General features: G+C 63.6%; 84 protein-coding genes and 1 pseudogene (1 of these 85 only partly in view). 24 read left to right on the top strand and 61 right to left on the bottom strand.

The genetic code is table 11. The features are described 5' to 3' along the window. The 4 genes from RFM98_RS10845 to RFM98_RS10860 all read right to left on the bottom strand — a co-directional run. Positions 1–779, bottom strand: the 5' portion of a protein-coding gene (locus tag RFM98_RS10845) for a phosphoenolpyruvate carboxykinase (ATP) (protein ID WP_320308853.1). 208 nt of this gene lie to the left of the window's left edge; the window shows 779 of its 987 coding nt (coding positions 1–779); it begins with the start codon at positions 777–779; the stop codon falls past the left edge of the window. Then, complete coding sequence (locus RFM98_RS10850; protein WP_320308854.1) at positions 776–1,207, bottom strand: lasso peptide biosynthesis B2 protein; 432 nt, start codon at positions 1,205–1,207, stop codon at positions 776–778. The genes RFM98_RS10845 and RFM98_RS10850 overlap by 4 nt, the downstream gene beginning before the upstream one ends. After that, positions 1,207–1,494: a PqqD family protein gene (locus RFM98_RS10855; RefSeq protein ID WP_320308855.1), complete on the bottom strand. Its 288-nt coding sequence runs from the start codon at positions 1,492–1,494 to the stop codon at positions 1,207–1,209. The genes RFM98_RS10850 and RFM98_RS10855 overlap by 1 nt, the downstream gene beginning before the upstream one ends. 88 nt (positions 1,495–1,582) lie before the next feature. Further along, the gene (locus tag RFM98_RS10860) at positions 1,583–1,678 is read right to left on the bottom strand and encodes a putative RiPP precursor (protein WP_320308856.1); all 96 of its coding nucleotides are present in this window, start codon (positions 1,676–1,678) and stop codon (positions 1,583–1,585) included. A gap of 637 nt (positions 1,679–2,315) precedes the next feature. Between RFM98_RS10860 and RFM98_RS10865 the strand changes: the two genes are divergently transcribed. The 3 genes from RFM98_RS10865 (at position 2,316) to RFM98_RS10875 (ending at position 5,391) form a co-directional block, all read left to right on the top strand. Further along, on the top strand, positions 2,316–4,223 hold the full coding sequence (locus tag RFM98_RS10865) for a propionyl-CoA synthetase (RefSeq protein WP_320308857.1): 1,908 nt from the start codon (positions 2,316–2,318) through the stop codon (positions 4,221–4,223). 113 nt (positions 4,224–4,336) lie between these two features. Beyond that, positions 4,337–4,579: a hypothetical protein gene (locus RFM98_RS10870; RefSeq protein WP_320308858.1), complete on the top strand. Its 243-nt coding sequence runs from the start codon at positions 4,337–4,339 to the stop codon at positions 4,577–4,579. Positions 4,580–4,677: 98 nt separating this feature from the next. Beyond that, a complete protein-coding gene (locus tag RFM98_RS10875; RefSeq protein ID WP_320308859.1) occupies positions 4,678–5,391 on the top strand; it encodes a metallophosphoesterase in 714 nt (237 codons plus the stop codon). 81 nt (positions 5,392–5,472) lie between these two features. On the opposite strand, the gene RFM98_RS10880 is transcribed toward RFM98_RS10875, so the two are convergent. The 6 genes from RFM98_RS10880 to RFM98_RS10905 all read right to left on the bottom strand — a co-directional run bounded on the left by RFM98_RS10880 (position 5,473) and on the right by RFM98_RS10905 (position 13,102). Beyond that, a complete protein-coding gene (locus RFM98_RS10880; RefSeq protein ID WP_320308860.1) occupies positions 5,473–7,854 on the bottom strand; it encodes a polysaccharide biosynthesis tyrosine autokinase in 2,382 nt (793 codons plus the stop codon). A gap of 167 nt (positions 7,855–8,021) precedes the next feature. Next, the gene (galU, locus tag RFM98_RS10885; protein WP_320308861.1) at positions 8,022–8,918 is read right to left on the bottom strand and encodes a UTP--glucose-1-phosphate uridylyltransferase GalU; all 897 of its coding nucleotides are present in this window, start codon (positions 8,916–8,918) and stop codon (positions 8,022–8,024) included. A 48-nt stretch (positions 8,919–8,966) separates the two neighbouring features. After that, a complete protein-coding gene (locus tag RFM98_RS10890) occupies positions 8,967–9,995 on the bottom strand; it encodes a glycosyltransferase family 2 protein (RefSeq protein WP_320308862.1) in 1,029 nt (342 codons plus the stop codon). Next, positions 9,985–10,923, bottom strand: a complete 939-nt coding sequence (locus tag RFM98_RS10895; protein ID WP_320308863.1) for a glycosyltransferase family 2 protein — start codon at positions 10,921–10,923, stop codon at positions 9,985–9,987. Before RFM98_RS10895 ends, RFM98_RS10890 begins: the two co-directional genes overlap by 11 nt. Beyond that, positions 10,923–11,912: a glycosyltransferase family 2 protein gene (locus RFM98_RS10900; protein WP_320308864.1), complete on the bottom strand. Its 990-nt coding sequence runs from the start codon at positions 11,910–11,912 to the stop codon at positions 10,923–10,925. Before RFM98_RS10900 ends, RFM98_RS10895 begins: the two co-directional genes overlap by 1 nt. A gap of 23 nt (positions 11,913–11,935) precedes the next feature. After that, complete coding sequence (locus RFM98_RS10905; protein WP_320308865.1) at positions 11,936–13,102, bottom strand: glycosyltransferase family protein; 1,167 nt, start codon at positions 13,100–13,102, stop codon at positions 11,936–11,938. A gap of 84 nt (positions 13,103–13,186) precedes the next feature. Here RFM98_RS10905 and RFM98_RS10910 point away from each other — a divergent pair, with 84 nt between their 5' ends. Continuing rightward, on the top strand, positions 13,187–14,758 hold the full coding sequence (locus RFM98_RS10910) for a polysaccharide pyruvyl transferase family protein (RefSeq protein ID WP_320308866.1): 1,572 nt from the start codon (positions 13,187–13,189) through the stop codon (positions 14,756–14,758). On the opposite strand, the gene RFM98_RS10915 is transcribed toward RFM98_RS10910, so the two are convergent. The 9 genes from RFM98_RS10915 to RFM98_RS10955 all read right to left on the bottom strand — a co-directional run bounded on the left by RFM98_RS10915 (position 14,660) and on the right by RFM98_RS10955 (position 25,307). Beyond that, positions 14,660–16,126, bottom strand: a complete 1,467-nt coding sequence (locus RFM98_RS10915; protein ID WP_320308867.1) for a lipopolysaccharide biosynthesis protein — start codon at positions 16,124–16,126, stop codon at positions 14,660–14,662. The genes RFM98_RS10910 and RFM98_RS10915 overlap by 99 nt on opposite strands. Further along, positions 16,123–17,241, bottom strand: coding sequence for a glycosyltransferase (locus tag RFM98_RS10920; protein ID WP_320308868.1), 1,119 nt, complete (start codon positions 17,239–17,241; stop codon positions 16,123–16,125). The genes RFM98_RS10915 and RFM98_RS10920 overlap by 4 nt, the downstream gene beginning before the upstream one ends. A gap of 274 nt (positions 17,242–17,515) precedes the next feature. Continuing rightward, positions 17,516–18,595 carry a glycosyltransferase gene (locus RFM98_RS10925; RefSeq protein ID WP_320308869.1) on the bottom strand — a complete coding sequence of 360 codons (1,080 nt, stop codon included), beginning with the start codon at positions 18,593–18,595 and terminating at the stop codon, positions 17,516–17,518. 39 nt (positions 18,596–18,634) lie between these two features. Then, a complete protein-coding gene (locus tag RFM98_RS10930; RefSeq protein WP_320308870.1) occupies positions 18,635–19,855 on the bottom strand; it encodes a glycosyltransferase family 2 protein in 1,221 nt (406 codons plus the stop codon). Positions 19,856–19,946: 91 nt separating this feature from the next. Beyond that, positions 19,947–21,278 carry a UDP-glucose dehydrogenase family protein gene (locus tag RFM98_RS10935; protein ID WP_320308871.1) on the bottom strand — a complete coding sequence of 444 codons (1,332 nt, stop codon included), beginning with the start codon at positions 21,276–21,278 and terminating at the stop codon, positions 19,947–19,949. 129 nt (positions 21,279–21,407) lie between these two features. Then, positions 21,408–22,292 (bottom strand): endo-1,3-1,4-beta-glycanase ExoK, encoded by an 885-nt coding sequence (exoK, locus tag RFM98_RS10940; RefSeq protein WP_320308872.1) that lies wholly within the window; start codon positions 22,290–22,292, stop codon positions 21,408–21,410. A 217-nt stretch (positions 22,293–22,509) separates the two neighbouring features. Beyond that, positions 22,510–22,902 (bottom strand): hypothetical protein, encoded by a 393-nt coding sequence (locus RFM98_RS10945; RefSeq protein ID WP_320308946.1) that lies wholly within the window; start codon positions 22,900–22,902, stop codon positions 22,510–22,512. 124 nt (positions 22,903–23,026) lie between these two features. Continuing rightward, on the bottom strand, positions 23,027–24,043 hold the full coding sequence (locus RFM98_RS10950) for a glycosyltransferase family 2 protein (protein ID WP_320308873.1): 1,017 nt from the start codon (positions 24,041–24,043) through the stop codon (positions 23,027–23,029). Positions 24,044–24,047: 4 nt separating this feature from the next. Continuing rightward, positions 24,048–25,307, bottom strand: a complete 1,260-nt coding sequence (locus RFM98_RS10955; protein ID WP_320308874.1) for a nucleotidyltransferase family protein — start codon at positions 25,305–25,307, stop codon at positions 24,048–24,050. Positions 25,308–25,810: 503 nt separating this feature from the next. Between RFM98_RS10955 and RFM98_RS10960 the strand changes: the two genes are divergently transcribed. The 6 genes from RFM98_RS10960 (at position 25,811) to RFM98_RS10985 (ending at position 31,600) form a co-directional block, all read left to right on the top strand. Next, positions 25,811–25,963 carry a lasso RiPP family leader peptide-containing protein gene (locus tag RFM98_RS10960; RefSeq protein ID WP_320308875.1) on the top strand — a complete coding sequence of 51 codons (153 nt, stop codon included), beginning with the start codon at positions 25,811–25,813 and terminating at the stop codon, positions 25,961–25,963. A 142-nt stretch (positions 25,964–26,105) separates the two neighbouring features. Further along, positions 26,106–26,405, top strand: a complete 300-nt coding sequence (locus tag RFM98_RS10965) for a PqqD family protein (RefSeq protein ID WP_320308876.1) — start codon at positions 26,106–26,108, stop codon at positions 26,403–26,405. Then, entirely contained in the window at positions 26,389–26,805 is a 417-nt protein-coding gene (locus RFM98_RS10970; protein WP_320308877.1) for a lasso peptide biosynthesis B2 protein, read from the top strand. The genes RFM98_RS10965 and RFM98_RS10970 overlap by 17 nt, the downstream gene beginning before the upstream one ends. 3 nt (positions 26,806–26,808) lie before the next feature. After that, positions 26,809–28,719 carry a lasso peptide isopeptide bond-forming cyclase gene (locus tag RFM98_RS10975; RefSeq protein ID WP_320308878.1) on the top strand — a complete coding sequence of 637 codons (1,911 nt, stop codon included), beginning with the start codon at positions 26,809–26,811 and terminating at the stop codon, positions 28,717–28,719. After that, positions 28,716–29,696, top strand: coding sequence for a serine kinase (locus tag RFM98_RS10980; protein WP_320308879.1), 981 nt, complete (start codon positions 28,716–28,718; stop codon positions 29,694–29,696). Before RFM98_RS10975 ends, RFM98_RS10980 begins: the two co-directional genes overlap by 4 nt. A gap of 8 nt (positions 29,697–29,704) precedes the next feature. Continuing rightward, positions 29,705–31,600: an ABC transporter ATP-binding protein gene (locus RFM98_RS10985; RefSeq protein ID WP_320308880.1), complete on the top strand. Its 1,896-nt coding sequence runs from the start codon at positions 29,705–29,707 to the stop codon at positions 31,598–31,600. On the opposite strand, the gene RFM98_RS10990 is transcribed toward RFM98_RS10985, so the two are convergent. Beyond that, a complete protein-coding gene (locus RFM98_RS10990) occupies positions 31,574–31,846 on the bottom strand; it encodes an exopolysaccharide production repressor protein (protein ID WP_320308881.1) in 273 nt (90 codons plus the stop codon). The two genes, RFM98_RS10985 and RFM98_RS10990, sit on opposite strands and share 27 nt — an antisense overlap. 608 nt (positions 31,847–32,454) lie before the next feature. Between RFM98_RS10990 and RFM98_RS10995 the strand changes: the two genes are divergently transcribed. The 4 genes from RFM98_RS10995 to RFM98_RS11010 all read left to right on the top strand — a co-directional run bounded on the left by RFM98_RS10995 (position 32,455) and on the right by RFM98_RS11010 (position 37,029). Then, the gene (locus RFM98_RS10995; RefSeq protein WP_320308882.1) at positions 32,455–33,132 is read left to right on the top strand and encodes a sugar transferase; all 678 of its coding nucleotides are present in this window, start codon (positions 32,455–32,457) and stop codon (positions 33,130–33,132) included. Positions 33,133–33,320: 188 nt separating this feature from the next. Continuing rightward, the gene (locus RFM98_RS11000) at positions 33,321–34,499 is read left to right on the top strand and encodes a polysaccharide biosynthesis/export family protein (protein ID WP_320308883.1); all 1,179 of its coding nucleotides are present in this window, start codon (positions 33,321–33,323) and stop codon (positions 34,497–34,499) included. A gap of 113 nt (positions 34,500–34,612) precedes the next feature. Continuing rightward, entirely contained in the window at positions 34,613–35,704 is a 1,092-nt protein-coding gene (locus tag RFM98_RS11005) for an acyltransferase family protein (protein WP_320308884.1), read from the top strand. A gap of 41 nt (positions 35,705–35,745) precedes the next feature. After that, positions 35,746–37,029, top strand: coding sequence for an O-antigen ligase family protein (locus RFM98_RS11010; protein WP_320308885.1), 1,284 nt, complete (start codon positions 35,746–35,748; stop codon positions 37,027–37,029). Here the strand turns inward: RFM98_RS11010 and RFM98_RS11015 are convergent, their stop codons facing one another. From RFM98_RS11015 to RFM98_RS11050, 8 genes are all read right to left on the bottom strand, one after another. After that, positions 37,030–39,126, bottom strand: a complete 2,097-nt coding sequence (locus RFM98_RS11015) for an ABC transporter permease (RefSeq protein WP_320308886.1) — start codon at positions 39,124–39,126, stop codon at positions 37,030–37,032. Next, complete coding sequence (locus RFM98_RS11020; RefSeq protein WP_320308887.1) at positions 39,123–40,184, bottom strand: quaternary amine ABC transporter ATP-binding protein; 1,062 nt, start codon at positions 40,182–40,184, stop codon at positions 39,123–39,125. The genes RFM98_RS11015 and RFM98_RS11020 overlap by 4 nt, the downstream gene beginning before the upstream one ends. 93 nt (positions 40,185–40,277) lie before the next feature. Next, entirely contained in the window at positions 40,278–41,216 is a 939-nt protein-coding gene (locus tag RFM98_RS11025) for an ABC transporter substrate-binding protein (protein ID WP_320308888.1), read from the bottom strand. A gap of 81 nt (positions 41,217–41,297) precedes the next feature. Beyond that, the gene (locus tag RFM98_RS11030) at positions 41,298–42,125 is read right to left on the bottom strand and encodes an SDR family NAD(P)-dependent oxidoreductase (RefSeq protein ID WP_320308889.1); all 828 of its coding nucleotides are present in this window, start codon (positions 42,123–42,125) and stop codon (positions 41,298–41,300) included. An 18-nt stretch (positions 42,126–42,143) separates the two neighbouring features. Then, the gene (locus tag RFM98_RS11035) at positions 42,144–42,842 is read right to left on the bottom strand and encodes an SDR family oxidoreductase (protein WP_320308947.1); all 699 of its coding nucleotides are present in this window, start codon (positions 42,840–42,842) and stop codon (positions 42,144–42,146) included. Positions 42,843–42,920: 78 nt separating this feature from the next. Then, the gene (locus RFM98_RS11040) at positions 42,921–43,424 is read right to left on the bottom strand and encodes an acetone carboxylase subunit gamma (RefSeq protein ID WP_320308890.1); all 504 of its coding nucleotides are present in this window, start codon (positions 43,422–43,424) and stop codon (positions 42,921–42,923) included. After that, positions 43,421–45,625, bottom strand: coding sequence for a hydantoinase B/oxoprolinase family protein (locus RFM98_RS11045; RefSeq protein ID WP_320308891.1), 2,205 nt, complete (start codon positions 45,623–45,625; stop codon positions 43,421–43,423). The genes RFM98_RS11040 and RFM98_RS11045 overlap by 4 nt, the downstream gene beginning before the upstream one ends. Positions 45,626–45,639: 14 nt before the next feature. Further along, the gene (locus RFM98_RS11050) at positions 45,640–47,781 is read right to left on the bottom strand and encodes a hydantoinase/oxoprolinase family protein (RefSeq protein ID WP_320308892.1); all 2,142 of its coding nucleotides are present in this window, start codon (positions 47,779–47,781) and stop codon (positions 45,640–45,642) included. A gap of 110 nt (positions 47,782–47,891) precedes the next feature. Between RFM98_RS11050 and RFM98_RS11055 the strand changes: the two genes are divergently transcribed. From RFM98_RS11055 to RFM98_RS11070, 4 genes are all read left to right on the top strand, one after another. After that, complete coding sequence (locus RFM98_RS11055; RefSeq protein WP_320308893.1) at positions 47,892–48,671, top strand: helix-turn-helix transcriptional regulator; 780 nt, start codon at positions 47,892–47,894, stop codon at positions 48,669–48,671. Positions 48,672–48,835: 164 nt separating this feature from the next. Further along, entirely contained in the window at positions 48,836–49,486 is a 651-nt protein-coding gene (locus RFM98_RS11060) for a bifunctional DNA primase/polymerase (protein ID WP_320308894.1), read from the top strand. A gap of 12 nt (positions 49,487–49,498) precedes the next feature. Beyond that, positions 49,499–51,613 carry a glycosyltransferase gene (locus tag RFM98_RS11065; protein WP_320308895.1) on the top strand — a complete coding sequence of 705 codons (2,115 nt, stop codon included), beginning with the start codon at positions 49,499–49,501 and terminating at the stop codon, positions 51,611–51,613. Between the two features lie 26 nt (positions 51,614–51,639). After that, a complete protein-coding gene (locus tag RFM98_RS11070; protein WP_320308896.1) occupies positions 51,640–53,211 on the top strand; it encodes a glycosyltransferase in 1,572 nt (523 codons plus the stop codon). Between the two features lie 158 nt (positions 53,212–53,369). On the opposite strand, the gene RFM98_RS11075 is transcribed toward RFM98_RS11070, so the two are convergent. From RFM98_RS11075 to RFM98_RS11115, 9 genes are all read right to left on the bottom strand, one after another. Next, a complete protein-coding gene (locus RFM98_RS11075) occupies positions 53,370–53,951 on the bottom strand; it encodes a DUF1349 domain-containing protein (RefSeq protein ID WP_320308897.1) in 582 nt (193 codons plus the stop codon). Positions 53,952–53,973: 22 nt separating this feature from the next. Continuing rightward, positions 53,974–55,413 (bottom strand): aldehyde dehydrogenase family protein, encoded by a 1,440-nt coding sequence (locus RFM98_RS11080; RefSeq protein WP_320308898.1) that lies wholly within the window; start codon positions 55,411–55,413, stop codon positions 53,974–53,976. Between the two features lie 186 nt (positions 55,414–55,599). Further along, a complete protein-coding gene (locus RFM98_RS11085; RefSeq protein ID WP_320308899.1) occupies positions 55,600–56,085 on the bottom strand; it encodes a hypothetical protein in 486 nt (161 codons plus the stop codon). Positions 56,086–56,172: 87 nt separating this feature from the next. Further along, on the bottom strand, positions 56,173–57,066 hold the full coding sequence (locus RFM98_RS11090; protein WP_320308900.1) for a sugar phosphate isomerase/epimerase family protein: 894 nt from the start codon (positions 57,064–57,066) through the stop codon (positions 56,173–56,175). An 83-nt stretch (positions 57,067–57,149) separates the two neighbouring features. Beyond that, positions 57,150–58,088: an ABC transporter substrate-binding protein gene (locus tag RFM98_RS11095; RefSeq protein ID WP_320308901.1), complete on the bottom strand. Its 939-nt coding sequence runs from the start codon at positions 58,086–58,088 to the stop codon at positions 57,150–57,152. Positions 58,089–58,171: 83 nt separating this feature from the next. Further along, a complete protein-coding gene (locus RFM98_RS11100) occupies positions 58,172–59,170 on the bottom strand; it encodes an ABC transporter permease subunit (RefSeq protein ID WP_320308902.1) in 999 nt (332 codons plus the stop codon). Continuing rightward, positions 59,167–60,711, bottom strand: coding sequence for a sugar ABC transporter ATP-binding protein (locus tag RFM98_RS11105; protein WP_320308903.1), 1,545 nt, complete (start codon positions 60,709–60,711; stop codon positions 59,167–59,169). The genes RFM98_RS11100 and RFM98_RS11105 overlap by 4 nt, the downstream gene beginning before the upstream one ends. Then, positions 60,708–62,087: an FGGY-family carbohydrate kinase gene (locus RFM98_RS11110; protein WP_320308904.1), complete on the bottom strand. Its 1,380-nt coding sequence runs from the start codon at positions 62,085–62,087 to the stop codon at positions 60,708–60,710. Before RFM98_RS11110 ends, RFM98_RS11105 begins: the two co-directional genes overlap by 4 nt. Continuing rightward, complete coding sequence (locus RFM98_RS11115) at positions 62,084–62,866, bottom strand: DeoR/GlpR family DNA-binding transcription regulator (protein WP_320308905.1); 783 nt, start codon at positions 62,864–62,866, stop codon at positions 62,084–62,086. Before RFM98_RS11115 ends, RFM98_RS11110 begins: the two co-directional genes overlap by 4 nt. A 187-nt stretch (positions 62,867–63,053) precedes the next feature. On the opposite strand from RFM98_RS11115, the gene RFM98_RS11120 reads away from it, so the two are divergent. Genes RFM98_RS11120 through RFM98_RS11130 form a run of 3 tightly spaced genes read left to right on the top strand, consistent with a single transcriptional unit; the run spans position 63,054 to position 66,221 of the window. Further along, the gene (locus tag RFM98_RS11120) at positions 63,054–64,094 is read left to right on the top strand and encodes a class II aldolase/adducin family protein (protein WP_320308906.1); all 1,041 of its coding nucleotides are present in this window, start codon (positions 63,054–63,056) and stop codon (positions 64,092–64,094) included. Continuing rightward, complete coding sequence (locus RFM98_RS11125; RefSeq protein ID WP_430682289.1) at positions 64,054–65,373, top strand: FGGY-family carbohydrate kinase; 1,320 nt, start codon at positions 64,054–64,056, stop codon at positions 65,371–65,373. Before RFM98_RS11120 ends, RFM98_RS11125 begins: the two co-directional genes overlap by 41 nt. Then, the gene (locus tag RFM98_RS11130; RefSeq protein ID WP_320308908.1) at positions 65,370–66,221 is read left to right on the top strand and encodes a TIGR01459 family HAD-type hydrolase; all 852 of its coding nucleotides are present in this window, start codon (positions 65,370–65,372) and stop codon (positions 66,219–66,221) included. The genes RFM98_RS11125 and RFM98_RS11130 overlap by 4 nt, the downstream gene beginning before the upstream one ends. A gap of 1 nt (position 66,222) precedes the next feature. On the opposite strand, the gene RFM98_RS11135 is transcribed toward RFM98_RS11130, so the two are convergent. From RFM98_RS11135 to RFM98_RS11215, 17 genes are all read right to left on the bottom strand, one after another. Beyond that, on the bottom strand, positions 66,223–67,290 hold the full coding sequence (locus RFM98_RS11135; RefSeq protein ID WP_320308909.1) for an ABC transporter ATP-binding protein: 1,068 nt from the start codon (positions 67,288–67,290) through the stop codon (positions 66,223–66,225). A 3-nt stretch (positions 67,291–67,293) separates the two neighbouring features. Then, positions 67,294–68,142, bottom strand: a complete 849-nt coding sequence (locus RFM98_RS11140; RefSeq protein ID WP_320308910.1) for a carbohydrate ABC transporter permease — start codon at positions 68,140–68,142, stop codon at positions 67,294–67,296. Next, positions 68,142–69,065, bottom strand: a complete 924-nt coding sequence (locus RFM98_RS11145) for a carbohydrate ABC transporter permease (protein WP_320308911.1) — start codon at positions 69,063–69,065, stop codon at positions 68,142–68,144. Before RFM98_RS11145 ends, RFM98_RS11140 begins: the two co-directional genes overlap by 1 nt. Before the next feature lie 184 nt (positions 69,066–69,249). Then, on the bottom strand, positions 69,250–70,527 hold the full coding sequence (locus RFM98_RS11150) for an ABC transporter substrate-binding protein (protein ID WP_320308912.1): 1,278 nt from the start codon (positions 70,525–70,527) through the stop codon (positions 69,250–69,252). A gap of 26 nt (positions 70,528–70,553) precedes the next feature. After that, on the bottom strand, positions 70,554–71,756 hold the full coding sequence (locus tag RFM98_RS11155; protein WP_320308913.1) for a PLP-dependent transferase: 1,203 nt from the start codon (positions 71,754–71,756) through the stop codon (positions 70,554–70,556). Beyond that, positions 71,753–72,484, bottom strand: a complete 732-nt coding sequence (locus RFM98_RS11160) for a FadR/GntR family transcriptional regulator (protein WP_320308914.1) — start codon at positions 72,482–72,484, stop codon at positions 71,753–71,755. The genes RFM98_RS11155 and RFM98_RS11160 overlap by 4 nt, the downstream gene beginning before the upstream one ends. Positions 72,485–72,727: 243 nt before the next feature. After that, positions 72,728–73,387, bottom strand: coding sequence for a DUF2161 domain-containing phosphodiesterase (locus tag RFM98_RS11165; protein ID WP_320308915.1), 660 nt, complete (start codon positions 73,385–73,387; stop codon positions 72,728–72,730). A gap of 72 nt (positions 73,388–73,459) precedes the next feature. Then, positions 73,460–74,737: an L-fuconate dehydratase gene (locus RFM98_RS11170; protein ID WP_320308916.1), complete on the bottom strand. Its 1,278-nt coding sequence runs from the start codon at positions 74,735–74,737 to the stop codon at positions 73,460–73,462. A 54-nt stretch (positions 74,738–74,791) separates the two neighbouring features. Beyond that, the gene (locus tag RFM98_RS11175; RefSeq protein WP_320308917.1) at positions 74,792–75,523 is read right to left on the bottom strand and encodes an SDR family oxidoreductase; all 732 of its coding nucleotides are present in this window, start codon (positions 75,521–75,523) and stop codon (positions 74,792–74,794) included. 18 nt (positions 75,524–75,541) lie between these two features. After that, positions 75,542–75,988 (bottom strand): MaoC/PaaZ C-terminal domain-containing protein, encoded by a 447-nt coding sequence (locus tag RFM98_RS11180; protein ID WP_320308918.1) that lies wholly within the window; start codon positions 75,986–75,988, stop codon positions 75,542–75,544. 8 nt (positions 75,989–75,996) lie between these two features. After that, positions 75,997–77,070: a Gfo/Idh/MocA family protein gene (locus RFM98_RS11185; RefSeq protein ID WP_320308919.1), complete on the bottom strand. Its 1,074-nt coding sequence runs from the start codon at positions 77,068–77,070 to the stop codon at positions 75,997–75,999. Then, entirely contained in the window at positions 77,063–77,392 is a 330-nt protein-coding gene (locus RFM98_RS11190) for an L-rhamnose mutarotase (protein ID WP_320213030.1), read from the bottom strand. Before RFM98_RS11190 ends, RFM98_RS11185 begins: the two co-directional genes overlap by 8 nt. Positions 77,393–77,402: 10 nt before the next feature. Continuing rightward, a complete protein-coding gene (locus RFM98_RS11195) occupies positions 77,403–78,515 on the bottom strand; it encodes a mandelate racemase/muconate lactonizing enzyme family protein (protein WP_320308920.1) in 1,113 nt (370 codons plus the stop codon). Between the two features lies 1 nt (position 78,516). Further along, entirely contained in the window at positions 78,517–79,614 is a 1,098-nt protein-coding gene (locus RFM98_RS11200; RefSeq protein ID WP_320308921.1) for an ABC transporter ATP-binding protein, read from the bottom strand. A gap of 4 nt (positions 79,615–79,618) precedes the next feature. Further along, positions 79,619–80,485, bottom strand: coding sequence for a carbohydrate ABC transporter permease (locus tag RFM98_RS11205; RefSeq protein WP_320308922.1), 867 nt, complete (start codon positions 80,483–80,485; stop codon positions 79,619–79,621). A 2-nt stretch (positions 80,486–80,487) separates the two neighbouring features. Beyond that, the gene (locus RFM98_RS11210; RefSeq protein WP_320308923.1) at positions 80,488–81,384 is read right to left on the bottom strand and encodes a carbohydrate ABC transporter permease; all 897 of its coding nucleotides are present in this window, start codon (positions 81,382–81,384) and stop codon (positions 80,488–80,490) included. A gap of 120 nt (positions 81,385–81,504) precedes the next feature. Next, complete coding sequence (locus RFM98_RS11215; RefSeq protein WP_320308924.1) at positions 81,505–82,821, bottom strand: type 2 periplasmic-binding domain-containing protein; 1,317 nt, start codon at positions 82,819–82,821, stop codon at positions 81,505–81,507. Positions 82,822–83,001: 180 nt separating this feature from the next. Between RFM98_RS11215 and RFM98_RS11220 the strand changes: the two genes are divergently transcribed. After that, positions 83,002–83,790, top strand: a complete 789-nt coding sequence (locus RFM98_RS11220; RefSeq protein WP_320308925.1) for an IclR family transcriptional regulator — start codon at positions 83,002–83,004, stop codon at positions 83,788–83,790. Between the two features lie 169 nt (positions 83,791–83,959). Beyond that, entirely contained in the window at positions 83,960–84,799 is an 840-nt protein-coding gene (locus RFM98_RS11225) for an amidohydrolase family protein (RefSeq protein WP_320308926.1), read from the top strand. 47 nt (positions 84,800–84,846) lie between these two features. On the opposite strand, the gene RFM98_RS11230 is transcribed toward RFM98_RS11225, so the two are convergent. The 6 genes from RFM98_RS11230 to RFM98_RS11255 all read right to left on the bottom strand — a co-directional run bounded on the left by RFM98_RS11230 (position 84,847) and on the right by RFM98_RS11255 (position 91,031). Further along, a complete protein-coding gene (locus RFM98_RS11230; protein WP_320308948.1) occupies positions 84,847–86,028 on the bottom strand; it encodes an extracellular solute-binding protein in 1,182 nt (393 codons plus the stop codon). Beyond that, positions 86,028–87,188: a CaiB/BaiF CoA transferase family protein gene (locus RFM98_RS11235; protein ID WP_320308927.1), complete on the bottom strand. Its 1,161-nt coding sequence runs from the start codon at positions 87,186–87,188 to the stop codon at positions 86,028–86,030. Before RFM98_RS11235 ends, RFM98_RS11230 begins: the two co-directional genes overlap by 1 nt. A 3-nt stretch (positions 87,189–87,191) precedes the next feature. Beyond that, complete coding sequence (locus RFM98_RS11240; RefSeq protein ID WP_320308928.1) at positions 87,192–87,743, bottom strand: MaoC family dehydratase; 552 nt, start codon at positions 87,741–87,743, stop codon at positions 87,192–87,194. A gap of 617 nt (positions 87,744–88,360) precedes the next feature. After that, positions 88,361–88,717 (bottom strand): hypothetical protein, encoded by a 357-nt coding sequence (locus tag RFM98_RS11245; protein WP_320308929.1) that lies wholly within the window; start codon positions 88,715–88,717, stop codon positions 88,361–88,363. Positions 88,718–89,451: 734 nt separating this feature from the next. Further along, the gene (locus RFM98_RS11250; RefSeq protein WP_320308930.1) at positions 89,452–90,060 is read right to left on the bottom strand and encodes a hydrolase; all 609 of its coding nucleotides are present in this window, start codon (positions 90,058–90,060) and stop codon (positions 89,452–89,454) included. 56 nt (positions 90,061–90,116) lie between these two features. After that, on the bottom strand, positions 90,117–91,031 hold the full coding sequence (locus RFM98_RS11255) for an alpha/beta fold hydrolase (protein WP_320308931.1): 915 nt from the start codon (positions 91,029–91,031) through the stop codon (positions 90,117–90,119). A 294-nt stretch (positions 91,032–91,325) separates the two neighbouring features. On the opposite strand from RFM98_RS11255, the gene RFM98_RS11260 reads away from it, so the two are divergent. Beyond that, positions 91,326–92,240, top strand: a complete 915-nt coding sequence (locus tag RFM98_RS11260) for a helix-turn-helix domain-containing protein (protein WP_320308932.1) — start codon at positions 91,326–91,328, stop codon at positions 92,238–92,240. A 19-nt stretch (positions 92,241–92,259) separates the two neighbouring features. Here RFM98_RS11260 and RFM98_RS11265 read toward each other — a convergent pair. Continuing rightward, a pseudogene (locus RFM98_RS11265) lies at positions 92,260–92,532 on the bottom strand (hypothetical protein); the annotation flags it as partial.

Raw genomic sequence — 92,532 nt, forward strand, 5'->3', positions numbered from 1 at the left:
GTCTCGCCGTCGGCCGAGCGGGCAAGATGAAGCAGCGCCGCGATCGGCCTGGCCCGAACGTCCTCGACACGGATGATCTCGCCAAGACGATCGAGCGAGACGGCCTGCTCGCCCTCCGCGTCCCATGTCTCGCCAAGGCAGGGCGACACGAAAGGCAGCATTGTTGCCGTGTTGCGATGGATCTTCACCCTACGCGGCATGCCCCAGGCGGTGACGCCTTCCGGTGCCGCGCTCAGGATCATGACGTCATCCGAGCAGAGGCCGAAGCCCTGCGAGGCGAGCGCCAGCGACGTCGTCGACTTGCCGGTGCCGCTCGGCGCATGGATCAGCACGAGCGCCTCGCTGCCCGGCAGCGTCAGGCCGGCCGTATGCAGCATGTGCTGCGCGCCGGCATCGAGCGCGGCATCGAGCACCATCATCAGCAGCGTCCACTTGATCTTGCTGTCCGGATGAACGCAGATTTCGGCCCAACCCTCCTCGTCGTGGATCGACAGCGTCTGCTGACCTGGAAAGACGAGATGGAAGACGCAACCGGCATCGATCATCCGGCAATGGCCGTCCAGCGGCACTTCGCCGTCGAAAGCGAGTTTTCCTTCCGGGTTCTCCGGCAATTGCGGCGTCTCGACGATGTTGACGCGAAAACCGGGCTGGACAGGCTCGATCACGCGCAGGGCGCCGAGCATCAGGTCGAAGCTCGGCCAGAGGTCGGCGCGCGCCGCGGTGATGCCTATGACCTGCCCTTTGAGGTCGTAGCAGAAAGTGGTCGTCCGGTCGCTCAAGCGGTGGGCGCCTTCGCGCTGGACGGGTGGCGATAGATCTCCACCATGCCGGGCTGGCTGTCGCTGACCACCGGCTTGCCGTCGAGGCAGACCCAGCAATGCGCCGACAGGCGAGGCTCTTGCATCGACCTGGCATCGACGCCGAAACGCAGCTCCGGATCTAGACCGGCCATGCGCAGAAAGCGGAAGCCGAGCAGACCTTCCCGAAGGCATCTGCGGTCGCGCATGAACCAGGGACGCCGGACCGTTCGGTTGACGCGCTGCACGATGTAGGTCCAGGGCAGGTCACGATAGGGCGCAGGCGACCGCAGCGGCGCCAGTTTCAACACGCTTTCGAAATCGCGCCGGCCGACCAGCGCCGGCATCAGCCGGGCGCTGAGCCACAAATGGACGCGAAACAGGACGCGCAGGAACGGTCCGTCGACCATCACGCGCCCGGGTCGGCGAGGATGCTTTCGGCTACTAATTCGGCGGCCAATTCGGCCATATCCACGTCGAGCGTTGCCTTGTCGACGTCGAATTCGTCCGACAACAGGTTGACGATCTGGCCGAGGTTGCGCGCACCGTCGACCTTGCCGAGAAAAGCCTCGGTCGTGTCGTTGCAGGTGTAGAGCTGGCCACTGCGTGCCAACAGCACGACGGCGCCATCGCCGACATGCTGCACGGAAGCGTCGTCCGCCATCCGCAGCACCGTTTCAGGACCAATCTCAGCCATGTGCCCGCTCCCTTTAGCCGCAGAGCAAATAGCGCGCCAACCCTACGCTGTCCATTACGGCGGCCGTCTTGCTACAAATGGCCAGGCGTCAGCCGACCGGACCTGTCGGTCCGCTTGGGCCTGCCACGACATTCGACAGCTTCTCACGCTTTACCAGCACCGGCGTTTCGTAAGTTCTCTTCATCGAAAATGCCCCAAGAAGAAGGGTTTACGGTGTGAGGATGATCGGTCGTTGCGCCCACTGTCAAGGCGGCAAGCCCGTTAGGGTTGCCTTCCTTCCCTTAAGTAAGCTATGAGTCCGCCGCGTTTCGGGGAGTGATTTCGTATGCGTTACAATTGGGAACGGGCTCCGACGGCGTTCGAGCGCCATCGGAAGGCGCTTGCGGCGGCCATCTTGATCGCCGGCGGCGTCGGGCTGATGCTGGCGGCGCTGCCGCTCTAAGCCGGCTTATATCACGGACAGCGACAGCGACGCCCCCACTGGAGGTGCCGAACAGAGACGTTGCTGGTGATGTCGACCAAAAAATGCAGGAAGACATATCCGGCAAAAGCGACTCAGAGCGATACGCCATTTCACCGCTTCAAGGAGACGGCGAACCGCACTATCTCCTTGTTCTGACGCAATTCCGGACGGAAAACCGTTTCACACTTTTCCTGGAATTGCTCTGGTTTTGACGCAATTCCGGACGGAAAACCGTTTCACACTTTTCCTGGAATTGCTCTGGTTTTGACGCAATTCCGGACGGAAAACCGTTTCACACTTTTCCTGGAATTGCTCTAGGCTTATTCCCAGAGGGCAAATGTCCCTGGGAGGAAGGTCGATGGCCTCACGCTACCACGAAGTCTATGAGGGCTGGAAACGCGACCCCATAGGGTTCTGGGCCGAAGCGGCCAAGGCGATCGACTGGTATACGCCAGCCGAAAAGGTCTTCGACCCGACGGAAGGCGTCTATGGCCGCTGGTTCACCGGCGCCACCTGCAATACCTGCTACAACGCCATCGACCGCCATGTCGCGGGCGGCCGCGCCGACCAGCTGGCGCTGATCCATGACAGCGCGATCACCGGCACGATCCGGAAATTCACCTATGCCGAACTGAAGCGCGAGGTCGTTGCGCTGGCGTCGGTGATCAGGCATCGCGGCATCGGCAAGGGCGACCGCGTCATCATCTACATGCCGATGGTGGCGGAGGCGGCAATCGCCATGCTCGCCTGCGCCCGCATCGGCGCCGTGCATTCGGTGGTGTTCGGCGGCTTCGCCTCGCATGAGCTCGCCACCCGCATCGACGACGCCAAGCCGAAGCTGATCATCACCGCGTCCTGCGGCCTCGAGCCCGGCCGCGTCGTCGCCTACAAGCCGCTGCTCGACAAGGCGATCGAGATGTCGAAGCACAAGCCGGACGCCTGCCTCATCCTGCAGCGCGAGCAGCTGCGCTGCGAAATGAAGGACAATTACGACGTCGACTATGCCGACGCCGTGGCGCGTGAGCGCGCCGCCGGCGCCAATGTCGACTGCGTGCCGGTATTGGCCACCGATCCGCTCTACATCATCTACACCTCCGGCACGACCGGGCAGCCGAAGGGCATCGTGCGCGACAATGGCGGCCACATGGTCGCGCTGAAATGGACCATGGACAACGAGTTCGGCGTCAAGCCGGGCGAAGTGTTCTGGGCTGCTTCCGATGTCGGCTGGGTGGTCGGCCATTCCTACATCGTCTACGGGCCGCTTCTGCATGGCTGCACCAGCGTGCTGTTCGAAGGCAAGCCGATCGGCACGCCGGACGCCGGCACCTACTGGCGGGTGATCTCGCAGCATGGCGTGGTGGCGCTGTTCACCGCGCCGACCGCGTTCCGCGCCATCAAGGGGCAGGATCCCAAGGGCGAGTTCGTGCCGAAATACGATTTGTCGAAGTTCCGAACCCTGTTCCTCGCCGGCGAGCGCGCCGATCCCGAAACCATCAAATGGGCGGAACAGAAGCTCGACCGCCCAGTCGTCGACCATTGGTGGCAGACCGAGACCGGCTCGCCGATGACCATCAACCCGGCAGGTCTCGGGCTGTTGCCGGTGAAATACGGCTCGCCCGGCGTGCCGATGCCGGGCTATGACATCCGCATTCTCGACGATGCCGGCCACGAGGTGGCGCGCGGCACGCTCGGCAATGTCGTGGTCAAGCTGCCGCTGCCCGCCGGCTGCCTGCCGACGCTGTGGAATGCCGATGCCCGCTTCCGCCAGGCTTACCTCGAAGAGTTTCCCGGCTTCTACAAGACGGCCGATGCCGGCATGATGGACGAGGACGGCTATCTCTATGTCATGGCACGCACCGACGACATCATCAACGTCGCCGGCCATCGGCTGTCGACCGGGGCCATGGAAGAGGTGCTGGCCGCCCATCCTGATGTCGCCGAATGCGCGGTCATCGGCATTGCTGATGCCATGAAGGGCCAGGTGCCGCTGGGCTTCGTCGTGCTCAATGCAGGCGTGTCGCGCGACACCAGCGCGATCGAAAGCGAGGTGGTGGGACTGGTGCGCGAACGGATCGGCCCGGTTGCCGCCTTCAAGACCGTGGTGACGATCAAGCGGCTGCCCAAGACCCGTTCCGGCAAGATCCTGCGCGGCACGATGCAGAAGATCGCCGACAAGGAGGAATGGACGATGCCGGCGACCATCGACGATCCCGTGATCCTCGACGAGATCACGGCAGTGCTGAAGGGCCGCGGCATCGCAATATAGGCTGCGCCGATCGCCCGGGAACCAAGCGAGGTCCTCCCGCAGCGCAATCGTTTGTTGTGCAACGCAGCAATAACTCCTAAGGTCTGCCTTGGGGGCCATTGCGAAGGCACGGCATGGCTCAGCACAAGACGACATTCGGCGGTGTCGACATTCCGCGATGCCTGGCTGGTGCCACGATCGCAGTGAACCGGCTTGTGGCTGCCGAGACCGAGCCGCGCATCCGGCTGCTGCTTGATCACACGCTGTTCCGTTATCCGTTGAAGCCTGCCGAGAGCGGTTCACCGTTTCGTGGAAACGGCGAACCGCTCATCCGGTTGCCTCAACCGTCGGTGTGGAATTGTTTGCATTCGGCATGATATCGAGGCGCAAATCAATGAACATACCCGAGCCTCAATCCGTGAGCCTGTTCCAACGATCGAAACGCCCTCGACCCGCGCCACGCGAGCGCCTTGTCATGGATATGCGCGACACAATCGTCTATGCGATCGGCGACGTGCATGGTTGCCATGACGAGCTACGTGCGCTGGAACAGAAAATCCAGCTCGACGCGCAGCAGTTCCGCGGCCGCAAGATCATCATCATGCTGGGCGACTATATCGACCGCGGGCCGAACTCGCGGCGCGTCATCGAACATCTGATGGCGCCGCCGCCGAAAGGCTTCCTGCGCGTCTGCCTCGTGGGAAACCACGAGGTCGCGCTGCTCGGCTACCTGGACGGGTATCTCTCGCGTGAAGCGTGGCTGGGCTATGGCGGGCGCGAGACCTTGTTCTCCTACGGCGTCGACCCGGACCGGTTGGCAAGCCTCTACGGTTCGAGCGAGCAGACGGACGCGCGCATCCGCGAGGCCATCCCCGCCAGCCATGTCGACTTCCTGCGCACGCTGCCGGTGATGGTGTGCTCCGAGCAATTCGTCTTCGTGCATGCCGGCATCCGGCCCGGCATCGCGCTCGAGGCGCAGGACGAGGGCGACCTCACCACCATCCGCGAGGAGTTCTTCCAGGCGGCGCACCGCCTCGACCGGTGGGTGGTGCACGGACACACGATCGTCGACGTCCCTACCCTCGACGGACGCCGGCTCGACATCGATACCGGCGCCTTTCAAACGGGACGTCTGACCGCGCTCAGGATCGTCGGCAAATACGGCCGGCTGCTGTCCTCGCAAGACTAGGGCCTCGCAAGATTAGGGCGGCTCGCCGTTTCAAAACGCCGAGCCGCCCCATCTCTGTGCTTTCCGAACGGAAAACCCGCCTCAGGCAGCCTGCTTGGTGCGCGTTTCCGACTTCTCCAGATAGTAGCTGGAGTAGCGGTCGAAGAACCTTTCCGAGCCGCCGAGCGAGCCGTATTTCGCCAGCTTCTTCAAATCGACCTTGTTGAGCACTGCGCCGATCACCTTGTTGGCGATATAGGGCTCGGATTCCAGCATCGAGCGCACCATGGCGCGCGGCGTGCGGCCCCATTCGGCGACCAGCACGAAGCCGTCAACCAGCGGCGCGAACGCCTTGGCGTCGACAACGGGCCCGAGCGGCGGCAGGTCGACGATGATATACTCGAACGTCTCCTTGGCGTTCTCGATGAAGCGCCGCATGCCGGCGGAGCCCAGCAGCTCGCTGGTGTGCGAGAACTGGCCACGCAGCACGGCTGGAATGATCGCAAGCTTGGTCTGGCGGTCGACCTTCCCGACCGACTGCCAGGTCTGGCCGTTGACCACCGCTTCCATCAGGCCCTGCTCGGCCTCCATGCCGAGGCTGCGGCTAAGGCCGGGATTGCGCAGGTCGCCGTCGATGAGCAAGGTCTTGGCGCCGTTGGCGGCAAGCAAGCCTGCGAGGTTCGCGGCCACCGTCGACTTGCCTTCGCCGGGCAGCACCGAAATGACGCCGATGACCCGGCTGCCTCGGTCCTCCATCACGACGTCGAAGGCGATCTTGGCGTTGCGCAGCGTCTCGGCGAACATCGAAGCCGGAGCATCGATGCTGACACGCATGCGCGCCCGCCTCTCGGCCGCGGAGAGGCTGGCCACCTTGCCGTCCGTCGGCAGGTCGTCGGCCTTGGAATCCCTGGCCTTGCCGCCGCCGATCGTCGGCAGGTAGCCTAGGAATTTCAGGCCGGCGCGGTCACGAATATCCTCGCCCGTCCTGAAGAAACGCTCGTTGAACTCGTTGAGGCCACCGAAGCCGGCGCCAAGCATCAGGCCGAGCACCAGCGACAACGCCAGCACGCGCAAGGTGCGCGGGCCGGAGGCCGCAAGCGGCATGGTCGCGTCGGAAATGATGCGGACCTTGCCGACCGGGAAGGACTGCTGCTGCGAGGCTTCCTCATAGCGGCTGAGGAAGGTCTGGTAGAGCGTGGTCAGCGCCTGCGCCTGCTGGTCGAGCTCCTTCAGCCTCACCTGCGACTGGTTGTCGATCGAGCTCTTGCCGGCAGCCGTGGAAATCTTGTCGCGCAGTGCGGTCTCGCGCGCCTGCGCCACTTCGAAATCGTTGCGGTAGCTTTCGGTGATTTGTTTCAGCTGCCCGAAGATCTGCGCCGAGACATCGGCCTTTTCCTTGGCCAGAGCGACCGCCTGCGGGTGATCCTTGCCGAAATTCGCCTCGACGTCCTGCAGGCGCTTGGTGATGGCCAGATAGCGGGTCTTGAGCGCGATGATGACCGAGCTGCTCGGCTGGTCGGCCGCTATGGCCGAATCGTTGAAGGCGCTTTCGGAGCCGCTGTCGACGATCGCCTTGTACTGCTGGTAGCGGGCGCTGGCGCGAGCCGTGTCGGCCTGCGCGACGATGAGCTGGGCGTTGAGGTCGGCGAGTTGCTTGTCGCTCAACAATTGGCCGTCGCTGTTGGCGGAAAGGCCATGCTCGGCCCTGAACTTCTCGACCGCCAGCGAAGCCGCCTGCGAGCTCTCGCGCAACTCGGTCAGCCGGCCCTGCAGCCACACGGCCGCGCGCTCGGTGGCGTCGAAGCTGGCGTTGAGCTGGTCGGCGAGATAAGCATCCGCATAGGCTTTCGTGATGGCCGTGGCGAGTGCCGGGTCCGTCGCCTGGTAGCCGATGCTGATGACATTGCTGCGGCCGACGCGATCCGCCAGCAATCCGGTCTGCAGCATAAGAACCGCGTAGTCGTGAGTCGCGGTCTTGATCATGGCTTCGCGCGTCGCGGCATCGACATTCTGGACACCGGGGAGGTCATCGGCCGCATTGCCGCGGAAATAGCCGACGATGCCGCGCAGGAACCCGATACCCTTGGCCAAAGCCGATTGCGGCGGGCTCATGAAGTCCTGGTTCTGGTCGAGCTTCAACTTGTCGACCACCTCCGACGCCAGCCGCGCCGAGTTGAGGATCTCGATCTGGCTGAGGATCGTCGCGTCGGTCTGCTGCGTGGCGCTGGCAGCCGAGATGTCGTTCATGACCTTGTTCATGCTCTCGTCGATCAGGACGCTCGCCACGGACATATATTGCTTGGGCGTGGTCTGCAGATAGATCAAGCCCAGGAACAGGCCGATGACGGCGCAAATCGCCACCACCTTGGCCTGTCGGGCGGCCATGCCAAGCAGACGCTCGACGTCGATGAAGTCTTCACCCTTTTCCGTATCGGCGCTGGGCAACGGCATCCTCTTGTCGAGAGGGAAGTTGGCATAGTTCATGTTCGGTCCAATTCCAGGTTGCAGGCGCTATCGGCCTTGATAGATCGGCGTCGTGACCAGAAAAGACCGCGCAACGTTGTTGCCAAGATGCGCCGGGCCAGAAGGCCCGGGCGCTGGTGTGGCTGTCGCGCCATCGCGAGTTCGCATATACACCCAAAAGATGGGCATTATGCGGCTACTTCCCGGCGCTCATGCGACCGGACAAATTGCTGCAGCATCTCGAAGACAGGCCCTTTCATGTCGTCGCGTGCCAGTGCAAAGGCGATGGTGGCCTCGATGAAGCCTTCCTTGGAGCCGCAGTCGAACATGCGGCCATCGAAAGGCTGGGCGTAGAAGGGCTGGCTCTGAGCCAGGCGCACCATGGCATCGGTGAGCTGGATTTCGTTACCTGCGCCGCGCTGCTGATTGCCGAGCAGCGCAAAGATTTCCGGCTGCAGCACGTAGCGTCCGTTGATGTAGAAATTCGACGGCGCATTGGCGGGCGCTGGCTTTTCGACCATCGCCGAAACCTTGAAGCCGGAGCCGACCTCGTCACCGCGGCCGACGATGCCGTATTTGCTGGTTTCGGCCGGGTCGCAGCGCTCGACGGCGATCACATTGCCGCCGGTCCGCTCATAAAGGTCGACCGTCTCGGCAAGGCAACCGCGGGCGCCGAAGGACACCATGTCGGGAAGCAGCAGCGCGAAGGGCTCGTTGCCGATCACGTCGCGCGCGCACCATACGGCGTGGCCGAGCCCCTGCGGCGACTGCTGGCGGATGAAGCTGGTGGCGCCGGCCTGCGGCAGCAGGCTTTCCAGCGACTGCAGTTGCGCCTTCTTGCCGGTCTGCTCCAAGGTGCCGATCAGTTCAGGATGCAGGTCGAAATAGTCCTCGATCACCGCCTTGTTGCGGCCGGTGACGAAGACGATGTGCTCGATGCCGGCCTCGAACGCCTCGTCGACGGCATATTGCACGACGGGCTTGTCGACGACGGGCAGCATTTCCTTGGGCATCGACTTGGTCGCCGGCAGGAACCGCGTTCCGAGCCCCGCCACCGGGATGACTGCCTTCCTGACTTTCTGCATCTGGTATTCCTTCTTCAGAGAAAAGATTTCTACCTATCGCTGGCTAAATCATTGTTGGAGATGATCTTTCCCGAAAACCGGTTCCCACTTTTCGGGATCATGCTCCAAAAAATCGCCCGCATGCTTCATCTCCCCGCCCCCACGGCAAAACTGCGCCGCAACCCTTCTGAGCCGGACCGCGATCGGCATCGACATGTGCCTGACCGCGGACGGATCCCTGAGCGCCGCGCCTATCGCCTTGAGCGGCGCGCGCGCCTTGATGTGCTGAACCAGGGACAGGAACGACGCTGCCTTGCGCAAGCTGCGGCCGCGCCTGGCGAAGGCCGCCTGGGCCCCGCTGTCCATGGGATATGCCGCCGCGAACGCGGCGTCGGCCTCAACCATCGCCTCGACATGGTGCAATTCGAGCACGCGCGAGATCGAGCCGGTGCGGATGTGGTAGACATAGCCGACGGTCGGCTCGACCACACAACGGCCGCCGCTGGCCAGCGCGCTTGCCAGCAGAATGTAGTCCTCGCCGATGCGCAGCTTCTCGTCGTAGCGCAGCCTTTTGTCGTCGAGGAACCGCCGCTGAAAGATCGGCTTCAGATAGCCGAGATTGAAGCGCGATTCGAAGACCAGATTGCCCTCTATGTAGTCGGCAAGCGAGATTTCGCGTAAGCCTTCCAGATAGCCGGCCGGGAACATCGTGTCGTCGGGCGTGCCGTCCTCGCGCACGACCTGGACATTGTCGACGGCGATCTCGGCACCGACGGCTTCCGCCCGCGCGATCATCGCCGCCAGACGCTCGGGATGCACGGCATCGTCGGAATCGAGCACCGCCACCCAGCGGCCGCGCGCCAGCTCGAGGCCGGCATTCCGGGCGCCGCCCGGGCCGCGGTTGGCGGGCAGCGCCACCACCTTGACGATATCTTGCGGGTAGGCGCGCGCCACATCCAGCGTGCCGTCGCGCGACTGGTCGTCGACGACGATGATCTCGACGGTCACGCCACGTTGCGCGATCGCGCCGGCGATGGCGCGGTCGAGTGTCGCCTCGGCGTTATAGGCGGCGATGACGAAGCTGACGTCAGGCTGCACGCTTGTTCCCTTGCTCTGGCGATGTGAGGCCGTACTGGCGGATTTCGCGGACGCCGACCAAACCGCTGACGACACCAACGTGCATAATGCCGCGCAGCATGCTGCGGTTCCGTCGCACCGGGCTGATTGCGGTCAAAATGGCCATGCCGAAGCAGTAGGCGGCCTTGGCCGAAGCCAGCCCGACCTGGCCGGCGCGGCGCATGCCGCCGGTGTCGTGTCCGATCAGGTGGCCATGCGTCTGGCCGAAGCGGAAGCGACGGCGGCGCAGCCAGTCGAACGCCGCCCTGGCGCGCGGCACCACCTCGTCGACGAAGGCGTCGGGCGCAAAGGCGATGCGGCCGCCGGTCTTGACCATGGCATCGAAGAACTCGGTGTCCTCGCCGCCGGTCTGGCCGCGCGCCAGGCTGAAGCGCCGCCCGCGCAGGCTTCCATCGGTCATTTTGAGCAGGACGTTGCAGGTGTAGCCGGTGCGGATCTCGCCGCGCACCCAGACCGGCAAGGTCGAGTGGAAGTCGCCCTTTTGCATCCAGTCCGGCGCGTCCTGGCGATAATGCGCCCGCACCGGTCCGAGCACCGCCGCGGCGCCGGTGGCGTCGGCCGTCGCCATCAGTTCGACCAGCCAGCCGGGCGATGCGGTCTCGTCGTCGTCGATGAAGGCGACGAAGTCCGAAACGCTGGCATCGAGGCAGGCGTTGCGGGCGATCGAAATGTTGCGCGCCGGCGCGTGGCGATAGCGGACCGGCAGCTTCAGTTCGTCGGCCAGCGCCTTCACGAGCTTTTGCGCGCTTGGCTCATCGTCGTTGTCGGCAATGACGATGCCGATCTCCAATCCGGCCGGCTTCTCCAGCGCGGCGACGGAGCGCAGCGTGTCGGCCAGCTCCGGCCGGCGGAAGGTGCAGATGCAGATGTCGATCGAGCGGCCGGCCATCACGCCACCTTGCGCTGCGTTCGCGACCTCAGAAGCTGCTGCCAGAAGCCGACGGACCAGCCCAAATGCATGACCATCGCCGAAACGCCGGCCAGCGCGATGCCAGGGTTGCGCTGCCGGATGGCAGTCACCGCGCCGTAGCCGAGGCAGACAGCCGCCCACAGCAGGAACGGCACGGCCGCCAGCCAGTGAACCAGGGACAAGAACGCCAGCAGAACCACCGGCGCAACAAGCAGCGGGATCATCTGCCGCACCTTCGGCACCATGCGGTGTTTCAGGACGTTCCTGGCGCGGCCGCGGCCATAGCCGAGATACTGGAAATAGAGGCTCTTCAGCGTCGAACGCGGGTAATAGACCATCTGCGTCCTGCCGCTCATCCAGATGCGGTGGCCGGCCTGGCGCAGGCGGTAGTCGAGCTCGGCGTCCTCGTTGTGGCTGAAACTCTCGTCATAGCCGCCGACTTGGCTGAAGGCGGCGACGCGTATCAGCGCGTGGTGGCCGTGGTCGACCCATTCGCCCTCGGACATATGCCGGTGTTTCGAGCCGCCGGTGCCGAGCTTGGAGTTCTGCGCCGCCGCGACTGCCTTCTGCACGGCGCCGGTGCCGGCGGTCAGCATCGAAACGACGACCGAATCGGCGCCGGTTGCAAGCGCTTCCTCGACCAGCCGGTCGCAGTAATCGTCCGGATAACCACCATGCGCGTCGATGCGGATCAGATAGTCGGCGCCTTCGCCGAGGCTCGCCACCGCCAGATTGATTGCGGCGCTCTGGATGCGCTTCGGGTTGGCGAGCAGGATGACCCTGGGATCCTTGGCCACGACGTTTTCGACGATGGCTTGCGTGCCGTCGGTGCTGCCGCCGTCGGCGACGACGATGCGGCCGCCGAGCCTCGCCGCGGCGGGCCGCAACTGGTCGAGCAGGCCGCCGATATGAGCCGCCTCGTTGAGGCAGGGAATGACGATCAGGATCGATGGAATGGCCTGCGTCATTGGTTTTTGCACGTCCTCTGTCATCACGCTGCCGCCACCGCATAAGCCGAAGGCATGGCGGCAAGGCCGCGCAGCTTTTCGACGAAGGCAGCGCAGTCGCCGCGGTCGTAGCTCCAGGTTCGCGGATTGCGGGCCAACACCCGCGACTTCAGACCGCGATATTCATCCTGGTCCATCCGGCTGAGCGTCGCCTCGATGCCTTCCGGCGTCGCTTCGGCCAGAAGCACGCCGATGTCCCGCTGCTTCAGGAACCTGCCGGTTTCGGTGTCCGCCATCGAGATCGGCACGGCGCCGAAGCGGCAGCCCTCGTAGAGGCGGTTGGGAAGCAGCCATTCGGAATTCTGGCCGGCCTCGAAGAAATCGATCGCCCAGGAGAAATGCACCTCGCGGTAGATCTCGGCCATATCCTCCGGATTGCGGTAAGGCCCACGGAAGGAAAGCCACGGTTCGGCCCCTACGAAACCGTGAAAGTCCGGAAATTCGGACAGCGCCGGGCGGCCTCTGAGCACGACTTCGAAACGCCCCGCCTGCCGGCGGGTGAAATCGGCCAGCAGTTCCAGCGAGCGGCGGCAGCGCAGCGCGCCGAACCAGCCGATGCGCCAGGGTGGCGTCGCCGGGCTGTCGTCCTCGAAAGAACGCACTGCCACCGGCGCGGTCTCGAAATACTTGTTCTCGATCAGCTCGACAGGTGCGACGATCTGCCCGAACGGCTCGAAATAATTGGCGATGAAGGCGGGAGAGCTCGTCACCAGGAGCTTCACGTCGCGCGCTAGGCGACGCTCGGCGCCGCGCAGCGTCCTGCCGACAAAATCGTCGCGCAGCACCAGGCGATGGATATCGAGGCATTCATAGACGATCGGCACGCTCGCCCCGAGCGCGCCATTGGCGCGGCGGGCCAGCGCCAGCATTTCGAGGTTGCGCGCGATGATGAGATCGGGCCTGGGCATGGCTCCCAGTTTCGCGCCGATCGACACGGCTGCCTTGGCGACCGCGCCGATGCGCTGCGCGAATCGGCCGTCGCGCGTCGCGCCGAGATCGACAGGCTCGACACCCTCGATCTCGGCCACCGGACTGGTGGTGCGGCGGAAGCCCGCCAGGGTGACCCTGGCGCCGCCTGCCTTGAGCATCTGGACCCTCCGGCGTACCGCCGGGTCGGATACGTCATGCACAAGGTACAAGACATGCAGCATGCAACTCGACCCTGTTGGGCCCACCCATCGGGGATGCTAGTACAGCTTTTGCTGCATCGCAACAATTTTGGTGCGGCGTAGCAAATGCCCGCACATTTTTTGTTGCACTGCAAAAATGATACGCTACTCTCAACCCTGCTTGGCGTCGATCTGGGTTCCGCGTTGGCTACCAGTGTGGTGCAGCATGCCAAGATCGCGACGCGGATCGCGTGGCAGCACTTCGGCAAATGTGCCGTTTTAACCGCCGCTGGCCTGGCCACGGACGCGAAACGAGGTTTCTCCATGAAAGTCGTGATCGAAAACACAGTGTGTCTGAACACTGGCGATGCCGCTATCCTTTTGGCTATACGCCATATTCTCAGATCGATCGCCGGCGACGATGTGAAGTTCTTGGTTTTCGACAGTCAGCCCGACGTGGCGGCCAGGCTTTACCCGAAGAAGGATTACCCGGATCTCGAATTTCATAAGCTACTGGCGGAATCCCTGTTCAGGTATCAGCATGGCGGCGGGATAAAGGGCCGGCTCAAGTCGATCTACAATCGGGGAGTTTTGCGCGCGTTGCGTCGCTTCGCCCGAAACGGCGCCGCCAGCAGCTTTTTCTTCAGCCAGAACGACCGCCGCGGCCTTGATGCCTATGCAAGCGCGGACTTGGTGGTGACGACAGGCGGAACCTATCTCGTCGAGAACTACGATCTTGAAAAGCGCCTCAATCAATTCCGCATCGATGCAATCCTGGGCAAAGATCCCATCTTCTTCACGCAATCGCTCGGCCCGTTCAAAAAAAGTTACAATCGCCAGGAGCTTGGCCCGATCTTTGATCGGGCTCCGCTCATCCTGCTGCGGGACGAGCGATCCAGAAATCACATGCTGGATCTGGTGAAAGACCCGGGCAAATGCCATGTGGTCGCCGATGCCGTCTTTGCCCTGGCTGATACCGACAGGATCAAGAAACATCTCGGCAGCGCACCGGCGCCGACGGGCCGCGTCGCTATTTCCGTCCGCCACTGGAGCTTCGTCAGCGACGGTGAGGATGGCATGCGCCGCTATCTCGATTCGATCCGGGAGATCGCCACGATTCTTGTCAGGGACCATGGCAAAGAGGTGACCTTCGTTTCAACCTGCCAGGGCGTGCCGGAATATGCCCATGACGACGCCAGAACCGCGCGGGCGATCGTGGCCGAACTCGATTCGGAGATCGCCAAACACGTCAGTGTCGACGCCGCATTTCATACGCCCGACCAACTGATGGCGCTGGTGAAGGGTTGCGACTTCGTCGTCGCCACGCGCATGCATATGATGATCATGTCGCTTTGCGTTGGTACGCCGGTGCTGCCGATCGCCTATGAATTCAAGACCAAGGAAGTGGCCAAGCACATCGGCGTCGCGGACCTTCTACTCGACATCGATACGGTGACGCCATCGGAAGCGGCCGAAAAACTCGGCAGATTCATCGACAACCTTGACCGCTATCGCCGGGCAAGCCTTCAGGCCGTACTGGAGGAGCATGCGTCGGCAATGTCGGCAACCAGTCAGTTGTCGCCCTTGGTGGCCAACCGCTCACCCAATGTTGCGGGCGACGTTGGCAAGCGTGGCGAACAAAGCCTTGCGCGACTGCGGCACAGCAAGCATGAGGGCCAAGGCGAACCCGTAGTTTAGGACAATCGCCACAAGGATCGTGAGCAGGTCCGACTGGCCGGTCAGCGACGCCGGCAGCGACAGATACGAGAGCCAAGCGAGCAGGGACGAGAAGATGAAGAGCCCCTGTATGCCCAGGAAATCGCCGGCCGTCACCGGGCCGACACGATGGATCATGGCGGCAAGCACCGGGACGCGCAGCACATAGCCGCTGATGGCATAGGCAGCCGCAACGCCGATGGCACCCCAATGCAGGCCAACGATGAAGGAGGCGACGGTCGTCAGCGACGAATAGATGCCCCAATGGAACATCGTTTTCGTCTTGCCCTGACAGATGAATATCCACCCCGTGGTGCTCGATACGGACTGCATCAGGCCGGCGATGCCCAGCCAAGCGAAAATCGGCGCCACAGCCATCCAACGCTCGCCGAAGAGAAGCCTGACCACCTGCTCCGAAGTCAGTGTCAAAGTCGCGATGCCTGGCATGGTGTTAACGGCCAAAAGCCAGTTTGTCCGGACATAGATGTCTCGAAATCGCTGCTTGTCCTCATGAATGCGGCTGAGCAGCGGCACCATGATACGCGTCAGCGGCTGATTGATGTTCTGCAGCGGAAAAAGCAGGAGCTTGTAGGCGCGATCATAGTAGCCAAGCTCGACCGCGCCGGAATATTTTCCGATGAGTATGTTGTCGAGGTTGCGCGAGAGAAAATTGACAAGGTTGAAGCCCGTAAGGTTCGCGCCGAACCTGAATATGTCGGCGTCGACCTTCAGATTCGGCCAAGACGGCGTCCAGCGCGTCACCAGCCAGCCGGCAACCAGCGCGACAACGGCTGAAACAGCCGGGCCCAAAACCAGAGACCAGTAGCCAAACCCCATATACGCCGCGGTTGCGGTGGCGAGCAGTCCGACGGCTGCAGTGATTGTGTCGTTGAGCGCAAGCTGGCCGAATTGCAGATGGCGGTTCATCAAAGCAAGCGGCACGGCGGCAAGACTGCCAAAAAGCAGCGGCACGGCAGAAGCAAGCGTTATTCCCCACATTCGCTGATCGCCGTAAAAAGCGGCAATGGCGGGGGCAAGGCAAGCCACGACCACCCCGGCGCACAGACCGACGACCGCGCTCAGCCAGAAGACCTGGTTGAGTTGCCGTTGATCGATCTCCTTGCGCTGGATGACCGCCTGCTGGAGGCCGAGATCCTGAAGCAGACCGACGAAGGCCACGATCGGTCCCACGGAAGCCACCAAGCCGAAATCCTCTGGAACAAGCAGCCGGGCAAGGATGACGACCGAAAGGAATTGGATCGCCATCTTGAAGCCTTGCGCGCCGGCCGTGACCAGCCCGCCGCGCAAGGCAACGCGACCAAATTGCGGGGGAGGCGGATTGGCATTCATGTGACGGATCCGGTTTCCCCTAGCCGCGCAACGATCTGCGCAAAGCGTTCATTCAAGATATCCGCATTGAAATCCGCCTCGACCTTCCGTCGAGCGGCAAGCGCTATCGGCTCGCACAGGCCCGGGTTCTCGGCGATCCAGGTGAGTTTGCCAGCAAGCGCCGCGACGTCCCGTTCGGGCACGAGGAAGCCTGTCTTCTGATCCTCGATCAGCTCCGGAATCCCCGAATGATAGGTACTCACAGCGATCAGGCCGCCGGCCATCGCCTCCATGAGCGCAACTGGTATTCCTTCCAGGTCGCCATCTTGCCCGGCGACGCTTGGCAGAAGGAAGACGTGGGCGTCCCGCAGGCGCTGCTTGACCTCGCCGTGCGGACGCGGTCCGAGGAAGGTCACCCTGTCGGCAATGCCGAGATCCACCGCGGTGAGCTTCAATTCCTCCAGCAATTCTCCGCCGCCAATCACCGAATAGATCCAATCGCGGTGTGGCAGGCCTGCGAGGGCACGAAGCGCATATTCGACCCCCTTCTTCTCGGTCAGTCGACAGACCGAGATGAAGGACAGCGTACCCTGCCGCCAGGAGCGCCAGTGATATTCGATCTCGCCAGGACGAATGCCCATGTGGTGGACCACGACTTGCGTCGGCGCGGCACCGACATCGATCAGGGCCTGACGGAAGAACGCATTCACAGGCAGTTGGAGAATCCCTTTTTCGAAAACAGGCCTGTAGCAGCCGAGTGTGTTGTCGTGCATCGGCCTGCCGACATCGGTGCCATGGAATATGGTCACCAAGGGGGCGGAAATCCTGCGCCGCTTCATGATGCGAGCGACGCGCAGGCCATTATGGCCAAAATGCGCTACGATCACATCGACGTTCCGCAGCTTGTGTGCGTTGGCCAGGTCGATGCAGGTCGAAAGCTTGTCCCAAAATCTGCCCGACCATCTCTTGAGCAGCGAACGGTAGCGATTCAGCCCACCCCACCAGGAAACGACAGGCCCAGGTAATGTCCGCCAACGTGCATCGTCTACATTGCTGTCCTTGCCAAAGGCCGTCTCGTTGCAGACGACACTGACCTCCATCCCCCTTTCAAGGCATCCAGCAATCTGATCGAGCACGAACGTCTCGGACAGAGTGGGAAATTTATCGACTACGAAACAAATCCTCATCGACAGGAGGTTCTCGCCCAAAAACTGGCCGGACGGTCTCCTCCAGACCATTTCATCTGGCGGTTTCGAGAACTGTCCATCAGGCTGGAAATCTCACCGGCAAGGCCTGAGACATGCGGCATGAACTTTGACCTCCTGTCGGCGCAACCTAGTATAGGCATTGCTGCATCGCAACATTTTTGGTGCACTGCAGCAAATCAGTTCCAGCTCTTTGTTCGGCAAGCTACGCAGCGCGGCGAACGTCCTGCCGGGCCGCTCTTTCGAGCAGATCGAGAAACACCACCAGCTGCCGCGCAGGATCGAGCTCGGGGCGTTTGGAGAAGGCGAGAGCCGAGGCCGAAAGCCGTTCGTATTCCTGGCGATCGTTCCACAGGCGCCTCACCGCCGCTGCCCAGTCGGCAAGCGGAGCGTCGTAGTCGAGCACCACGCCGCCGGGACCGATGGCTTCGGGCAGGCCGCCGCGCCTCGACCCGACGACGGGGATGCCGCTGCAATGCGCCTCGGATGCGACGCGGCCCCAGGCCTCCTCCCATTTGCTCGGAGCAAGCAGGATCCGGGTGCGGCCATAGACCGTCTTCATGTCGTTGGTGCGGTTTTCCAGCGTGACGTTCGACAGCGGCGCGATGGTCTTCTCGATCCGGGCACGATGGTCGTCGTCCAGCTTCCAGCTTTCCACGAACAGGAACGGAATCTCCGGACAGGCGGCAGCAATCTTCACCGCAAGATCGAAACCCTTCTCCTCATAGGGATTGATCATGGTGACGAATTCACCGGTCGTGTGCGTGCAGTAGAGAGCGTCGTTGATGGTCGGCGGAAGCACCGTGGAATCGATGCCGAACTTGTCCTTGTAGGTGCGCGCCGTAAACTCCGAATTGGCGATGTAGAGCGCCGAATGCAGCTCGCGCGGATCGCCGGCGAGCTCGTGGAATTCGACGTTGTGGAGATAGACGACCAGCGGCACCCCTTCGGCCAGCAGCGCCTTTCCGAGCGGGACGGATTTGTGGCACTGCACGACGGCGACGTCGGGTCTGGTCTTCCCGACGGCGAAGCCGGCCGCTTCCCAGGGGAACCAGGCGCGCATAACCGGGTAGCCGGGAAAATTGTCGACCACCGCCGGCTGCCGCAACAGCTTCATCTTGGCGCGCGCCTTGAGGCCGAACATGCCGTCGCCGAACAGCGAGGCGAGGACCGACGCCTGGTGGCCATGCTCGATCAGCTGCTCGACCAGATGGTGGGTGTTGGATTGCACGCCGCCGGTGAACTCGGGGATATATCCGTTGCCGCTTGCGAAAAGTACTTTCATCGTTTGGCTCCTAATTCGGCCCGCGAGCACCCGCGCTGATCAGCTTGCACTGCGCGCCGACGGAAGCTTCGAAGTCATTGCCTGGTACAACCGGCCGACCGAGGCTGAAAGCGACAGCGTCGAGTATTCCCGCAAGAGCTTCGATGCCGGGATCACCTTTCCCGCCTTCAAGTCCCGCGCCAGATAGTGGGGAAACGAATGCATGTACTCCCTGACGATATCGGCTTTCAGCGCTCCCGACTTCCATCCCTTCACCGCCGAGACGAATTCGTCGGCAGGGGCGGATGCCAGACCCGTGTCGTAGGCTTCGAACGTGCGCCGCACGATGGCGCGTTCCTTGTCGCTGAGCGACGTCTTTCCGGCTCGTTCGGCAAGCAAGGCGTAGCGGCGGATGTCTTCGGCCGCATGATGCCATAGCCCCTTCCTGGCCATGATGCTCGAACGCTGCAGAAGTGCCTGCATCTCGAGATCGGCTGTCTTCGGCAAGGCCTGCTCCGAGCGATCGAGATACTCATGGAGATCGACCGACTTGTAGATCTCTTCCATGATTGCCCGGTCGTATGAGCCCCAGGCCTTTATCCGGTTGGCATACGAAATGACGACCTTGGTGCTGCCGCGAACCATGTCGTGCTGGCGCTGGAAGAACATGAGGCCGTCGACCCTGACGCCCTTGAACCGGCGCGCAAGCCTGAGCATCATCTCGTAGTCCTGCGACCGGACCAGGGTTTCGTTGAAGCCTCCCACCTCGTCGTAGCATTTGCGGCGCACCAGCAGGCCCGGCTGATGGACGTGGCAATATTCGAGATGCGACGGGAAGAAGTTGTCCTGGCTGACGTGGCCGAAGGCGACGATCTCGTAATTCTGCTGTTCGATCTGGGCTGACTGCTGAAAACGTGCATATTCGCCGAAAGCGAAATCGGCCGTCGGCTCCCGCTCGAACGCAGCGAGAAACCGTTCAAGCGCCGTCGGATGCGCGACATCGTCGTCGTCGAACACCCAGACGAAATCCCCCCTGCAGTGCTTGAGGGCGAAATTCAGCGCCGTCGACTTGCCGCCATTCTCCTTGCGGTAATATTCCACCGGCGCGGGGAACGAGGCCGCCACCGCGCCTGTGTTGTCCGTCGAGCCGTCGTCCACGATCAGAATCTGATCCGGCACCACAGTCTGCTGGAGCAGGCTGCCAATGGATTCGGGCAGGAACTTCTCCCGGTTGAAGGTGGGGACGATGACCGTGACCGTCGGTTTGCCCTGCGCAGCCATTGGCGACCTCATGCTATTGCCGATGCGCCGTTCGCCGGCCTGGTTTTACAGACATGGCGACGGCAATTGTCCTTCAGGCAAGCAGCCGCAGTCATGCCGCCATCCTGCCGATCGAGAAATATTCGATGCCGTAGCGCGCAATCACCTTCGGATCGTAGAGGTTGCGGCCGTCGAAGATGACCGGCGTGGTCAGCGCATCCTTGAGCGCGTCGAAGGACGGCGCGCGGAAGCTCTTCCATTCGGTGCAGATCAAAAGCGCGTCGGCGCCGCGTAGCGCCGCCTCCTTGGTGCCGCAGAGCAGCAGATCGTCGCGCAGGCCGTAGATCGCCTGGCACTCCTGCATCGCCTCGGGATCGTAGGCCTGCACCTTGGCGCCGGCCGCCCATAGCGCTTCCATCAGCGTGCGCGCCGGCGCCTCGCGCATGTCGTCAGTGTTGGGCTTGAAGGCGAGCCCCCAGACAGCGAACGTCTTGTCCTTGAGCGCGCCCTTGAAATAGTGGTTGACCTTGTCGAACAGGACCGACTTTTGCGCATTGTTGCGCTCCTCGACGGCGCGCAGCAGCTTGGCGTCGAACTTGACGCCTTCGGCGGTCTTGATCAGCGCGCGCACGTCCTTCGGGAAACACGAGCCGCCATAACCGAGGCCGGGATAGATGAAGTGGTAGCCGATGCGCGGATCGCTGCCGATGCCCTTGCGCACCTCCTCGATGTCGGCGCCCAGCTGTTCGGCGAGATTGGCCATCTCGTTCATGAAGCTGATCTTGGTCGCCAGCATGCAGTTGGCGGCGTATTTGGTGAATTCGGCGCTACGCACGTCCATCACGATCATCTTCTCGTGGTTGCGGTTGAACGGCGCGTAGAGCTCGCGCATCACCATCTCGGTGTCCTCGCTGGACGTGCCGACGATGATGCGGTCCGGCTTCATGCAATCGGCGACCGCCGAGCCCTCCTTCAGGAATTCGGGATTCGAGGCGACATCGAAGCTCAGGTCCTCGCGGCCGCGCTTCTTCAGCGTTTCGGCGATCCTGGCCTTCACCTTTTCGCAAGTGCCGACCGGCACAGTCGACTTGCCGACGACAATCTTGGCGCTGTCCATCTCGCGGCCGATGGTCTCGGCGACGGCGAGCACATATTTCAGATCGGCCGAGCCATCCTCACCGGGCGGCGTGCCGACCGCGATCATCTGAATCTGGCCATGCTTGACCGCCGCGGCCGCGTCGGTCGTGAAGCGGATACGCCCGGCTGCATGGTTTTCCCGGACGAGGGCCTCCAGGCCGGGTTCGAAAATCGGAACCAAGCCCTGGTTGAGCCGCTCCACCTTCTTCTCGTCGATATCGACGCAAACCACCTCGTGGCCGACCTCGGCAAGCACAGCGGCCTGGACGAGACCGACATAGCCAATCCCAAACACCGTCAAGTTCATTCGGTTCTGTTCCTGTTGATGGCCGGGCCGTAAGCGGCCCGGTCGATTCTGGTGTCCCCCAGGCCTAACGGCCTAGTTGGTTCCGCATGATCTTATCCCAAAACCGGTTCCCACTTTTGGGGATCATGCTTAGTTACTGTTACTTATGCTGCATGCCAACGATTCCGGGAACTGGCATGGCTGGCCCAAGGCGGTGAAAGCGACGCGCTTGACCTCCATGGTCACCTTGCTGCCGGGATCGACGAAGGCGCCCATCCAGTTGGTCAGCTTGTCGCTGCCCCAGAGGCTGAAGAAGATTTTCTGCGAATGCGTCGGCAATTCGTCGGGATTGGTCACTTCATGGACGAGCTTGCCGTTGAGGTACCAGCGCAACCGGTCCTTCTCCCAGACGAAGCCATAGTCGTTGAAGCCCTTGTCGGCGCCGCCCTCGACGTCGACCAGCTTACCGTTCTTCGGCTTGCCCTGGATGTAGCTGTTGACCTGCACTTTGGACGGATCCTTGGTGAGGACCTCGAAGTCGATCTCGTCCCAGGGCTGTTTGTCCTGCGGGCCGATATAGGAGAAGAAAGCCGCGTTGAGGCCGGAGCCGGTACCGGTCTTCATCCGCGCCTCGTAGACGCCATAGCCATAGCGTTGCTTGGTCTGGATTTCAGCGCAGGCGAACTCGCGGTCTTTCAGCTTGCGTTTTTCAAAGCCCAGCGACAGCACGCCGTCGGAAAGCCGGACAAGGTCCTTCGACCAGGTGCAGTTCTGATGGGCGCCATTGGTCCAGCCGTCCGAGACGAACCAGCGGGAGCGGTCGAAATTCGAGAAATTGTCGACGAAGGACGGCGCGCTTTGCACCTCCTGTTGCACCGCTTGCGCGTGCGCGGGATGCAGGCTTCCCGCAAGGGCCGCCGCGATCGCAAACAGGGCGCCGACCACGCCGAGCCGCAGGCTGCTTAATCCGTTCCCGGGCGCATGCGACATCCCGCAAGCCGCCACGGTGGAGGTGTTGTTCGGATCTGCGTTCATAACAAACTCACCTTGTGTTGTCCGCCCAACCCAAAGTCATCCTTGGCTCCCTTGAGAGAGCCGCCTCTGATCCTGCGCCCTTTTTAACTCCTCTAAAGTCTCGTACCGATAACGGCGCCTGAAGGTGCCGTCAGCTTCTAGAGCGTTTCACCGTTTCACGGAAACGGCGAACCGCTCTATCTCCTTGTTTCGACGCAATTCCGGGCGGAAAACCGTTTCACACTTTTCCTGGAATTGCTCTAGCCGCAGACTGCGCAGCAGACCGATCGGAACCATCCTCGACGATCGCGTCGAGCGAATGCCTCAGTTCCTTCACCAGACCCTTCTGGCGCACCAGCTCCGCGATGCGCCGCTCGCAGTTCAGGATCGAGTTGGTCATCGCGCTGACCTCCGATCCCTTGCTGGTCGGCGCCGAACCATTCTCCATCGCCTCGACCAGAAAGGCTGCGTTGGCAGCCGTCGACTTATAACGATTCTCCAGCCCGGTTTTCTCCGCCTCGATCTCGACCGCGATCTGATCGAACAGCTTCGCCAACCGGTCGAAACGCTGGAGATCGGTGTTCCGGTCGCGAGCCGGATCCCGGGATCTGAAGCCAAAAATCGAAGCCATCCTATCGGCCTTTCGAAATTGCTGCATTGCAACATAGACTGGCATTACCGCAGCCACTAGGCAACATCATAGTTTTCGGAATGCGGATTTTTTGAGAGCTAGCGGCTTCCCGGGTGATGCGGGATCACTCATTTGCGGCATTGGTTGCCGCCATCAGGAAGCGCATCGGCGGCATTTGCTTTTCTGCGGCAATCCCGGTGCGGCGGAACAGCGCGTCGAGTTTGTCGGTGGCGACGCCGCGGACGATCGGGATCAGATTCGACTGGCTGGCGAAGGCGTAAGCCGCGGCCGACGCCAGGCCGCGCTCGGCTTTGACGTCAAGGAAGTAGCGCAGCCGGTATTTGTCGCGGACATGGCGCTCGTGGCGCCGCAAAGCAGCCTTCGAGCGCTCCGGAAGGCTGTCGATCTGAAGCAGCGCCAGATCGGCGTCGGCAAGACGCTTCAGATCCTGCGTCCTGTGACGGCCGCTCAGCGAATCGGCGCGCACGATCGCGCCATAGCCGCAGGACTTGATGATCTTGAACCGCGCCCCGCAGGCGACAGCGCGCGCGTAGAGCTCGTAGTCTTCGCCAAGACGCAGGTTTTCATCGTAAGTCAGCCCATGCCGCTCGAGAAAAGCCCGGCTGATCACCGGCTTGAGGAAACCGAGCTCGCCGCGCCGGACGCGGCGGCGCGAGATGTTGCCGTCGATGAAGCGCTCGAAATCGAGAAATTCCGGGTCGGCGGCGAATGGCGGCGCGGCGACCTTGGCGAGGTCGGTCGCGGCATCGTCGCGGATCAGCATGATGTTGTCGGCGGCGAAATCCCAGTCGGTGCTGGCGAAAAGCCGGCGAAAGCGGCCCTCGAGGAAGAAATCGTCGGCGTCGAGAACGCTGATGAAAGGCGACCTGGAAGCCTGGATAGCGGCGTTGCGGGCGCAAGAAGGGCCGCGATTGACGTCGAGGCGGATGACGGCAAGCCGGCCGCTGCCGTCGTCGGCGGCTAAAGCCACATCCCGGGTGTTGTCGGTGGAAGCGTCGTCGACCACGACGACTTCGGCGACTTCGGCTTCGCGCAGCGCCGAAGCGATGGCGACGGGAATCGTGCGCGCCGCATTGCGCGCGGCGATGATGACGCAGACTACAGGCGTCGTCACAGGCATGGGCTCACCTTTCGTTTGCATGCGTGGCAGCCCCGCCTATGATTTTGATTGTTTCGCCGCGCGCCGGCTCGTCAGCGACCGGGCGCTCGAAGATGCGCCGGCTGAGGTCGGCGGAGGCCGCCCAGCCGGCTTCGGCCAGATAACGGACAGGCTCGCGACCGCACAGTTCCCACAGCACATGGCGGCGCTGCGGCCAGCGCAGCGACGAGAGCCAAGGCGCGATGACCATGTGGAAGAGATCGGCATTGTCGATGCGCGCCAGAATGCGGGCGGCGCGCTCCGAAAGCAGCGTGCCGGCAGCGCCAAGCAGCACATCGGCGGCGCGCAGTCCCAGAAGCAGCGTGTCCGCCAGGCCCTGCTCGGCAGCGTGGTCAAGCACCGCCTGCTGCTCGGCTTCGCTCAGCCGGCTGGCGCTGGCCCTGACGTCGCAGACATAGCCGGCGCAAGGCTCGCGGTTGAAAAAAGCCTTGGCGACGCTGATCGAGGACAAAAGCAAGGTATCGGCCGCCGAGATGATCGGCATGGCGGCGCCGGCAACCACCTTGGCTTCGCGCTTGCGGCGCAGGAAGCCGTCGGTGTCGCGGGGACTGGGCGAACCCGGCTGCTGCAGCCGGTGGTGGAGGTCGACCGTCGACGCCCTCGCGCCATCTTCGCGAACCATGTGCTGCTCGCCGAGAAAGCGCACCCACCAGACCGAGCGCGACTTGCCGGCAACCTCGTAGCCGATGCTCCGCAACGCCTCGCGGGCCGCGGCGAAGCTTGCCGGCGAAACCAGTATGTCGACATCGCCGGACGGCTTCATGAAGTGGTCGCCATAGAGCAGATGCTGCTGGAGCGGCCCCTTGAGGAAGACGAATTCGACCTGCCTGTCGCGCAGGACGCGGTCGATTGCCATCGAATCGCCAAGGCAGGCGACATTCATCGACATGGTGCGCCGACGGTAGCCGTCGAGCCAGCCAAGCAACTCCGGAGGCGCCGCGCCGGCGGGTGCACGCGCGAGCGCCTTGAGCAGGAAGACGGCTACCTTGTTCAGCCTGGCGATGTCGGCGACATTGGCCGCTGAAATTGCGGGGGCCGCTGAAATTGCAGGGGCCGCAGAAATTGCAGCGCTCGCCGAGATTGCTGGCGCGGGCATATCGGCCCAACCGGCGACCGTGCTGGCACGCGGCGCGAAAAACAGCCTCAGGCAGGCCTGCACATAGGCGACTTCATCGGCACAGCCGGCGGCACGCAGCCTTTGATACGAGCCATCCTGCATTGCCATGCCCGATGTCGTTCTCCGCAAAATGCCGCCCGAGCGGCTTATACCGCACCTGCGAAGAAAAGCATCGGGAAAATTAACGCGATCGCCGAAAATCCATCCGAGGATCATCTCACCCCTGCAACCCCCGCGTTTAAAATCGCCTGACGCGCAATCACTTTTGAAGACCACATAAGAGATGCGCCGATTGGCCGAAAAAGCGACGATTTTCTGCAGCAATTTCTTCGCACCTGCGAAACGGGTTTCTCGCTCAGAAAATTATCATAATCAAATCAAATGCTTATTTAAACGGCAAGGACCCGCGGTTGAATTCCAGGGCCGTTGAGGGTTACGATAACTGTGTTTATGGCTTGGTCATCAACGAAGGCGAGTGCAACCAAGAATTGATTAATGCTTGGTGAATCACGCTTGACTCATAGATGTTGCCGTGCAGCAATCGCATTGCAGCATAGCGATATGCTGGCGGTAATTTTGCAGCCGCTTCCAGTCCTTCATTGGAGAGTAAAATGGAACAGAATGTTGAAAAGCATGAGTACGAGACCCCCAGCCTGACGGTTCACGGTTCGATCGAATCCATCACGCAGGGCGGTGCCGGCACGACGGCGCTCGACGTGGGCTTTCCCGCGCACACGCCGATCGGCGATCTCACTTTCTCTTAAGCTCAAGGGCATCCGGATGTCTAAGTTGGGGCTCCGGATGTTTCCCAACAGGTGAGCCGGGGGGCATGTCCCCCGGCTTCCCCCCGAGGTCGCAGGCAACCGATCCACGGCGAAGGGCGCGGGCCAGCAACGAGGTTTTAGGATGCACTGGAACCCTTCGGACCATGACCGCGTGGTCGCGACCAGCGAGGCGGTGGCTTGCGAATTCGGCGCCGGACTGGCGCTGCTCCACCTCAAATCCAATGTCTATTACAGCCTGAACAGCGTCGGCGCCTTCATCTGGGAGCAGATTCAGGAGCCGCGATCGATCGTCGATATCCGCAGCGCCGTGCTTGCGCGCTACAATGTCGATGCCGAGCGCTGCAGGGCCGATGTCGAGGGCTTGCTGAAGGGGCTGGCCGAAGCAGGGCTTGCGAGGCTCCACAGTGAGGAACTGGTCTAGGCTCCGCTCGCTGAGCGGCCGGGAGATGCTGTTTCTGGCGCGCTGCCTGACGGTGGTGAGCGCGGTGCGGCTCGCGCTGTCGCTTTCCTCCTACAATCGTGTCCGCGGCCTGGTTACAAGGCTGGACGCCAGGCGCGACGCCAGCATCGCCGACCTGCGGCGTGTCGCCTGGGGCGTTGCGGCCGCGGCGCGGTTCGTGCCGGGCGCCAGTTGCCTCACCCAGGCGCTGGCCGGACAATATCTGCTCGCCCGCCAGGGCAGCGCCTCGAAAATCAGCATCGGTATCGAACGGGGGACGGGCAGCGAGCTCAAGGCGCATGCCTGGTTGATGAGCGGCAACCACATCGTGCTTGGCGGCTCGGTCAACGGATTTGCCCATCTGGTCGACCATGGGTCGTGACCGATGAGCGGCGTCGCCGGAATCGTGCTTAACGACAACGGCCGGCCCGCCGCGGCCGGCGATATCCAGCAGATGCTTTCGCGCATGCGCCACCGGGCCCGGGACGGCAGCTCATGGTGGACGGACGGCGGCGTGGTGCTCGGTCACGCCTGGTTCGACACGACCGGCGAGGACGGCCCCGGCCCGCTGACGATGGCCGGCGGCAAGCTCGCCATCACCGCCGACTGCCGGCTGGACAACCGCGACGAGCTTCTGGCGCGGCTAGGCCAGCGCGACCGGTCGATCGCCGACGCGGTACTCATCATGCGCGCCTATCTCAAATGGGGAGAGGCCTGCCCGACCTACCTGCAGGGCGATTTCGCCTTCGCGATATGGGATGGCGAGCGCCAGGCCCTGTTTTGCGCGCGCGACCATTTCGGCGTCAAACCCTTCTATTACCATTCGACCGACGGGCGTTTTGCCTTTGCCTCGGAGATCGGACCGATCCTGGGGCTGGACGGCGTCGGCAGGCGCCTCAGCGAGCACCAGATTTCGGGTTTCCTCGCCGGCTTGCCGGACGATCCGCAAGCCACGCCCTACGCCGAGATCTTCCGCCTGCCGGCGCGGCACAGCATGATGGTGGCGGACCGCCAGGTAGCACTTCGCCGCTACTGGCAGATCGAGCCGTCACAGCGGCCGCCGCGCCCGGACGCGGCCGAAGAATTCAGGCATCTCTTCGCGCAATCGGTGGAGAACCGGATGCGCGGCACGTCCGCCGTCGGCGCCATGCTGAGCGGCGGGCTCGATTCATCCTCGATCGCCTGCCTCGCGGGTTTGCGGGCAGCGGCGAAGCGCGACCTGAAGCTCAAGACCTTCTCGCTGGTGTTCGACAAGGGTTCGTCGATGGACGAGAAGCCGTTCATCGATGCGGTGCTCGACGACAATCCGCTCGACGCCACGCTGATTGCCGTCGGCAATTACGCGCCCTTCGCCGAATTCGAGCGCATCCTGCAAGAGCAGGAAGGCACGTTCCTGGCGCCTGGCCTGTCTTTGACCCGTGATCTTTACCGCATGGCGGGCGCAAAGGGCGTCAAAGTGCTTCTCGACGGACATGGCGGCGACGAGGTCGTCTCGCAGGGCCATGGGCACCTTCACGAACTCGCCAATGCCGGCCGGTGGCTTGAGCTGTGGCGCGAGTTGCACAGCGCCGCCAACACCTATGGCGAGGGCATGCTCTCGCTCTATTTCAAGTTCCTGACCATCTATGGACCGGCCTGGCGGATCGCCAGGATGAGGGCAATGGCCAAACGCCTTGCCGGCAAAATGCGGCACAGGCCGGCGCAGGCGCAGCGCGCCTGGGCGGGCCTGGTCAATCCGGAGCTTGCCAGGCGCACCGATCTTGCCGAGCGCTTTCATCGCAGCGGTTACATGCCCGCCGCCGTCAGCGCCAGCGAAGCCCTGACGCATCGCTGGCTTCTGTCCACCGGCCTGGTGCCGCACGCCTTCGAAGTGCTCGACAAGGCCGGCGCCAATTTCGGCGTCGAGCCCCGCTATCCGTTCTGGGACAAGCCGCTCGTCGAATTCTGCCTGGCGCTGCCCGGCGAGGAAAAGCTCAAGGACGGCTTCGGCCGCCATGTGCTGCGCCGGGCCATGCAAGGCGTTCTGCCGCCGGCCGTGCAATGGCGGCGCGACAAGATCGATTTCACCGCCAACCTGGTCAAAGGCATGCTCGGCAACCACCGCGAGCTTCTGGACAGCCTGCTGATATCGGACAGCGAACGGATCGCGCCCTATGTCAACCTGCCTGAGGTGAACGCGGTCTATGACCGTATGCTGCGCCAGCCCGAGCAGGCTACGCTGCCCGACGTCCAGCATGTCTGGCGCTCGGTTTCGCTGTCGCTGTGGCTGCGGCAAGTCCAAGGAAGCCCTGCATGAATCTTCCGGTTGCTTCCCTTGCGCGGCCCGCGCCCGCCGCCGAAACGATGACGCCAAGCGGACGCGTCCGCCATTTCTACAAGGCCTACGGGCTGGTGATCGGCTCCGAAGTGGCCTTGCCGGAACTGGAACCGACGGCGCCGGCGGCACCGGACCTGGAGATCGCGGTCGGGCCGGTCGACTTTCCCGACGACGCGTCGCAGGGCGCCACGGCGTTCCGCTTCGAACCTATGCGCCAGTATCTTGCATGGCGAGCGGTCGGCACCTTCATGATCAGCGGCGCCAAGCGGATCGACGTCGATCCGGCGCCGGGGATCGACGATCCGCTGCTTGCCTTTCCGCTGCTCGGGCCGGTGATGGCGCTCGCTTTGCACCAGCGCGGGCTGCTCGTGCTGCATGCCAGCGCCATTGCCGTCGGCGGCGAGAGCGTGATCTTCCTAGGCAACAAGGGCGCCGGCAAATCGACGACGGCGGGCGCGATGATCCGCGCGGGCCATCGGCTGCTTACTGACGATGTCGTGGCGCTGGATTTGTCCGACCCGGACCGGCCGATGATCCTGCCCGGATTTCCGCAGCTCAAGCTCGCCGCCGATGCGGCCGGCGCCATTCGCCTCGAACAGGCGGACGTGCGCCCGCAGGTGCATCCGCAAATCGACAAGGCACAGCACCGGCTGCGCGACGGGTTTGCCGCCGAGGCGGTGCCGGTATCGCGCATCTATGTACTCGAGCGAAGCGGGCGGGCGGCGATCTCGCCGCTGGCCGGTGCCATTGCGCTGCCGGCGATCATCAAATTCTCCTATATCACGCGGTTCGGCCGGCAGGCGCTGCCCGGCGATCTTGCCGCCGCGCATCTGCGCCAGTGCGCCCGGATCGCGGGGCGGATCGGTGTCAGCCGCCTCGAAATGCCCGCCGGGCTCGCCCGTATCGATGAAGCGGTCGCAGCGATCGAAGCCGACCTGGCGTCCGGGACAAGGTGAACCCGGGCATGGGCTGGTCCTCCAAGCTTCGCCTGTCGCTGTTGCGGGATATCACCGGCTTCGGTGCCATGATGGCGCATGTCGGCGGGAGGCGCACGGCGACGGCGCTGACCTTCCTGGTCCTGGGCAGCCTGACCGAAGGCGTCTCGATCCTGCTGCTCGTTCCGCTGTTGCGCCTGATCGGCAAGGCCGACCAGGATTACGCGGTGCCGGTGCCGGAGGCCTTGCATCGGCTGGTGCCCGGCGGAACGCTGTCGCTCGCAACGGTGCTCTGCCTGCTTATCGCGCTGGTGGCGCTGCAAGCGATGTTCAATCGCTTCAAGTCGGTCTACATGGCGCGGCTGCTCTATGATTTCGTCAACCGCGTGCGCATGAACCTGTTCGAAAGCGTCGGCAAGGCGCGCTGGGGGGTTTTCACCCGCATCCGCAGCTCCGATCTCGACCTTGCGCTGAACGGCGACGTCGACCGCGTGCAGGTGGCGGCCTTTTCGCTGCTGATGCTCACCCAGGCCACGCTGCTTCTGGTCGGCTATCTCGTGGTCTCGCTGTTCATCTCGCCGGTGATGACGTCCTTTGCCATCCTCATCGGCCTGGTGCTGCTGGTTGCGCTGCAGCCGTTCAGGGCGCGCGCCAGCGCCTATGGCCGCACGCTGACCGGCAATCGCCAGGACCAGTACCGCACGGTCTCCGAGTTCCTCGGCGGCATCAAGGTCGCGAAAAGCCTGAATGTCGAGGCAAGCTATTTTGCTGAACTCGGCGCGACGCTGGACAGGATGAAGGCCGATAACATCGCCTATGTCCGCAACTCCTCGCTCGGCACCGCTCTGTTCCAGGTGGCGAGCGTGATCGGGCTCAGCCTGTTCATCTATATCGCGCTGGTCCGCTTCCACCTGTCGCTGGCCGAGATCGTCGTGCTGCTCCTGGTCTTCATGCGGGTCGCGCCGCGCTTCATGGACATGCAGCTTCAGACCCAACAGGTGCTGATCAACCTGCCGGCCTACGCTTCGATGCAAAGCCTCCAGGCCCGCTTCGACGCCGAGCGCGAGCCGGCGCAAAGCGTTGCCGAACAAGGCGCAAAACTGTCGCTCGAGACCGGCCTCAACATCCGCGATGTATCATTCGCCTATGGCGAGGGCGACGGAGAACCTGTGGTCAGCGATATCACCTTCGGCCTGCCGGCCGGCAAAGTGACGGCGCTGATCGGCCCTTCCGGTTCCGGCAAGAGCACGATCGCCGACATGCTGCTGGGCCTGCTCGAGCCCACCGGAGGCCGGATCCTGGCCGACGGAGTGGAGATCACGGCACAAAATCGCAGAGCTTGGCGCGATCAGGTCGCCTATGTGCCGCAGGATGTGTTCCTGCTGCACGACACGATCGCCGCCAATTTGCGCCTTGCCGCGCCCGAGGCCAGCGACGATGCGCTCTGGACGTCGCTGCGCAGCGCCCATGCGGCCGATTTCGTCGAGCGGCTGGCTCTACGGCTCGAGACGGTGGTGGGCGACCGCGGCGTCCGGCTTTCCGGCGGCGAGCGGCAGCGCATCGCATTGGCGCGGGCGCTGCTGCGCAAGCCCTCGCTGCTCATCCTCGATGAGGCGACAAGCGCGCTCGACTGGCAGAATCAGTCGCTGATCGCCCAATCGATCGAGGCCCTGCGCGGCCAGATGACGATTTTGACCATCGCGCACCGACCATCGATGATCGCCTTCGCCGACTGGGTCGTGGCGATCGAGAACGGACGCATCGTCGAGGTCGGACAATATCAGCGGCTCAAGGCAAAAGCCGGCAGCCGCCTTGCCAGGATGCTGTCGGGCGAGCAGGCCGAGCGCGAAACCGCGCCATCGGTCGAGACAGGACCGGTCCCTGCGCCGGTCGAACGATCAGTGGAGGCTGCGTCTGGCGCTTAGCTTCTCGCCTTCGGCGACCTTGTTCAGGATGGCGCCGCGGTCGGCTTGGCGGACCTTGTCGGCCGATGTCGGCGTGACTCTGCCAATCATGGCAAAGACCAGAAGGAAATAGCCAGCCTGGATAATGACGGCGCAGATGATGGCACGCAGGAGGATGGTGCCCAGCGATGCGCCGTCGAAATACGACCAGCCGATGACGATCGCGAGAGCGAACATCATCCCGACGATGAATTTTGGCAGAGACATGTTCGCCGGCCCCTCAACCGATACGAGCATGCAGAAGCTGCGACTTACCCACCCGCGTAACTCCCCGTTGCGCCAAAGAGCTTTTTCTGGCTGCCCAATCCGGCCGGTTGCTTCCAGCCTTCCTTACCCATGCAGACTATGACAGGAACAATTTGCGACTCTATTAAGGCGCGCCGGCCGAAGCAAGGCCGGACAGCTATGGTTTCCAACGGTTTTACGAGATCGACTCTGGCATGGTGCGCCGCACACTCTGGCCCTGATAGCCATTCAATGAGGGCATCTGCAGCCTCAGTAAAACCCACGACATTGATTAGTACTTTACCTGAATAACTTACCATTGCGAGTGCTTCCGGCGACATGCAACCACGATTCTTCTGCAACAAAGAATGCACTGCCCAAAAATGGCCCGAAATGTGGACTACATTTTCATGGTTTTCGTTCACCTTGTCATAAACGCGCCACAAAGGTGAAAATTTGTGCAAGGCAGGTTTATTATTTGGTCAATTCATGACGTGAACATTTCATCGCGATGGGAAATTGTGTGTTGCGCTGCAGCATTTTTTTGATATCTTGCCGTAAACCATCCGTTCAACGTATGGAGCTTTTGCATGAGGGACGTCGCCAAGTCGGCTAATGCGGGTTTTGCGCAGGTCGGCATTGATTTTCCACCCCCCATCGGCGGTTTGCTCAAACGCAGCTTCGATATCGTCGGTTCCGTGGCTGGACTGGTTCTGCTCAGCCCGCTTTTCCTGATGGTCGCCCTGCTGGTCAAGCTTTCGGACAACGGTCCGATCTTTTATGGCCACAAGCGAATCGGCCGCGGCGGCAGGATTTTCTCCTGCCTCAAATTCCGCACCATGGTGCCGGACGGCGAGCGTGTGCTACATGCGTATCTAGCGGCCAATCCGGAAGCCAATGCCGAGTGGATCGCTACGCGCAAGCTGAAAAACGATCCGCGCGTCACCCGCGTCGGCCAGGTGCTTCGCAAGCTCAGCCTCGACGAACTGCCGCAGATCCTCAACATCCTGCAGGGCGACATGAGCCTTGTCGGCCCACGCCCCGTCGTGCGCGACGAATTGGAGATCTACGGCAGCGCTGCGGTCTATTACCTGAAGTCGCGGCCGGGTCTCACCGGCTTGTGGCAGGTGAGCGGCCGCAACGACGTATCCTACGACACGCGCGTCGCCTTCGACCGCCATTATGTCGAGAACTGGTCGTTGTTCGAGGACATTCGCATTATCTTCAAGACAGTTCCTGCCGTGTGGATGTCGCGCGGCAGCTATTGACCGACGGACCTGCCCCGCCAGATTCGGGGCAGGCATCCGGCAGTGATCTCATCGGGCGGATGGGGCCAAAGCGGATCGGAAACGTTCATTTGAAAAAAGACCTGTTCGGACTGTCTTACGCATGCAGTCTCATACCCAGGACCACCGCCCGCTTCGCGGGCGCGTTGCTTGTTGCGGGATCGCTGGCCATGCCGCAGCTCGCCGCCGCCGGCGATTATCAGCTTGGCCCGCAGGATAAGCTCAACATCCGCGTCGCCGAATGGCAGACCGTCGACGGCACGTTCCGCGACTGGTCGGCCATCAATGGCGAGTATTCGGTCGGCCCGGCAGGGACGCTGTCGGTGCCGTTCGTGGGCAACATGCAGGCTGCCGGCAAGACGACGGCGGAAGTTGCCTCGGCGATCGGGCTCGCCCTGCAGCGTAAGCTGGCGCTGCCCGACAAGCCGGAAGCCTCGGTCGAGATGGCGCAGTTCCGGCCGTTCTACATTTCGGGCGAAGTCCAAAACCCCGGCCAGTTTCCCTTCGTGCCCAATCTGACCGTGCTCAAGGCAATCAGCATCGCCGGCGGCATCCGGCGCAATGCCGACTTTGGTCCGCAGATCGAAAAGGATCTGATCACCGCCAAGGGCAGCTATGACATCTATGACGACCAGCGCTTGCGGCTGATGGTCAAGCGAGCCCGCATCGACGCCGACCTCGCCGGGAAAACGACTTTCGAGGTGCCTCAGGAAATTCAGGGCGATTCGAGATTGCCGACCATCGTCGCCGACGAAACGGCGATCCTGGTTTCCGACCAGAAGTCGCTGAAGCTGAAGCTCGATGCGCTCGATAATTTGAAGGGCGTTCTGCAGTCGGAAATCGAATCGCTGCAAAAGAAGATCGCGAACCAGCAGAAGCAGGTCGATCTGGCGGAGCAGCAGGCCGCCAGCATCGGTCCGCTGGCGCAAAAGGGCCTGATTGCCAATGCGCGACTGCTTTCCTCGCAGCAGACGGTCACCGACCTGCAGGGCAAGATCCTGGATTATGAGACGGCTATCCTCACCGCCAAGCAGTCGATCAGCAAGGCGGAGCAGGACGCCATCGATGCCCGTAACACACTGGGTTCGAGCCTCACCGCCGATCGGCAGCAAACGGAAGCGAACCTGAATGAGGCAGGCTTGAGGGTCGGCATGCAGAAAGGCCTCATCGCGCAGGCATCGGATCCGGCAACGGCTGCCGCCTTCACTGGCAACGAAGAGCCCGCCCTGCTCTATTTTCTGGTGCGGATCGCCGACGGCAAGACGAGCGAGGTCGAAGCCAAGGAAGACACGCCGGTGCTGCCGGGCGACGTGATCAAGGTGAAGCTGGCGCCGACGACCAGCCAATAGCGTCGCCGGCTCCGGCTTGCCACGAGCGAACCGAGGAACGGAGGCGGGAGGAACAAGTCAGGCTCGTCCGCGGCGCGGGCGAGCGATCTGTTTGCACCGCTTTAAGGCATAACATGCAGCCCGCAGCCCCGCGTCACGTGTACCTGAATCTCGACGCCATTCGCGGCGTGGCGGCAATCAGCGTCATGCTCTATCACTTCTCGCCGTTCCTCGCCGACGGGCGGGTGCTGCCATCGAGCTATCTCGCGGTCGATCTCTTTTTCCTGCTCAGCGGCTTCGTCATCGCGCATGCCTATGATCGCAAGATCGAGAACGGCATGGGTTTCGGCACGTTCGTCGCCGTCCGCCTGATCCGGCTTTATCCGCTCTATCTCGCCGGCACGCTGCTCGGCTTCTTCTATCTGCTGATCAAGAACAGGTTGATGCCGGCGGAATACATGCCGCTGTCCGAGATCGGCATGCAGCTGACGACCGGCATGCTCTTCATCCCGCTGGTCAGCGATGCCTATCATACGATCTTCCCGCTCAATCCCGCTTCCTGGTCGCTGTTCTTCGAGCTCATCGTCAACATCGCCTATGTCGCGGTCTTCTTCCTGCTGTCGCGTCGGGTGCTGACGGGGATCGTCGCCGTCAGCCTCGCATTGCTCGTCGTCGCCTCGGTTTTCGCCGGCACGCTCGATTTCGGCATGACCGGCAACACCATCCTCAGCGGGCTGCCGCGCGTAGCCTTCTCGTTCTTCCTCGGCATGCTGCTCTGCCGCTCGATGGCGCGCACCCAAGGCAAGCTAGGCTTCCTGCGGCGCGGCTTCTGGGTCGAAGGCGCGATCCTGCTCACGCTTGCCGTCTTCGCCATTGCACCGGCCGGCGGCGCGCGCGTTCTCTACGACCTTGCCGCAATCGTCATCGTCTTCCCGATCATGGTGATGACCGGCGCGGTAGCGCCGACCGCGCCGCTTCTTTCAGGCTTCTATGGCTGGCTCGGGCGGATTTCCTATCCGATCTACATCATCCACACACCGATGCTGATGATCATCGCCGGGGCCGGCAAGGCGGTCTCGATCGATCCGTTCGCGCATCATCCCTGGTTCGGCATCGTGATGGCGGCCTCGGTCGTCGTCATCGCCGACATCGCCACGCGCCTCTATGACGAGCCGGTGCGGCGCTTCCTGCAGCGGCAGATGCAGCGCGCCCGCGCCGTGGCTTAGACCCGGCTCACTGAAGAAGGGCTCAACGGACAAAATCCGGTATGAAGATTCCGAAATCCATTCTGATCGATCCCGATCGCAACGAGACCTACGGCATCTTCGCCGTCACGGTTTCCATGCTCGCCTTCGCCTACTCGCCCAATTTCGGCCAGATCCTGATCCTCGCCTACTACGCCGTCTGGCTGCCGCTGCTCTTCGTCGACTACCGGCGCTTCACCTGGAAACTCTCCAGCGCCTGGCTGCCCATACTGCTTGCGACCTATGTCTGCTTCTCGGTGTTCTGGTCGCAGGCGGCGGGCATCAGCGCGCGCGCGGGGGTGCAATATTCCTCGCACATCGTCTGCGCCTATGTCGCGGCGCGCACCATCAGCGTACGCACGCTGGTGGTCGGCTCGCTGATCGGTATCTTCTTCGTCCTGCTCTATTCGCTGAAAGTCGGCGCTTACGCGCTCGACATCATCGACGGCACGGTCAATTTCGTCGGCGCCTTCGGTTCCAAGAACCAGGTCGGTTTCTTTTCTTCGCTTGGCATCTTCTTCTGCCTTGCGTTCCTGGTCTTCTACCGGCGCAACTGGCTGGGCTTTATCTGGACCGCGCCGATCATGCTGTTGTCGGTCTATATGTTGGCAATCGCCCATTCGGCGACGTCGGTGGCCTCCCTGCCGGCGGTGATCGGCATCGTGTCGCTGCTGACGATGACCAAGGTGTTGTCGCTGCGCTATCGTCGCGTTCTGTTCATAGTCGGCGCCGGCGCGCTGGTGACAGGCGTGGTCGCAGCGCTCAACCTCGGCCTGCTGGATGTCGTGCTCGGCCTTTTCGGCAAGGATTCGACACTCACCGGCCGCACCTATCTCTGGGAGCAGGGCTGGGAGGCAGCACAGCAGCATCCGCTGCTCGGCTATGGCTATGCCGCCTATTGGGTGCAGGGTTTTGCCGATCCGGAGCGGCTGTGGGCGGAATTCTACATCTCGACCCGCTCCGGCTTCCACTTCCACAACACCTATGTCGAGACGCTGGTCGAAATCGGCTTCATCGGCGTCACCTTGCTGGCGCTGATCATCCTGCGCGCTTTCTACGGCCACCTCTCGAAGGTGGTGTTCGGCGACTGGAACGCCGATTCGGTGGTGCTTGCCGGCGCGATCGGACTGATGCTGATCCGCTCCTTCTTCGAGGTCGAGATGCTCGGCCCCTACTTCATGGCATCCTTCATCGTCTATTACGGCCTGTTCAAGCTGAGCCCATTGCCGGCTTTCCGGCGCCGCAGGGTGGCCATTCCCGCCGAGGACGAGAGGCCCGCCAATGGCCGCATGCCGGCCCCGGTCTGATCAGGGCAAAGCAGCAGCCGAACGCGCGACGGCTGCCTGGATGAGCCGGTCGGCAAGGATGGCCAGGAAGGCAATCGACAGGCCGGCGATCAGGCCCATGCCGGCATCGGCCTTGCCGAGCGCGACATAGACTGCCTGGCCAAGATCGCGCGTGCCGACAAGGGCAGCGATGGCCAGCATCGAGAGCGCCGCCATGATGGTCTGGTTGAGACCGAGCATGACGACCGGCAAGGCAAGCGGCAGCTTGGCCTGCAGCAGCGTCTGCAACGGCGTCGCGCCCATCTGCTCGACCGCCTCGACGACATCGGCGCGCACATGCCGCAAGCCATGCTCGACATAGCGGATCGGCGGCACGATGGCGTAGAGCATGATGGCGATCAGCGCCGTGAACTCGCCGACCTTGAAGAACATCAGCGCCGGGATGAGGAAGACGAATTGCGGCATGGTCTGCAGCGCGTCGCAGATCGGCTTGAGAATGTGCGAGACGCGGTCGCTATGCGCCGCCCAAGTGCCGAGCGCGCCGCCGACCAAAAGGCAAAGCAGAACCGCCAGCGTGCAGAGGTAGAGCGACTGCACCAGTTGCGGCCATAGTCCGTTGACCAGGATCAGCCCGAAGCCGGCCAGCGCGAAGAGACCGAGCCGCGGGCCACCCACCTGACCGGCAAGCAAGGCGACGGCAAGGATGAAGACAGGCCAGGGCAGATCGAGGAAGCCGGTGTAGAGAACAAGGCCGGCGGCCAGCACGGCGACCGCCGCCCGCCAGCCGAAGCGGCGCATCGCCAGCCCGGTCAAGGCCAGCACCAGGGCGGCATAGACGGCCAGCGCCGAAGGTGGAAGCACAAAGCCCCACATTGCCGGCGTCGCCGAGCCCGAAATGCCGACGCGCATCGGCAGAAGCAGACAATAGAGCACCGTGTTGCGCACGCCATTGAAAAACCAGGCATAGTCGCGAACGAGCCCCAGCAGCCACTGGTTGACCGCGCCCATCTGCATGCGCAATCCGGTTTCCGGCAGAAGCGTCGCATCGGGCGCGGCAAGCCGGATGATCACGGCCAGAGCCAGCGCGACCGCCAGCGAGAGGGCCAGCCGGCGTGGCGTCATCCATCGCATGGCGCGCGTCGGCCCGGTCTGCGGCGCCTTGGCGAAGCCGATGGTGAGGCGGTCGATGAGGATGGCGAGCAGCGCAATCACCAGGCCGGAGAGGATGCTCTGGCCGAACTCGGCCTTGCGCATCGAGGACAGGACCTCCCAGCCGATATCCTCGAAGCCGCCTATGATGGCGGCGACGATAACCATCGACAGTGCCGCCATCGTCGTCTGGTTGAAGCCGACGAGAAGCTGCGGCAGCGCCGTCGGCACTTCGACCTGCCAGAATTGCTGGCGCCGCGTGCAGCCGCTCATCAGCCCGGCCTCGCTGATCGCCGCCGGCACGCGGTCTAACCCGAGCATGGTGTTGCGCACCATCGGCGGCGTCGCGTAGATCGCCGAGGCGATCAGCCCGACCACCGGCCCGAAGCCGAACAGAAGCAGCAGCGGGATCAGATAGGCGAAGGCCGGCACCGTCTGCATCAGGTCGAGCGCGCCAAGCAGCACTGGGCGCAGGCGCGGACGGGCATGACCAAGGACACCAAGAGCGAAGCCAAGCACGGTCGAGATCGGCACCGCCAGCAGCACCAGCGCAAGCGTGTTCATGCTCTGCGGCCAGTAGCCGGCAAGCAGGATATAGGCGAGCGTGGCGAGCGCGAAGATCGCCAGCCGCCCGCCGCTCGACTTTAGCGCAAGGGCGGCGACAGCCAGCATTACCGCCGGCCAGGGCAGCCAGGCCAGCACCAGCCGCGCGCCGCGCATCGGCGCATCGAGCAAGGCGGAGAGGGCCCGGAATCCGGGCTGAATGAAGGCGACGACAACGTCGGTTACGGCGTTGATGTAAGCGGCCAGCGGCAGCGTCCATTCCTTGGGGAAATTGACCAGCCAGGGAAGTTCGGTTTTCACAAGCAGGCAAAGCACCGCAAGCACGGCCAGGCCACACCAGGGAACAAGGGCCGGCGCGATGGCGAACCTTTGCGGGGATCCCGCGATCGCGGCCGGCGCCGTCATGAGCCCTTGCGCCTCGCCTGCTCGCGCTCCAGCACTGCAAGCACGGCGCTGGCGCTGAGCACCGCCGGCGGACCGTCGCCGGCGGCGGAAACGGTGAAAGCGCCCACGCCGGAGGCGAGTTGCGGGATAAGCGCTTCGAGACTGGTGTCGGCTGCGACGCTCCGTTCGGGCAGCGCCGCGCCATTGGCGGGCGTGGCGATGTCGCCGGCCGTGATGACGCGCAGCAGCGGCATATCCTCGGTAAACTGCGCGACATAGTCGTCCGCCGGGTTGAGCACGATGTCGGCCGGGCGGCCGATCTGCACGATCTTGCCCGCCCGCATGATGGCCAGCCGGTCTGCAAGGCGGAAGGCCTCGGCGATGTCGTGGGTGATGAAGATGATGGTCTTCTTCAGCATGCGCTGCAGGCGCAGGAATTCGTCCTGCATCTGCTTGCGGATCAGTGGATCGAGCGCCGAGAACGGCTCGTCGAGGAACCAGAGCTCCGGGCCTACCGCGAGCGAGCGGGCAATGCCGACGCGCTGCTGCTGGCCGCCGGAGAGCTGGTGCGGGAAGGACGCCTCGCGGCCTTCAAGCCCGACAAGCGCGATCATCTCGCGGGCGCGGGCCTCGCGCTCCTTCGCCGGCTTGCCCTGGATCTTGAGCGGGAAGGCGACGTTGCCAAGCACGTTCAGATGCGGCAGCAGGCCGAAATTCTGGAACACCATGCCCATGGCGTGGCGGCGCAGTTCAATGAGTTCCTTGCCGCTGGCGGCGAGCAGGTTCCTGCCGTCGAGCAGGATTTCCCCGGCGCTCGGCTCAACCAGGCGCGACAGGCAGCGCACCAAGGTCGACTTGCCGGAGCCGGACAGCCCCATGATGACGAATATCTCGCCGGTCGCCACCTCGAAGCTGGCATCGACCACGGCCGGCAGATGCGCCTCCGCGCGCAGGCGCTCGGCCAGCGCGTCGGGATCGATCACATAGCCGCGCGAGTCGAAGTAATAGCCCGGCCGCCGGCCATAGACCTTCCAGACATTTCGACAGGCAAGCTTTATCGGACGCGCGGCGGTGTTCATCCCTATCGACCCGTACCGATTGCTCGCCCGGCTCCGCATATTCGGGAAGCCGGGCCTTTGTTGCCCTCGGCCTTTGCCAGGCACATCGGCGAACTATCCCTTGGCGGCGTCGAGCCAAGGTTTCCACACCGCCTCGTTCTTGTCGATCCATTCCTTGACGACGGCGTCGAGGTCCTTGCCCTGCTTGTCGACCGCCAGCATCAATTTCTGCTGCTCGGTCGCGTCCATCTTGAAGGCCTTGAGGAAGGCATAGGCCGCCGGCCATTTGGCGCCGAAGCCGGACCAGACGATCTTGTCGACATCGGGCGGCGTGATGCAGTGCTCGTTGGTCTGCTCCTTGCAGGGCGGCATGGCGACCCAGCCGACATCGTTCTCGGCAAGCGCGTAATGCGGGCCCCAGAACATCATGATCAGCGGCGTCTTGGCGGCTTCGGCTGCTTCGAGCTCGGCGACCAGCGCGCCTTCGGAACCCGACGGCACGGCGGTGTAGGGCATGTTGTTGTCGGCAAGGATGGTGGCCGCGCGCGAGCCCCAGTCGGACGGGTAATCGAGGAAGCGGCCGTTAGGCGCCGTCTCAGGTGTTGCCAGCGCCTGGACGCATTCGGGCTTGTTCAGCGCGTTCCAGTCGGGCAGGCCGGGACAGACCTTTTCCATGAATTTCGGATAGATCCAGCCTTCCTGCGTCTTCAGGTCGAGCTTGCCGACGTCCTCGATCTGCTTGGCGGCCAGCACCTTCGGATAGATGTCGCCGACATTGTTGAGCCATATCTCGACCGAGGCGCTGAGCGAGCCATCGGCCAGGCCCGAGAACTGCGGAAAGTTGCCGGCGGTGACGTATTCGACCTTGTAGCCGAGCTTCTCCATAAGCTGTCCGGCGATGTGGGTGGAGACGTGCGATCCGGTCCATTCCAGCATGGCGAGCTTGATCGGCTCGTCCTTGGCGCCGAGATCGGCGCTTTGCCCTGCCGCTGTTGCGGCAAGCATCAGCGCGAGGCCAAGGCCGGCCCCTTGCAAAGCATTTATCGTTTTCATGTCAGTTCCCCTGTCTGGTTGATGACCCTTCTTCCATGCGGCCTCCTCCCTGAAGGCCGGGATCCATCCCCCGCGCGGACGCTACCACAAGGCTCCGCCGGTGATCTGGATATTTTCCATGGTGATCCCCTTGGCAAGGTCCGAGCAAAGGAAGATCGCGAGCGCGGCGATCTCCTCCGGCTGCATCATGCGTCCCTGGGGATTGCCCTTCCTGAATTCGTCCATCACCTCTTCGGCGCTGCGGCCCTTTCCTTCGCGCTCGACGACCTGCGCGACGTTGCGGCGCATCAGCTCGGTCTCGACCCAGGTCGGACTTATCATCACGCAGGTGACGCCATGCGCGGCACCTTCGAGCGCCACGCAGCGCGTCAGGCCGAGCAGGCCGGCCTTGGAGGCGCAATAGGCGGGGTTGTCTTTCCAGCCGACCGAAGCAGCCGTCGAGCCGATGTTGACGATGCGGCCCCAGCCGCGCTCGATCATGCCGGGCAGCACGGCGCGCGTGGTGCGGAAGGCGCCGGTGAGATTGGTGTCGACGATCTTGTCCCAGAGCGCGTCGGAATGGCCGCAGACCGGCTGTTCGGCCGTCGTGCCGGCGGCGTTGACGAGGATGTCGGCCGGGCCGACAGCCGCCTGGGCTTTAGCAAAGAAGAGGTCGGTGAGCGCACTGTCGCGCACATCGAGATGCGCGGCATGCACCTTGGTGCCGTGGGCGGCCAGCGCCGACTTCACGCGATCGATCTCGTCGGCGCCGGGATAATAGGCGGCGTCCGCCCTGCCCGCCTGCGGCGGCGCCACATAGGAGCCGACGGCAACATTGGCGCCGACCCTGGCGAGCGCCGTTGCGATGGCGAAACCCATGCCTGAAAAGCCGCCGGTGACGATGGCGCTGCGGCCGGTGAGATTGGTCATCGCAAGCGCGCTCCGTATTCAGACTGCAAGATAGCCTCCGTCGACGACCATTTCGGAACCGGTGACGAATTTCGATTCATCCGAGGCGAGATAGAGAACCATGTAGGCGATATCGCCGGGCTCGCCGAGGAAACCGATCGGATGGCGGGAAAGCGCCTTGGCCTTCTCCTGCTCAAGTTTTCCCAGATCGCGCAGATAGTTCTCGGTCTGCGGCGTCCAGATGTAGCCGGGATGAATGGAATTGCAGCGGATGCCGTAGCGCTGCTCGGCGCAATGCACCGCGACCGCCTTGGTCAAGGTGCGCACGCCACCCTTGGAGGCGCAGTAGGCTGCCAGATCTGCCTCGCCGATGATGCCGTCTATGGAGGACAGATTGATGATCGATCCGCCGCCGGATTTCTTCATCAGCCTGATGCCCTCCTGGCAGCCGAGGAAGACGCCGTCCAGATTGACCGCCATGGTGCGCCGCCATTCGGCCAGCGTTGTGTCCTCGATGGTCTTGGCGATGGCGATGCCGGCATTGTTGACCAGAACATCGAGCCGGCCGAAGCGCTGCTCGATCGCCGCCATGACCGAGGACCAGTCCTCGGGTTTCGAGACGTCATGGCGCAGCGCCAGTGCCTCGCCGCCGGCCTTGGCGATCTCCGCCGCGGTGTTGCCGGCGAGGCTTTCGTCGATGTCGCTGACGACCAGCTTCGCGCCTTCCGATGCCAGCAGAAGCGACGACGCCCGCCCGAGCCGAGCCCGGCCCCGGTGATCAAAGCTACCTTGCCTGCGACGCGGCCCATTGCGGCGTCAGCCTCCCTTGCTCGACTCCAGCGGTCTGCCCAGCCAATCGCGATAAAAACCTTCAAGATCCGGCTCGAAGTCGTGCACGATCGGATAACCGGGCGCAGCCGCTTCCACCTCGTGCAGCGTGCCGCATTGCGGGCAGATGAATTCGCGGATTTCCATCCAGTCCGGATCCGGCAGGTCGCTGTTGGGGTAGATCTCGCGCAGGGCTTCCTCCGTGTCGCGCACGATGATCGCGGCCTTGAGCTTCCAGTTCTTGCGATAGTCACCGAAGGAATGGCCGCATTCGCATTTCGTCACCCGCTCTGCGCCGCTCTGGCAGATGAAGAGATGGTCGCCGACGGGCAGCAGGATCGGGTCCTTCCAGCCGACACGGTCCTGCAGCACCGCGACATATTTGAAGAAACGGTCGTCGTCCTTGTAGGCGCTCATTATGCGGCGTGTCTGCGGCCAAGGCAGCGTGCCGGCGACCAGATCGGCGATGACTTCCTTGCTGTATGAGGTCATGGCTTTGCTCCCGGCATGAAGATCGATCTGGCGTCGACGTCCCAGAACTCGCTGAAATCCTTGGTAAAGTGCGACGATAGCTTGATCGCGCTGGCATACATCTTCTTCACCTCCGGAGCGAAGTCGGCCGCCTTCACCCGCTCGCGCTCCTTGGCCATCCATTCGGAAACCGGTTTGGCGCGCGCCAGGCGCTTTGCCCGCATCTCGGCGCGATGGCGCTTGGTGGCCTCCAGATTGGCGACGGGATAGCCCTCCGCGTCCTCATCCAGCATGATACCGAAGATACCCTCGGCCGCCTCCCTGGTGAGAAAGCCGTTCTCGACATCCCAGGCGGTCTTGACGGGATCACGCTCCAGCACATCGCCGTAACCGCCGCCGCCATTGTAGGAATGGGTGAAGACGTCGCCCGTCTTATGGGGCGCGGTGATATAGGGCCCTTCCATCGTCACATGCTTGCCTTCGAGCCGCACTTCCAGCTCCGAGCGATACGGGTTGGTGCCGGTGTGGTGCGCCAGCGGCGCGCCATTTTCGGCCAGCTCGAAGATGTTTGAGTCGCGCACCGCGCGGTGCTTCTGGCAGGTCGGCGCCGGATAGCCGCCGCACAGGCCGCCATTGTCGAACACGCGGGATGAATGCTCCGACGTCACCAACCTAAGATGATCAGTCTTGCTCACCAGCCAGGTCGACAGGAAGGAGCAGCCGCCGCGATATTTGCCGGCGCCGCCGGAATTGGGAACGATGGAGCGGCCGATATAGAGCATCGGCATGTTCTGTTCCCAGATCTCGATATTGCCCATGTCGGATTCAGGGTTCCAGCCGACATAGGCGGTGTCCAAACCATCCTTGATCGCCAGAGCACCGGAGCCGGCGGCGGCGCATTCGAAATGCGCCATGCCGAAAGGCGTGCCGTACTGGCTGGTGCCGCCCATCTCGATCATCGGGCTGTTGACCTGGCCGACAAAGGCCTCTTCGACGAAACCACGCGCGATGAAGGAACGCGACAAGAGCCGCTGGAAGACGCCATAGGCGGGCAAGAGCAACGCCCAGGAGGTGGCGGTCGCCACCATCTCGTTGTCGGGATTGGTCCAGGTGCCGGCGGGCAGCTTCAGCTCGGTCGCCATCCAGGCGCCGTCATTGACCAGGCCCTCGAAGTTCATGTGCTGCGTCAGCGTCACGAACATGCCGCCATCCATGCCGGCGGGCGTGCAGTTCATCGAATGATAGCCCCAGGGCTGGGTGCCCTCGAAGTCCATGATGATCTTGCCGTCGGAGGTGATCTCCATCTCGATCGGCATGTTGTAGAGCCAATCGGGATCGCCGAGCGGCTGGTAACCTGGCTTGCCGGCTGTCACGTGGCCATAGAAGGTGTGGCCGCGATAGATACCGGGCACCGTGAGCTGGCGCGTGCGGGCGAGTTGGGCGCGGCGGCCCTCCTCGATGAACTCCTTCGAAACCTGCATCCAGTAATCGAGGCCGATCTCGTCGATCAGCGCCTTGACGCTTTCGCGCATGTCGATGCAGGAGGCGACCTTGGCCTTCTCGTCCAGCACCCAGTAGATCGGCATTCTGAGATTGCGCTCGCAGCGGATGACGTAGTCGCGCCTGAGCTCGTCATTCTCGCCGACCTTTTCGGCACAGACGAACAGGCCTTCGGTGAAGCGTTCCTGGGCGAGCGCTACGTCGCCGCCGGGCGTGATGCCGCCGGCCTCGAGCTCGTGGCAGACAGCGCCCGCCCAGCCGACCAGCTTGCCGGAATGAAAGATCGGCATGACATCCATGACGTCCGGCACCTGCACGGTGCCGATGAAGGCGTCGTTGTTGGCGAAGATGTCGCCGTCGCGGATCCGCGGGTTCTCCTCGTAGCCGTTGCGGATCATCCATTTGATGAAGCGGCTCATCGTATGCACATGCACCATGATGCCGTTGGAGAGCGCGATCGCATCGCCTTCCGGCGTGTAGATGGCGACGACCATCTCGCCGACCTCGCGCACGCCGGGCGAAGCCGAGATGCGGCGCGCCATCTCGCGTGCCGAGACGCAATAGGCGCGCAGCTTCGTGTGCAGCGTCTCGAACTTCAGCGGATCCTGGTTGCGCAGCTCGAGTTCGGTGATGCCGTCATAGCAGCCGGTCTCTTCCATCAGCCGTTCGGATTCGATCAGCCTTTCGCGGATGCGGAGCGCGGAGGCGGGTTTGTCCAGCATGGCGTTCGCCCTTCTCAAGCGTGGGTGTAGTGCAGCAGCGTCCATTCATCGACATGGACGCGATCCTGCGGGTGAACGACGAGCGTCGTCGCCGGGTGTTCGATGATGGCCGGGCCGATAACTTCATGGCCGGGCTGCAGCAGGTCCATCTCGTAGAGATTGGCCTTGTGCCAGCGGCCGCCGATATAGGCCTCGCGCATGCCCTTGTGGGCTGATGCCGGGTCCGACTTGCCGAGCGGGCGCTTGAGCAGCACCGGCTTGACCTTGTCGGCGGTAGCGATCAGCCCGAGCTCGGTGATGGAGAAGCCGGCTTCGCCATAGCGCGAGACGCGGTGGTTGACCTTGGCGTAGACCGCCTCGAATTCGTCGATGACCTTGCGCATATCGTCGGCCGAATGAAGCGCCGATAAGGGCGCCATCACCTCGACGTCCTCGAGTTGGCCCGTATAGCGCATCATCAGGAACGGCACGGTCTTGATCTTGCTCAGTGCGTGACCGTCGGCCACCATTTCGTCGACCGCGGCCTTGGTGAGATCGTCCCAGACGGTGGTGACCTTCCTGCCGAAGGCGACCAGTTCGTCATCGCTTGCCCGGGCGCCGATGTCGATCTGCGTCGACACCGAATGCCGGCGCATGAAGTCGGCGGTGGTGCAGCCGAAGGCCGAGAAGGCTGCGGCAAACTGGAAAGTTATGATGTCCTTGAAGCCGATGCCCCTGGAGCAGCCGGCGAGGTGCAGCGGCCCCGAGCCGCCATAGGACAGAAGCGTGAATTCCGACGGGTGGATACCCTGGCCGGAGATGACGCGGCGCAGCGCGTTGTTGGCGTCGGCCTCCAGCATGTCGATCATGCCTTCGGCGGCTTCCTCGACGCCAACGCCGAGCAGGCGCGAGCATTTCTCCTCGAAAGCTTTGCGCGCCTCCTCGACCTGCAGGACGACCTTGCCGCCGAGGAAGTAGTGCGGGTTCAACCGGCCGAGTATGGCGTCGCAATCGGCGATGGTCGGCTCGGTGCCGCCCTTGGCGAAGCAGATCGGGCCGGGATCGGAGCCGGCGCTTTCCGGCCCGAGCGAGACCTTCCTGGTCAATGGATCGACCTTCAGGATCATGCCGGCGCCGGCGCCGATCGTGTCGAGATGCAGCGTCGGCACGTTGAGCTTGAAGCGGTCCATCAGCGGCTCGTTCTCGATCCTGGTCTGGCCGCGGGTGATGACGCCCATGTCGAAGGAGGTGCCGCCCATATCCGAGCAGATCAGCGAGTCGTTGCCGATCAGCTTGCCGACATAGGCGGCACCCAGGATGCCGCCGATCGGGCCGGAGATCATCGTCTCGTGCAGGCGCGGATGGTTGATGGAGGTCAGGCCGCCGAAGGAGAGCAGCGTCTGGACGCCGTATTTGAAGCCGTATTTCTTCGAGACGTCCTCGATGCCCTTGAGCTGCTTGCGGCCACGGGAAGTTGCGTAGGCTTCGATCAGCACCGAGTTCAGCCGCGACTGTTCCCGGATGACCGGGCGCACCTCATGGCTGGTGTAGACGAGGATGTCGGCGCCGGCGGCAGCGATCTCCTCGCGGCATATCTCGGCGATGCGCTTCTCATGCGCCGGATTGACGTGCGAGAAGACGGTCATGATGCAAATCGCCTCGACCTTGTCGGCGATCAGCTTCCTGGCGGCGGCATGCACCTCGTGCTCGTAGAGCGGCAGGATGATGTCGCCGAACTGATCGATGCGCTCGGTGACGCCATGGGTGCGGCGGCGCGGCACCAGCGGATCGGGATGATGGTGGGTGACCGCGTGCAGACGGTCGGCATAGGAATAGTCCGCCCAGGCCTGCAGGCCGCGGCCCATCAGGATCATGTCCTCGAGGCCCTTGGTGGTGATCAGCCCGAGCTTGCGGCCGGTGCGCGACAGCAGCGTGTTGAGCATGCCGGTGCCGGAATAGAGCACCACGTTGACGCCCGAGAACAGGTCCTGGAGCGAGATGCCCCAGGCGTCCGCCGCGTCCTCGGCCGAGGCGAGGAAGCCTTCCGCCTCGTTCTTCGGCGTGGTCGCCGACTTGCCGATCTTGAAGTGACCGTCCTGATCGACAAGGATCGTGTCGGTCATGGTGCCGCCAGCGTCGATGCCGATGACGATTGGATTGGTAGTTATCTGGTCCACGGGTCGCCTTCCCTTATCGAGAACGACCACAGGCTAGATTCGATCGCCCGGATCGCGCCATATGCCTAAAGACACAATGACCTCGCGGCGCGGTTCGCCGAGAAAAGGGCATGCGCATGGGCAATATCTGGGCGCCGCTGGCCAAGGCGATCGCCGCCACCGGCACCGACCGGCATGTCGACTGCCTGATCGACCTGATCGGCGCCGACATCGCGCATGACCTGGTGACGGTGACGCGTTATTCGGCGACCAGGACGCCGGAATTCGTCAAGCACCGGCAGTTCTCCGACGAGATGGTGCGGCGCTATCTCGACAATTACTACGTCTTCGATCCCTTCTATGCCTCGTGGCGGCGCGAGCGCCGGCTCGGCATCATGCCGCTCAAAGGGCTGGCCGACGAGGAGGCCAAGCGTGGCCAGTACATTGCCGGTTTCCTCGCGCAGTCGGAGATCTGCGACGAGGTCGGCATCCTGCTCGCCGACGGCGGCGACTGGTGCCTCGGCATCTTCCTCGACCGCTCGACCATGTCGTTCAAGGACAGCGAGATCGCGCTGCTCACCGAGCGGCTGCCGGTGTTCGAGGCGCTGCATGCGCTCGACATCAAGGCGCGCGGCGCCGACTTTTCGCGCACCTCGGCGCCGAGCGGCCCCGGCGCCTCGCCGCAGCAGAAGCCGAGGGTTCCGGAAAGCCTGTGGCCGGAACTATCGCTGCGCGAGCGCGAGTTGGTGCAGCTTATCCTCGCCGGACATCCGACCGCCAACATCGCCGCGCGGCTCGGCATCACCGTCGGCACGGTGAAGAACCACCGCCGGCGCATCTATGAGAAGCTCGACATCACCACCGAGCGCGAATTGTTCCTGCAGTTCTTCCAGCATCGGATGGACAGCTAGCGGCCGTAAACCATTGATGACGCGTGCGTCGCGCCAACCGGGTAACCTGCAAATGGCGTCGGCGCGATGCGAAGCGATTTGGGTTTCGATCCCTGGCTTGACGGGAGTACCGTTGGCTAAGGAAGATCGCGAGGATCATACGGGGGATCACGGACCGCTTTCACATGCAGGCTGAAGTAACGTCCGATTATGCCGCAAGGCTGCTGAAGCGGGGCTATATATGCCTGCCGCTCCGGGCTGGCGGCAAGCATCTCGATCTCGAGGCGATGGGATATGAGCCACTGCATTTGCGAACACTGCGGAAAAGGCTTAAGGAGCTGGCTTTCACTTCGATCGCTTTTCAACTGGCGCAGAAACCCCCGGGCAGCAACGAAATCGCCCGCTGGTTTCGCGACTTCCCCGGAAACGTCGGCATACTGGGTGGATATTCCGACCTGATGATCCTGGATTTCGATGTCGAAGCCGGCTACCGGAGCTGGCAGGGGCACAACAAGGAGATCGCGAGCCGCACGCCGTTGGCGCGGACGCCGAGCGGGTTTCATGTCTATATCCGGACGCGCGAACCGACGGTGTCCTCGAGCCTCCACTTCGGCATGCGCAGGGTCGGCCATGTGAAAGCGCTAGGCGGCTATGTCGTGAGCTACCCCTCGGTGCTGAAGGACGGCTCCTCCTACAGCTGGGTCGAAGGCCAATCGCCGTTCGACGTCGAGCCGCAAGTCGTCGACGGTCTCGCCAGTCTTTCGCTGCGCCCGGTGTCGCTGTTCAAGCACCACTACGACCGCCTCATGAAGCGCGGCTTCTTTGAGCGGCAGTGAGCGGCTGAACCCATGGCCGCCGACATCACCGTCATCATTCCGGCAAGAAATGCCGCCGCAACGATCGGCGCGGCGCTGGCCAGCCTGATTCCCGACAGATCGCTTATCCGGGAGATCCTTGTGATCGACGACGGATCGAGCGACCGGACAGTCGCTGTCGCTGTGGAATGCGCGCAGCGCCACGGCTTGCGCATGGAAGTGGTAAGCGTGCGCTTGGACAGCGCTGGCGCCGCTCGCAACGTGGGAATCGAGCGGGCCAGCGGCGCATCCATCTTCTTTCTCGACGCCGATGACCAGGTGATGCCCGGAAGCCTTTCTCTGTTGCGCGCCGCGCTGGAAAGACAGAGCGGCGCCGGCCTTGCGATCGGGGCCAGCATAAGGCGCACGAAAGGCCGGCCGGACAAGCTCAAGACGCCGGATGGTTATGGCCCTGACAAGCGCCAGAACACGCGGCGGTACCTTCGCAACGAGCTATGGCCGATCGCCATGGGGAGCGCGCTGGTGGCAAAATGGGCGGCTGCCGACATCCGCTTTCCAGAGGCGATCCACCTTGACGAGGACACCTGCTACTGGACCGCCCTGCTCGCGCGCGCCGACGCGGTCACGATCGAGGCTCCGGTGCTCGTCTATCATCATGACGAGGAGCGAATGGCTCGGCGCTTCATCACCGCGCCGCGCGGGACCTTTCTGGCCATAGCGCGCGAATTGGACAGGCTGGCCACGGCCGGCGTCGAAAGGGATGCGCTGCAATGGCGAAAAGCCTGGATAGCGCAACGCATCGCGCGCCAGTTGATCAAGCACAGGATGTTCGCCGACGCCGCCGGCATGATGCGCGTGGTTCGCGCCCACAAGGAACTGGGCGGAAGCCGGAAGGCACTGCAATATCGCGCCAGGATCCATATCGGGCGGCTGACCGGGATCGGCGCGGGCGCGTCTCCAACGACGCACCCGGCAATGCCGCAACGAACACTGATCATCTGCCACGACCCGCCCTTTCCGCCGACATCCGGGGCCGATCTCCGCAATTTCGGCAATGCCGTCGCGGCTGCCGCGTTCGGCCCGGTCTGCCTCGCCTCCGTCGCGCCGTGGAATGGCGATGCACAACCCGTCGACCATGACATTCACGTGACCGCACTGACCACCGACTCCCAGAGGCAAGCCGCTTCGCTCGGCTGGCGGAGGATCAAGGGCGAGGCCCGTATTCCCCGGCCGGCGCTGACACGCCTCAAAACGCTGGTCCGGGATTTTCGGCCCGACACGATCGTCGTCGAAGGCGTTGCCCTGTTCAAGCTGCTTGAACCGTCGCGGCCACTGGTTCGGCAGCTCATTCTCGATATGCACAATGTCGAATCCGACCTTGCCGATCAGCTGCCGCGCAAGAGGAGCTGGAGGCCGCGTTTCTCAGGCGCCAGGGACCTCGAGCGTAGGGCCGCCGGCATCTGTGACAGGATCTGGGTCTGCTCGACCTCGGATCGCGAGCGGCTCAGGACACTCCTTTCAAAACCCGTGCCTATCGATGTCGTGCCTAACGGCATACCGCGGGCCGAGGGAATACCCAAGGTGCTGCCGCTACCGGCTGTCTCGGACGGATTCCCCGTCATCCTGCTTGTGGGCCATCTGGGTTACGAACCGAACATCGATGCCGCCGAACGGCTGGCCCGCACCATCCTGCCGCGCATCCGCGCGAGGCTGCCGGCGGCGAAGCTCGTTCTCGCCGGCCGTTCGCCCAAGCCACCGGTTCGCGCCCTGGCGGGACTGGATGGGGTCTGCCTGGTCGACAGCCCGGACGACGTCCGGCCACTGCTGGCCGGTGCGCATCTCTGCGTCATTCCGCTCGCCATGGGCGGCGGTACGCGGATCAAGATCCTCGAGGCCATGGCCTGGGGCATTCCCGTCATTGCCACGCCGCTGGCGGTGGAGGGTCTCGACCTGACCGCAGATGAAGAAGTGCTTTTGGCCGACAGCGATGAGGGACTGGCCGACATGGCTGTCGGGCTTTGTTCCGATCGCGCGCGAATAATGCGCTTGCGCGCCCGCGCTCATGACGTGGTTTGGGGCCGTTTCGGACCGCGGGCGATCCGCGACGCAGTGCGCCGGGGCCTGGGGCGGAACGATGCCGGAAGTTGACGGCTGTGCCCGGTGCCACGCAGTGTATGCGTATGATTCCGAAAATACTGCACCAGACGTGGAAGACCGACACCGTTCCGGCCCGCTACCATGCCTATGCCGAAAGCTGGAAGCGACATAATCCGGACTGGACGGTGATGTTCTGGAACGACCGGACTCTGCTCGAATTCGTCGCCAGCCACTACCCGGACTTCCTGCAGATCTTTTGCCGCTATGAACATGGCGTATTGCGCGCAGATGCGGGCCGCTACCTGCTTCTCCACCATTTCGGCGGAATTTACGCCGACATCGACTGCGAATGCGTCGCCCCCTTCGATCCGATCATGGGCGAGGACCGGATCGTGTTCTGCAAGGAGCCGGAGACGCACGCGCGAGTGCAGGCGGACTTCCGAGGGCTGCCGTACCTTCTGTTCAACGGGACCATGGCAAGCCCGCCAGGACATCCGTACTGGCTGCATTTGATATCGTTCCTGCCGGGATTGGTGCATGCAAGGCAAGCAATCGACTCGACGGGACCTTGTGTTCTTACCTCCGTGCAACTTGGCTATCATGACCGGGCGGCCTTCGCGCTCCATCCGGCTGAATTGTTCTCCCCCATCGACTCGGACGGCACGCCGGCCGGCGGCGACAGCATTACCCTGTCGATCCATCACTGGGCCGGGACGTGGTGGACGCGCGAGAAGCCGCCGCGATTGCGGCACAAGCTGCGCAAGCTGTTCCATCAGGCTCGGCACCGCATGACGCGCGGCAACGTTCTCGACGAGGAAGCCGCCCGGCAGAGCGTCAGCCAAGCCGCGGTCGCGGCACCGCCGCCAGCAGGAACCAACGTGACAATACTCGTTCCGTTGCGCGACGCGGCGCAACACATCGAGCCGTTTCTCGCTGGAGTGCGGCAGCTCGACTATCCAAAAGATAAGATCAGGCTCGTCTTCTGCGAAGGCGACAGCTCGGACGGCAGCTGGGAACGGTTGCAGGCCGCGGCTGCAGCACTCGGTCAGGAATATCGCGGGATTGAGCTGCTGCAGAGACCGCTCGGCACCAGCCTCGACCGAGACCGACGGGCAAACCGGAAACGGCAGCGCGAAAGGCGCAGCGGGATCGCCAAGGTGCGCAACCATCTGATCGACCACGGGCTGAACGAGGACGACGACTGGGCGTTGTGGATCGACATCGACGTCTGGCGGTTTCCCGGGGATGTCGTCACCCGTCTGATCGCGACCGGACATCGCATTGTCGTGCCGCACTGTGTGAAGGTGGCGGGCGGCGACAGTTTCGACCTCAACAGCTTCGTGACGGTGCGACACAAGAAAGACCACAACTACTTCCGTCACGTGCATGGCGGCCTTTATCAGCCTCCCCGGCATGCACAGGAACGGCTGCATCTGAGTGACGTCCGCCACCTCGAAAGGATCGGCCTCGACGGCGTCGGCGGAACCATGCTCCTGGTCGATGCCGCCCTGCATCGCGGCGGCCTTCGCTTCCCGGAAATCCCCTACCGCGAGCTGATCGAGACGGAGGGTTTCGGCGCCTTGGCCAGCGACCTGGGAATCAGGCCGATCGGGCTGCCCAAGCTGGAAATCCTGCATGTGCCGTGGTGAATGGCCCTGAGGCGGGATGGATCAGCGATCGCGAGCGGCCCTCCTGCGCCGTAGTCGTGTGCGCAGGAACGATACGGGGCATCGGGGCCCCTCGGGTCAGGCGAGGCGCCGTCTTATGCCTTTCCGGCACTTACGAAAGAACCGCGCCTTCACCGGGCTCAGTCGTGCAGATCCCGCGAAATCGCAGGCCCAATTGTGAAGCCGGAAAATGCCACCTCAAAACCCTCGCGCTGCGGCGAGCAGCACATCATGCCGACATCGACCGTTTTCGAGACCGGGAAATAGGCCAGCCGCACCGGCTTCCAGTGGCCGTCCGAGGCGTCCAGATACTGGATGCGGATCGCCTCGGCGTGACGGGTCAGGCGGATCCTGACGCCGTCCTTGCCGGCGGCAATGGCGACCAGGGACCAGTCGGAGGTGTCGTTGGTGACGACGACGGAAAAGTAGGCCAGCCCGTCGGTGTATTCGATGCCGGCCTTGATCCAGTGCGTTTCACTGAGGCGCAGCATAAGCCCCGCCTGATCGTAGAGCACCTTGTAGTCGCCCTTGACGGTGACCTCGGCGCTGAAATCACCCTCGACGGCACGGTAGAGGAAATGGCCGTTGTCGCGCCAGAAGCCATAGAAGGTCTCACGCCAGAAGTCGGTTTCCTTGGCCGTCCGGACGGTGAGCGTCCCGTCGCCGAACGCATGGTGCGGCGGCGGGTTGAGCCATGTCATATCGGCAAGGCCAGGCGTCATCGATACCGCCCCCCGGATTAGATTAGCCGGCAAAGGTATAGGCTGTCTTCACCGTGGTGTAGAATTCCATCGCGTAGCGTCCCTGCTCGCGCGGACCGTAGCTCGAGCCCTTGCGGCCGCCGAACGGCACGTGGAAGTCGACGCCTGCCGTCGGCAGGTTGACCATCACCATGCCGGCTTCGGAGTTGCGCTTGAAATGGGTCGCGTGCTTGAGGCTGGTCGTGCAGATGCCCGAGGTCAGGCCGAACGGCGTGTCGTTGGCGACGGCCAGCGCCTCGTCATAGTCCTTGACGCGGATGACGTTGGCGACGGGGCCAAAAATCTCCTCGCGCGAGATGCGCATGGCATTGGTCGAGCCGAGGAACAGCGCCGGCCTGAGATAGAAGCCGGGCGTCTCGCGTTCCAGCCGCTCGCCGCCGAAGGCGAGCTCGGCGCCTTCCTGGCGGCCGATGGCGATGTAATCCTCATCCTGCTTGAGCTGGCTCTGGTCGACGACCGGGCCGATCTGCGTCTTGGCATCGAGCGCATCGCCGATGACGAGCTTGTCCAGGCGCTCCTTCATGGCGTCGACGAAACGGTCGTGGATGCCATCGGTGACGATCAGGCGTGAGGACGCCGTGCAGCGCTGTCCGGTCGAGAAATAGGCGCCGTTGATCGCGCAATCGACGGCCGTGCCAAGATCCGCGTCATCGAGCACGACGAGCGGGTTCTTGCCGCCCATTTCGAGCTGGAACTTGCGCATATGCTCGACGCTTGCGGCGGCGACGCGCTTGCCCGTGCCGACCGAACCGGTAAACGAGATGGCGTTGATGTCGGGGCTGTCGAGCATCGCCTGGCCGACCACCGAGCCCTTGCCCATGACGAGGTTGAGCACGCCCTTGGGCAGGCCGGCGCGGTGCAGGATATCGACTATGGTCCAGGCGCTTTCGGGAACGAGCTCCGCCGGCTTGAAGACGATTGTGTTGCCATAGGCGAGCGCCGGGGCGATCTTCCAGGCGGGAATGGCGATCGGGAAATTCCAAGGCGTGATGAGGCCGACGACGCCGACGCCCTCGCGGGTCATCTCGACGCCGACGCCTGGCCGAACGCTCGGCACCATCTCGCCCGACAGGCGCAGCGTCTCGCCGGCGAAGAAATCGAAGAGCTGCGCCGCGCGGATCGTCTCACCGACGCCTTCGGCCAGCGTCTTGCCCTCCTCGCGAGCCAGCGAGCGGCCGATCTCGTCCTTGCGCGCCATGATCTCGTCGGAGGTTTTCTTCAGCACCGCGTGACGGGCCAGAGGGCCGGAGCGCGACCAGGCCGGAAAGGCCGCCTTGGCGGCCGCGATGGCCTGCTTTGCTTCTTCCGGCCCAGCGGAAGCGTATTCGCCGAGGACATCGTTGGTGTTGGACGGATTGACGTTGCGCGAGCCGGCCTCGCCAAGCCACTCGCCGTCGATCAGGTTCTTACGCAGCACGGTCATGTTGTTTCCTTCGAGAGATTGTGTCGCGGCGACAATGCGCCGATCAATTGTCAGACAAATGATATACGCATTGCCCGCCGAAAGGTCCACCCGGGAGGTTTTGATAAACCTAGGTGTGCGGCGGTGGAAGTCCATCGACCTCGCGCGCGACCACCTGTCACGACATCGACGCCGATGGCGGCGCCCTCAGACGGAAAACGACCAGAACAGGCAGGCGAGCGTAACCGCGCCGAAGACGACAAAGAACAGGCTCCTGAGCAACACATTTCGGCGAAGATCATTCATGGTGACATGCGCCGCCACGATTGCCGCGACAAACAGGAAGCGCCAGTTGAGAAGCGCCCAAAGCGCGCTGCCCTGGCCGAAAGCCCACCGGGCGAGAAGCGAGCCGACAATGGTCGCGAAGAGCATGATCGTCGCCCAGAAGACGGCGTCGGCGGCATGGGTCAGCACGATGCCGGCGGCGCGGATGGGCAGGATCATCATCAGCATGGCGCCGAAGAAATAGATGGCGGCGACGGCAAGGAAGGAGCCGGCGTCGGCAATGCCGTCGAGGCGCTTCACGCCGTACGCACCATAGGGATAGCCGTGCCTCGCCACGGCCAATGACAGCGCCATCAGCAAGGCGCTCAAAACCGTGATCAGTGCGAATGTGCCGAGGGCCTTGCTCATGCCTTTTCCTGTCGAGACGAATCAACAGGAGTTTAGCAGAGCAAGGCCCTCAAAAATCGCAATTCACCGCTCGACATTCTCGAAGCGTCAGGGCCTCCCCGCTGCCGAGACGAGATCGGCTTTGCGCCGCGCCGTCTCCAGCCCGACCGCGATGAAGCGGCGCGCATGGCGCGCAAGCTCCATATTGTCGGTCCACAAATTGCGCCAGATCGCCGTCTTCCTCGACAGGTTCTCGTCGACGATCTCGGAGGAGAAGGATTCGAAGCTGAGATCGTCGCCATAGCCGATGGCGGTCAGCGCATCGAAGATCGCGGCGAAGTCGATGCTGCCGGTGCCGAGGAAGCCGCGATGGCTCTCGCCGATATGGACATAGCCGATCTTCTTCGCGGCATGGCGAATGGCCAGCCCGACATCGGCCTCCTCGATGTTCATGTGGAAGGTGTCGAGATGCAGGAAGATGTTGTCGGAGCCGGTGTCCTCGATGAAAGCCAGTCCCTGCGCGGCGGTATTGAGTAGGTTGCTCTCGAAGCGATTGACGATTTCGAGATTGAGCGTGACACCGGCGGCCTTGGCGGTTTCCGCCACCCTGGCAAGCGTCGCGGCGCTGCGGTTCCACTGGTCGCGCGTCGGCGGCTCGGTCTGCAGGCCGTGGCCGGTCGAGAGGATGCCGCCGACCTTGCTGCCGCCGAGGTCGCGGGTGAGCGCCACCGTCCTGTTGAGGATCTCGACCCCGCGCGCGGCGACCGCCTTGTCGGGGCTGGAAATGTCGCCGTCGGCCGGCAGGCCGATGCTGATCGCAACGCCAAGACCGTGATCGACGATTTCTTTGGCCAGCCTGCCGATATCGACATCGGCCGGGTCGAGATAGGAAAACTCGATCAGGTCGAAACCGGCCTCCCTGGTATTGGCCAGCGTGCGCTGGATATCCGCCTGCGCGGAGCTCGCCGACCAGACGAATGAATGGATTCCAATGCGCGACATACTCGTCTCCGTCTGATGGACCGGTCCCTACCTCCTGGAAAGGGAGCGCGGCCAGCCATGCCGGCCGCACTCCCGTGGTTCGATCAGCGAGCTGCCGTCCAGCCCTTGTAGTCCTTGAGGTTCTCGGCGGTGATCAGCTTGGGGTCGAGCAGGACGACCGGCTCGGCAGGCTTCTTGCCTGCCAGCACATCGGCCGCCATCTGCAGCGACTGGCCGGCCATGACATAGGGATCCTGCGAGGCGGAGGCCTTGATCATCGAGGTGCCGGTGGCGAACTCCTTCTCGATGTCGGGGGCGCCGTCGACCGCGGTGAAGATGAATTCCGAGCGGTTGAGCTGCTTGGCGGCAAGTTGTGCGCCGATCGCCGTCGGGTCGTTGATGGCGAACACCGCGTCGATCTTGTCGAAGCGGGTGAGCAGCGACTGGAACACTTTCAGGCCGCCGTCGCGCGAGCCCTCGGCGTTCTGGTCGTCGGACAGGACCTTGATGTCGGCATGCTGCGCAAGCACGTTCTTGCAGCCCTTGACGCGCTCCAGGATCGACGACGAGGCCGGGCCGTTGAGGATGACGTAGTTGCCTTTGCCGCCGGTGTGGTCGACCAGGTACTGGCAGGCTTCCTCGCCTGCCTTGACGTTGTTGGTCATCACGGTGACGTCGGCGCCCGGCGCCGAGACGTCGAAGGCGGCGACGACGATGCCGGCCGCCTGCGCCTTCTTGACCGCGGGCGCGATCGCCTTGGCATCGACGGCGTTCAGCATGATGACGTCGACCCCGGCGGCGATGAAGGAATCGATCTGCGAGACCTGCTTGTTGAGGTCGTAGTCGGCCGAGACCGACGTCACCTCGACCTTGGGATTGATTTTCTTGGCCGCATCCTCGATGCCCTTGATGGTGGCGACGAAGAAGGGATTGCCGAGCAGGCCGACCGAGATGCCGACCTTGTTGAGGTCCTTGGCGGATGCCGGCGCTATGGCGAGGCTTGCGAGGGCTGCGCCGCAGAGCAGTTTGGCGATGGTCTTCATTTTACTTGCTTCCTCCGATTGCCCCGCGCCTCTCACGGTGCGTTACACACAATCCGACCTGTCAGGCCGGCGACCGAGGTCAATCACGTTCTTGCTCCGGCCTGGAGCCGGTAACGGTCGAGGGCGACCGCCACGATGATGACCAATCCCTTGATGATGTACTGCCAGATGTCCGAGACACCGGCCAAAATGAGCCCGTTGGAGAGCACCGCGATGATCAGGCCGCCGATCAGCGTGCCCCAGATCGAGCCGACGCCGCCGACGAAGCTGGTGCCGCCGAGAATGACCGCGGCGATGGCATCGAGCTCGTAGGACTGGCCGAGTTGCAGGCCGTTGGCGGCGTAGAGCCTGGCCGCCGACATCACGCCGCCGAGGCCCGCGAGCAGGCCAGACACGCCATAGACGAAGAGCAGCACCAGCGGCACCTTGATGCCGGTGAGGCGCGCCGCCTCGGCATTGCCGCCCACGGCATAGATCCAGGTGCCGAGCACGGTGCGCCTGAGCACCAGCCAGGACAGCACCACCACCGCCAGCGCGATGATGACAAGCCACGGAATGCCGAACAGCGAGCCGTTGCCGATGAAATCGAAGGGCAGGTCGGAATTGAACACCGTCGTGTCCTCGCCGAGCAGGCGGGCGACGCCGCGCACGGCGGTGAGCGAGCCCAGCGTGACGATGAAGGGCGGCAGCCTGATATAGGCGACAAGCAGCCCGTTGATGACGCCAAAGCCGAGACCGAGCAGAATGGCGGCCGGAATGCCGAGCATGCCCCAGTCCGGCACCAGCGACACCATCACCGCGACCATCGCCGAGGCGGCGAGGATCGAGCCGACGGAGAGGTCGATGCCGCCGGTGAGGATGACGAAGGTCATGCCGGCGGCGAGCACGATGTTGATCGACGACTGCTGGCTGACAATGAGCAGGTTGGTGCCGGTTAGGAAGCGCGGGTTGATGAACTGGAAGCCAACGGCAAGCAGGACCAGAACCGGCAGCATGCCGAGCGCGGCGAAGGCCGTGCGCAGCCGCCGGCTCCTGACCGCCGCGTGATCCGCTGCTTTTGTCACAGTTGAGCTGTCGGTCATCGCTGAGCCGCTCCCGTCGCAAGTTCCATGATCTCTTCCTGACGAAGCGGCTTGCCCTCTGACGCCGTCACCTCGCCGGCGATGGCGCCGTCGCGCATCACCAGCACGCGATCGGCCACGCCGATCACTTCCGGCAACTCGCTGGAGATCATCAGGATGGCGATGCCCCTGCTGGCGAGACTGTCGATCAGCCGGTAGATCTCCGACTTGGCGCCGACGTCAACGCCACGTGTCGGCTCGTCGAGGATGACGACCTTTGGCTCGGTCTCCAGCAGGCGGGCGAGCAGCACCTTCTGCTGGTTGCCGCCCGACAGCGAGCCTGCATTGGCCTGCGCCGAATGGGTGCGGATGGACAAGTCGGCAATGGCTTTTGCCGCGCGCCTCTCGGCGGCTGTGAAGTCACGAAAGCCGCCGGCGCGCGCATCCTTCGCCAGAACGCCCATATTGATGTTGTCCGTGATCGACATGTCGAGGAACAGGCCGAGTTCCTTGCGGTCCTCGGTGAGATAGGCGATGCCGGCGTCGAGCGCCTCGCGCGGCGAGGCGATGGCGAGCGGCTTGCCGTCGAGCTTCAGCTCACCTTTGGTGCGGCGGTCGGCGCCGAAGATCAGCCTGGCAAGCTCGGTGCGGCCGGAACCGACCAGCCCGGCCAGCGCCAGCACTTCGCCGTGGTGGAGGTCGAAAGAGCAATCCTTCAGCAACCCGCCATCCGACATGTCGCGCACCGACAGCGCCACCCGGCGTTGGCTGTCCGGCGGCCGGTGATCCTTCTTGTAGAAGGCCGAGAGATCGCGGCCGACCATCATCGAGACCAGGCGCGTGGCATTGAGATCAGCGCGCTCCAGCGTGCCGACATAGCCGCTGTCGCGCAGCACGCTGACGCGGTCGGCGAGCTGATAGACCTCTTCCATGCGGTGGCTAATGTAGATGATGGCGATGCCTTGCGCCTTCAGCGTCGCGATCACCTCGAACAGGCGGTCGGTCTCGCGCGAGGTCAATGAGGTGGTCGGCTCGTCCATGACGATGATGCGGGCGCTGGTCGATAGCGCGCGGGCGATCTCGACCAGTTGACGCTCGCCGAGCGACAGGCTGGAGACCAAGGCGCGCGCCGAGAAGGAGACGCCGAGCCGCTCGATGATCTCCCTGGCGCGCCGGTTGCACTGGTCGCGGTCGACGATGCCGAACCTGCGCGGCTCATTGCCGAGGAAGATGTTCTGCGCCACCGTAAGGTTCGGCGCCAGCGACAGCTCCTGGTAGATGACGGCGATGCCATGGGCGCGGGCTTTGATCGGATCGCCGGTGGCGACCGGCGCGCCGTCGATCAGGATCTCGCCGCCTGCATCCGGCCGATAGGCGCCGGACAGAACCTTCATCAGCGTCGACTTGCCGGCGCCGTTCTCGCCCATCAGCGCATGCAGCTCGCCGGCATTGACGGTGAGCGACACGTCCTGCAGGGCGCGGGCGGGACCGAAGGTCTTGGAGATGTGACGCATCTCCAGCACCGGCCTTTGCATCGTAGCAGTGCCGGCGACGGCGTTCATTGTCTCCCTCCCGCCGCGGCGCCGGCGATGCCGCTCTCGGCAATGAAGCCGCGCCAGTGGTCGCGGTAGCCGGCCAGGCCTTTGAAGCCCGCGGCGCGGACCGGTTCGGGCGTGTCGGCGGCGAACTCGCGGCCGACGGTCTCGAAAGCGAGCGCGGCCGCGCCCGAGGCGCTGCCTTCCAGCGTGGCGCCCTGCATGAAGGACTGGCCGGGGCGCAGCGTGGCCAGGAGGCCGGCAAGCAGGCCGCCAGCGTTCAGTCCGCCGTCGACGATGACGGTGTTGCTTGACTGGATCAGATCGAGCGACAGATCGATCATCAGCGCCACATAAAGCAGCGCCACGGCCGCGCGTTGCTCGGCATCGGAGACTTGCCCGACGATCTCGCCCGTGCGACCCGGCATCGGTCCACCCGGGGCAAAGCTCGGCAGGGCCATGATGCGGGCATCGATCGCGCGCTGTATCGAGGCTGGCGCGATCGCGCCTTGCCAGTTGCCGCTGATCGCGGCGAATTCGCGCCCGCCCATGAAGCGAATGGTCGGCACCGGGCCGCCATCGACATCGACATTGACAAGCATGTCGCGATGGCGGTCGAGCGCGTCGAGCGGACAGTCCGGATTGAGCACGATCACCCAGGTGCCCGTCGACACCACGGTGAGCGGCCCAAGGTCCTGCCGCCGATAGCCATGGAGCGCGGCGTTGCTGTCATGGACGCCGTTATGGATGGCGACCGGCCCGCCGGCCCCGCCAAAACGCCGCTCTCCGATGACGGCGCCGGCGCGCGCGAAGGCCGGCATGCGGCCGCGCCAGCCCTCGGCGTCGACCAGCGAGGAGAAATCGCGCTTGCGTGGCGCCCATAGATGCGAGTGGCAGCCGAGATAGGAGACTTCCGAAACGGCGCGGCCGCCGAAGCGCCAGCTCCAATATTGCGGATAGCCGAGGATCGCCTTCGCCGCCGAGAAGGCGCCCGGCTCCACTTCCTTCAGCCACAGCATGTGGCGGCCATAGTTGAAGCCGAGCGGCAGGCGCGGCGAGAAGGTCTCGGCGAAATCGGGAATGCGGCGATCGATCCGCACGGCGATCTCGGCCGGCGGTTCCTGTTCATAGTCGAGGATCGGATGCGTCAGCGTCGTATCGCCGACCAGCGCGAAGGTGCAGCCATGGCCGGACACCATCAGGCCTTCGATGCCGTGGGCCTCCGCGGCCTCGTTGACGGCTTGCAGCGCCCAGTCACGCAGCGCCGCCTCGTCAAGCACACTGAGACCGCCTTTGCGTATCCAGTCGGGCTTCGTGCGCCGTTCATCGATGATGCGCCCGTCTTGGCTGAAGACGAACAGCTTCGAATTGGTCTTGCCGAAATCGAGCACCGCCACCTTCACTGGACGGCTCCCGAGGACGGAGCGATGCGCACGGTGACACCGGCGTCCTCCAGCATGCGCGCGTCTACATCGGACAAGCCGTCATCGGTCACCAACGTGCCGATGCGCGACAGCGGCAGCGCGACGTTGCGGGCGTGGATCGACAGCTTGCGGCTGTCGGCCAGCACCACGATCTGGTCGGCGCAGAAGCTGAGGTCGACGATCGAGCGCACTAGCAGCGGATGCGATTCCAGCACGCCCTCGTGGCCAAGGCCCTGTGCGCCGAGAAAGAATTTCGAGGCATAGAAAGGCACGGCCTGGGTAAGCGAATGGATGATGCCGGGCTCTCGATGTAGATCGCCGCCGGCGATGGTCAGGCTGCAATGGCCATGGTCGCCGAGATAGGCCGCGAGCGGCATGGAATTGGTGAAGAGGCGGATGTTGCGGTCGGCAAGCCTGACGCCGAGATGGAAGCAAGTCGAGCCGCCATGGACGATGACGGCATCGCCGTCGCGCACCATGGTGGCGGCGACAGCGGCGATCTGCCGTTTGGCATCGACCGCCAGATCGCGGTTCTCGTCATAGGGTCTGGCATAGGCGACGTCGGCCTGCGAGGCGCCGTCGAGCGCCGAGATGCCGCCATAGACCTTCCTGGCCTCGCCGGCCTCGTCGATCTTGTCGATGTCGCGCCTGACCGTCGCCGCCGAAACGCCAAGCCGCTCCTGCAGCTCGCGCACGGAGGCGAACGGGCGATCCCGCAAGAGTTCGACGATCTGACGCTGGCGGCCGGAGTCGCTCAACCTTTCCTCCTCAAATGCCAATTTTTATGGCAATTGGTGCAACTTACTCAACGCCAGACGGATTGCAAGCCAGTTTTGATGATACTAGATCACTATTGACGCAGATCGCTCGCGTCTGCGATATCAGCGCCAATCATTCCCCGCGATGCGAGATCGTGTGGGACCGAGCCGTAGGAGGAAGATCGCCATGGCGACCCAAGTTGATGCGCGGGAACTGGCCGCTTTGCGGGCGCTTTCGGCCGCTATCGGCGCCAATCCGCATCTGACCCAGGCGGCCGGCGGCAACACATCGCTGAAAGCCGGCGACACGCTGTGGATCAAGGCCTCCGGTACATGGCTGAAGGACGCGCTGGCCGACGACATCATGGTGCCGGTGGCGATGGTGCCGCTTGTCGAGGCGGTCGAACGACGCGATCCGCGCGCCGACAAGCCGCAGGCATTCGCGATCGAGGCTCTCAATCCGCGTGGCTTGCGCCCGTCGATCGAGACCACCGTGCACGCGCTAATGCCGCAGCGCGTGGTGCTGCATGTCCACTGCGTCGACACGATCTCACTCGCCGTCCAGGCCGATTGCGAGACCGAGGCCGGACGGCGTCTCCAGGGCATCGCGTGGGCCTATGTTCCCTATCGCCGGCCAGGTTTGCCGCTTGCCCAGGGCATTGCCGAGCGCCTCCGGCCCGGGATCGACGTGCTGATCCTCGGCAATCACGGACTGGTCGTCGCGGCGGAGACCGTTGCCGGCGCAGAGCGCCTGCTGCACCGGGTCAGATCGTTGCTGGCGCGCCCGGCGCGGCAGGCGGCGAACCCGGACATCGCGGCGCTGACGGCGCTCGCCGGCGACAGCGGCTACCGATTGCCGGCGGATGTCGAGATGCATGCGGTCGCGCTCGATGCGGACAGTTGCCGCATGGCCGAAGCCGGCAGCCTCTATCCGGACCATGTCATCTTTCTCGGCCGGGGTTCGGTGGTGGCAAGGCCCGGCGAGCAGGTTGGTGACGTCACAGCCAGACTGGGCGTCAACCCGGTCGCGATCCTCTTTCCCGGCGCCGGCGTCCTGATGCGCGGCGATGCCGGCTCCGGCGCGGACGCCATGCAACGCTGTCTTGCCGACGTGACCGCTCGGATCGACATCACGGCGCGACTGAACTATCTCACCGCCGCCGAGAATGACGAGCTGATCAACTGGGATGCCGAGCAGTATCGCCAGAAACTCAACGCCGCGGGTTAGGCGCGTGACGTCGCTTGCCATCGGTATAGATCTCGGCACCTCCGGGTCGCGCGCCGTCGCGATGCGTCCGGACTTTTCCATCGCCGCACACGCCGCCGTGCCGCTCGAGCGCTTCGGCGCGAACGGCCGCGATCCCGCCGTCTGGTGGGCCGCGGTCGAAGCGGCGCTGAGGGAGCTTCTCTCGCAAATCGACCGCAACGCGGTGCGGGCGATCGCAGCCGACGGCACGTCGGGCACCTTGCTGCCCGTGGATGGCGCCGGACGGCCGCTAGCCGAACCGCTGATGTACAACGACAAGGTTCCGGACGACGCCATCCTCAGCGCGATCGCCGGCACGGCGCCGGAAGCGAGCGCCGCGCATGGGGCGACATCCGGCCTTGCCAAGGCGCTCTGGTTTCAGCGGTTGCCCGGCGTCCATGCCGTGCTGCACCAGGCCGACTGGGTCGCCGGACAATTCTCGGGCCGCTTTGACGTCAGCGACGAGAACAACAGCTTGAAGACCGGCTACGATGCCGAGGCGCGCCGCTGGCCGGAGTGGATCGCGGCGACCGGCATGCGCATGGAGCTTTTGCCCGCCGTCGTCAGGCCGGGCAGCGCGACCGGCGGGCTCACGGCTGCCGCAGCCGACCTGTTCGGGTTGCCACGCGACGTCACGATGGTTGCCGGCACCACGGATGGCTGCGCCTCTTTCCTGGCGACGGGTGCGGCGGCCGCCGGCGACGGCGTCACCGCGCTTGGATCGTCGCTGACCATCAAGATCCTGTCCGACCGGCCGATCTCGGCGCCGCGATACGGCATCTACAGTCATCGACTTGGCGATGCCTGGCTGGCGGGCGGCGCATCGAACACCGGCGGGAAGGTGCTCGCCCGGCATTTTTCGCTCGCGCGCATCATCGAGCTCAGTGCGACGATCGATTCCGCGACGGAGATCGGTCTCGATTATTATCCGCTCGGCTCGCCCGGCGAGCGCTTTCCCATTGCCGATCCGGCGCTGCAGCCGCGGCTTCTGCCCCGACCGCAATCCGACGCCGATTATCTGAAGGCGATGCTGGAAGGCATCGCGGCCATCGAGACGCTCGGCTACCAGAGGCTTGCCGAACTCGGCGCGCCCCGGCTGACATCCGTCCGAAGCGTCGGCGGCGGTGCCGCCAATGCCGCCTGGACCGCGATCCGACGGCGCAAGCTCGGCGTCGATTTCCTGCAGGCGCTCTCCGACGAGGCCGCCGCCGGCACGGCAAGGCTGGCGCTGACGGGCGCGAACGAGGCGGGGCAGCTGTGAGCGCGAAGCACGCTATGCATCTCGACGAGATCGGCGCGCTCGCGGAGCGGTACCGCGTGTTCCTGCTCGACCAGTTCGGCGTGCTGCATGATGGGCAGCAGCCCTATCCCGGCGCGGTCGAAGCCCTGTCGGCGCTGAAGCGGGCCGGCAAGACGGTGGCGCTGATCTCGAATTCCGGCAAGCGGGCGGAGCCCAACGAACAACGGCTGCTGAGGCTTGGTTTCGAAGCGGGAAGCTGGGATCATTTCGTCTCATCCGGCGAAGTAGCCTGGCGCCTTTTCAGGGACATGGCGCGCGAAGGCACTCTGCGGGCCGGCACAAGATGCCTGCTGATCAGTCGCGATGACGACCGTTCAGCGATCGAGGACCTGCCCCTGACCCTGACCGAGCGCGGCGATGACGCCGAACTGGTGCTGATCACGGCCAGCGAAGGCGACCGCTACGACCTCGATCACTATCGCGGGCTTCTCGGCCCGGCGGTGGCAAGGAAGGTGCCGTGCTTCTGCACCAACCCGGATCGGATCATGCTGACCGCAATCGGACCGCGCTTCGGCGCCGGCAAGATTGCCGATGTCTATGAACACCTCGGCGGCAGCGTCACCCGTATCGGCAAGCCCTATCCGGCGATCTACCATGCGGCGTTGTCGCTTGCTGGAAATCCGACGCGCGGCGACGTGATCTGCGTCGGCGACAGTGTCGAGCACGATATCGCCGGCGGCAACGCCGCCGGCGTGGCGACCGCCCTGGTGCTGTCGGGGATATTGGCCGACAGCGGCGACCTTGCCGGACTCTTTCAAGAGCTTGGCGCCTGGCCTGACTATACCCTGGACGCCTTCCGCTGGCGCTGACCTAATTTATGCGGTCACCGCTCTTGGGATTGAACAGGTGCAGCGCCCCCGGATCGGCGGCGAGACGGATGGTGTCGCCCGGTTTCACATCGGCGCGACCCATGACGAAAACGCAGATCTGCTGGTTGGCCAGCCTGACATAGAACTGCGTCGACAGGCCGAGCGGCTCGACCACCTCGACTTCGGCCTTCAGCGCGCCATCGTCGACAAGCTTGATATGCTCGGGCCGCAGTCCGATGGTCAGGTCATCGCCATCCTCCAGCGGCAGACCATCCGGCAATCTCAGCTTCTGTCCATCGGCGAGCACGGCGTCCGCCTTGCCGCCCTTGGCGACTTTCGCCGGCAAAAAGTTCATGCCCGGCGAGCCGATGAAACCTGCGACGAAAGTGTTGGCCGGCCGGTCGTAGAGCTCCAGCGGGTGGCCGACCTGCTGGACATAGCCGTCATGCATGACGACGATGCGGTCGGCCATGGTCATCGCCTCGACCTGATCATGCGTGACATAGACCGATGTGGTCTTGAGCTGCTGGTGCAGTGCCTTGATCTCGGCGCGCATATGGACGCGCAGCTTGGCGTCGAGATTGGAGAGCGGCTCGTCGAACAGGAACACTTTCGGGTCGCGCACGATGGCGCGCCCCATGGCCACGCGCTGGCGCTGGCCGCCGGAAAGCTGGCGCGGCAGGCGGCCGAGATAGCTGTCGAGGCCGAGGCGCTTGGCAGCCGCGCCCACCCTTCCCTCGATCGTCGCCTTCTCGGCCTTCTTCAGCATCAGGCTGAAGCCCATGTTCGAGGAGACATCCATATGCGGGTAGAGCGCGTAGGACTGGAACACCATGGCGATGTCGCGGTCCTTGGGCGCGACGTCGTTGACGAGGCGCTCGCCGATATGGATCTCACCGCCGGTGACCTCTTCGAGGCCGGCGATCATGCGCAGCAGCGTGGACTTGCCGCAGCCGGACGGGCCGACCAGCACGACGAACTCGCCATCGGCGATCTCGAGATCGACGCCATGCAGGATGCGCAGCGAGCCGTAATCCTTCTCGACGTTTTGCAGCGTGACGGAAGCCATCTTTTATCCTTTGACCGCGCCGGCGGTGAGGCCGGTGACGAGATAGCGTTGCAGGAAGGCGAAGAAGATGCAGACCGGGATCAGCGCCAGGATCGAGGCCGCCATCATCTGCCCCCAGTCGACGGCGAACTTGCCGATGAAGGTGAGCAGGCCGACGGCGAAGGTCTTCTGCTCGTCGCTGGAGATCAGCATCAGCGCGAACAGCAATTCGCTCCAGGCGGCGGTGAAGACGAAGCCGAGCGTAGCCCCCATGCCGGGCAAGGTCAGCGGCACGATGACCCTGCGCATGGCTTGCGCGCGGGTGCAGCCGTCGATCATCGCCGCCTCCTCCAAATCCTTCGGGATGCCGTCGAAGAAGGATTGCATGAGGAAGGTGGCGAAGGCGGTGTTGAAGGCGGTGTAGATGATGATCAGGCCGATCAGGCTGTTGGTCAGGCCGATATCGCCCATGATGCGGTAGATCGGCGGGATGACCATAACCAGCGGGAAGGTCTGTGTCAGCAGCAGCAGAATGGCTAAAGTTGCCTTGCCGCGGAAGGTGAAGCGCGACATGGCGTAGCCGGCGAGCGCGGCGATGACGGTGACAAACGCCGCCGTCGACACCGAGACGATGACGCTGTTCAGGAAATAGCGCGGGAAGTCGGAGGCCTCGAGCACGGTGGCGAAATTCTGAAAAGTCGTCTGCGACGGCCAGAAGGTGATGCCTTCGGAATAGAGCAGGCGCTCGGGCGTCACCGAGATCTTCAGCGTCCAGAAGATCGGAAACAGCGCGAAGATCATATAGGCGGCGATCGCCGTGTAGAGACCGATGCCGCCGAGAAGACGTGAGGAGGTGGAGCGACCGGCGATCATCAGACATGCCTCACAAGCGTGCGGCGGATGGCGATCAGCCCGATGGCGTAGGCAATGAGCAGCACCAGAAGCAGCACCGCGACGGCCGAGGCATAGCCTTTGTCGAGCGACTTGAAGGCGCTGACATAGATGTAGACCGGCACCGTGCTGGTCGAGCCGGCCGGCCCGCCCTCGGTCATGACGAAGATCAGATCGGCGAAGGTGGCGATCCAGATCGTGCGCAGCATGACGGTGATGACGATGGTCGGCGCCAGGAAAGGCAGCGTCACCTTGGTGAAGCGCTGCCAGGGCGAGGCGCCGTCGATGGCCGCCGCCTCATGCAACTCGGACGGGATCGACTTCAGCGCCGCAAGCAGCGTGATGGCGAAGAACGGGATGCCGAACCAGATGTTGGCGACGATCGGCCCCCACATGGCGGTGGCCGGGTCGGACAGCACATTGGTCGGTTCGGCCTTGAGGCCAAGCGCGAACAGCCAGTGCGGCAGCGGCCCGATGATCGGGTTGAACAGCCAGGCCCAGGTGAGGCCCGAGAGAAAGGACGGCACCGCCCAGGGCAGGAAGACAACCGCCTGCACGACCTTGCGGCCGTAGAACGGCTTGTCGAGCAGCAGCGCCAGGCCGAGGCCAAGGAAGAACTGGAAGAACAGACTGGCGACCGTCCACCACAGCGTGTTGATCAGCGCCTGGCCGAGCACCTGATCGGAGAGCATCGCCTGGTACTGGCCGAGGCCGACATATTCCGATTTGAAGGCCGAGAATTTGCGGAATGAATAGCTGATGCCGATGATCAGCGGCACCAAAAGCACCACGACCAGCAGGACGATAGCCGGCGAAAGATAGAGCCACGGCTCGATCGCGGCCTTGCTCAGCCGCTGCTTGCGCGGCCGGGCGGCTGATCGGATTTCGGACACTGCATAGGTCATACGGTGCTCGCGATGGAGGGTTGGTGCCGGGGACGGCGACAGCGCCCTTCTCCCCGTTCACGGGGAGAAGATGCCGGCAGGCAGATGAGGGGCGGCGCGAACTTCCGGAAAGTGTGGCGCTGCCCCTCATCCGGCCCTTCGGGCCACCTTCTCCCCGTGAACGGGGAGAAGGAAAAGCCCGCGCTTACTTCTTATTTTTCGCCAGCCAGGCCTGCTGCTCCTTCGTCAGGAACGCTGCCCATTCGTCCGCCACCTGCTTGGCCGGCTTCTGGCCGAGCAGCACTTCCTGGAAGTTCTTGATCGCCACCTGGTCGACGAAATTGCCGAGGTTTTCCAGATGCGTCGGCGGCGTCACCATTTCATATTTGGAGCTGTCGCTGAGTTCGGTGAACCAGCCCTTGAACTGCTCGGTCTTGAAGTGCGCATCCTGGTCGGCGCCGTTGTGGATCGGCACGACACCGACTTCCTTGGCCCATTCCAGATTGTCCTTGGGCGACAGCAGCGTCGCCATCAGCTTCCAGGCCTCGTCCTTGTGCTGCGAGTTGGCGAACATCGCCCAACCGGCATAGCCCAGCGTCGGATAGGATTTGCCGCTGGGGCCTACCGGCAGCGGCGCGACGGCAAAGTCGTCGGCGCTCATCTTGTCGGCGATGCCGAGCAGCGCGTCCGGATCCTGGTTGAGCATGGCGCAGGTGCCGGAATAGAACCCGGTCACCGTTTCGTTGAAGCCCCAGCTCACGGCGTCCTTCGGCGCCAGGCCGTTCTTGTACATGTCGGCCAGCATCTGCAGGCCCTTGACCGAACCTTCGTCATTGATGGTCGAGGTGCCGTCTTCGTTGAAGTAGCCGCCCTTGCCGTCGGCGATGTTCATGAACATGTGCATGCCGTTGAAGGCGCCGGGGCCGCCGCGCAGGCAGTAGCCGTATTTGCCGGGGATGGCCGAGATCTTCTTGGAGAAGTCGACGAACTCGTCCAGCGTTGCCGGCGGGCGATCGAGGCCAGCTTCCTTGAACAGCTTCTTGTTCCAGAACAGCGCGTTCACATAATAGCCATAAGGGATCATGAACTGCGTGTTGTTGACGGTCGAGCCGAACTGCTTGGCGCGGTCGCCCAGCGTCTTGGCGTCATCCCATTTGGCCATGTAGGGGCCGAGATCCTCGAGCTGGGCGTTGTTGGCGTAAAGGCCCATCCAGCGTTCCGGCATCTCGACGACGTCGGGCGTGTCGCCGGCCTGCACCATGGTGAGGAATTTTTCGAAGGCCTGGCCCCAGGGCAGCGAGACCACTTCCACCTTGATGCCGGGATTGGCCGTCTCGAATTCGGCGATCTGCTTCTTCAGGAATTCGGTGCGCGGCGGGCTGGTGATGACTTCGACCAGCTTGATGGTGGTGTCGGCCAGCGCGCCGCCGGCGGAAATCGCCAGGCCGGCGACGGCGGCAAGCATGAAGGTCAGTCTTTTCATCTTCAGGACTCCCATTTTTTGACCAGTCATTTTTTTGACTTGTCGAAGGCCTGGGCTATGTCGGCCCAGAGATCCTCGACATTTTCCAATCCGACATTGAAGCGGATGGTTCGGGGGCTGACGCCGAAGCGCGCCATCGAATTGATGCCCGGCGTCTGCTCGAGCGAGGCCTTTGCCGGCACGACAAGGCTTTCATGGCCGCCCCAGCTGACGCCGATGCGGAACAGCTTCAGCGCATCGACGAAGGCCGGAATGTCGACATCCTCGGTGACCTCGAAGGAGAACAGCCCTGCATAGCCGGCAAGCGTCTTCTTGCCGGGATGGTTGGAGTAGACGGGGTGGTTGACCCGCTCGACCTTGCCATGCGCCTTCAGCCGCTCGGCGATGACAAGCCCGCTCTTCATGTGATGCGGCAAGCGCAGCGGCAGCGTGCGAAGGCCGCGCAGCAGCAACCAGCCTTCGAAGGGCGAGAGCTTGGCGCCAAGCTGGGAATAGGTCTGCTCGTTGATGTGCTTGATGTGGGCGGCCGAACCGGCCACCACTCCGGCGACGGTGTCGCTGTGGCCGCCCAGATATTTGGAAGCCGAGTGCAGCACAAGGTCGACGCCGTGTGTGATCGGCTTCTGGAACACCGGCGAGGCCCAGGAATTGTCGATGGTGGTGACGATGCCCTGCTCTTTCGCCAGCCTGGCGAGATGCGCGATATCCTGCAGCTCGAACATCATCGAGGTTGGGCTTTCGAGGTAGAGCAGCCTTGCGCCGGGGAGTGCCGCGGCCACCGCGTCAGGATCGGAGCCGTCGACATAGTCGACCTTGATTTGCAACCGCGGGAACAGCCGCTCGAACAGCCGGTAAGCGTCGCCGTAGCAATTGCGCACGGCGACGATGCGCTCGCCGGCGCCGACGAAGGCGAGCAGCGTGGCGCTGATCGCCGCCATGCCGCTTGAGAAGCCGCGTGCGGCCTCGGCGCCTTCGAGCGCCGCCACGCGCGCCTCGAACTCCATCACCGTCGGGTTGTCGCCGCGCGAATAGATCGGCTGCTTTCTCCTGCCGGCAAAGGTGTCGGCCATGTCGGCGTAACTGGCGAAGGTGAACAGCGAGGTCTGGTAGATCGGCGGCACCACCGCGCCGCCGGGGAACGGATCGTCATGCGCCAGAAGCGTCGCGGCCTCGCCGAGATAGTCGCTGGCCAGGGAGGCCGGGTCGAAGGTGTTGGGCTGCTCGTTCATTTGCGGTCCGAAAGTTTGAGGTTGGCGGCGCCGCGCTTCAGATCGTCCTCGACGGTGGCGATGAGTTTCAGCGCCTCGGCGCGAGCGCCCTCAGGGTCATGCGCGGCGATGCAGTCGAAGATGGTGCGGTGATAGGGGAAGCTTGCGTGGCCGAAGTCGCGCACGCCGAGCGGATGCTCCCAGAAGCGGTGGAACAGCTCATGCATGGCGGCGATGATCTGCTCGAACAGCGGATTGCCCGAAGCGCGGTAGACCGCCTGGTGGAACTCCCAGTCCTCCTCCGAGGACATGCCGGCGCGGGTTCGGAAGGCTTCTTCCATGATGTCGAGCTTGCGCTCGATCTCGGCGATCTCGGCCTTGCCGGCGCGGATGGCGCAAAGCGCCGCGGCCTCGGCCTCAAGCGCGCGGCGGATCTCCAGCGTGCGCATCAGGCCGGTGAAATCGTTGCCGCCGGCCAATGTCAGCGGCATGTGCAGCATGTCGGGTGAGACCGCCGCCTTGAGGTAAGTGCCGCTGCCCTGCCGCCGCTCGACGAGCCCCAAGCCTTCCCAGCGCGTCAGCGCCTCGCGCACAGTGTTGCGGCTGACCTTGAGGCGTTCGGCGAGGATGCGCTCGGTCGGCAGCTTCTCGCCGGGGCCCAGCGCTTCCTGCCGCACGAACCCCGCCAACGCCTTCAGCACCGCGTCATCGCGGGCTGTCGTCTGGATGGGGGGCAGGAAGTCGGTCACGCCGGCTGAGCCTAAAGTGGTTCAATGGTCCAACCAATTCTGCACAGGTGGCACGACGTGTCAACAGTCGAAAAGAGGCAGGGCCGAACGGCGAGGATACGCGCCATTCGGCCCTGTCGTTTCAGGCGCGCTGCCGGCGCCAAGGACGCCAAGGAAGGGCATCGCTGGCGCAACCCGCTCGGCGCCACAAGGATGGCTCATTCGCCGAGTGGTAAGCCGGCGAGTTTATGCCAGGGTGATGACTTACAGCACCGCAGGAAGAGGCTGGATCGCGGCGAGGCCGGCTTCGGTCAGCGCGTAGATGCCGCGCTCGGCCCTGGCGAACCAGCCATAGTAGTTGTGCAGAAGGATGCTGGCGGCGCGCGGCGAAAGGGCCTTGAGGTCGCGTGGCCGCTTCGGGCCGTCGGCCATGGCAGCGGCGCAAGCCAGAGCCTCCTGCCGGTAGGCGGTCATGATCGGCTTCCTGCGCGTGCTGCCGCCGATCGACGGATCGCCCTTGCGGCGATGATGTTCCTCGACCAGGCGCGAGCGCCGGCGCGGGTCGCGGCGCGGCGGCAAGGCGGCGGGACTGAGCAGCAGCTCCACCTCGCCCTTTTTGCCGACACCCAAGAGGCCAAAACCGAGACGGCGGCACAGCGCGCGGAAGCGGCGGTCGTGCTCGCGACCTTTGCCGCGCGCGGACATATAGGCGGCCAGCCAGACCTCGTCGCAGGCCGCCGCGCGGTCGACGGCTTGCAGGACGAGCTCGAGATTGAACTGCAGCTTCAGCTCGCAGATGACGACAACCGGCGGTTCGCCCGCGCGCACGCCGACCACGTCGCAGCCGCCGATCTCGCCCTTGACGGCGAAATCCATACTCTCGAGGAACCGCTTCACCGGTTCGTAGAGGGATGTTTCCTGCATGGGAGAGGCATAGCCGATTCGCGGCTATGCGACACAGCGAGCTGCGGCATGATCGCCGCCGGCACCGGCATATCAGGCGCGATGCAGGTAAGCCTCGATCGACTTCGCCTTCATCTCGATCGAGAAGCCGGGCGCCTGGGGCGGCATGTAGGCTGCGTCGCGGATCGCGCAGGGCTCGAGGAAATGCTCGTGCAGGTGATCGACATATTCGATCACCCGACCGTCCTTCGTGCCTGACACCGCGACATAATCGATCATCGACAGGTGCTGGACATATTCGCAGAGACCGACGCCGCCGGCATGCGGCCAGACCGGCAGGCCGTATTTGGCGGCGATCAGAAGAACCGCCAGAACCTCGTTCAGCCCGCCCATGCGGCAGGAATCGATCTGCACGACATCGATCGCGCCGCCGGCGATGAACTGCTTGAACATGATGCGGTTCTGACACATCTCGCCGGTCGCGACCTTGATCGGCGCCACCGCCTTGCGGATTTTCGCATGGCCGGCAACGTCGTCGGGACTGGTGGGTTCCTCGATGAAGAACGGCTTGGCGAAGGCAAGGTCCTTCAGCCAGTCGATCGCCTGGTCGACCTCCCAGACCTGGTTGGCGTCGATCATCAGGTAACGGTCCGGGCCGATCACCTCGCGGGCGATCCCGAGACGGCGGATGTCGTCGGCGCGGTCCCGGCCGACCTTCAGCTTGATGTGGTCGAACCCATCGTCGACGGCTTCCTGGCAAAGGCGCCGCAGCTTGTCGTCGGGATAGCCCAGCCAGCCGGCGGAAGTGGTGTAGCAGGCATAGCCTTCGCGCTCGAGCGTGGCGATACGTTCGGCCTTGCCGGCCTCGGCCCGTTTCAAAATCTCGAGCGCCTCGGCCGGGGTGATGGCGTCGGTGAGGTAGCGGAAGTCGATGATGCGCACGATGTCTTCCGGGCTCATCTCGCCGACCAGACGCCAGACCGGCTTGCCGGCTTCCTTGGCCCAAAGATCCCAGACCGCGTTGACCACCGCGCCCACCGCAAGATGCATGGCGCCCTTGTCGGGGCCGATCCAGCGCAACTGGCTGTCGCCGGTCACGTGATGCCAGAAGCGGCCGGGATCCCGCTTGACCCAGTCGAGATCGAGCCCGACGACGAGGTGGCGCAGCGCTTCGATCGCCGCGCAGCAGATCTCATTGCCGCGGCCGATGGTGAAGGTGAGGCCATGGCCTTTCAGAGATGGGACATCGGTGTCGAGGATGACATAGGCGGCCGAGTAATCCGGGTCGGGATTCATCGCGTCCGAGCCGTCGAGGCTTTGCGACGTCGGGAAGCGCAGGTCGAAGGTTCTGAGGTCCGTAATCCTGGTCATTCTTGCCTCGTAACTGGATTGCCGCCCGCGCTCAACCTGGCTGCGGAAACGGCCTCAGATCGACCAGCCGCCGTCGATGTTATAGGCCTGCCCCGTCGTGTAAGAGGCGCCGGCCAGATAGACGGCGAGGTCGGCGATCTCCTCCGGCGTGCCGATCCTGCCCATCGGCTGGCGGGCGATGAAGGCGGCGCGCGCCACCTCATAGTCGCCCTGCGCCTGCATGCGGCCCTGCAGCGAAGGGCTCTCGACTGTACCAGGGCAGATCGCGTTGCAGCGAATGCCCTTGGCAACGTAATCGGCTGCGATGGACTTGGTCAGGCCGATAACGGCGGCCTTGGTGACGCCGTAAGCAAAACGGTTCGGCACGCCCTTCGGGGCGCCGGCGACCGAAGACATGTTGATGATCGAGCCGTCGCCGCGCTCCAGCATGCCCGGAAGGACGGCGCGGATGGTGCGGATCATGGCGCGCACATTGAGGTTGAAGGCGAAGTCGAGATCCTCGTCCTTCATCTCCAGGATCGAGCCGGCATGGACGAAGCCGGCGCAGTTAAACAGCACATCGACGCGACCGATCTCGGCGAAGGCGGTTTTTACAGCCTCGTCGTTCAGCACATCCAGCTTGCGCGCCTTGATGCCGGACGCCTTGGCGAATTCGGCCAAAGCCGCCTCGTTGATGTCGGTGGCGTGGACGATGGCGCCGGCTTTGGCGAAAGCCAGCACGCTGGCCCGACCGATGCCTTGTGCGGCCGCCGTGACGACCACGACCTTGCCTGTGATATCCGCCATATTGTTTGTCTCCGTTTTTCAGCCGAGCCGCCGCTCGACGATGTAGATATGATCCGCGACCAGCACGACGTCGTCGCGCTGGTTCAAAACCTCGACGCGCTCGATGACGCGTCCCGAACCGGGCCGCTTCGGGTCATCCTCCTTGGCCGCGATGGTGGTGCGGGTGCGGATCGTGTCGCCGATGAAGACCGGCTTGATGAAGCGCAGCCGGTCGTAGCCGTAGGAGAAGGCGACGGGGTTGATGACGCTCGCAGTCAACCCGACGCCGACCGAGAAGACCAGCGTGCCATGCGCGATGCGCTGGCCGAAAGGCGTCGTCTTCATGAACTCGGCGTCCATGTGATGCGGGAAGAAATCGCCGGTGTGGCCGGCATGGACGACGAAGTCGGTCTCCGTGATGGTGCGCCCGCTGGTGAGGCGCGAGGAGCCGATCTCATAGTCTTCGAAATAAATGGTCTGTTCCATGTCCTGCCTTACGGCTTCTCGGCCAGCGGCGTCGCCGGCACGGCACTCGATTTATAGGCGGCCTCCACGAGCGCCATGGTGTTCCAGGCGTCTTCGACCGAGCTGACCAGCTCGGCGTCTTCGCCGGAAGCGAAGCGCTGGACATTGGCCATGCGGCCGACGAAGGCATCCGGGAACCACTCACCGGCGAGCGGCACGCCGACCCAGTCCGACCCACCCTTGGGATGGATCTCCAGCACGTCCGGTTCGCCGCGCGGATAGTCGAGATTGAGGCCGAGCTTGACATAGGCCGCACCCTCGGTGCCGCAGATACGGAACTCGCAGGCCTGGTAGCGGCGCCCGAATTTGTGGTCGTGGTTGATCGAGAGCGCGCAACGCACCGTATCGCCATAGTCGAGGATAGCGCTGGTGCGCGTCTGCGCAACCTTGTGATTGGGATGGCCGAGCGTCTTGGCATGCACGCCAAGCGGATTGCCGAGAAGCTGGCGGATCAGGTCGAGATAGTGGATCGAATGCATGGCGATCTCGACGCGCGGCGCCTTGAGCAGGAACTCCCAGAGCTGCCATGGCGTGTCGAGCGCCAGAAGCGCGTCGAAGTCGACAACTTGGCCCAGCCAGCCCTTGGCGATGGCGTCCTTCAGCGCCAGCATCATCGGCGCGAAGCGGAGCTGGAAATTGACCGCCGCCTTGAGGTTCTTGGCACGGCAGATTTCGAGGATCTCGGTTGCCTCGCCGAGATAATTGCCCATGGGCTTCTGGATCAGCGCCACCGCGCCGTCGGGCAGCGCCTTTAGCACCTCGGCGTGCCGTCCGGGCGGCGTGGCGAGGTCGAAAATCGCATCCTTCACCGCCGCGGCCTCGTCGACCGAACGGAACGCCGTCACGTCCCATGTCTCTGCGAGTTTTTGCGCCTTGGCCTGATCCGGATCGTAGAGGCCTGAGATCGGGAAGCCGGCCTTGCGGTAGGCGGGAAAATGCGCGTCGCCGACGATCGAGCCGGCGCCGAAGGTGACGATCGGGCGCGGCTTCGAGGGCTTCGGCCAGGACTGCGACAACGATGCCGGATCGAAGGCATCAGTCATGATGAAAAACCTCGTCCATCGTCGCCCACCACTCGCCCTCCTTGCGGGTCGGCAAGGGCTCCTGGCAGGGCATGCAGACCGCCCACCATTCCTGGGTCTTCGGGTCGGCGGCCATCTTGGCCATGTCGGCGGCGTAATCGGTGCCGTGATATTCGAAATAGGAGAAAAGCAGGTTCTCCGGCCGCTTCAGGTAGATCGAGTAGTTCTTGATGTTGCAGGCCGAGATCATGGCGAGAACGTCCGGCCAGACGGCGGCGTGGAGACGAACATATTCCTCGACCTTCTCGGGTTTCAGCCCGAGCACCATTCCCATACGCTGCATATCCGCCTCCCTATTTCGCGATCGCCGTGGTGAATTCGGCGATGCTCCTCGCCTTCACCGCATCCCAGTCCCAGTCGATGCCGATGCCGGGCTCGCTGGGCGCCAGGGCATGGCCATCCTCGATGCGCATCTTGTCGCCCGTCAACTCGTCGAGCTGCGGAATATATTCGACATATTTGCCGTTCTGGATAGCGCAGGTGAGGCTGACATGCAGTTCCATGAGGAAATGCGGGCAGACCGGCATGTCGAAGGCCTCCGCCGCATGGGCCACTTTCAGCCAAGGGGTGATGCCGCCGATGCGGCCGACATCGACCTGCACGATGCTGCAGCCGCCCTTTTGCATGTATTCGCGGAAATGCCTGATCGAATAGAGCGACTCGCCGACCGCGATCGGCGTCGCGGTCGAGTTCGACAGCCGGACATGGCCGTCGATGTCGTCGGCCGGCAGCGGTTCCTCGATCCAGGCGAGATCGAGCTCGCGCAGCCGTTCGGCGCGACGGATCGCTTCATCGACGGAAAAGCCCTGATTGCAGTCGGTCATGATCTCGTAGCCGTCGCCGACCGCCTTGCGCACCGCCGACAGCCGTGAAAAATCCTCGGAGCCATGCGGCTTGCCGATCTTGACCTTCGAGCCCGTAAAGCCCTTGGCCTTCGCGGCCAGCGCGTCGTCGACCAGCGCCTGGGTCTCGATATGCAGCCAGCCGCCCTCGGTGGTGTAGAGCGGGCAGCGGTCCTTGGCGCCGCCGGCGAGCTTCCAGAGCGGCAGGTTCTGCTTCCTGGCGCGCAAATCCCAAAGTGCTGTGTCGATCGCGGCCAGCGCGATCGCCGTGATGGCGCCGATGGTGGTGGCGTGGGTGGCGAATTCGAGCTCGTGCCAGATCGCCTCGATCTGGTCGGCATCGCGGCCGATCAGGCGCGGCGCGAGATGGTCGGCGAGAAGCCGCATCACCGAAGAGCCGCCGGTGCCGATCGTATAGCTGTAGCCGGTGCCCGACGCGCCGTCGGAATCGGTGATGGTGACGATCGGCGTTTCCTGGCTGACGAAACTCTGGATGGCGTCCGTGCGCTTCACCTTCGGCACGAGGTCGATCATGCGCAGGTCGATTTTCTCGATTTTCGCCATGTCAGATCCTCAGCGACTTGCCGGTTTCGGCGGAGAAAAGATGCGCGCGGCTCAGATCAAAGCTCATGCCGATCCTGTCACCGGCTTTCAGCGGCTTGGGATTGAGCATGCGCGACACCCAGTCGGTGCCGTTGAACTCGGCGAAGACCAGCGTCTCGTTGCCGAGCGGCTCGGTGATGCTGACCGGCAGCTCGACGCGGTGGACTTCGGTTTCGCCGCCGGAGCTCAGGCCGTGGCCGGTCGGATAGAAATCATCCGGACGGATGCCGAACACGACCTTGTCGCCGGCCGCTGTCTTCGACTTGAACTGGGCGGGCAGAGGCAGGCTGTCACCGCCGTTGAACACAAGCTTGCCGTCGCTCACCGTCGCCTCGTGCAGGTTCATTGGCGGCGAACCGATGAAGCCGGCGACGAAGTGGGTCGCAGGCCGGCTGAACACTTCGTCCGGCGTGCCGACCTGTTCGATGTAGCCTGAGCGCATGATGACGATGCGGTCGGCAAGCGTCATCGCCTCGACCTGGTCATGGGTGACGTAGATGACGGTCGACTTCACCTTGGCATGCAGCTTCTTGATCTCGGTGCGCATCTGGGTGCGCAGCTTGGCGTCGAGGTTGGAGAGCGGCTCGTCGAACAGGAACACGTCCGGATCGCGCACGATGGCGCGGCCCATGGCGACGCGCTGGCGTTGGCCGCCGGAGAGCTGCGAGGGGCGACGCTCGAGCAGCTCGTCGAGGCCGAGGATGGCCGAGGCTTCCGCTACGCGCCGGTCCATGTCATCCTTGGCAGCACCGGCAATCTTGAGCGAGAAGCCGAGGTTCTCGCGCACCGTCATATGCGGATAGAGCGCGTAGGACTGGAACACCATCGAGATGTTGCGCGAGCGCGGCGGCAGGTCGTTGACCATGCGGCCGCCGATGTCGATCGTGCCGCCGCTGATATCCTCCAGCCCTGCGATCATGCGCAAGGTCGTCGACTTGCCGCAGCCGGACGGACCGACCAGCGCAATGAACTCGCGGTCGGCGATCTCGAGATCGATGCCATGCACGATCTCCATATTGCCGTAGCGCTTGGAGAGCTTTTGCAGCGAAACCGTTGCCATGGAATCAACCTTTCACCGCGCCGGAGGTGAGACCGCCGACGAGGTGTTTCTGGACGATGTAGGTGAGGGTGAGCGCCGGGATGATCATCACCACGGCCAGCGCGCACATACCGCGCCAGTCGATGGTGAACTCGGCCGTGTAGTCGAGCAGCCCGACGGGCAGCGTCTTGGAATTGACGGAACGGGTAAGCTGCGAGGCCAGCGCGAACTCGTTCCAGCAGGTGAGGAAGGCGAAGATGGCGGCCGAGGCGATGCCCGGACGCGCCAGCGGGAATTCGACCTGCCAGAACGCCTGCCAACGCGTACAGCCGTCGATCTGCGCGGCTTCGGCGAGGTCCTTCGGCACCTGGCGGAAGAAGCCGTCGATCAGCCAGATGGTGAAGGGGACGTTCAGCGCCACATAGGCGAGGATCATACCGAAATGCGTGTCGATGATGCCGAGCCGCGCATAGACGAAGAAGAGCGGCAGCGACATGGCGATGCCGGGTACGGTGCGCGTCAGCATCAGGCCGAGGAACATGCCCGACTTGCCGCGGAAGCGGTAGCGCGCGAAGGCGTAGCCGCCGGCCATGCCGATGGCCACCGCGATCAGCGTCGAGGAGACCGAGATGATCAGCGAGTTGCGGAAATAGTCGAGCACCGGAATGCCGCCTTTGCCGATGCCGCTGAACATCGCGACATAGGCGTCGAACGACAGCTCCTGCGGTATCCACACCGGCGGCTTGGCCATGATCTCGACCGTCGGCCTCAGCGACGACAGCACGATCCAGATGCCCGGCAGGCAGATGACGAGCATGGCCAGGAACAAGCCGACGCGGTGCGCGACGGTCAGCGCGCGGCGCGTGAGGCGGGCGGAGGCGTTCTCGTCCATCGTCACCACTCCGCGCCGATCTGCGCGCGCGCGGCGGCGAGCTTGTTGTAGAAGTAGACGGTGAAGGCGATCGAGAGCAGGATCGAGAAATAGGCCATGGCGTTGGCGAGACCCATGCGGGCATCGCTATAGGCAGTGCGCCCGACCAGCGTCCACAACAGCTCGGTGCGGCCGGCGGGGCCGCCATCGGTCATGATCTTGACGATGTCATAGGCGCGCGCCACGTCGAGCGAGCGGATCGTCATGGCGATATAGGCGAACGGCATGACGAACGGCCAGACCACATAACGGAAGGTCTGCCAGGGCGCGCAGCCGTCGACGCGCGCCGCCTCGATCGGCTCCTTGGGCATGGCGAGAAGCCCGGCCAGGATCAGGATGGCGAAGATCGAGGTCGACGACCAGACTTCGGCGATGGTGATGGCGGTGAAGGCGAGGTGGCTTTCGATCAGCCACGGGATGGCGTCCTGGGTGATGCCCAGCGACTGCAGCGCGTTGTTCACCAGGCCGATATTGTCATTGAACAGGAACTTGAACTGGAAGCCGACCAGGATCGGCGAGAACATCATCGGGAACATCATCAGCGTGCGCAGGATGCGCTGGCCGCGCGTCGCCTTCTCGACCAGCATCGCCAGGCCGAGGCCAAGCAGCATTTCGAGGTTGAGCGCCACGGTGAGCAAAAGCACCGTCCTGCCGAAGGCGTACCAGAAATCCGGATTGCTCAGGATCGAAAAATAGTTCCGGAAGCCGACCAGCACGAAGAAGGTCTCGGGCCGGGTCAGGCGGAAGGGCGTGAAGCTGGAATAGAGCGACAAAAGCAGCGGCACGAGCACCACCGCCGCGAGCACGACGAAGGCCGGTAGCAGCAGGAGAATCGGCGCGGATGGCTTGAAGCCCTTCATCGGGACCCTGTCAGCGAAGTGAAGTGATCCGACCCCGGTCGAGACCGAGGATGGCATATTTTCGCGAGGCTACGCGGCCGCCTCCCCGATTTACGGGGAGGCGGTTGCGGGCGCGGCTGTCTAGAGCTTGCCAGCGTCCTGGAGGATTTGCGTTGCCTTGGCGGCAGCGTCGTCGAGCGCCTGCTTCGACGTCTTGTCGCCGAGGATGGCGGCCTGCAGCTCAGGATAGACGGCGTTGGAAATCTCGATCCATTCCGGCGTCTGCGGTACCGGGAAGGCGTTCTTGGCCGCTTCCTGGAAGGCCTGCAGCACTTCGGTCTTGTAAGGATCGGACTTCGCCTGCTCGAGGTCCCATTCCCAGACCTTGGTGCGGGTGGGCAGCGGCCCGGCCGCGGCCTCGAGCTTCTGGCTGTCCTCGTTAGTCAGCCACCAGACCAGCGAGGCGGCGGCTTCCTTGTTGGCGCAATCCTCGGTCACCGAGAAGCCATGCGCGCCGGACCAGCCGGAGCGCTTGCCGGACGAGCCCTTGGGCTGAACCTTGACGCCGACATTGCCGGCGACCTTGGAAGACTTCGGGTCGTTGAAGAAGCCGGCCCAGCCCGGCCAGTCAAGGTTGATGGCCACAGTACCCGAGGCGAAGCCCTGGCCGAGATCGTCCCACAGATAGTTGGTGGTGCCTGCCGGCACGGCCTTGGCCTTGTAGAGATTGACGAACCAGTCGAGCGCCTTGACACCGGCCTCCGAGTTGAACGCCGGCTTGCCGTCCTTGTCGAGATATTCGCCGCCGTCGGCGATCACCATCTCGTAGAAGCGGCCGTTGATCGCCTCTTCCTTGCCGGCATATTGCGTGCCGTAGAAGTCGGGCGGGCTGGCGAAGAATTCCGCCTGTTGGGCCATCTCGTCGAAGGTGTCCGGCGGGGCGAGCTCCTCGCCGTATTTGTCCTTGTAAGCCTTCTTCTTGGCTTCGTCCTGATAGAGGCTCTTCTGATAGTAGAGCGCCGAGACGTCGAACTGCGCGCGCGGCAGCATGACCAATTTGCCGCCCAGAGTGCCGGCGGCGATGTTGGCCGGGACGAAGGCGTCGACCTCTTCCTTCGGCAGCAGCTTCGACAGATCGGTGTAGATGCCCGGATATTGCGGCGCGAACGAGGTGTGGTTGGAGCCGACGCACCAGGTGATCGAGTTGGAGGCGATGTCCGACTTGATCTCCTTGTCGAGATCGAAGTGGTTCTTCTTCGACAGGATGTTGACTTTGGCGCCGGTCAGCTCCTCCCACTCGGGAATGCGCTCGTAGAGCTTCTCATATTGCTGGCCGCCGATCAGCTTGGCGTCGATCGTCACGCCCGGAAATTTGCCGGGCAGATCGGCCGAAAAGGCCGCGCCGCTCAGCACCAGTCCGGCCAGGCCGGTGGAAATGCCTAGAAGCAGTTTCGTCATGTTCTCCTCCCATGGGCTCGCGGCGACGGCCCGCCGGGTGCGCAGCCTTCGCTTGAGCTTCATTCATATGCAAATAGCATTTTCATTCCCGGGTCAAGTCGATTATGCTTCCAGTCGATTATGCTTCCAGCGGAATGAAGTTCATGCATATATGCAGATCGGAATTCACTGGAGGGGCAGGTGGCAGAAGAAGACGATGGGGACCGCTACCGCGCGCCGGCGCTCGACAAGGGCCTGGATATTCTCGAGCTCTTGTCCAGCGTGGACGGAGGGCTGACACAGGCCGAGATCGCCAAGCGGCTCGACCGCAGCCCGAACGAGTTCTACCGGATGCTCGACCGCCTGGTGCGGCGCGGCTATGTCACCAAGATCGACGGCGACCGCTATTCGCTGACGCTCAAGCTCTTCGGCCTCGCGCAATTGCATGCGCCGGTGCGGCGGCTGGTGTCCTACGCGACGCCGATCATGCGGGAACTGGCCGAAACCTCCTGGCAGGCCAACCAATTGGTGGTGTTCGACCGCGGCGCCGCCGTGGTTATCGCCCAGCAGGAGGCGCCGCGTTACTGGGGTATCTCGATCCGCGTCGGCTCGCATATCAGCCTGTTCGACACCGGCTCCGGTCATGTGCTGCTCGCCTTCCGCTCACCGGAAGAGCGCAAGATGATGATCGCCGAGCATCTGCAAAGCACGGAACAGCTCAACCTGACACCCGAATTCTTCGCCCGTCTCGACCAGGTCCGCGACCGCGGCTACGAGATGATGGCATCGTTGCAAACCGCCGGCGTCTACAATCTTTCGACGCCGGTGCTCGGACCCGACGGCAGAGCCATCGCGGCGCTGACCATCCCCTACATCACCCTGGTCAACGCGCCCACGGCGCCGGATATCACGCTGACGATCCGGCACTTGCAGGACGCAGCCGCAAGGCTCTCCCAGCTTGCGGGGTCCGATGTGGCGCAATCGTCGTAATTTCTTATTTGAACAATGGATTTTTCAGCGAGATAGTGCCTTAGAGCGGGATGGGTTCAAAAGCTGCCGGCCATCCCGCTCTAAGGCTTTGTTTTTGGAGCATGATCTTGTCCGGAAAAGTCTGCAACTTTTCGGGATCATTCTCCAGGGCCACGGAGGAGACGCCGCCATGATCATCGACACGCATCTGCATCTCATCGACCAGAGCGCGCTTCGCTATCCGTGGCTGGCCGGCGTGGCGGCGCTCAACCGCGATTTCTCCTATGACGAATACGCCGCCGACGCACGGCGCTGCGGCATCGACGGAGTCCTGCACATGGAGGTCGATGTCGATCCCGCGGATATCGTCGCCGAAACCGCTTATGTGAAGTCTCTCGCCGGCCGGACTGGCAGCCTGCTCAAGGGCGCGATCGCGTCCTGCCGTCCCGAAGAGGCCGGTTTCGAGGCTTATCTCGAGACGGTGAAGGCCGACCCGTTCGTCAAAGGCTTCCGCCGTGTGCTGCATGTGGTGCCCGATGATGTTTCGGAAGGGGTGCTGTTTCGCCAGAACGTCAGGCGGCTGGCCGACACCGGCCTGACATTCGACCTGGTGGTGCTGCCGCATCAGATTCCGAAGGCGATCGCGCTCGCCGGTCTCGCGCCCGACGTCCAGTTCGTCCTCGACCATTGCGGCGTGCCCGACATCAAGGGCAATGCCGAGCATCCGTGGCGCGAACATATGGAAGCGATCGCCAAACGACCCAACGTCACGGCCAAGATTTCCGGCGTCGTCGCCTATGCCGACCCGGCGACCTGGACGGTGGATACGCTCAAGCCCTATGTCGAGCACACGATCCGGTGCTTCGGCTGGGATCGGGTGATCTGGGGCAGCGACTGGCCGGTCTGCACGCTGGGCGGCGGGCTGACGACCTGGGTTGCCGCCACGCACGCTTTGCTCGCGGGCACCAGCGAGCCGGAGCGAGCGCGCCTGCTTTCGGGCAATGCACGCCGGCTGTGGCGGATCGACTAGAGCATGATGCCGAAAAGTGTGAAGCGGTTTTCGGGCGACATCATGCTCTATCTCTTTGATTTTGATCCGTCTGCCGCAGTTTCGGCCGCGGCGGCCGGCGCGAAACTCTCCCGGAACAGGCGATTGATATCGGCGACGACGCGCCGGGCGTCGTGCCTGCCGGCAAGGCCTTCATTGATGCGGTCCGAAGCCCGCTGCTGGAACGCCATGTAGCCGTCATGGCGCGGCCTCACCCAGGCGCCTTCGAGCGTCGCGCGCGTGGCGCGATAGAAGTCGCCCGTCGCGGCGTTGACGGCATCATCCTCCCAGGCCGCGGCATGGCCGGGCTGGCCGCCCGCGGCGGCGTAGGGCCCGCGCTGCACATCGCCGCTGGCGATCCAGTAGGCAAAGTCGATGGCCGCTTCGCGTCCGGCGGAAAAGGCGGAGACGGCAATGCCGGTGCCACCTAGCGCCGAGCCGACCGGACCGTTGCCGCTGGCGACCGGCATATCGGCAAAGGCAAGCCGGTGCGGCCGGAAACCTTCGACTGCATAGGGAACATAACCGTAGATCAGCGGCGCGCAGGCAATGCGCGAGCCGGATTGTGCCATCCTTTCGAACACCGCAATCGGATCCATCGCCAGGCATGCGGGATCGGCAAGTGCCGCGATCTCGCGCAGCATTTCGAAGGCGGTCTCGCCGGCCTCGCCATCGACAAGGTCGGCCGAACCGTCGACCACGCATGGCCGGCCGAGATCGGCGGCCAAAGTGAAGAAGCACATCAGCGAATGCGGCGGCCGCAGCGGCAGGAGCACGCGGCCCTGTTCGGCAAGCGCCAGCACTTCGGTCCAGATCGTCGGCGCGGCTTCGATCAGATCGGGACGCCAGGCCTGGACCTGGGTCGCGGCATCGATTGGAAACGCCCACTGCCGACCCTGCCAGGTGTAGCTCGGATATGAGCGGCCGACGCTTGCCCTCGCGAGCGCTTCGCGTTCCGCCTCGCGGCCTGGCACGTCGAGTGGCGCCAGGCATTTTTCGGCGGTGATCTGGCCGACATGCGGATGGTCGATGACGATCAGGTCATAGGCGCGGGCGAGTTCTTCGACAGGGAAGGACTCGAAATCCTGCAGCGAACGCTTTTCCCATTCGATCGAGACGCCGGTTTCTTCTTTCCAAAGCGCCGAACACGCCACCATCGGGTCGTAGCCGCGCGGATGGCTCCAGGTCATACCTCTCAACGAAACACCGATCACAGGCCGAACTCCGCGCGGATTTTTTCGCTGTGCTCGCCGATGCGAGGGGCGGCCCGATCGACCTTGGCGCGAGCGCCGTCGACGCGCAGCGGCGTGCGCGTGGTGAGGATCGAGACGTTGTCCTCGCGCGTCACGGTCTGCAGCATGTCAAGCGTCTTGAAGCCGTCGCTTTCCATCAGTTCCGGCCAGGTCAGCACCTTGGCGCACCAGACATCGGCGGGCTCGAGGACCGCTAGCCATTCGTCGATGGTCTTTTCAGCGATGCGTCTGGCGATGATCGCCTTGATCTCGTCGCGGGCGGTGAACCAGGTCGCCGGCTTGTCGCAGAACGGGTCAAGCCCGGGCAATTCGAGCAGGTCGGCAATCTTCGGTATCGGCGTCATGGCAATCGCCAGGTAGCCGTCCCTGGCCGGATAGACGCCGTAAGGCGCCGAGAGATAGGCGTGCGCGCTACGGAACGACGAGCGCTTCGGCAGGCGGCGGCCGTCGTTGAGATGCGTGGTCAGCACTTCGAACTGGAAGTCGATCAGCGCCTCAAGCAGGCTGGTTTCGACATGGCCGCCCTGGCCGGTGATGCCGCGCCGCACCAGCTTGGCGAGGATGCCTTGGGCACAGGCCGCGCCCGCCAGCATGTCGGCAATCGCCAGGCCGAACGGCACCGGCCCCTGCTCCTCGTCGCCGTTCAGCCACATCACGCCGGAGCGCGCCTGTGCCAGCAGGTCCTGCCCCGGGCGCTTGACCCACGGGCCATCCTCGCCATAGCCGCTGATCGAGGCATAGACGAGCCGGGGATTGATCGTCCTGACATGCTCATAGTCGAGGCCGAGCCGTTCGATGACGCCCGGCCTGAAATTCTGGATCAGCACGTCGGCTTTGGCGATCAGCCCGCGCAGCATGGCGAGATCGGCCTCGTTCTTGAGGTCGATGGCCAGGCTCTCCTTGCCGCGGTTGATGGCGTGGAAAATGGTGGAATCGCCGCCGATCTCGGTATCGCTGAGATAGAGCCGGCGCGACAGGTCGCCGCCATCGGGCCGCTCGACCTTGATGACGCGCGCGCCGAGGTCGAGCAGGCGCAGCGAGCAGTAGGGTCCCGACAGGAACTGGCTCATGTCGATGACGACGAGGCCGGCCAGCGGAAGTTCGGTATCAACGGCCACGGTTCACTTCTCTGTCTTGCCGACAAAATCGGCCGGGTTCTTGTATTTCACCGTCTGCAGGTGCTCGCAGTAGAGCACCAGCTCTCCTTCACCCTTGAAGACTTCATAGCTGGCGCGGATCAGGCCCATGTCCTGGTAGCGCGGCTTTTTGTCGAGGTTGGTGCGGATCGAATAGATGGTCTCGCCGATGAAGACCGGCTTGATGAAGCGCAGCTTGTCATAGCCATAGGAAAAAGCGTTGAGGCAGTTGGTGGCGACCAGGCCGAGCCCGGCCGAAAAGACAAAGGCGCCTGCCACCAGCCGCCGGCCGAAGATGCCTTCCTTCTCGGCGAACATCTGGTCCTGCACGTAAGGGTGGATATCCAGCACCAGCGCATTGAACATGTGGCTTTCGCCCTCGGAGATGGTGCGGCGGAGCGAACGGATTTTGTGGCCGACCTGCCAGTCCTCGTAGAACCAGTTCTCCGAATTCCAGACAGGAATTTCGCCATGCGCTTGCGGCATGTCGGCCGGATGCGTCGAGGCTACACCGACAGTCGGCGAGAATGTGCTCATGTCTCGCTCCGGGAGGTTGCGGCGCGGCCTGCAAGGCGGGTCCGGGCACGATGCCGGATGGCGAGACGCATAACCGCTTTTCCTCCCGTCAATTTTCTTTTGTGAATAATATTTTCACATATGGGATTACCTTGCAAGCGACGATCGGCGAAATTTTTCGACAGCCGGCACTAAAGCGCGTTGCGCTGAAACGGATTCACGCGACGCGCTTTAAGTCCTTGTTTTTATGCATGTCGTTGTCCCAGAACCGCGTACACTTCAGGGCGACATGCATTGGCGGAGGAGCCGCCGGGGACATGGAGGATTATCGATGCAAGGCGTCCTGTCTTTGTCGGCAGCCCCAACCGCGAGGCACCCTATTTCCAGCGCGCGCGATCAGCAGTCGGTGAAAGCTCGATCGACTTCGCGCCTTGCGGCGCGCGACGCCGCGCAACCTTGCGCTGAGCCCCTCCGGCCGGCATTTGTTTTCGGCCAATCCGAACGTCGATCGCAACTCGATCTTCGCACGCGATGAAGCAGCGGCCGGCTGACCGACAACGGTCATGCCATCGAAATCGGAATGCCGATGTGCGCGCGGATCATCGAGGACCCGCTCCGATCCTAGCAGCCAAGCATGCTTACTGGCTGACCCGTGCGAACGAGCCGGTATAGGTCTGGCCGGCAAGCGCGTAGGTAACGTTGAGCGTTCCTTCGGACGGCATCGTGGCGGTGATGTCCGCGCCGTTCGGCAGGCGTCCGAGCTTCAACGTGTTGCCGACGATCCGGCCCGAGCCGTCGGCGACACCCGGCTTGTTGTCGACCAGATCGCCCCAGGCATAGCTGACCGTCACCTGACCGCCTGAAGATACGGTCAGCACCGCCAGCTTGCCGTCATACATGCCGTTGAGTTGCCCTGCCCATATGCCGGAGAATGCGGCGTACCTGGCCGGAACGCCTTTGCCGGGCGGAACGATCGCAGCCGCCTGATCCAGCACCGCCGAATTCGGCGAGCCAGGTGCGGGAGCAGCGGTGGCGGCCGGGACAGGTTGCGGGTCAGCAACAGGCTGTGTGTCCGGAGCAGATTGGCAGGCAACAAGCGCGAATGCCGCAAAGCCAAGCGTCGCCAAGAGACCGTTTGGTGGTTGCAGCAGTCGAGATAGAACCAGTCTCTGCCGAAATTCCCTGACAAGAGCGTGAGAACAGCGAATTTTCGGCATTTTAAGCGATCGGTCCAATTTTTTTGGCGCTAAAAGCTAATGCATGTCGCCCAGAAGTGTGCAGCGGTTCTGGGGCAACGACATGCATCAAAACAAAAACCTTAAGCGCGTCGCCTGAATCCGTTTCAGCGCGACGCGCTTTAGCACGAATTCAGAAGCTTAGCAGCAAACTCCCTAGGCGCTTCAACGCGATTTCTTGGACGCTAACAGGGAAATTCGATTCTGAGTAGTGTCAGGTTAGGACGCTTACGCAGGGTAGGAAACGGGCCTTGATGGCTCGTTAGATGGCGCCTAGTGGCATTGCCCTTTCACAAAAATCCCGCGCGAACCGGCCGCGCTCGACTTCGATCTTCAAACCGGAAGACGGTCATCGACCCAGCCTTTGATGTCGGCCCTGACGACCTCCTTGTCCCTGTCATTGAGGAGATCATGGAAAGCGATCTTCAGTGGAATCAGTAACTTTGTCACTCATTCCGCAACTTTGACACTCATTCTGCTCTCCTGCGATCGGTTCAATGTCCCTCGACCGCGAAGACGATTTCAGCAAAGCCCGGCACGGTCTCCTCGCGAAGCCAGTCGCGCTGCAATTCGCAAGCGAACTGCACCCAACTCACCGGCACGGCGCCCGACTGCATGATCCGCTCCAGCCCGGCACAATGGGCTTGCACGGACGTGCCGCCGACGGCATCGACCACGGCATAAACCTCAAAACCGTCGCGCAGAGCGTCGAGCGCGGGAAACGCCAGGCACACTTCGGTCCAGAGCGCGGCCATGACGAGCTTCTTGCGCCCGGTCGCCTTGACTGCGTCGACAAAATCCCTGTCCTCCCAAGCGTTGATCGCTGTGCGGTCGATAGGCCCGACGCCGGGAAAGATATCGTGCAGCTGGTGGATGATCGGCTGGTTGCGGCCGCTGCTGACATTCACCGTCGTCAACACCACGGGCACGCCGTAGAGCTTCGCCGTCCTGGCAAGGGCGACGATGTTGGCGACCAACGTTCGCCGGTCCATCGAGGCAACGGAGGTCACCTGGATCGGCTGATAGTCGATGATCAGGACGGCACAATTTTGCGGTGTCAGAAGATGATCCTGGACGGGGCTGCGAACAGGCTGGCTTGTCATTGTCTCCTCCTTCGTCGGTTTGGCGGATAGACGCCTACCGGCGCTGCCGCGAGCTTCTATTTGGCGAGAAAATCCGTGACGAGCTTGATCGTGGCGTCGGGGTTTTCTTCCATGATCCAGTGGCCGGAGGCAGGTACGATCCCGGCGGTCACATCGGTTGCGACAAAGCGCAGATCGTCGGCCTGCGCAGCGCCGAAGGATTTTTCCGCGCCTAGCGCCAGCACCGGCATCGCGACCTTGCCGCCCTTGGCCAGGAACTCCTTGTTGTCGGCGGCGTCCTGGTTGAACGCAGCGAACTGCTCGAACGCATCGTGCATGGCATGGGGTCGGGCATAGAGCTTGGAATAGTGCTCGCGCGTCGCTTCATCGATCTTCTTGGGATCACCCGACAGTTCATTCCAGAAGCGGTCGAGATAGATGCGCTCTCGGCCCGCTACCAGACGCTCCATGTCGGGGCCGCGGAAGTTGAAGTGCCACAACAGCGGCAAGCGGATGATGTTGTCCCAGTCGCCGATGCCGGGCAGCGGCGCGTCGATCACGACCCAGCGGGTGATGCGGTCGCGATACTGGGCAACCAGAGCGTAGCCAACCATATTGCCGATGTCGTGGGTGACAAGGTCGGCCTTGTCGATCTTCAGATGGTCGAGAATGCCGGCGATGTCGACGGCCTGGTTCTTCTTGGTGTAACCGGTGTCGGGATGCGCCGACAGTCCCATGCCGCGCAGGTCCGGCACGATCACGGTATGATCCTTCATCAGCTTCGCAGCGACGGGAGCCCACATGTCGCCACTGTCGCCGAAGCCATGCAGCATGATCACGGCGGGCCCTTGTCCGCCGACGCGGACGTGAAGGCTGGTGCCGTTGGTTTCGATCGTCTGTGTCTTGAAGCTCTGCGGGAACGGGACGATTTTCGCCGCTGCCGGCAATGCAGCCAAGAGCACGCCGAACGCAGCCATGATTATCCTACGCATGTCATCCTCTCCGGACATTGACCAATTGCGGCCTTCGGCGCGTGCCTGATGGTCCGCCGGGAAGAGACTACCGACCTGGGGCCAGGCCGAATTGCCCGAATCTGACCTGGGTTGAACGAAGCGGGCCTTTTGTTGTGCCGCTGATGTCCGGGAAGGATCTCGTCCGAAAGGATGAAGCGGCGCCGGTCCGTTAGAGGCAGCTGAATTTCCGCCACTCCGTCAATTTCGCAAAGCGCTTGCAGCGCGCACTCTCTACGCGTTGCGGGCAGATGAATCGCGCTGAGGGAGAAGCGAGTGACTGTTCAAATCACCGATCGTCCGGACGGCGTGGCGATGGTTCTGAAGCCGTTGGCCGAAAAGACTGTTTCGCAGGGATACTGCGTCCGGTCCTGGACTGGAATAACGGCCGAGATCACCGACCTGCACGGCCCCGGGCGCGGCCCGGAGGATCTTCGATCAAAACGGCCTCGCCTGACGGCGATATTGGAACAGGTCGGCGGCCATGCCGAAATGCGCCTCACGCCACCCTGCCAGGCTCGGTCCAGGGCCGAGATTGGATATGGGGCCGCAAACCATCTTAGCTTTATTCCAGCCGACATGCCCTTCTGGCAGTTTGCCCAGCGGTTCCGCTACATTCGCCGCTTGATCATCGATTTCGACCTGCCTGTACTGGCGGCGTGCCTTGGCGACGAAATTGAAGTTACCTCGCGCTTTGCGCCGCGGGTAATGTTCAGGGACAGCCGCATCCTGATGCTTGCCGAGCTGCTGGCCGATGCCTGTCTCGGTACTCACGCCGACAGCCGCTCCTATGGAGACAGTCTCGCGCTGGCAATTTGCTACAATCTGTTTCGACCGGGCCGTAAGGACGAGAAGCGAAGCGGGCTTGCCCCTGCGCAATTGCGGCGGGTGACCGCGTTCATGGAGCAGAGCCTGCCTAATGCCGTGGCGCTGAAGGATCTGGCTGAAATGACCGGGCTTTGCGAGTCCTATTTCAGTCGCGCCTTCAAGGCCTCCACCGGTATGGCGCCACATCGCTGGTACCTGGCTGCGAAAGTGCAGCGTTCGCAAAAACTGCTTCTTGAAACAGGCGACAGCCTGGCCGACGTAGCCCTTGCCAGTGGATTTGCCGATCAGAGCCATTTTACACGCGCGTTCAGGACGATCGCTGGAGTTTCGCCCGGCGCCTGGAGGAGGAACCACGGAATCTAAGGCCGGGCGGGCCATGCCCTCATCGAGAGGGCTGGCACGGACCGCTCGCAGCAGTCAATGTCGAGCAGCTTACAACTGTTCCGAAGAGCTCGTTTCGGCCATTTGCCTCAGCTGCAACGGCGTCTTTCCCGTGCGGCTGCGCACCACTCGCGCGAAATGAGAAGCGCGTCACAAGGCGGAGAGTGCTGGCGGTCACCGTGACGGGAATACCTAGATTCACGGTGACTTTGTCCCCATCAACGTGAGTGACTTCACCCACCAGTTCGATCGGCTGACCAATTTCTGCCTTTGT

The sequence above is a fragment of the Mesorhizobium australafricanum genome (assembly GCF_033977265.1).
Classification (GTDB): domain Bacteria; phylum Pseudomonadota; class Alphaproteobacteria; order Rhizobiales; family Rhizobiaceae; genus Mesorhizobium; species Mesorhizobium australafricanum.

Coding starts and splice junctions, on each gene's coding strand:
- RFM98_RS10850 (WP_320308854.1), bottom strand. CDS start 1,207: ATGGTCGACGGACCGTTCCTGCGCGTCCTGTTTCGCGTCCATTTGTGG.
- RFM98_RS10855 (WP_320308855.1), bottom strand. CDS start 1,494: ATGGCTGAGATTGGTCCTGAAACGGTGCTGCGGATGGCGGACGACGCT.
- RFM98_RS10860 (WP_320308856.1), bottom strand. CDS start 1,678: ATGAAGAGAACTTACGAAACGCCGGTGCTGGTAAAGCGTGAGAAGCTG.
- RFM98_RS10865 (WP_320308857.1), top strand. CDS start 2,316: ATGGCCTCACGCTACCACGAAGTCTATGAGGGCTGGAAACGCGACCCC.
- RFM98_RS10870 (WP_320308858.1), top strand. CDS start 4,337: ATGGCTCAGCACAAGACGACATTCGGCGGTGTCGACATTCCGCGATGC.
- RFM98_RS10875 (WP_320308859.1), top strand. CDS start 4,678: ATGGATATGCGCGACACAATCGTCTATGCGATCGGCGACGTGCATGGT.
- RFM98_RS10880 (WP_320308860.1), bottom strand. CDS start 7,854: ATGAACTATGCCAACTTCCCTCTCGACAAGAGGATGCCGTTGCCCAGC.
- galU (WP_320308861.1), bottom strand. CDS start 8,918: ATGCAGAAAGTCAGGAAGGCAGTCATCCCGGTGGCGGGGCTCGGAACG.
- RFM98_RS10895 (WP_320308863.1), bottom strand. CDS start 10,923: ATGGCCGGCCGCTCGATCGACATCTGCATCTGCACCTTCCGCCGGCCG.
- RFM98_RS10900 (WP_320308864.1), bottom strand. CDS start 11,912: ATGACGCAGGCCATTCCATCGATCCTGATCGTCATTCCCTGCCTCAAC.
- RFM98_RS10905 (WP_320308865.1), bottom strand. CDS start 13,102: ATGCTGCATGTCTTGTACCTTGTGCATGACGTATCCGACCCGGCGGTA.
- RFM98_RS10910 (WP_320308866.1), top strand. CDS start 13,187: ATGCCCGCACATTTTTTGTTGCACTGCAAAAATGATACGCTACTCTCA.
- RFM98_RS10915 (WP_320308867.1), bottom strand. CDS start 16,126: ATGAATGCCAATCCGCCTCCCCCGCAATTTGGTCGCGTTGCCTTGCGC.
- RFM98_RS10925 (WP_320308869.1), bottom strand. CDS start 18,595: ATGAAAGTACTTTTCGCAAGCGGCAACGGATATATCCCCGAGTTCACC.
- RFM98_RS10930 (WP_320308870.1), bottom strand. CDS start 19,855: ATGGCTGCGCAGGGCAAACCGACGGTCACGGTCATCGTCCCCACCTTC.
- RFM98_RS10935 (WP_320308871.1), bottom strand. CDS start 21,278: ATGAACTTGACGGTGTTTGGGATTGGCTATGTCGGTCTCGTCCAGGCC.
- exoK (WP_320308872.1), bottom strand. CDS start 22,292: ATGAACGCAGATCCGAACAACACCTCCACCGTGGCGGCTTGCGGGATG.
- RFM98_RS10945 (WP_320308946.1), bottom strand. CDS start 22,902: ATGGCTTCGATTTTTGGCTTCAGATCCCGGGATCCGGCTCGCGACCGG.
- RFM98_RS10950 (WP_320308873.1), bottom strand. CDS start 24,043: ATGCCTGTGACGACGCCTGTAGTCTGCGTCATCATCGCCGCGCGCAAT.
- RFM98_RS10955 (WP_320308874.1), bottom strand. CDS start 25,307: ATGGCAATGCAGGATGGCTCGTATCAAAGGCTGCGTGCCGCCGGCTGT.
- RFM98_RS10960 (WP_320308875.1), top strand. CDS start 25,811: ATGGAACAGAATGTTGAAAAGCATGAGTACGAGACCCCCAGCCTGACG.
- RFM98_RS10965 (WP_320308876.1), top strand. CDS start 26,106: ATGCACTGGAACCCTTCGGACCATGACCGCGTGGTCGCGACCAGCGAG.
- RFM98_RS10975 (WP_320308878.1), top strand. CDS start 26,809: ATGAGCGGCGTCGCCGGAATCGTGCTTAACGACAACGGCCGGCCCGCC.
- RFM98_RS10980 (WP_320308879.1), top strand. CDS start 28,716: ATGAATCTTCCGGTTGCTTCCCTTGCGCGGCCCGCGCCCGCCGCCGAA.
- RFM98_RS10985 (WP_320308880.1), top strand. CDS start 29,705: ATGGGCTGGTCCTCCAAGCTTCGCCTGTCGCTGTTGCGGGATATCACC.
- RFM98_RS10990 (WP_320308881.1), bottom strand. CDS start 31,846: ATGTCTCTGCCAAAATTCATCGTCGGGATGATGTTCGCTCTCGCGATC.
- RFM98_RS10995 (WP_320308882.1), top strand. CDS start 32,455: ATGAGGGACGTCGCCAAGTCGGCTAATGCGGGTTTTGCGCAGGTCGGC.
- RFM98_RS11000 (WP_320308883.1), top strand. CDS start 33,321: ATGCCGCAGCTCGCCGCCGCCGGCGATTATCAGCTTGGCCCGCAGGAT.
- RFM98_RS11005 (WP_320308884.1), top strand. CDS start 34,613: ATGCAGCCCGCAGCCCCGCGTCACGTGTACCTGAATCTCGACGCCATT.
- RFM98_RS11010 (WP_320308885.1), top strand. CDS start 35,746: ATGAAGATTCCGAAATCCATTCTGATCGATCCCGATCGCAACGAGACC.
- RFM98_RS11015 (WP_320308886.1), bottom strand. CDS start 39,126: ATGACGGCGCCGGCCGCGATCGCGGGATCCCCGCAAAGGTTCGCCATC.
- RFM98_RS11020 (WP_320308887.1), bottom strand. CDS start 40,184: ATGAACACCGCCGCGCGTCCGATAAAGCTTGCCTGTCGAAATGTCTGG.
- RFM98_RS11025 (WP_320308888.1), bottom strand. CDS start 41,216: ATGAAAACGATAAATGCTTTGCAAGGGGCCGGCCTTGGCCTCGCGCTG.
- RFM98_RS11030 (WP_320308889.1), bottom strand. CDS start 42,125: ATGACCAATCTCACCGGCCGCAGCGCCATCGTCACCGGCGGCTTTTCA.
- RFM98_RS11040 (WP_320308890.1), bottom strand. CDS start 43,424: ATGACCTCATACAGCAAGGAAGTCATCGCCGATCTGGTCGCCGGCACG.
- RFM98_RS11045 (WP_320308891.1), bottom strand. CDS start 45,625: ATGCTGGACAAACCCGCCTCCGCGCTCCGCATCCGCGAAAGGCTGATC.
- RFM98_RS11055 (WP_320308893.1), top strand. CDS start 47,892: ATGCGCATGGGCAATATCTGGGCGCCGCTGGCCAAGGCGATCGCCGCC.
- RFM98_RS11060 (WP_320308894.1), top strand. CDS start 48,836: ATGCAGGCTGAAGTAACGTCCGATTATGCCGCAAGGCTGCTGAAGCGG.
- RFM98_RS11065 (WP_320308895.1), top strand. CDS start 49,499: ATGGCCGCCGACATCACCGTCATCATTCCGGCAAGAAATGCCGCCGCA.
- RFM98_RS11070 (WP_320308896.1), top strand. CDS start 51,640: ATGCGTATGATTCCGAAAATACTGCACCAGACGTGGAAGACCGACACC.
- RFM98_RS11075 (WP_320308897.1), bottom strand. CDS start 53,951: ATGACGCCTGGCCTTGCCGATATGACATGGCTCAACCCGCCGCCGCAC.
- RFM98_RS11080 (WP_320308898.1), bottom strand. CDS start 55,413: ATGACCGTGCTGCGTAAGAACCTGATCGACGGCGAGTGGCTTGGCGAG.
- RFM98_RS11085 (WP_320308899.1), bottom strand. CDS start 56,085: ATGAGCAAGGCCCTCGGCACATTCGCACTGATCACGGTTTTGAGCGCC.
- RFM98_RS11090 (WP_320308900.1), bottom strand. CDS start 57,066: ATGTCGCGCATTGGAATCCATTCATTCGTCTGGTCGGCGAGCTCCGCG.
- RFM98_RS11095 (WP_320308901.1), bottom strand. CDS start 58,088: ATGAAGACCATCGCCAAACTGCTCTGCGGCGCAGCCCTCGCAAGCCTC.
- RFM98_RS11100 (WP_320308902.1), bottom strand. CDS start 59,170: ATGACCGACAGCTCAACTGTGACAAAAGCAGCGGATCACGCGGCGGTC.
- RFM98_RS11105 (WP_320308903.1), bottom strand. CDS start 60,711: ATGAACGCCGTCGCCGGCACTGCTACGATGCAAAGGCCGGTGCTGGAG.
- RFM98_RS11120 (WP_320308906.1), top strand. CDS start 63,054: ATGGCGACCCAAGTTGATGCGCGGGAACTGGCCGCTTTGCGGGCGCTT.
- RFM98_RS11125 (WP_430682289.1), top strand. CDS start 64,054: ATGCCGAGCAGTATCGCCAGAAACTCAACGCCGCGGGTTAGGCGCGTG.
- RFM98_RS11135 (WP_320308909.1), bottom strand. CDS start 67,290: ATGGCTTCCGTCACGCTGCAAAACGTCGAGAAGGATTACGGCTCGCTG.
- RFM98_RS11140 (WP_320308910.1), bottom strand. CDS start 68,142: ATGATCGCCGGTCGCTCCACCTCCTCACGTCTTCTCGGCGGCATCGGT.
- RFM98_RS11145 (WP_320308911.1), bottom strand. CDS start 69,065: ATGACCTATGCAGTGTCCGAAATCCGATCAGCCGCCCGGCCGCGCAAG.
- RFM98_RS11150 (WP_320308912.1), bottom strand. CDS start 70,527: ATGAAAAGACTGACCTTCATGCTTGCCGCCGTCGCCGGCCTGGCGATT.
- RFM98_RS11155 (WP_320308913.1), bottom strand. CDS start 71,756: ATGAACGAGCAGCCCAACACCTTCGACCCGGCCTCCCTGGCCAGCGAC.
- RFM98_RS11165 (WP_320308915.1), bottom strand. CDS start 73,387: ATGCAGGAAACATCCCTCTACGAACCGGTGAAGCGGTTCCTCGAGAGT.
- RFM98_RS11170 (WP_320308916.1), bottom strand. CDS start 74,737: ATGACCAGGATTACGGACCTCAGAACCTTCGACCTGCGCTTCCCGACG.
- RFM98_RS11175 (WP_320308917.1), bottom strand. CDS start 75,523: ATGGCGGATATCACAGGCAAGGTCGTGGTCGTCACGGCGGCCGCACAA.
- RFM98_RS11180 (WP_320308918.1), bottom strand. CDS start 75,988: ATGGAACAGACCATTTATTTCGAAGACTATGAGATCGGCTCCTCGCGC.
- RFM98_RS11185 (WP_320308919.1), bottom strand. CDS start 77,070: ATGACTGATGCCTTCGATCCGGCATCGTTGTCGCAGTCCTGGCCGAAG.
- RFM98_RS11190 (WP_320213030.1), bottom strand. CDS start 77,392: ATGCAGCGTATGGGAATGGTGCTCGGGCTGAAACCCGAGAAGGTCGAG.
- RFM98_RS11195 (WP_320308920.1), bottom strand. CDS start 78,515: ATGGCGAAAATCGAGAAAATCGACCTGCGCATGATCGACCTCGTGCCG.
- RFM98_RS11200 (WP_320308921.1), bottom strand. CDS start 79,614: ATGGCAACGGTTTCGCTGCAAAAGCTCTCCAAGCGCTACGGCAATATG.
- RFM98_RS11205 (WP_320308922.1), bottom strand. CDS start 80,485: ATGGACGAGAACGCCTCCGCCCGCCTCACGCGCCGCGCGCTGACCGTC.
- RFM98_RS11210 (WP_320308923.1), bottom strand. CDS start 81,384: ATGAAGGGCTTCAAGCCATCCGCGCCGATTCTCCTGCTGCTACCGGCC.
- RFM98_RS11215 (WP_320308924.1), bottom strand. CDS start 82,821: ATGACGAAACTGCTTCTAGGCATTTCCACCGGCCTGGCCGGACTGGTG.
- RFM98_RS11225 (WP_320308926.1), top strand. CDS start 83,960: ATGATCATCGACACGCATCTGCATCTCATCGACCAGAGCGCGCTTCGC.
- RFM98_RS11240 (WP_320308928.1), bottom strand. CDS start 87,743: ATGAGCACATTCTCGCCGACTGTCGGTGTAGCCTCGACGCATCCGGCC.
- RFM98_RS11250 (WP_320308930.1), bottom strand. CDS start 90,060: ATGACAAGCCAGCCTGTTCGCAGCCCCGTCCAGGATCATCTTCTGACA.
- RFM98_RS11255 (WP_320308931.1), bottom strand. CDS start 91,031: ATGCGTAGGATAATCATGGCTGCGTTCGGCGTGCTCTTGGCTGCATTG.